Origin of the sequence: Polyangium sp. y55x31, from assembly GCF_029946505.1 — a bacterium.
Lineage (GTDB): Bacteria > Myxococcota_A > Polyangia > Polyangiales > Polyangiaceae > Polyangium.
In genome coordinates, this window is sequence record NZ_JARZHG010000045.1 from 1 (window position 1) to 89842 (window position 89842).

Consider the following 89842-nt stretch of genomic DNA (forward strand, 5'->3'; position numbering starts at 1 on the left):
GCGCGGCGCCTGCGCTCGCGGCGCGCCGGGTTCTAGGCAGAAACGCGATCTCGGCCCCTCTCCTGCACAGGAGAGGGGCTTCTTCCTCCACGACGTCGCGCCGGGGCGCTGCCCCGGACCCCGCGGGGGCTGTTCGCCCCTCGACCCGAACCAGGGCAAGCCCTGGACCTCAGGGGGAAGAACTGCGCGTCGCGCAGTTCTTCCCACGGGCCGGTGGCAAGACCGTGAAGGTCGTCGCACGCAGCGGCACGTTGTCGGTTGAAACGTCAGCGCAGCCGTCTTGGTTGGCGGGGTCGTCGCTGGTCTCGACCTGGCCCGTTCGATGAACTGCGCATCGCGCAGTTCATCGACCCCGAGTCCAGCGCTTGCGCTGGTCCGGGGTGCAGGGGGCGGACAGCCCCCTGCTGGGGTGCGGGGCGACGCCCCGCTCTCCCCTTCAGCCCATCGCCGGCGTTGGCCGTCGTGACGGCCTTCGCAGGGCGAGCCCGGCGACGCGGCCGGCGAGCTCGGCGTCCGTCACGCTTTTCGATGCGTACCCGTGGGCGCCCACGCTCACTGCGAGATCTGCGAGCTCCACGTCGGACCTGTCTCCGACCAGCATGATCCGGGTTTGTCCGAGCCCGTAGGCGTCTCGGATCATCTTCACGAGCAGACCGCCGTCGAGCCGCGGCATGTCCACGTCGACGAGCACGATCTCGCAGCCTGTCTCGCGGACCGCGTGCAGGCTGCCGAAGGGACCCTCGTGGAAGCGCGCCCGCATGCCTGCTTTTTCCAGGCAACGCACGGCGCGCTGTCCGAAGCTCGGGTCGTCGTCGATGATCAAAACGCGGGCCATGCCCGATCCGGATGCAAAGAACGGACCACGATCCGGAATCGCTGGAAATGCGCGAAAGGAAAGGGATTCTTCGGGCTCGCACGTCCAGGACGTCTTGCAGGGCTAAACGGCGGGTGCGCGCCTGCTTTGCACTTTTGCGATCTCTCCGTGCAAAGCCCTCTCAGAACGTCCCGCGCACGCCTGCCGTGCCGATCCCGAGCACGGGCGTCCACGTGATATCGGCGGCTTTTCTCTCGTCCTTCTTGGGCTTCTGCGTCGGACCCGCGATGAGCAGCGGCACGCCCACGCCGAGGCCCACCACGCCGACCACGAGGCCCGCCGTCGTCGCGTAGCGAAGCGCGTCGAAGAAGTCTGCGTCTGCGTGGAACTCCGGCTGACACGTCCGGTTCGGGCACTTCGTCGCGAGCTCCTGCTCCTTCGAAAGCGCGAGCCCGCCCGTCACCCCGAACGCCACCATGCCGCCCGCGCCCACGCCGATCCCCACCCAGGCGATCGTCCTCCAGAACGGATCCGGCTCCGGCGGCTTCGGCTTCGGCAGCGGCGGCAGCACGAGCACGACCTTCTCGGTCTGCTTCACGACGAGGTCGACCTTCTTCTTCACCTTCGTCTCGCCGCGACGAACCTCGACCTCGTGTTGTCCCGGATCGATCGGGCGTTTCTGGCCGAGCAACGCGAGCGGGATCTGCGTGCCGTCGACGTACACCGTGATGCCGTCGCCCACCGGCCCCGTCACCTCGATCGTGAGGCTCGGGATGAGCGGCAGGAGCTCCTCGCGCTCCTTGAGCGCGTCGGCCTGCGCCTTGCGGAACACCGGCGTGACCTGCGTGCGCGAGAGATCCATGCGCGTCACCGCGAGGTAACGTTCCGTGGCCTCGACGAGGCGGCCGAGCTTGACGAGGCTACGCGCCGCGCGCAGGCCGAGCGTCGGCGCGGGGACGAGCTGATCGGCGAGGTTGAACTTCTCGAGCGCCTCGGCGTACTGGCCCTTGTCGAAGAGCACGATGCCCTCCTCGCCGAGCTTGCGCGCGGCGCTGCGCGTCGCGAAGTCCTGCCCTGCGCTCACGGCCGGCGAAAGCCACGCGAGCGCGGCGAAGGCGAGCGGCAGGCATGTCCTGGAGATCGCTCGCGTGGGCTTCGAGGGAGGGCGGTTCATCGGTTCGTCGGGGCTCGTGTTCGTCTCAGAAGCCGAGGACGTCTTCCTTCGTGTTCTTCTTGGTCCCGGTGCGAATCTTCGGCGCCGAGCCCGCGTCGGGCGCGCTCGGCGCGGGCGGCGCGCCTGCGTCTTCCGCGGGCGTCACCGTGACGGGCACGTTCGGCGCGGGGCTCGGCGCGGCGCTCGGCGGGCTCGCGGGAGGCAGCGCGCTCGCGGCGGGGCGGAGCGCCGAGGGCGTCGGGGCTGTCGTGCCTTCGTCACGCCCCTTCACGATCCACACGGCGCCGACCGCGCCCAAGACGAACACCGGGAGCACGGCGAGCGCGATCGTCAGCGCGCGCCGCGAGCTCGGCTTCGATGCGCCGCTCGACCAGGCCGTGTTTCGCCCCGTCGGCTCGGGCCTGCCCGACTGCACCATCGAGCCGAGTGGCACCGTGGCTGCGCCTCCTCCCTGGCTGCGCAGGAGCACGAGCGAGAGCCCTTCGGCGAGCTCGCGCGCGGACTGGAACCGCTCCTTCGGCTCGCGTTGCGCCGCGCGCGCGAACCACGCGTCGAAGCCGGGCGGCACGTTCTGCGCGACCTGCGAGGGAACGGGCAAGGGCGCCGAGCAGATGCGCATGAAGAGCTCGCCGAGCGTGCTGCCCGAGAACGCTCGCACGCCCGTCACGCACTCGAACGCGATCATCGCGAGCTGCCAGAGATCCGAGCGGGAATCGATCTCCTTGCCGAGCACCTGCTCCGGGCTCATGTACGCGGGCGTTCCGAGCACCGTGCCCGCGTGCGTCTTCAGGTGTGGATCGTGGCCGGCGTCGGCCGTCTTCGCGATGCCGAAGTCGAGGATCTTCACGACCTCGCGTCCCTCCTCGACGGAGAGAAAGACGTTCTCCGGCTTGAGGTCGCGATGCACGATCCCCTGCTTGTGCGCCTTCTCCAGGCCGCGCGCGATCTCGCGGAAGATCCGCACCGCGTCCGACGCGGGCAGCACACGCGTGCGCGAGAGCCGCTTCGCCAGGCTCTCGCCTTCGAGCAGCTCCATCACGATGTACGCGACGTGCCCTTGCGCGCCGTGATCCATCGTCTGCGCGACGTTCTCGTTCTTGAGCCTCGCCGCGGCGCGCGCCTCGTGGAGGAAGCGCGCCATCGTCTCCTGCGGGTTCTGCGACGACGCGAGATCGACGAGCTTCACCGCCACGGTCGTGCCGAGCGACGTGTGCTCGGCGCGCCAGACCTGCCCCATGCCGCCGGCCCCGATCGGCGTGGTGAGGCGGTATTTTCCCCCGATGATCGTGCCCGGCGCCCAGGGGCTCGGCCTCACGCTCTGCAGCTCGGGTTCAGGGGATCTCACGGCGGAGACCGAAGTCTAAACCACGACCCGTCGAAACGGGAAACACCCCGTGCGTGGTTCCGTCCGATCTACCGCGGGCCGCCGCTCATCCGCATCGGCACCTGGGCCGCCGGTCCCTGCGGCGGAAGCGCCTCGCGCACCTCGATCGAGCGCGTTTCGTCGTACTCCGGCTCGCCCCCGATCGAGAGGGAAGGCCAGTCGGGAAAGTAGGTCCCCGGCGCGATCACCACGGCGTACGTGGGCGGCGTGGACGCGAGCGGCGCCTCGGCAGCGCGCTGCGTCGCGCCGCGCCCGCAGCCCACGCCGAACGCGGCGAAACCACACGCGAACGCGAGCAGGGTGAACCGACACAGGGCCGAAGATCCCATGCCCCGGCCCCACGCAAGGCGCGGGCCGGGCCGGTGTGCAGGACGTGCGCGACGGGATCCGGGCCAGTCGGGGCGGATGTTTCGATCAGGACCCGCCGGCCTTCGCGGGGCCCGTGGACGGCGGGAGGAGCGGGAGCAGCCCGTGCGGCTGTGCCGGGGTCGCGACCTGCACCAGAGGCGGCGCGGTCGCGGCGCGCTCGCCGCGGTACCGCTTGATGCCGCCCGCGAGGATCTCGCCGATGAGCGTCCGAAAATCCATGCTCGCGACCTTCGCGATGACGCAGAGATCGCTGAAATCCGGGGTGAGCCCCGGCAGCGGGTTGCACTCGATCACGTACACCGTGCCGTCCTTCGCCATGCGCAGATCGATGCGCGCGACGTCGCGGCAGTGGAGCGCGAGAAACGTGTCGCGCGCGATCTTCTCGATCCGTTTGAGCTCCGCCGATCCGAGGCTCGCGGGGCATTCGAAGCGCACGCGCGTCGTGCCCATCTGCTTCTCCTCGAAGCCGTAGACCGGGTGCTCGGGCGGATCGAGGAAGACCACCTCCATCGGCGGCAGAACCCGCGGGCGGCGATCGCCGAGCAGGCCCACGGTGAACTCGCGTCCGTCGACGTACTCCTCGACGAGCGCCGGTTGCCCGTACCGTTCGAGCAGGACCTTCGCCGCGGCGCGCGCGCTCGCCTCGTCCGGCACCACGGACGCGCTGCTGATCCCCTTCGACGTGCCCTCCGCGTTCGGCTTGACGATCACCGGATACCGGAAGGCCTTGAGCTTCTCGCGGCCCGTCGTGAGCACCTGCCACTCGGGCGTGTCGATGCGCGAGGCGCGCAGGATCTGCTTCGTGAGGCCCTTGTCGAGGCAGAGCGAGAGCGTCGTCGGATCGCTGCCGGTGTAGGGGATGCCGAGCAGCTCCAGCATCGCGGGCACCTGCGACTCGCGGCCGCGGCCGCGCACGCCCTCGGCGATGTTGAAGACCACGTCGGGCTGCGAGGCGAGCAGCCGGTGCGGCAGATCCGGCTTCGCTTCGAGCGGGATCACCGTGTGGCCGAAGCTCTCGATCGCGTCCGTGATCGCCTGGATCGTCTGCGGCGAGTCGAACTCCGCCTCGGCGTCGCCCCCGTCGCGCTTCATGTTGAACGTGAAGCCCACGCGGAGCGTGGCCTTCTTCGCGCGGCGGTGCGGCGCGTTGTCGACGAGGTGCGAAAAACCCCGGCGCTTGCAGGCGCTCCGCACGATCGACCGGATCACGCCGTCGAAATCGATGCCGCCCTTCTTCGCCGCGACGAAGAGCGCCGCGCTCGGATCGAGCGAGGGGAGCGCGTCGACCTCGAGGAAGTGGACGTCGTAGCCCGTCTGCGGCGACCCTGGGGCCACGCGGAATTCGCAGCGGCCGAGGTCCTTGAGATCGAGCGCCCGCACGATCCTGCGCGTCATCGCCTGGATGCGATCGAGCACCGTCACCGGCAGCTCCGCCGGGCGGATCGTCACGTGCTCGGGCCGCACGTTCTTCAGGTGGAAGTCGTAGACGTTGTAAAGGTTCTGGTACCGAGGATCGATCACGTACTCGACCGGATCGAGGATCCCGTCGCTCCCGAGCCCCTCGACGAACGAGCACGACACATCCACGCCGCGCAGGAAGCGCTCGACGAGCAGGCCCGTGGGGAACCGCGAGAGCTGCCGATCGACGATCTCGGCGAGCTCGTGGCCGTCCTCGCAGACGCTGAAATCGCCGGAGATGCCCTTCGAGGAGCCCTCGAAGTTCGGCTTCACGATCACGGGGAACGTCACGTCGTCGAGCACGCCGCCCTCGATCGCCACGCGCGTCACGAGCCGCGCGCGCGGCGTCGGCACCCCGAAGCCTGCGAGCGTGCGCTTCGTGAGCGCCTTGTCGAGCGTGAGGCAGAGCGTGTACGCGTCCGAGCCCGTGTACGGGAAGCCGAGCTCGTCGAAGAGCGCGGGGTAGAACGCCTCGCGCATCTTGCCCTTGTGCCCCTCGGCCATGTTGAACACGAGGTCGGGCGAGATCGACTCGAGCCGCGCGATGACGCGGGATGCGGGGCCGGAGACCTCGACGCGCTCGACCTCGTGGCCTGCGCGCACGAGGGCCCCTTCGACCGCGTCGATGGTTGCTGGACTATCGAACTCCGCCTCTTCGGGGGAGCCCGTGATCTTGAGATTGTAGGTGAGCGCGAGGCGCATCGTTTGGAAAGGAGGGTGCCGAAGGAGAGGGAGGATGTCGCCGGTTTTTCGCGGGGAAAATGTGGCCCGGCGAGCGTGTCATGCGGGCAGCCGGACGCTGCGTCAAGCGTCTGGGCCTCCCATCGCGCGGGGGCACGTGCTACGGCCCCGTGCGTGACGGATCTGGTGGCATTTCCTCCGCCGACGTTCCCCGAGCCGGCGGACGAGCTCAACGAGCCCCAGGCGCGGGCCGTGGCCCACGCCGAGGGCCCGCTCGTCGTGTTCGCGGGTGCTGGCAGCGGCAAGACGCGCGTCATCACGTACCGCATCGCGAACCTGCTCGCCGGGCATCGCGTGCCCCCGTACCGCGTGCTCGCCGTGACGTTCACGAACAAGGCGGCCGGCGAGATGCGCCGCCGCATCGCGAGCCTCGCGGGCGACGAGATCGCCAAGGAGCTCTGGATCGGCACCTTCCACGCGACGTGCGCGCGCCTGCTCCGCCGCTTCCACGAGGCGGCCGGGCTCGAGCGCAACTTCGTCATCTACGACGACTCCGATCAGCGCGCGGTCGTCGCGCGTGTCTTGAAGGAGCTCTCGCTCGACGAGAAGCGCTACCCGCCGCGGCAGGTCCTCTCGCGCATCCACAAGGAGAAGCAGGAGGGCCGCGGCCCGGCCGACTTCGAGCCGCAGGGCTTCTTCGACGACGCGATCCTCAAGGTCTACGAGGGCTACGAGCGGTACCTCCGCAAGGCGAACGCCGTCGACTTCGACGACCTCATCCTCTCGGTCCTGCGCATCGCCGAGGATCCGAAGAGCATGCCCGGCGAGGATCTCCGCGCGCGCTTCCGGCACGTCCTCGTCGACGAGTTCCAGGACGTGAACCAGGTCCAGTACCGCCTCGTGCGTGCGCTCGCCGCGAGCCGCAACCTCTGCGTCGTTGGCGACGACGATCAGAGCATCTACCGCTGGCGCGGCGCCGACGTGCGCATCGTCCGCAACTTCCGGCGCGACTTCCCCGACGCCGCCGTGGTCAAGCTCGAGCAAAACTACAGGTCCACGGGCAACATCGTCCGGGCCGCGCTCGGCGTCATCAAGCCGGCGAAGGATCGCGAGCCGAAGGAGCTCTGGACCGCGCGTGACGGCGGCGAGCCCGTCGTCGTCGTCGCCGCGCAGAACGAGCACGACGAGGCCGCGTGGGTGGCCGACCGTGTCCGCGAGGCCCAGGCGCGTGGCGTCCCGCTCGGCGAGGTCGCGATCTTTTACCGCGTCCACGCCCAGTCGCGCGTGCTCGAAGAGGTCCTCCGCGCCGAGCGCATCCCCTACCAGATCGTCGGCGGCATGCGCTTCTTCGAGCGCGCCGAGGTGAAGGACTGCCTCTCGTACCTGCGCATCCTCGACAACCCGAAGAGCGACGTCGACCTCGAGCGCATCATCAACGTCCCCGCGCGCAAGATCGGCGGGGCCACGCTCGATCGGCTCACGCAGGTCGCGAACGCGCTCAACGTCCCGCTCTACGAGGCGATCCTTCCCCTCACGGATCGCGGCGGCCTCGGCACGGCCGCGAAGAAGAGCTTGCTCGCCTTCCGTGATCTCATCGAAGGCCTGCGCGAAAAAGCCGCCTCCGCGCCGCCGAGCGACCTCGCGCGCGAGGTCCTCGAACGCACGGGCTACGCGCGCATGCTCGACGAGGACGACAGCGCCGAGAGCGACGCGCGCAAGCAGAACCTCCAGGAGCTCATCGGCTCCATCCTCGATTACGAGGCCGAGGCCGCGGCGGCGGGCCAGGTCGGCACGCTCTCCGGCTACCTCGAGCGTGTCACGCTCTCGAGCGACATCGACGCGCTCGAAGACGCGCCGCGCGTCTCCATGATGACCGTGCACGCGGCCAAGGGCCTCGAGTTCGACACGGTCTTCATCACGGGCATGGAGGACGAGATCTTCCCCTTCAAGGGCCCGGATCCGAAGCGCAACGAGGACATCGAGGAAGAGCGCCGCCTCGCGTACGTCGCGGTCACGCGCGCGAGGGAGCGCCTCTTCGTCACGCACGCGGCGCGGCGCATGATCTTCGGCAACACGCGCTTCGGCGTGCCGAGCCGCTTCATCGCCGATTTCCCCGTGGCGAGCGTGAAACCCCTCATGACGGCCGCGGCGTCGAGCGAGCGCTCCTTCCGCGACGGCTACCGCGACGAACCCGCGCGCCCGCGCGGACCGTGGGTGCATCCCATGGATCGCAGCGAAGCCCCCGCGCGCTCGTTCTCCGCGCCCGCCCCGACCCTGCCCGCGCGCGCGCCGGGCGAGCGGTACATCGAGCGCGAGCCGGTTGATGCCTCCGGCGAGGGCGGCCTCGCGCGTGGGGCGCGCGTCATGCACGAGAAGTTCGGCGTCGGCGTCATCGTCGAGGTCGATCCCGGCGACGATCCGATCGCCACCGTGAAGTTCTCGGGCTGGGGCGTGAAGCGAATCAAAGCACGATTCCTGCGCACCGAGTAATCCAATACACCCTCTCGATGCCCACGCATGACCCTCGCAATGGGGGGACGACGTGGTGTACGCTGAAAAATCGTAGCGCCGCGATTTTCGAGCGAAGGAGGGCTTGAAGGATGAACACCGAAGCCGGACTGCTCCAGGAGCTCGTCGACGGAATGCCGGATCCGATGTTTTTCAAGGACCGGCAGCACCGCTGGATTGCATTCAATCGCGCCTTCTGCGACCTCCTCGGCCGATCTGCCGAGGAGATCCGCGGCCGCAGCGATCCCGATTTTTTCCCGCCCGATCAGGTCGCCGTCTTCTGGCAGCACGACGACCAGGTCTTCGCGTCGGGCGTTCCCGACCTCAACGAGGAGAAGATCACGCTCGCGAACGGCGGGCAAAGGGTCCTCTGGACGCGCAAGGTGCCGATTCGCGACGCGTCGCGGGCCGTGGTGGGCCTTTATGGCCTCATCATGGATATCACCGACCAGATGGAGCACGCGCGCAAAACCGAGCTCCTCGAAGCCGAGGCGGCGCGGCAGCAGGCCATCATCGAGGCGCAGGAGCGGGTCATCGACGGCCTCGTCGTGCCGGTGCTCGAAATATGGGAAGGCATCCTGTTATTGCCGCTCGTCGGCGCGCTCTCGCAAAGCCGGGCCGCCCACGCCACCGAGAGCGTCCTCGCCGCCGTCAGCGAGCGCGGCACGGAGACGGTCCTCATCGACGTGACGGGCGTGGGCTTGCCCGACGTGGCCGGGGCCGCGATGCTCGCCCGCGCCGTGCGCGCCCTCGCCTTGCTCGGCTGCCGCACGATCCTCGTCGGCATCAGCGCGGAGTCGGCCCGCACGTTCATCGAGGGAGGTCTGGATCTCGGAGGAATGACGACCTGCGCCACCCTGAAGCAGGGTTTGTCCCGGGCGCTCGCATTGCGACGGGGATCCTCGCGGCGCTGAGAGAGGCTTATCGCGCCTTGATCTGATTCGCGACGGCCTCGGCCTTGGCCTTCGCCGCCGCCTCGTCGCCGAGGTACCGGCGCGAGATCGGCTTCAGATTCGCGTCGAGCTCGTAAAGCAGCGGCACGCCCGTCGGGATGTTCAGCTCGACGATCTCCGAATCCGAAATGCCATCGAGGTGCTTCACCAGCGCCCGCAAGCTATTCCCGTGCGCCGCGACGATCACGCGTTTCCCGCTCCGGATCGCCGGCGCGATGTCGGACTCCCAGAACGGCAGGAACCGCGCCACCGTATCCTTGAGCGATTCGCTCGCCGGAATCTCCTCCTTGCGGAGCGAGGCATACCGCGGATCCTTCCCGGGCCAGCGCGCATCGTCCTCGCGCATCGCAGGCGGCGGCGTATCGTAGCTCCGGCGCCAGATCTTCACCTGCGCCTCGCCGTGCTGCGCCACCGTCTCGGCCTTGTCGAGCCCCTGCAGCGCCCCGTACATCCGCTCGTTCACCCGCCAGCTCTCGGTGACGGGGATCCACATCCGATCGAGCTCCTCCAGCACGATCCACAACGTCTTGATGGCGCGCTTCAGCACCGACGTGTACGCCACATCGAACGTCAGCCCCTCGGCCGCGATCATCTGCGCGGCCGCGCGCGCCTCCTCGATCCCTTTTTCGCTGAGCGGTACATCGACCCAGCCGGTGAAGCGGTTTTCCTTGTTCCACTGGCTCTCGCCATGGCGGAGGAGGACGAGCTTGTGCATCACGTTCTTCCCTTCAGAGAGCTGCATCCGGCCTCACAACGAGGCCGCCCGGGGGCATGACGCGGCCCCTCTCCGGCGTCAAGCGTCTCGTCCCGCCGAGGCGCCTCGCCGCGACGCGTCGATCCCACTCGCCTTCGAGGCGCTCTTCGGGTATCGGAGGCGATCCGATGAGCTCCACCGTCCACGCCACGTTCCTCGTCGCAGCCCCCGATCAGCCAGGCCTCGTCGCGCGTCTCGCCGGCTTCTTTTACAACGCCGGCCTGAACATCATCGACGCCGGCAACCACACCGACGTCCACGTCGAGGGCGGCCCGCGGTTCTTCATGCGCATGGTCGTCGACGTCTCGGGCCTCTCCGCCCCCGCAGCAAGCGCAGCCCTCGGCGGCTCCTCGACCCGCGCAGCCCTCGAGCGCGCCTTCGGAGACCTCGCCCAGACGCTCTCGGCGACCTGGTCCGTCCGTTACGGTGACCAAATCCAGCGCGTCGCCATCCTCGTCACGAAGGACCCGGCCTGCCTCTACGACCTCGTCCTGCGGCAGCGCTCAGGCGAATTGCCCTGCGAAATCCCGCTCGTCCTCTCGAACCACCCCACGCTCGAGCCCGTCGCCGAGAGCTTCCGCATCCCATTCTTCTGCCTGCCCGTCACCCCCGACACGAAGCGCGAGCAGGAAACACGCATCCTGGAGCTCTGCCGCCGTCACCACGTGGATCTCGTCGTGCTCGCCCGTTACATGCAGGTGCTCACCGAGCAATTCCTGAACGAGGCGCCGCCCGTCATCAACATCCACCACGGCTTTTTGCCCGCATTCCAGGGCGCCAAACCGTACCACCAGGCCCACGCGCGCGGCGTGAAGATGATCGGCGCAACCGCCCATTACGCGACGAAAGACCTCGATCAGGGCCCGATCATCGAGCAAGACGTCGCCCGCGTCACGCACGCCATGGGCCCCGACGAAATGGCCCGCACCGGCCGCGACGTCGAGCGCGTCGTGCTGTCGCGAGCCGTTCGCGCGCACCTCGAGCGGCGCGTCATTGTCGAGGGGCGGCGGACGATCGTGCTTTGATGGCGTAGCGCTGGGGTTTCACCCCAGGCCCGACCAGGGGTTGTCCACCCCTGGACCCGGACCAGCGCAAGCGCTGGACTCGGGGTCGATGAACTGCGCATTGCGCAGTTCATCGAACGGGCCGATGCAAGGACGGCGATGTCCGCTCAAGGTGCGCCGATCGCGAGCAGCTTCACCTCCGAAATGTTCACCTTGTTGAAGCGCCCGCCCTGGCCGCCCATGCCGTTGTACGACGCGAAATGGGCGAAGTCGCTCATGTTGCCGGACCCGGCGTCCTCCTTGATCACGATCGTGTAGGTATCTCCACCCACGAGATCGACGGCCACGAAATTCGAATCTCGCCAGTCGTCCCACTTCGCCAGGTGTGGCATCGTGAGCTGCCCGCGGCCCGCGAGCTGCCCCCCTCCCCAGACCTCGATGACCTTCACGCCGCAGGTGATGCCCGTCGTGTAGTCGCCGGCGCCATTGCCCGCCGTCACCTGGAGCAGGTGCCGCCCCGATTGCTTCGGGACCACGTTCGCGACCGTGATCGTGTGCCCGGGATCGCCCCAGTTCTCGTAATGCCAGCGGCCGTAATTGAAGACGAGCGCGCCTCCATTCGCCTGGAAGCTCTGCGCGCCGAACGACTGGATCCGCGTGTTGTTCGCCCCCCAGTAACACCACGGCCGCGCCCGCTGCGAGGCATTGCCGCTCCCCTTGAAGACGGCCTCCACCGTGTAGCAATACGTCTTCGTCGCGTGCTCCGTGCTGCCCGTGTCCACGTACGACGTCGTGCCGCCGGGCAGGTCCTCGGCGATCCGCTTCCCGTCACGGTAGACGTTCAGCGTCACGTCGTTCGGGCTCTCCGCCACGTTGAAGCTGATTTGCACTCGATCATTGGTGATCCCGACGGCCGTGATCGAGGGCGTGCGCGGGCCGAAGACATTCTTGTAATCGGCGAGCTGCGCGTCTCCGAGCGACGTGATCCCCTTCGTCGACGCCGCGCCCGGCCCGAGCTCGATCTCGAAGACGCTGTCCTGCCCGAGCACCTGCGCGTCGACGAAGGTGTCCTTGTCCAGGTCCTGCCCGTCGAGCCGCACCGCTGTCACGTCGAGCAGGCCATTGGTCCCGGGCGCCGCCGGGAGCTTCAACCGCACCGAGATACGTTTGCCCCGGTACGGGATGCCCGACAGCGTGATCTCCTCCATTCCGGCGAACAGCGTATTGCGCAGCCCCCGCGTGATCTTCGGCGAGAACCGGATCCCCCCGTACGTCGCCTCGAACCCGAAGATCACGTCGTGCACGACCCCGATGAACCCCGCCACGCTCCAGAGCTGCCGTTGCGAATTCACGACCGGCCCGCTCGTCGGCCCCTCCTCCTTCCAGTTCGCCCCCGTCACGGCCTCGAAGTTCTCCATGTTGGAGAGGTTCAGCGCCGCGCCCCGCACGAGCGAGCGCACCGCGTGGTCGATCGCGTCCGCGTTGCCCGCCTTCACCGCGGCCTTCGCCCAGAACGCCGTCACGAAGGGCCAGATCGCGCGGTTGTGATAGATGCGCGTATCCTGCTGCTGCGGCCAGATCACGGGCGCGCCCTTCGGCAGGTGCGGATACCGCGCCACGATCTCCTCCGCCTCGGCCTTCGTCGCCACGTCGAACAGCACCGCGAACGCCGAGCCGAGCAGATCGTATTGCAACGTCGGCGCCGGATCGAGGTGCGTCGTGACGAAGGTCGAGAACATCTGCCGCTCCGGCAAGAAGAGCCGCGACCGGATCGCGGTCCAGAGCTCCGTCGCCCATTCCGTGTATTTCTGGCCCGCCGCCGTGTCGCCCTTCTCGTCGGCGAGCTGCGCGGCGAGCCGGAGCATCACGAGGTGCCCGATGTTCGTCCCGAGCGCCTTGCTCATTCCGATCTGCACCGTATCCGTCGCCACCCACGCGGGATACGTCTGCTCGCGCCAGTCGAGGAACGACTGCTCGCCGCGATAGAGACCATCGGCCCTGTCCCACACCACGAGCCGATCCCGCTCCGCCGTGTTCAAGATCGCCTCGTACGCGAGATCCCGGAATGCCGTCCGCTCCTGCCCATCGAGGTGCTTCAGGAGCTCGCGGGCGCCCATCGCCCACACCACGCGATCCGACGAGATCGGATAACTCCCGCCCGTCCCCGTATCCTGCACGATTTCGCGCTTCGTCCCATCGCGCCGGAGGCTCGTCTTGAACTCCATCGAGTTCCGCGCCCGCGTCGGATCGAGCAGCGAGAGCCCGAGCGCCACTGAATACGACGTATCCCGCGTCCACACGTATTTCCAGAGCCTTCCTGTCTCGAAGCAGCCGCCTTGCGGGCAGGGGAGGGGATTGCCGCCGTTGAACGCGTAATCGCTGATCGCCGCGACAGAATTCTCGCGTGACTCCTCGACCGCCAGCGCATAAAGCGCGTCGAACATGTCGTGCCCCGTCCGGAGCACGGGTTGTCCGGGCACCTCCGTGATGGTCCGCGGGTTCGCCGGATTGTTGTCGCGCAGTGGCCCCGTGGTCGAGAGCACGTACGTCCGCGCGCAGCTCGCCGCGTTCTGCACGACGACCGTGGCCTGGTTCGGCGCGTCGTACCACGTGCCCGTCCCGGACGCCGGCGTCCCCGTGGGCGGCAAACATGCGGCGCTGCTGCCGCCGCCGCTGCCGCCGCTGCCGCCGCTCCCGCCGGCGCCGCTACCGCCGCTGCCGCTGCTGCTCGCGTTGCCGCCGCCGCTGCCGCCGCCGCCTCCGCCTCCGCTCCCGCTCCCGCTGCTGCTTCCGCTTCCCGAGCCTGTTCCGAGGGTCGTCCCCGAGGTCGTACCGCCCAATTCGTCACCTCCGCATCCGAGGGCCGCGAGCGCGGCGAGGGAGACGAAGCAAGAGCCGAGGGTGTTGCGAAGCCTGTTCATGATGAGAAAACACGTCGCGTTTTCGATCCGCTTGTCAAGCCCGAAGCGGTTTGCGGTATCGTGCTCCGCGCATGACCGCCCACGTCGCCGCCGTCCCTCGGGCCAGGCTCTCGCTTTTCAGCAAGCTCGTCTACGCCGCGGGGAACGCCGGGAACGTCCTCGGCTACCAGCTCGTCACGAGCTACGTCCTGAGGCTCTACGCGCCGCCCGACGACAAAGGCACCGCGCTCATCCCGGCGTTCCTGGCCGGCGCGATCCCGACCTATCTCCTCCTGAACCTCATCGCGCGTGGCTTCGATACCTTCTGGGACCCGATCGTCGCGAACTGGTCCGATCGCAGCAAGCACCGCCTCGGCCGCCGCCGCGCCTTCATGCTCGCGGGCGTCTTTCCCCTCGCGCTCACGGGAGGCCTCGTCTTTTTCCCGCCCACGGCCGCCTCGTCGCTGCTCAACGTCGTCTGGCTCGGCGCCATGCTCACGGCCTATTACGCGGTGTTCTCGGTGTACGTCGCGCCGTACCTCGCGCTCCTGCCCGAGATCGCGCCCGACAAGCAGGAAAACACCTCGCTCTCGACCCTGCTCGCGGCCGCGGCCCTGCTCGGCGCGCTCTTCGTGATGGTCGTCGCTCCGGCCTTGTTCCTCGGCAAAGGCGGTGATGATCGCGTCGAGCTCCAGACCATGGCCTTTGCCCTCGCCGTGCTCTCGTTCGTCCTGATGCTCCTGCCCGTGCTTTTCCTCGACGAGCGCCGCCTCTCGGTCCGCGCGGAGGCGTCGGATACCGAGCCGAGCCACCTCGGCCTCGTCGATTCGCTCCGCGCGACCTTCGCGGACCGCGCCTTCTTGCCGTACGTCTTCGGTTACACGTTTTATTTCTTCGCCTTCAACATGATCTCGACCGGCGTGCCTTTTTACGTCGAGGTGCTCATGGGCCGACCGCTCGCCGAGGTGGGCAAGCTCCTCGGCCCCATGTTCGGCGTGGCCGCGCTCTCGTTCCCGCTGCTCGGCGGCCTCACGCGGCGTATCTCCAAAAAAGGCGCGATGATCGCCTCGGCCCTCGTCTTCGGCGTTTTGATGGCCCTCATTCCGGTGGTCCACGACGTCCGGATCGGCATGGTCATCTTCGCGCTCGCGGGTGTCCCGGTCGCGATCTTCATGGCCATCCCGAACGCCATTCTCGCGGACGTGTGCGAGGCCTCCACGCGGCGCACGGGAGAGCGCCGCGAGGCCATGTTCTTCGGGGCGCAGGGATTTTTGCAGAAGATCTCGCTCGGCGTCTCGACCGGCGTCTTTCAGTGGGTGAAGGACGCGCTCGGCAGCTCCGCGGAGAACCCGCTCGGGGTTCAGGTCACGGGGCCGCTCGCCACGGCGATTCTGCTGCTCGCGGCGATCGCATTCGCGAGGTATCCGGAGGCGCGGATCACGAAGGAGATGGAAGGGGCGAGGTGATCACGGCCGCGGCACCACCGCGAATTGCGGCTCCGTGCTGTAGTCCGGCTTCACGCTCCGTGCCATGAACACGTCCCAGGCCTCCTTGGCACCCGGGATCCCCGATTCCGCCGCCACCGCGAGCGCCGGCTGCATATTCGACGGATACCCTTCGGTGCTGGGCGAGTAACCGACCATCTCGCCCTCCTGGAGCATGAGCGCGGCCGCCATCTCCGCGCCGCCGCAGGGCGCCGACTCCAGGGCCGTTTGCCCCTCGTGCACCAGCGTCGCTTTATACGCGTCGGCGAACGTCGTGTAGAACGTGCCCTGGGCCATGTCCTTCACGGGCAGGTGGTAGACGCTCGCGAAGATCCAGCAGAAGCCGGGACCGACCATACGCCCGACCGGGAACTTCGCCTTGTACTCGAGCAGCGGCCGCGCGTCCTCGAAGCCGAGCGAAACCAGGTGGCCGACGCTCCACGTGAAGAAATCATCCATCCACGGCGCCGTCGTCCCGTCTTCGTAGAGCGAATATCCATTCGTGAGGATGCCGAGCACGTTCGCATCCGCATTGTCGACGTAGTTCTTCTTGTACCAGTCGATGTTGTAGCCGATCCGCTCGGTGAAATACTTCTTCATCGGATCGGCGTCCGGCGTGATGTAGGCCGCCTGCCCCAGCGTCCGCAACGACCAGGCCTGGCCACGCGTCTGATCGAATTGCACGAGCCCCTTCTTGTTTTCGCGATAGCCCGGGTTCGACTGGAGCATGTTGAAGTTCGCCCAGAACTGGAGCTCCTCGAGGTAGTAGCGATCCCCGGTGAGCAGATAAGGCAAGTAGACGAGCGCGGGTTGGTGCGCCGAATCGGCCTCGTAGGGGCTCGAGCAATCGCCCCCGCAGGCGGGGAACGCGTCGGAGACGCCGGTCTCGGGATTGACGGCGTCACCGGGGTTGCCGAGCAACGTCATGTACGCGTGGTCTTCGAGCGACACGGGACGATCGGTCTCCTTGTCGCGATAATGGATGGGCCAGCTCCCGGCGCCGTCCGCGGTGCCGAGCGTGGCCCGCTTCGCGCGCGGATCCATGGACAGGAGCCACATGGCGCTCCAGCCCGGCATCGGTCCGATATCGGGCCTTCCCCCGGTGGAGGGCATGTAGGGGTTTGTCAAGCCGATCCCCATGGGCTCGTACGCCTTTTCGCTGTACGCCGCATCGAGGTTCGCGAGCGCCGTTTCGGCCGGCACCAGCGTGGGATCGAAGTGCGGGACGGCGCCGGTGGAGAGCAGATAAGGGATGTCGTGCTCGACGTCGACCTGCGGATCCTCCCCCCACCAGAACGCTTTGCGCCAGCGCGCCCGTCGAAGATGAACGAGCCCGCTCTTCGTGTAGACGGACTCCTTGTCGGTCGCGATCGCGAGATCGTAAGTGAAGTTCTGCGGGTCCGGCTCGTATGCCCAGTCGTTCTCGACGGTCACGCTCACGAGCACGCTGGGATTGCCGGCGTACGCGCGCACGTCGAACCGCGCCGTGAGGTGCGGGTGCGCGCCGTCGGGGCCAGCCACCGGCGCCACCACGGACCATTCGGAGACCAGGGGGCCATCGAGCCAGCGAGGTCCTTCCTTGGCTTCGAGAAGGGAGCGCGCGGACGCCTCGTAATGTTTGCCCGCGAGGTCCACCGATACTTTGGCGTCAAACGTCGTCGCGAGGAGATCCGCCGCCGAGACGGACGCGTCATCCTCGCCCGCCTCCACGGGGTACAGCTCGAGCGTCGTGCTGCCGCTGCCGGGCAGCGTGGGAATACGCGCCGTCAGCACGGCGTGGCGGAGCGAGCCATCGGCGTGTGTCGCTTTGGCGTCGACCTGGAGGGGGACGTCCACTCCATCGATGCGCGCCGCCACGGTGGCGCCGGGGGGAACGTCGCCGACCGCAAATGGCTGCGCGAACGTGACCCATACGTCCTGCCGATCGGACGCGCCGCCGCTCCGATCGACGACGACGACCTTGGTGAATGTCTCACCGAGCGGATTGTGACCGCCGGTGCCGCCGGTGCCGCCGGTGCCGCCGGTGCCGCCCGTGCCGGCAGGATCGGTCCCGCCGCAGGCCGCCAGGAAGGCGAGCGCGGCGAAGGTCGTGGTCAACGAAAAAGCAAGATTTCTCATCGAGCAATCTCCGAGCACACGGGCCCATGGCCGCAGCCTGCCGTGTGCTTGCAAAAGAAGGCGTTGCCGTCCGGACCGTCGACAGCACAACCACGTCCGATTGCTAAATGCAATGGTGACCATCGTTCATGTTCGCAATTTCGTGTGGTACCACATTATTCGTGTATGGATGTGGTTTGCGCCGTTGCCCCGATCCCTATCGGTGAGGTCGTCGAAATTGGCGCATGGCGAGGCATGGCCGCGCTTCCCAGATACGGACGCGACATGGTAGCGTCCGGCCATCGAAGTAAACGAGCCGATATCGAGGGAGGTATCGGCTCCGCATCCCGACGAGGGGTCATTGCCGTCGGGAGAAAGAGTTTTGGATATGCTGAAATCATCCTTGCTTTCCCCGCGGCTTTGGCTCCCGCTCGTCGGGCTCACGGTCTTGTTCGCGGCTTGCGGCGACCCGTCCGAAACGCCGAACGACCCGAGCGCCGCGTCTTCCTCCTCCGGAACGGGTGGATCGGGCGGCAGTGGTGGTGCCGGGGGTGATGGCGGCGAGGGCGGGGTGAAACCGCCGACGCCGCCCGGCCCCGACGCGGAATGGGGCACAGGGAGCGAGACCGGCACGCTCGAAGGCAACGTATGGACCCCGGGCCGCGACGAGAGCGGCCTCGTCAATGCCGACTCGTGGGCGCTCGTGCCCAGCGGGCAATGGATCGAGGTGAACGGTACGAGGCTCGATGCCCTCGACGCCGAGGTGAAGGAAAAGGTCCCGGGCTGGAACGATTATGGCTCGGGGGACTGGAACGCCGTCACGGTCGCGTGGAACGCCCCCGCGCACGACCCGGAGGGCAGCCGCGCCTGGTGGGTCTCCTCCGGCGGGCACGCCGATTCGAGCAACAATGGCATCTACCGGTTCGACGCATTCCGGATGGCCTATGCCATCGAGCACCTCCCCTCGGACACCACGCAGTGGAGCGAAGCCTACAAGTCGGTGAGCACATACACGAGCTGCCCGGAGTCGAGCGCGGAGTACGACGCCGCCGTCGCCGCGGGCACGTTGAAGGAGGAGAACGACTGGTTCTACGACGAGCTCTACTGGGATCGGCAGCCGACGGCGCGCCACACGTACTCGGGCGTGGTGTACGTCCCGAAGACCAACGAGCTCGTGATGGCGGTGCGGCGCCTCTGGCGTTACTCGCGCGACGAGGGCAAATGGGTTTACAAGCGGCTGCCTGCCATGGATTGGCAGAACAAGCTGGGCGAGGAGAGCCTCGCCATTTACGACGAGTACAAGGACCAGCTCCTCGTCGCGTCGTGTGGCTCCAACGGGCCGTGGAGCAACACCTTCGACATGAACACGTCGAACTGGACCGGCGAGGGCACCTCCTGGAATGGCTGGGACTGGAACGGCGCCGCCGATGCGCGCTTCGGTGATTTCGTCGGCATCTTCAAGGTTCCGGAAGATCCCGCGACCGGTCAGTACGCGGCCAAGGGCCTGTACCAGCTCTTCAACGTGAAGGAACGCAAGGTCGTGCAGAGCGGCACCGTGCAGTATGCCGACGGCCTCTCGGCGGTCGACTTCCCGGTGGGCGACAGCGCCGGCATGGTGTACATCCCGCCGCTCAATCGCTACTGGGTGGCGGCCAGGACCAAGGAAGCCAAGCTCGGCTGGTTCGAGCTCAATCCCACGACGGAACCGTGGACGCTCGGCCGGCTGGTGCAGGACGGGCCGACCCCCACGCTCACCGACGGCAACACCCTCGTGCGCCGCCGCATTCTCTGGATGCCGAAGCTCCACGCGCTCGTTTTCCTCGGGGCCGCGGAAAAGAACATCCAGGTCTATCGATTCTGATCGCCAATCGCAAAGCGGCACGGTACTCGGAGCCGTGACCGTCCGCCGGGTACGGCAGGCCTTCCCGGAACAGACCCCGGCGCCTCATGCGTTCCTGCGCGCCCGCGGCGGACACGACGCCGCGCTCGCCCATCCGAGACCATGCCCCACGACCCCCGATTCGTCCTCCTCGCCGCCCTGATGTCGGGCGTGCTCTCCGCGTGCCGCACTCCTCCTTCGCCCACGCCGCCGCCCCGCGACGCGGGCGAGCCCGCGGCGGTGGCGCAAAGCCCCGCGGTCGTGTTGCCATCAGCCGCGGATGCCGCCGACGCGAAGCGCTTCCTCTCCGAGCTGGAGGGCCGCCTCGATCAGGAGCACGTGCGCGCGAAGCTCGAATGCGAAGGCATCTTCGTGCCCGAGGGGCTGAAGCTCAAAGGCACGTACATCCCCGAGGGCATCCCCAGCTACGAGCCTTGCACGTACCCTTCGGCTGACGGGCGCGAGCGCCTGCGGCAGGCCGTGAGGAAACACGAGCACCGGATCGTGTCCCGCTTCGAGCGCGCGCACCGCGACGCGAAGGCGGAGGCGCCGAAGCACCACGTGGAGGTGCCCGAGCCGATCGACCTGTGGCAATTCAGTTGTCAGACGCCGCGCGGCGTCGCGGTCCACTGGAACTGGATGATCGACGGCCCCTATCGGCCGCATTTCGACGAGGGCGCCTGGGAGACCGTCCCCTTCGTGAGGAACAGCCTCGAGCGGCTGTACCTCGTCGACGGCGACAAGGTGAAGGTGCTCGATCCGGGCGGCAAACATGGGCACGACTGGTCGATTTTCCCTCTCGGCACGGCGGATCTCGACGGCGACGGCGCGGCCGAGATCGTCTGGGTGCAAGGCCGCTCCGACGAGCCGCGGTCGCACGGCGGGTCGAACACGCTCGAAATCGCCTGGAGCGGGACGCTCGTGCCGCTGCCCGAGGCCATCCGAGGGGAGCGCTGGGACGGCAATTTCGCGCTCCTCCGTGAGGGCGACGTGAAGATCATCCGCCTGGGGGACGGCTCGTCGGCGGAGGAGCCGGCCTTCACCGTCCGGGGAGGTCGGTTCATTCCGTGGAAGCTCGAGCGTGACAAGAGCAAACGGACCGGGCCATGCGCAGCCATCGAGCGCAAGCACGCTGCGCGGGAGACCATTCTGGATTTCGCCATGTTCGGCGCCGGCGTCGAATCATGCGAAGGTGATGCCGTCCCCTGCGGGCCGCTGCCGGAGCGAGTGCGGCGCCTTTACGAGGCGCTGCTCCAGGCGGATCTCTCCGAGCAGGAGGCCCGCCGGTGGACGGCGAAGCTTTTCCGGTTGGATGAGCGAGCCTTGCCGGGGGTGCCTGCTCCGGGGGAGGCGGGCAAGAGGGATTGAGGCAGGATAGGGGCCCCCCACCGACATCTCCCGAGCCGCCAGAGCCTCTTCTCGCCTCCGCTTCCCCTTCCGATCTCGCCTCCGCACCCTCGCCAGGGTGCATTCCTTCCGTGCACATTCGTCCCCTGCCCATCCCCAGGGTGGCTCGACGATGTCCACGTACATTCCCTACCCACCCCCAGGGTACCTCTCCGAGAGGGACACACCACGCATACCCCTCGGGAGGGAGCCGGGACGACGTGGCTCGATGGCCGCGAGCCTCCCTCGGGGTATCTCTCCGAAATGGACATGGGACGCCACGGTGGCCGGAGGATGGCTCCTGGCGATAGATCCATCGAGCACAGCCACCCTGGGGGTGGAGCGGCGCGTCGATGATTGTGGGGGCGGGGCCTTGCAGGGCCTCGTTGGTCTTGTCGATTCGTCGAGGGATCCCGGATCGGGGGCCGAGGGCGATAGGGAGAGAGGGCGCGGAGCCTATTCGGGCCATGGTGCCGGAGGCCAGAGAAACAGGGAGGCGGTTGTGAGGGGTATGTTGGGAAGTTGTCTGCTTTTGAAGTTTCGGATTCCTTGCCTTCATGGCTCGCCGCCTCGTCGCCTGGTGCCTGCCGCTCGCCCTTCTCGTCCTATGCCTGCCGATGGTCGCCCGTGCGGAGATCCCCGTCTGTGTGCGGCTCCCGGGGCAACCGAAGATGGACAGGTGGGCCCTCTCGGGGAGCGCGACCGTCATCACGAAAGACTGGGCGGTCTTCACGGCCAAGACGAGTGGCCTCACGGTCTTCGTCTACGACCCGTATGCGCCGCCCGAAAATGTGCGGTTCTTGCCGCCGCCCCATGACAAGCTGAAGTGTCCCGCGCCGCCGCCGCGTCCGAAGCCGGCTCCGCCGAAGGACGCGTCCAAGGCCCCGGCCGAGGAGAACAAGGCCGTGGCCTCCGCGTCCGCCGAAACCTCGGAGTCGAAGCCGCCGCCCCAGCCGGGGAAGGACGAGGAAGGCGACGTCGTGCCGCCGGGCGTGAAGAAGATGCCGGAGCGTCCATCGGAGAAGCCTCGGCCCGCGCCGCCTCCGCCCGAGGGGGTGCTGTCGAGCGAGCCGCAACTGCCGTCGGAGGGCGTGTTGCCGAAGCGGGACGAGGTGCACCCACCGAAGTGCCTGGACGAGCATTGCACGCTGGTGGATCGGGGCGGCGCATTGCCCGAGCGCGTATCTCGACCCGGAGCGCCGCTCTCCAGTGTGGCGTCCTGCGAGCAGACGAAGGAGGGTTGCAAGGGCAACGGGAAGGGCAAGGGGGACGGCGAGGGCGACGGGGAGGAGAAGACCACCGCGGAGGAGCTCGCGGAAGAGCTCGCCTTCCTCGCGGCCATGGTCGACGGGAACCTGAACGAGGACACGAAGCGGGCGGACGGCAAGCGCTTCGGGGTCATCGACGGAAAGAACCCGGACGGCTTCGACAATCCCGTGGCCCAGACCGTCGCGAGCCTCATCGTGCTCTCGGCGGCCGGAAGAGCCGAGGCGAGGGCATTTTTCAAGAAGTTACATCAAGCGGCGAAGAACAAGACGCGGCTTGTGCTCACGGAGACGGATCTCAGCGAGAAGACGGCGGAGCTCTTGAGCAATAGCAAGGTCGGGCCGGCGATCGCGGATGCGCTGCACAGTGTCGGAGCGATCGGGCCGTACAAGATCATGGGTAAGTTCACGAAGGGTCGGGGAGGCCAGTGGGAGGCGCACCACATCTTCGAGACGGCGAGGATGACCAGGCTCGGGTTCGACCCGAAGGACGGACCCTGTGTGCTCTTGACGCGGGAGGAGCACATCGCGATGGGGAAGAAACTGAGGGAGGCGGCCACGGAGCTGCTGACGGACCCCAAGAACAAGGCACAAATCAGGCAGATGTACCAGCGGGTCTACAAGGACCGCCCGCACTGGCTCAAGGCGATCGAATCGTATTTCGTCGAATGAGCATGCCGCGTACGACGTGGAAGGCGAAACCACAGTATGAAAACCAAGGTTCGATTCTTCGACAACGTGACGGATGTTCCAGATCCCAGGAAGAGCATCCTGGAACCAGCGGGCTGCGGGCCCGACGTGGCCGAGGTGGATGAGATCGTCATTCAAGGGACTCGCTCGGTTTATCTGCGTGCCGCGATGTACGTCGACGACCCGCGGCTCCCCATCCTGCAAGGGCGCTTCCAGGCGCTCGGCCTCGAGCCGCTCGAATCTCGCTGGGACGAGTTCACGGAGGCGGAGCTCGACGCCGCGCCGCTGCTCGTCATGTTGTACGACAACAATGACCAAGTCTTCGGAGGGCCCCGATTGGGCACGACGTACGACATGTCCGAAGCTTGTCCGCGCTGCGGCGCGGGGGCCCGGCAGACGTCGGCGATGATCATCGACGGCGAAGATCTGCCCAAGCTCGAAGGTCGGCGCGCGGCCGCGACCTACTACGACGATATGCTCGTCGACGAGAAGATGGCCGAACAGCTCGCGAGCGCTGGCCTTTCGGGGCTGTCCTTCCGCGGGGTGTGCGCCCGGATGGAGGACGGGCGGCGTGTCGAGCTTCCCTGGCAGCAGGTCTGCGCGACGCGCACCTTGCCTCGGATGTCGCCGCGTTCGACCGGGATCGAACCCTACAAGCCGTGCGCTTGCGGGCGGAGCAGCTTCACGAACCCTTCAGAGGTCCCTCTGCGCCTCACCTACCGCGCCAAGGACGTCGCCGATATCCGTGACGTGAACGTGACCTGGGAATGGTGCGGCGAGGTGAAGTTCAACGGCGACGTGAGCAAAGCCGTGTTCCCCTGTCCCCTGTTTCTCGTCACCCCCAAGGTCCGCCGTATCTACCTGGGCGCCGGCGTGACCGGGTTCAAGTGGCTTCCGATCCGCGTCGTCGAAGACTGAGGGGAATTGCAGCGCTGGACTGGGGTTCGTCCGCGGAAGGGTTCGTCCGCGGAGGGGGTTCGTCTTGACCGACCGATGCGCCTGCGTGTAGGCTCGTTCTCATGAAGCACCTACTCCTCGCAAGCACGGTTCTCCTCGCGGTATCGGCCTCCTCGTTGGCTCTGGCCGATGATCCGTCCAGGGCTATGGCAGAGCCTCTGGTCGCTCCTTCTCCCGCGCGACCCGTCAAGGTTCCCGAAAACCTCGTCATCCCATATACCAATTACAACACCGATCGAGCCCTCGTGTCGCTTTTTCACAGCGCGACCCGGAAGCGCCTCCAGGAGGCGCAGGCGCTCGAAAAGGCGGGCAAGACGCAGGAGGCGCTCGAAAAGTATCAGGATGCCCATGCGCACCACGGTCTGCCGGATACGCAGCTAGAGCTTGGCTTCGCCCAGGCGAGGGCCGGACTCTTCTTGCCCTGTGCTCGCAGCATCCAGGCGGTCGTGGCATTCTGGGCTTTACGTGACTACGCCCTGCATTCCCTCGAAGAGGTGCGAGCGGTCCAGGCCTACTGCGCCAGGCACGTCGGGACGATTGCCCTACGGATCAACATCCCCGGCGTTCGTATCAACGTGGACGGCGAGCTGGTGATGGACTGGCCCTACAACGACGAGATCTACGTCGAGCCAGGGAAACATTTCATCAAGGCGATCGCCGACGGATATTATCACAACCAGACGGATTTCGAGATCGAGGCGGGAGAGCGGAAGACTCTCAATATTGCCATGCAGCACCGGATCCAGAGTCAATACGTGGCGTTCCCGGCGGCGCCCCTGAACATCTCGATCAACGCGAGTCTATCGACGACCACGAAGGTCGACCCGCCGACCTGGCCCAAGAGCCTCATGATCGCGAGTGGAGTCGGGATGGCGGTTGGATTGGGTGCGCTCGTGACGGGTCTCGTCTTCGTGAACAATGCGGACTCGAAGTCGGAAGCCTCGACATGGACCGGGGTCGCCGCTGTGGGTGGTATCGTCAGCGCCATGTCCTTGGGTGGATTTCTGATCGGATTTGCCAGTCGTCCCGAGCCGCCCCCGCCGAACGTCATCATCACGCCCCAATTCGCCAAGGATGGGGGCGGCGTGCACTTCACGGGGGTCTGGAAGTAGGGGCCGGCGAGCTCTGCTCGGGCCCCGGCCCGGCGCGGACCTATCAGGGGCTGTTCGAGCCGGCGCCGCCTTCGGCCTTCTCCTTGGCGGGCTTCGTGCTCTCCCATTCGCGCACGGGCTTGAGGAGGGCCTCGGCGCGCACAGCCGTCTCGGGCTTGCCGCGCTTGACCGTGCCGGCCACCTGGATGACGTAGTCGCGAATCGAGTCGAGCAGGGCGCTCCTGCTCTCACGCACCTCCGGCGCCTCCTCGGGGGCCTCCGTGGTACCGATGACCGACCCATAAAGCGCGTGCACTTGCCTCAAGGTCTCCAGGACGGGCGCGGCGCCGATGGCAGCAATATGCGTCGCGAGCCCCTCCCGCTCGACGGTCGCGAGCTTGGTCGCGATGGCGGCCCATTCCTCTTTCACCTTGAGGTTCACGAACGAACGCCCCTCGGGGAAAAGTCGCTCGAGCGCGACGAGCGCGCCCTGGCCCTCGGGGACGAACTCGGCCATGGACGCCCACGCGGCAAGGATGTCGTGTAATGCCCCGCCGACCTTGTCCACCCGGCGATCGGCCTCCTTCACCGTCACGACGCCGCTTGGCGTCCTGGCAATGGCCTGCTGGAGGACGGCGCGATCGGCCGCGATTTGAGCGACGGCCTCGACGACGCTCTGCGGAAGATCAGGATACTTCGCCGCGGCCGCCTCGACGGCGCTGGCGAGGGCAATCGCGCCATGAGAATCGACGACAGGGAGCTGGACGAGATCGACAGGTGTGAATGTACGGGATATGACGCGGGAGGCTAGAAAAGGGGGGAGGGCGGTGTCCAGAGTTTTGTGAAGCCTCCCGGCTCAATCCACCTCCGCCTCCGTCTTCTCCTCGGTTTCCTTCTCCTCGCAGCACCGCTTGTATTTCTTCCCGCTCCCGCAGGGGCACGGGCCTTTGCGGGCGGGACCCTCGGGGGGCGCTTGCCTCCTGGCGGGCGCCACGTGATCCCGCATGGCGCGCAGCACGCCGAGCGCGAGCTCCGGCCGGAATGGCTCGTGCACCGCCGCGACGGCGGCCCGCGGCAGATAGAGCGCCTCCGGCGCGGCGCGCGCCGCCCACGGAATGAGCGTGTAGAGCCAGGTCAATGCATTCGCGAGCCCCGCCGATCCACGCAGATAACACTGGAACGTGTTCGCCGCGACCGCGCAGGCGAGATCCTCGGGGACGTCCTCCGCCCGCTCGTATCGGAGGGGGCCCGCGGGCCTCGATTTCATGATCCCGACCCAGAGGTGCGCGCCGAAATCCCGCACGCAGGCCTGCCGATCCTCCGGCGCGTCGCGCTCCATCTCTGCGATGGTGCGGGCGATCTTTCGTATCGCGCGCGTGACCTTGCCGTGCTCCGTGTCTCTCCACTTCTCCGGGATGTCCGCGCCGAGCGCCTTCTCCGCCTCGGCGCGGAGCCGCGCGTGGCGCATGCCAATCGCGAGGATCCCGAGCGCGCTGTCGATGTTCTGCAGCTCGCTCTCCGCGTCCTGGTAAAACCGTTTGTACAGGCCGAGCAGGGGTTTGCCGATGCGGGCCGTGGCCCAGGCGCCGCGGAGCGCGAAGGGCAAGAACCCTTGCCGCGTGGCGGGCCAGGAGAACGTGGTGGTCTCGCCGAGCAGCTCGAGGAAGCCCGGGGGAAAGGTCTCGCGGCCGTCGAGGGTCGCGAGGACGGCGAAATGGCCCATGGCCCAGAGCGTCCGCCAGTACGCATAAAGCGCGTCGTCGTAGACGGGCCTCGGCTTGTCGGTCTTGCGCAAGAGCGGCAGGAGCGTGGTCTTGCGCGCGTCGTCGAGCTCGGATGCGGCGTGGAGGTAGAGGCGCAAGAACTCGAAGGCGTACAGCGGCTGGAGCGCCGAGATCGCGACGAACTCTTCACGCGAGAGCTCGTCGGCGGCCTCGTAGATTCGCCGCAGCAAGCTCCGGACGCCTTTCCCCCCGGCGAGCGCCTTCGCGGACTCCAGGCGTTCGCGCAGCTCCTCGGCCTTGGCAGAGAACCCGTCGATCTGCCCGCGCGTGACGACGGGCAGGTTCGAGACCTTCATGCCTTCGCCGAGGCACGTGACGAAGCGCCCGCCGCGCGTGACGATCAGGAAGGGACCCTCTTCGGGGTGATCGAGCGAGAGCGCGACGCGCTCGGCGTTCTCGGGCACGCGGGCCCGGTCGAAGATGTACCGGAGGAGGCTCTCGTCGCGGTAGAGCGAGAGCGCGAGCTCGACGTGCGGGAGCGAGACGCGATCGAGCCGGGACAAGAAGTGGTGCGCGTGCCCCATCGTGGCGATGGAAGAGCAAGCACGCCCCCGACGCAACGAGGCTCTCGGGGGCCGCGAAAAAAAAACGCGCGAGGCATGTCGGGTCGGGGCCTCGTCTTGCGGACGAAGGGCGGAACGGCTCTCCGGCGCGCTCAGGGTGAGCGCTCCCGAGGGCTTTCACGCACCCCGGAGACGACCATGCAGCCCGAGATCCTGAAGACCTTCGCCCGCCTCGCCCCCTTCGCCGCCCTCCTCGCCGCGCCGGCGCCCGCCGCCGCCGCGCCCTCCTGCAGCGGCCCTGTCTGCCAGGACGCCGCGGGCTGGAGCGACGGCGGCTTCGGCGCCTCGTACACGTTCTGGACCGGCCTGCAGACGAAAAAGAACTTCCCGACGGATGCGAGCTACGGCGCCGATTACCTCAAGATGGGCGCCGACCTCCACGCCACGGCCAAGGCCTTCGGCGTGAGCAAGCCAATCGTCGACGCGTACGCGCTCATGTACAACAACAACGGCGTGAGCTCGGGCGGCGTCCATGTAGCCGCCGTCGGCGTCGTCCTGTATTCGGCCTCGATCACGAACGCCATCCCCTTCGGCGTGAGCCGGACCTTCTTCAAGGCCGACGAGGACATCAGCCTGCTCGGCGTCCACATCGACCTCGACGGCAAGGTGGGCGGCGAGCTCGGCGTCGACGTGACCCCCAGCATCACGAGCTCGTACATGAGCCTGATTGCCGAGCCCTACGCGAGGGCTTATGCGGACGCGGACGCGGACGTGGGCGCGGCCTGCGCCAGCGTCGCCGTGAAAGGCTCGCTCACGGCGCTCGATCTCCACGTGCCGGCCGTCATCACGGCCACGTACCCGCAAGACAATTCGATGTCCGTGCTCATGTCCCTCGATTACAGCCTGCATTCCCTGGACGGCAAGCTCAAGGTCGAGCTCGAATACTGCATGGACTCCGACAGCAAGACGCTCGTGAATTTCGACGGCTTCACCGCCGGAGGCCAGCTCTTCGCGAAATGGGGCAACATTTCCTGGTGATCCTCCCGCCCTGACGAACCCGACACGCACGCTGGAGGAGTCCCATGAAGCGACGCTTTTCCCCACTCGCCGCCCTTCCGCTGCTCGCGACCGCCCTGCTCGGAGGAGGTGCCCTCCTCCAGCGCGCGTGCGCTCCCAGCGCCGTTTCGCCCGCCGCCGCCGCGACGGCCGCCGAGGCGTCGATCGCGCCCTCGGCGCGCGCCGAGGCCTCGGAGCGGCGCGTCTATGCCGTGACGCTCGCCCAGCACGTCACGGTCGGCGGAGAGACGTTCGTCGAGACGCACCTCGAAGGCCGCATTTCGTTCTTGCCGATCCCCGGCACGAACCTCTGCGAGGCGCGCCTCGTCGATCCGTCGCTCGAGGTGTCGGGCGGCGAGGCGCCGAGGGGGGCCGATCTGCGCCGCCCGATCCTGCTCGCCTACGACGCGGAGGGCCGGCTCGAAGGCGTGCGCTTCGATACGCGGACCGACGAGGCGAGCCGCCTGCTCTTGACGAGCCTCGTCTCGGCGACGCAATACACGCGCGACAAAGGCCTGACCTGGTCCGCGGACGAGGTCGACGGCTCGGGCACCTACCGCGCCGATTACGAGCGAAAAGGCGAGCGCACGGTCGAGCGGCACAAGCGAGGCTACGTGCGCATGCACGAGGGCCTGACGCCCCTCGTGGCCGAGGGGGAGCTGCGTATCGTCGTGGATGGAGAGAATGGTATCGAGTCCGCGACGGCCCACGAGGCGACCCGCACGTCTCGGAAGACCGCGCTCGGGGACGTCGCGGGCGAGCTCCGGGTCTCGCTGCGCCTCGTCGATCGCGCAAAGGCTACGCGCGCCGAGCTCTCCGCCGCGCGCGCCCTCGCAGGCGCCTACGAGGAACCGAACATGGTCCCGCCGAAGCGGGATCGCAGCGCGAGCCGGCGTGAAATGGACGAGCGGCGCGCGGCAGGCCACGACCTCGACGAGCTCCGCGCCGCGTTCGCGGAGACGGACGGGCAGCCGAGGGACGAGGTCGGGCAGCGGCGCGCGACGCTCATCCACACGGCCGGCGCCCTGTTCCGCGTGCGGCCCGAGGAGGCGTTCGAAGCGGGCAAACGGCTCGCAGCGAGCGGCGTGACGGACGCCGAGGCGAACTTCCTCGCCGGCGGCCTCGCCGCGGCGGGCACCGAGGAGGCGGCGGACGCACTCGCGGACGCGCTCACGAGCCCGGAGGCGTCGATCGAGGCGCGCCGGCACTCCGCCGTGAGCCTCGCGATGATGCCCGTCGCCGACGAACACACCGTCGCCGCGCTCTCGAAGGGTGCCGCCGGCGACGATGAAACCCTGCGCAACCTGAGCACGATGGCGCTCGGCGCCGCGGGGCGCTCGCTCGCGGCGAGCGGCGACGTCGGCGAAGGGCTCGATCCGGTGGCCGACTTGCTCGCGCGGTATGCGAGCGCGACGGACGACGTCGAGCGCGACATGTTCCTCGCGGCGCTCGGAAACAGCGGCGATCCGCGGACCTTCGAGGTGATCCGCGGGGCGCTCGCGTCTCCCCGGCTCGCGCCGACGGCGGCCTACGCATTGCGGTTCATCGCAATGCCGGCGGTCGACACGCTGCTGCATACCCTCGCGACCACATCGCCGGATCCCGAGGTACGTCAGGCCACGTATCGCGCGGCATTCTTCCGGGACACGACCGTGTGGTTGCCCTGGCTCGAGTCCGCGCTCGCCAAGGAAAAAGACAACCAGGTCCTCGAAGCGATCCGGGCTGTGATCGTGCACATGGCCTCGCCGTGAAGGTTTTCGCGAGGGCGAATGCCGAGGGGCGCGCCACTGCTACGCTCTTTACACTCGCGCGCGAATCCCGTGATGATGGCCCCTTGCCATGCACCACGAGGTCACGCGGATCATTGCCGAGATTGCTGCGGGGCGGGACCAGGCGACCCAGGAGCTCTTGCCCCTCGTCTATCAAGAGCTGCGCCGCATCGCGGCGGCGCAGATGGCGCGCCTCCGGCCGGGCGATACGCTGCAGCCGACGGCGCTCGTGCACGAGGCGTATCTGAAGCTCGTGGGATCGCCGGGGCCCGGCTGGAACGGGCGGGGGCATTTTTTCGCCGCGGCGGCGCAGGCGATGCGCGAGATCATCGTGGATCACGTGCGCAGAAAGGTCGCGGCGAAGCGCGGCGGCGGACAGCGGGCCGAGCCCCTCGACGTGGAAATCGCCGTCGACGCGGAGCTCCTCGGGATCGAGGACGTGCTCTCGATCAATGCAGCGCTCGCGCGCCTGGAGGCCGAGCATCCCCGAAAAGCGCAGGTCGTCGTCATGCGGTTTTTCGGGGGATTGCAGGACCAGGAGATCGCGGAGGCGCTCGGCGTCACGACGCGCACCGTGGAGCGGGAGTGGCGCTTCGCCCGGGCCTATTTGCACGACGTGCTCTCCCGCGGAGCGTATACGTGACGACGGAGAGGCCGGATCCGCGGCGTGTCGAGGCGATCTTCGACGCCGTCGTCGATCTCGGACCCGAGGAGGCGCAGTTCCGGCTCGACGCCGCATGCGAGGGCGATAGGGCCCTGCGCGCGGCCGTGGATCGGCTCCTCGAGCACGATCGAAGGGCCGACCGTGATTTCCTCGCGCCGCGCCCCGCGCTGCTCTCCGCGGCGCTGCGCGAGCTGCCCATGCAGGCCGACGGGGCCGAGCGGCCCTCCGCGGCCTTCCCCGATGCGCCCCCGGTCGCGGCGCGCATCGGTCGGTTCGCCGTGGTGCGAAAGCTCGGCGAGGGGACGATGGGCGTCGTTTACATGGGGTACGACGAAATGCTCGATCGTCGCGTGGCCATCAAGCTCTTGCGCCCGAGCGTGGCCGGCGTGGGGTGGCTCCTCCGTGAAGGCCAGGCCCTCGGCCGCCTCGCGCACCCGAACGTGGTCGCGATTCACGAGGCCGGCGAGCACGAGGGCCGCGTGTACCTGGCCATGGAGTTCGTCGAGGGCCCCACGCTGCGCGCGCACCTCGCCGAGCGCCCTCGCCCCTTTCCCGAGGTGCTGAGCCTCTTCCTCTGCGCCGCGCGGGGCCTCGCCGCCGTGCACGACGCGGGCCTCGTGCACCGCGATTTCAAGCCCGAGAACGTGCTCGTCGGCAAGGACGGGCGTCCGCGGATCGTCGATTTCGGAATGGCGGCGCTCGCCCGACGTGACGCCGGGACGAACGGCGAGGCGGGACGCGACGCCGCGCCCCCCAGCCGTCGGCCCGGGGCGCTCGACGTGTCGATTTTGCCGCGCGGCGCGATTGCCGGGACGCCGGCGTTCATGGCGCCGGAGCAGCTCCGCGGGGAGCGCGCGACGGCGGCGAGTGATCAATGGAGCTTCTGCGCGGCGCTTTATCACGCGGCGTATGGCGTCCCGCCGTACTCCCTCGACGGAGATTTCGTCGCGCTCTCGCGCCGCGTCCTCGCGGCTGCGCCGGAGATCCCGGCGCAGCGCGGGAGAGCGCCGGCATGGCTCGGGCCCATTCTCCTCTCGGGTTTGGCGAAGGATCCCGCGGCGCGATTCCCCTCGATGCACGCCCTGCTCGCGGCGATCGAGGCGCATTTGCCGCGGGATCCGGAGAGCGACCGCCGCGTGATCCGGCGCGAGCTCGTGACCTTGCGCGTGGCGCTCCTCGGCGTCGTGGTCGTGACCTCGGGCCTTGCGTTTCGCCGGCTCTTCCGCGCCGAGGTGACCCTCGAGCTCGTCATTCTGGTCAATTGCGCAGCTCTCCTGCTGGTCCTCACCGTCATCGTGGTGCGGTGGCGAAGGCTCTCCCAGAACCGGATGGGGCGGCGGGCCGCGGGGATCGTCGCCGGGGTGGAGGCCGTGATGCTCGTGCACCGGCTCATCGGGATACGCCTCGGGACGCCGCTCGATCACGTCCTCGTGAACGATCTCGTCCTCCTCGCGACGGTTCTCGGGACGCTCGCATGGACCGACCGGCGGCGGATCGCGCTGCCCGCGGCGATCGCAATGGCAGGGGCGCTCCTCGGGCTCTTCCTCCCGAGCGCCGCGACCTTGATCCATCTCGCAGCAGGCACCCTCGTTCTCCTGCTTTTGATTGCGGACGTGATGCGCGAGCGGTAACCGATGGCGCGCCCCCGCGCACGTTCCCGCGCGGCGGAAGACGAGCCTTCCGGATTGCATCTTCCGGCGGTAACGGTTATGTGGAGCCGTGTTTCAGCGCCGCGCCATCGGCCTTGTCTTTTTCCTCCTCGGCTGCTCCGCATCGCCGCCTCCTCCGCCGCCGAAGACCACCCCTCCGCCCCCGGTCGTCGTCACGCCTGCGCCTACGGAGACGGCGACCCCTGCGGCGGCGAAGACGCCGCGCGCCGACCAGATCGAGCCCTTGCTCGAGGCATTGCGGCGCGCCGAGCATCCCGAGTGGTCTCGCCTGGTCGACGAGATCGGCGAGCGATTCGGCGGACCGGGCCTCGTCCGCGCGCTCGACGCCGTCGCGGCGACGCCGCCGGAGACGACGTATTTCCAGACGAAGTACATCATGGATGTGCTTCGCACGGCCTCCGACCCGCGCGGCGCCGATCCGCTCGTCGCCTGGGTCGAGGCGACGAAACCCTCGATGCACTGGCAAGGCGTGGTCGGCGCGCAGCTCGCGGAGATCGGCGACCTCCGGGCCGCGCGTTTGCTCGGCGAGCGCATGAAGCACAAGCCGACCAATCTTCATGACCAGGAACGCTGGTGGGAGGCGGATCAGAACGGTCACCTCTCCGGCAACGATTTGCAGCGCATCAGTGCGGCGCGCCTCCTGGGTGACCTCGCGGCCATGCACCCGGACAAGGTCGACGAGATCCGCGCGGCCGTCGAGGACGCCGTCATCGCGTGGGTCCGTGAGACGCGGGAGCCGCATTTTTATGGAATGCAGGCCCTCGCGGCGATTCGATCCGTCAGGGGACTCGGCCTCCTTCGCGGCTGGGCATTCCCGAAGACGCCGCTCCCGGCGAGAGGGGCGTTGCCGCCCTTTCCCGAGGGACTTCAGCTCGCGCAATCCGCTCTTCGATACATCGGGATGTTCCACGACGAGCCGTCGTTCCCGAAGCTCGTGGCCCAGCTCGAACGCAAAAAGGATCCCGCGCTCGACATCACCGAGGACGCGCTGAACAGGGACAACATCGTGATGCTCGGCATGGCGCTGCGAGCAATCGGTTACGGCGCGTCCGAGGGGCTCTCCCATTTCGCGGATCCGCGCGCGGTGCCGCCCCTCGTGAAGTTCATCGAGGACACGACCTGGCACGAAGAGGCGCGCCACGTGGCTTGTGAGGCGCTCGCGTGGTGCGCGGACGACGCGACGAGAGCGAGCCTGATTCCGAAGATCAAGGCACAGATCACGAAGGGCGGGCCCAAGGCCGAGTTCATCGCCTCTTGTTATGCGGTCGCCTTCTCCGAGCGCTCCGCGGCGGCGAGCGCCATGGATATGGTCGACTTCTTCGAAAGCACGACGCTCGGCAGCGTGCGTCGCTCCATGGCCTATGGGCTCGGCTCGATCGCGCTCGACCGTGCGGCGCAGACGAAGCTCCAGGCGAAGCTCGACGACAAGGCGCTCCGCGTCGATGCGGCCCTCGCGCTCCTGCGCGGTGGCTCCGGCCCCATGACGGGGCTGCTCTCGACCATCGACGGCTTCGACGCGCAGGAAAAAGAGCGGATCAAGGACGGCCTTGCGTATGGCACGAGCGAGATCGCGGACGACGAGCCGACGTTTGCGAGGCTCGTCCGCTTGGCGATACGCGCCGACGAGGCCGCGGACGTGGTGGTGCGCGGCGAACGGCAGACGTGGGTGCGTGACGCCGTCGCCACGGGGCTCGAAAGCGCCCGGTACGGCAGGAAACCACACGCCGTGACGCGGCCCGTGCTGCGATACCGTCTCTTCCGCGCGGCGCAAACCGACGCGACGAACCGTCGCGGGATCATCGCGCTGCTCGCGCTCCTGAAAGAGCGCGGCGTGCTCCTCGCGCTCGCCGATATGAAAGGTGATGTGGCCGCGCCGGCGGCGAAGGCGCTCGCGGGGCTCGGAAAAACCATACGCTGAAGCGCGGGTTCTTCGGCTCTGGAGAGGGTCGTTGGGGCGTGAGCGCCGGCCTCCTCAGCGGATCATGTATCCGCCGTCGATGGCCAGGTGCGTACCCGTCACGTACGACGACCAATCCGACAGCAGGAACACCACCGGCCTCGCCACCTCCTCCGACCGCGCATACCGCTGCATCGGCACGCCCTGCGTGAAGGCGGCGAAGACCTGGTCGCCCTGATTCACGTGGTTCCAGATCTCCGTCTCCACCGGCCCGGGCAGCACGGCGTTCACGCGGATCCCGGCGGCGGCGTAATCGACCGCCGCGGCTTTCGTCATTCCGACGAGCCCGTGCTTGGCCGTCGAATACGCGCCGAAGGCCGGCGCTCCGACCAGGCCCAGGATGGACGCGCAGTTGACGATCGCCCCGCCGCCGCTCTTTTGCATGGCGCGGATCTCGTGCTGCATGCAGAGCAGCACGGAATCCAGGTTGACATTCATGAGCTTGCGGTATTCCTCCACCGGCACGTCCGCGAGCGCCCCGATCGGCCCGGGGATCCCCGCGTTGTTGAACGCGCCGTCGAGGCGCTCGAACGCCTGCAGCGTGCGCGCCACCAGCGCCTCGATGTCCGCGGGCACCGAGACGTCCGTGCGCACGAAGAGCGCCTTCCCGCCCTCGCCGCGGATGCGCGCCGCGAGCGCTTCGCCCTTCTCCTCGCGCCGGCCCGCGAGGACCACCTTCGCCCCCTGGCGCGCGGCCTCCAGCGCCGTCGCCTCGCCAATGCCCGATGTTGCCCCGGTAATAATGATCACTTTATCTCTGAGAAGCATGCTCATTCCACCTTTTCTTGCCCCCGGGGGGGCCGCATACTCCGCAGGAGGGGCCAGGTCAATGCAATTATTGTCCGAAGCCGGTACGCTGGGGCTTTGCCCCAGGCCCCAGCAGGGGCTATCCGCCCCTGCACCCGGACCAGCGCAAGCGCTGGACCCGGGGTCGATGAACTGCGCGATGCGCAGTTCATCGAACGGTCAGGGCAAGACCAGCGACGACCCTGCCAGGCAAGACCGCTTCGACGGGCAACGCCGTGCCTGGTCTTGCCACCGGCCTGTGGGAAGAACTGCGCATCGCGCAGTTCTTCCCCAAATGGTCCAGCGCTTGCGCTGGTTCGGGTCGAGGGGCGAACAGCCCCCGCGGGGTCCGGGGCGGCGCCCCGGCGCGGCGGCTTCCCTCAAAGACAGGTCAGCCACCCTCGCCATCCGACGCACGCCGCACGCCGCTCCGTCGCGCGAGACGCCTCCGCCGCGAGCGGGTGCATGAAGCGCGCATAACAATCGCGCCGCAGCCCGAGCATTCGCTCGTCCCACGGCGGATGCGGTTCGAGCACCGAGAATGCCGCCACACACGCGTTTTCCTCGGGGAGCACTTCCGCGAGATCGACGCGCACGTTCCGCCGCGTCGATTCGAGTACCAGCACCGAGAAGGGCGTATCGAGCGCGGTGAAGAGGCGCCTCGCGTCGGCGGGCGCGCTCTGGCCGAGCTCGCGCGCGAGATCGAGGGCCCGGCTCATGATCACCGTCGACGGCCAAGGGTCACGCCGGTAAGCGGTGAATGCGTTTTCGAGCAGCTTCACCGCCTCGGCGCGCCGGCCCTTCGCGTATTCGTAGCGGGCGCGGATCACGTCGGCCTCGATCGGGAAATCACGGGCGTGCCGTTCGAGCAGCGGCAGGACCGCGTCGTCGCCCTTCCACGCGAGCCCCTCGGCGACGAGCGTGGTCTCCACCGGGCCGACCGGACCTTGTTCCTGGAATCCCCATTTCGAGAGCGCGCCTTCGAGGTTGCCGGCCGCGTAATTGACGAGCGCTTGCACCCGCACCTCGGCGTCGGGCGTGAGGTGCTCGGGCATGGCCGGGTCCGAGCCGTCGCCCGCGACCTGCGCGGCGCGGTCCTCGGCGACACGCACGAAATCGAGCGTGCCCGATTTCAGCGTCGGGCGGTCCTCCTTGCGCTTCCGGACGGGCTCGAAGAACGTGGACACCGAGCCGAAATTGCCGACGGCCCGCGCGAAGCCGAATTCGACGCGGTTTCTGTCGTCCGTGTTGAAGACGGCGCCGGGCACGTCGGCGAGGGCCCGCGCGAACGGAGGGCCGGCGACGTAATGCGCGAAGAGCCCCTCGATCCCCTCGGTGCGCCAGGCATTCAAGATCGCCCGACGATAAGGCTCGGCGGCGACCTTCGTCCGCAAAAGCTCCGGATCGTGCGCGAGCGGCGCCTCGGAGGCGACGAGGACGAGATCACTCCAGCCGAGATACCACGTCTCGACGGCCGGAAAGACCGAGGCGAGGGTCGCGTAAATCGTGCGCAGCGTATCGACGTCGATCTCGTAGATCTGCACCCATTGCAGGAAGAGCCCGCCCTCCTTCAGCCGGCCGCGCACGGCGCGGTAATACTCCTGCGTGAAGAGGCTCGCGACGCCCGCGCGATATGGGTTCGAGGGCTCGGAGAAGACGACGTCGTACTGGGCCGGCACGGTCGGGAGGATCTCGCGCGCGTCGCCGAGGAGCATACGAACCTTGGGGTTCGAAAGAACGTCCTCGTTCACCGGCGCGCAGCGGCGGCCGATTTCCAGCATGGAGGGCTCGAGCTCGGCGACGTCCACGCGCTCGATCGCGGGCACCTTGCCGAGCCATCCGGCGGAGCTGCCGGTGCCGAAGCCGATCACCATCGCGTGTTTCGGATCGGGGTGCAGCAAGGCGCCGAGCAGGCCGCCCATCACCTGCGTGGAGGCGTCGCCGCGGGCATTGCCGTCGATCTTGCCATTGACGACCATCGCGATGCCGTCGGTGCCGTCGATGGCGACGCTGCTCTCGCGCCCCTCGGCTTGCCAGAGGATCGCGCGCTTGACGTCCTCGATCCAGGAGCGCGTGAAGGCGGGTGTGTCGAGCAAGACCCGATCGACGCGGCCCGCGCCGATGGGCGTGTGCCGGAGGACGGCCGAGGGGCCCGGCGAGAGAATGGCGGCGAAGGCGAGGACGGCCGAGACCGGCGCCGCGATCATGCGCCGCAAGGCAGGGACACGAATCGCGAAAAACGCCGCGCCCGCGGCCATGGCGAGCAGCCCGAAGACGACGGCGCGCATCGAGCCGAGGGCGCCGAGCGAGGGGACGAGGAAAAAACCGCCGGCGAGCGAGCCGACCATGGCGCCGAGGGTATTGTGCGCGCCCACGGTGCCGAGGTGCGAGCCCACGCGCGCGCGGCCCTGGCCGAGCAGCGCGACGAGCAGCGGGTATTGCACGCCGGCGACGAGAGCCGCCGGAAACGCCATGATGGCCGTCAGCGCGATCCAGCCCGGCACGTAATGAAAGAGCCCCGCGCCGGCCTCGGGCCGGACCGCGAGCGCGAGCACCGCGAGCCGGTCGCCGAGCGCGAAAGGAACGGCCACGAAGAGCGCTTCGAGCGCCGCCGTGAGCGCGAGCCCCCGCGCCGACGGGGCGCGACGGCGAAACAGGAGCGGATACAAGAGGCCCCCGAGCCCGATCCCGAGGAGCACGACGGCGAGGATGACGCCGAACGTATACACCGTGCCGCCGAGCAGCGGGCCGAGGAGGCGATACCAGACGAGCTCCAGCCAAAAGAAGAGAAACCCCGAGAGCGCGGCGAATGCGAGCACGAACCGCGGCGGCAAGTTTGCGGGCGTGGCCGCGGCGCTCTCTTTTTCGTTCGTCGTGACGGCCGGCTCCTCGGTCATGGGGGCGAGCCGTTTGTCCACGAGGAGCGCGAGGCCCGCGACGATCGCATTGAGCAGCGCGGCGACCCAGAGCGCGCCGCGCGTGCCGAGCGTCTCCAGCAGGAGCAACGTGCAAAGCGTGGCGCCCGCGACCGCGCCGAGCGTGTTCGCCGCATAAAGCCAGCCGACGGCGCGCCTCTGTGTATCGGTCTGGCTCTCGGCCGATCGCGCGGCGGAGGGCAACGTGCCGCCCATGAGCACCGTGGGCGCGCCGATCACGAGGGCGGCGAGCGCGAGGCGCAGCGCCGTGCCGAGCGTCATTCCGAGCAAAAAGGTGCCGCCCGCGGCGCGATACACGATCCGCGCGAGGTCGATCGCGAAGGGGCTCGCGGCCGCGAGCGCCGCAATGGCGAGCTCGAGCCGCCCATAAAGGCGGAGCGGCCGCGGCGAGGCGTCGCTGCGCTCGCCGAAGAGCAAGCTGCCCGCGCCCGCGCCGCCGATGAAAATCGCGAGCACGGCCGCGCTCGCCGCCGTCGAGGACCCGAACACGAGGCGAAGCTCGCGTTGCCACGCGGTCTGGTACACCAGCGCCGAGAGGCCCGAGCCGAAGAGCAAGAGCGCGACCTTGAGCGGATGGGCCGAGGAGCTCGGCGTGGAGGGGCGTGGCTGGGTCATCGGGGGGCGCGCATCCTAGATCGGGATCACGAGGGGGTGGAAGCGGACCGGCGGCGCCAAACGCCATTTCTATTGCCAGGGCGGGAACGTCAGCTCCCAGAGGCGCCGGATTTTCCCGCCGGAGATCTGCGCGATCAGCATCACCTGGACCGTGGTCTCGGTGTCGTCGAGGTCGACGAGCGTGATGTCGACACGCGCGGCGACGCGATCGCCCTGGCCGAAGATGTCGTGGTAGCGGACCCGCAGCGCCTTGCGCTCCCGGAAGGCCTTTTGGTGGAACTCGTCGTAGGTCCGACGATCCCAGTGCACGTCGTTGCTGAACATCTCGAAGTCGGGCGTGTGGTAGACGTCGAGCTTCGAGGCGTCGAGCTTCGAGGCGAACTCGGAGAACATCTCGCGCACCAGGGCTACATTGCGCTCTTCGGGGGAGGCGTCGCGGGGCATTGTCCCCTTCGGGTACCACCGAGAGATCTGCACGTCGAAGCCCCTCCTTTCACCAGGTCGTCCGTCGTCCGGGTGGCTCGGATCGGTCGGCGCTGCGTCGGGGGCGCCGCGCGAGGATTTTTGCCTTGACAACGCCGCCGACCGTCCCCGAACCCTCCCGCCCCTCCATATTCCTCCTTCCTTCCATACATTTACACCACACCCTTGCCCGTCGAGCCCATCCCGCCCGATGCTCCCTGCGTGGCAGATTCCTATATCGATCAATATGAAACCCTCGCCTACGGCCGATTTGCCGTGGTGCAGATCCTCGCGCTCGTCGTCGGCCTCGACGTCGAGGCGGACGGCTTCGTCAAGCTCACCGCGGACCGGCTCGCGGCGGAAACGGACGCAATGGAGGTCGCGCTGAAGAAGGCCGGCGCGCTCGATGTGGTGACGTACAAGCCGGCCGAGGGGAAGCCGGACGTGGTGGGAAACGCCAAGAGCGTGCTGCGACGGCTCGTGGCATATGCCGAGTCGAGAGAGAATGGCGAGGCCATTGTGGCGGACATCCTCCGGCACGAGAACATGAGCACCGTGCTCCGGCGCAGGCCCGTCAAGCTCGCCGCGGCGCTCGATCAGGCGTTCAAGGCGATCGAGAAACACGAGGCGAGCCTGCCGGAATTCGCGAAATGGGCGCACGCCGTCGCGGCCGCGAGGGACGCGCTCGGCGCGCTCAATGAAGGCGTGCGCAAGGCGCGTGTGGATCGCAGGGAGGCGACGCCGGAGACCGAGGCGGCCCGCGTCAAATGGCTGCGGCGTTATGCGGCGACGAAATCGATCGTCGAGGGCATCCTGAAGCCGCTCGGAAAGGTCGCGATGATGCCTCAGATCTTCGACGATCTCGCGGAAGTGCATCGCGCCGAGGGCGTATCGGACGAGCCCGCGAAGGCCGACGCTCCGCCCGGCTCGCCGGGATAGCGGCCGTTCCGTGGCCATCCCGAGCCTCGGGGGCCGCGTCCGGGCCCGCAGAAGCGAGGGCGCTCCCCTCGGCGCCGAGGGAGCGCCGTGCAACTTGGATCAGCGGCGCCACGGCCGGCGAGGGCGACCTCGGCAACCATGAACATGTGAGCTCGCCCCCGGAGGAAGGAACGGGCGCCGCGGCGAGGCCGCGCTCGACGGGTGCGGGGAGCGCGCGCGGGAGAGCGGGGCGCGCCTCGCGGGCGAGGCGGCGTCGGGCAGGTCGGAGGACGGTGCCTGGTGGATCGAGGGGGCCGGAGGCGGGGTGCAGCGTCCTGCTTGCCTGATCCGCGAAGGCCGTCCACCTTCGTCTCCGCAGGAGAGACGCCTCCATGAACCGTGAAGACTCGCCCTTCGATCTCGTTCGTTACCCCCTGAAGGTTCGCCGTTTGGTCGTCGCCGGCGTCCGCGATCTCTCGCCGCGTATGCGTCGGATCACGCTCGGCGGCCCCGAGCTCGAGGGCTTCGTATCCCTGGCACCCGAGGACCACGTGAAGCTCTTGTTTCCCGCCGAGGGGGAGGCCGAGCCTGCGCTGCCCGTCGTCGACGAGCGCGGCGAAATTCGGCCGCCGCCGGGCGCGCGTCCCATCGCGCGCGATTACACCATCCGGGCGCGGCACGCGGATACCATCGACATCGACTTCTTGTTGCACGGGCATGGCGTCGCCTCCTCCTGGGCGGCGCGCGCGGCGCCGGGCCACGTGCTGGGCCTCGCCGGGCCGCGCGGCTCGCGCCTGCTCCGGATGCTCCCGACGTGGCAGCTCTTCGTCGGCGACGAGACGGCGCTGCCGGAGATGACACGTCGTATCGAGGAGACGCCGTCGGCCGTGCGCAATTTCGTGGTGGCGCTGGTGGAGGACGCGAAAGACCAGGTCGCGTGGCCCGAGCTCGCCCCGCCCCGCGTGGAGATCCGCTGGGTGCACCGTGCGGATGCAAGCGGAGCGGGAGACGTGGCAAAGCGGCTCGTGGACCTCGTGCGCGCGGCCAAGCTTCCCGATCCGCGTGATGGATTCGCCTGGCTCGCCGGGGAGGCCTCCGAGACCGCCGCGGTGATGCGCCTGCTCGTGCGCGAGCAAGGCTGGGAGCGCATACGCGTGCACGCCTCGGGGCACTGGAAGCGCGGCGTGGTCGCGCACGATCACCACGAGCCGCTGAGCTGACGCCCGTCCCGAGAGGAGGCGACGGGGCGAGCGGAGGCGGCGTTCAGGACTTCTTCTTCACGACACAGCTATAAAGCGTCACGAAGCCGGCCCCGTCCACCTTGCCCTCGATATCCGCGAGGTCGCCGATCTCCATCCCCTCGGGCTTGGGGATGTTCACGCATTGCAGCTTCATCTTCCCGTTGCCCGAGAAGGAGGCCGTCTTGCTGCTCGGGCTGTAGGACTCGAGCTTGCAACCGGTGAACTTCTTCGGGGTGTGGGTCAGGCGGCCCTGCTCGTCCTGCTCCTTCTCGAAGGCAGCGATGTCGCAGACGCTGCCCGAAGGGGCCGAAGCCGACGCGCCGGTCGCGGAGCCCGCGGGCGCAGCCGAATCCGACGACGATTTGCTACAGCCACCCAGGAAACCAGTCAATGCGAGCGCCAGGGCTGCGGGGAAAAAAGCCATCATCCGGCGGTTCGATTTCATGCTCGTCCCATCTCCTTACGGTTTGGCGCGCAAAGGATGAGCGGAACCCCTTCGGTCGGTCAACCGAGACGTCAGAATGCGAACAGGGGCCCCCAGCGCCGCCGCGAGGAGGCCGTCTTCGGCCCGTCGAAACCGAGAGAGCAGAACGCGAACAGGCGCGCCATCGAAGCAGGCAGGATCGGCCCGGGCGAGTGTGCTCGGCGAAACGCCGTCACTCCACTGTGGCCGGCGCCTCGCACGCTCGCAGGACGCGCCGCGACCTTTCCGTCTTTTCACGGGCCGCCGGGCGGCTGCGCTCTTGCCAGATCGACGCCGCCACGAGCACCGCAATCGACGACCACGCGAGGACCTGAATCTCGCCGAGGGCGTGGCTCGCGACGAGCCCGACGCAGCCGACGAGCGAGAGCAAGAGCGGGCCCAGGCGGCGTGAGCGGGCATAACGACGGCCGCTCACGACCAGCGTGATCACGACCGCGGCGACGAGCAAAAGGAGGTGCTGCGTCTCGGTGACCACGAATCCGACGCCGACCGCCGAGAGCGCCTGCGCCCACGCGCCGAGGCAGGTCGGGCACACGGCGCAGGCGAGCACCGGGAGCACCGCGCCGAAGAGCGACGAGCGGCCAGGCTTTTTCCCCCGCGGTTTTCGGCGGTGGCCTCCGCAGCAACCCTCGTGATGTTCCTCGGCGTGCCCGGAGAGGCTCGTTCGTGCGTCCACGATCCAAACATGACCGCGGGACCTCTCGGCGCAATGGCGCCCGTCACCCGAGATCAAACACGGGAGACGGAAAATCGAGGGGAAAGCGGAGCTCACGACGATTGCGGTTGCTTTTCCGTCGCCGCCGCGGAACGTTCGGTCCTGCCATGACCGCCGCCTCCTCCGAAGAATACGTGTTCCCCGTCGTCGCCTCGCCGGGCGACATCGACGAGCTCGGGCACGTCTCCAACGTGGTCTACGTGCGCTGGGTGCAGGACGCGGCGAAGGCTCACTCCGAGGCCGTCGGCTGGGACAGGGCGGCGTACCAGCGCGCCGGCGCGGTCTTCGTCGTCCGGCGTCACGAGATCGATTACCTCGCGCCCGTGTTCCTGGACGATCGAATCGAGGTCCGGACGCACGTCGCGAAATTCGGCGCCGCCACCTGCGAGCGCAAGACGCGCCTCGTGCGTGTATCCGACGGCGTCGAGGTCGCCCGCGCCGTCACCTCATGGGCGTTCGTCGCGATCACCACCCAGAGGCCCACCCGGATTCCCCAGGAGATCCGCGACGCCTTCCCCGCCGCCGTCGTGCGCGCCGGCGTCTGAGCCATTCTTTTTGCCGTCGCCCACGTCGAGCAGCACGGCGACCAGCATGTCGCTCATCACGTTCACGCCCGAACGAACGCGGGCAATGAGCCAGTCGACCGTCATCACGAGCGGAATGGCCGTGGCGATCAAGGCGTCCGGCAGCCCCGCGGCGCCGAGCACGAGCGGCAGCACGACGAGCCCCGCCTCCGGGATCCCCGCGATCCCCGCCGCCGCCATCACCGACGCGAGCCCGATCGTGATCTCGCCGCTAAGCCCGAGCGGCGCCCCCACCGCCTGCGTCAAAAAGACGGCCGTCATGGCCTCGTAGAGGAGAATGCCGTCGTTGTTGAGGTTCGTCCCGATACACGCCGCGAGGCGCGCCGACGCGGGCGAGACGCCCATGCGATCGAGCGCCTTCAGCGTGACGGGCACGGTGGCGAGGCTCGAGTTCGTCGAGAGGCCCGTCAAAATGGCGTCCGCGCCGATCCCGAGGTACACGCGCGGCGGCTTCTTCCCGATAAACCAGGCGACGAGCGGGTAATACACGAGCGAATGCAGCGCCATCGCCGCGAGCACCGTGACCAGGAAGATCCAGATCGATCGAAAGACCTCGAGCCCGGCCTTGCCCACGACGTCCGCGACGACCCCGAGCACCGCGATCGGCACGACGCCGACGACGATGTCGAGCGCCTCGACGAGGATCGCATACACGCCGCCGATCCCCCGCTCGACCACCGAAATGCCTCGCGCTGTCTCCTCGTCCCCCCGCGCCCGCGCGCGCCGCAGCGCGACGCCCGCGAGCAGGCCGAGCAGGACGACCGTGATCACGCTGTTCTCGGAGAATGGGTCGACGAGGCTCCGCGGGACGTACCCCGAGACATTGTCGAGGAGGCCGAGGCTGCCCTTCTTCGCCGTCGCAATGAGCTCCTGCGCCGCCGCGTCCGAGGCCACGGCGCCCGGCCGGTGGAGCGCCGCGAGCGCGCCCGAGAGGTGCCGGCCCGGCGAAAAGCCATTCATGATCGAGAGGCCAATGCAGAGCGCCACCGTCGCATTGATCGCGCATATGACGACGAGCCGCGCCCCCTTGCGGAGAGTGATGTTCGTTTTGACGAACGCGTCGAGGATCGCGAAAAACACGAGCGGGACGGCGAGCGCTTTGAGGAGCTTGACCACGAGCATCCCCAGCCGGCCGAGCTCGGCGTTGCCGACGGTGCCGAAGAGGTACTTTCGCTCCCGGAAGACGAGCCCGAGCACGATGCCGAGGACGACACCGGAGAGCACGCGCACGTAGAGTGGGATTCGTCGGTTGGGTTGCTCTCCTGCGCGGCTTTTTTGCTCCCCCATGGCACCCGCTGTCTTCACGCGGGTCGCGAGCGCCGTCAATTGTCATGGTGAGCCCCGTGCGTGAGGGCTAGCATGGCAGCATGCTCGCCCGTGTTTTCGCGGCGAGTCGCGGAGAGGATCGGGGCGATGAACGGGGAGCCATCGCGAGGATCGGGAGAGACGGAGCGAGGGGAACCCGCGACCAGCGCACCCCGGGCGAACGGCGCGGCGAACACGCTCTCGACGAGCCAGGCGCCGTCGGCGCTCACGACACACGTGCCGTCGTCGGGGCGGTGGAGCGCGGCGCGGCTGCCGCTCGTCGACCGGTCGAGTTATGCGGTGGACGGCGAGGTCGCGCAGGGCGGGATCGGGCGGGTGCTGTCGGCGCGTGATCAGCGGCTCGATCGGCGGGTGGCGCTGAAGGAGCTGCTCGACACCGGCTCCGCCGCCGAGGATCGGTTCGTTCGCGAGGCGCTGCTGACGGCGCGGCTCCAGCATCCGTCGATCGTCCCGGTCTACGAGGCCGGGCGCTGGCCGACGGGCGAACCATTTTATTCGATGAAGCTCGTCACCGGGCGCCCGCTGTCCGAGATCATCGACGGCGCCCGCACGATCAACGAGCGTTTGCCGCTGCTCACGCACGTGCTCGCGGTGGCCGACGCGGTCGCGTACGCGCACGAAAAACGCATCATCCATCGCGATTTGAAGCCGGCGAACGTGCTCGTCGGGGCGCACGGCGAGACGCTCGTCATCGACTGGGGGCTCGGAAAGGATCTGTCGGAGCCCGTGGTGGATGTCGCGCAAACCGCGGCGATCGAGGGCGGCGACGATGTGGCCTCCGAAGGCGAAGGCACGCTCGTCGACGGGATCACGCTCGTGGGCTCGGTGATGGGGACCCCGGCGTACATGCCGCCCGAGCAAGCGGCGGCCGAGCCCGTGGACGAGCGCGCGGACGTGTATGCGCTCGGGGCGATCCTGTATCACCTGCTCGCGGGGCGCGCGCCGTACGCCGGCGTGAATGGCATCAAGATCCTGCAGCGGGTGCTCGAAGGCCCGCCGACGCCGCTGCCCAAGATGCAGCGCGGGATCCCGCTGGATCTTCTGGCGATCGTGGACAAGGCGATGGCCCGGGATCCGGCCGCGCGGTACCCGACGGCGAAGGCGCTGGCGGAGGATCTGCGGCGTTTTCTCGCCGGGCAGCTCGTGGGCGTGCACGACTACACGACCTGGGAGAAGGCGTGGCGGTTCGCGCGCAAGCACCGCGCGACCCTGGCCGTAGCGGCGGCGGCGCTTTGTGTGCTCGTCACGGCCGGGGGGCTCTTTTTCACAAAGGTGCTGAAGGAGCGAGATCGGGCGACGCGCGAGCACGCGATCGCGGAGGAGGCGCGCAAAAAAGCGGTGGAAGCCGAGCACCGGGCCGTCGCGCACGCCGACGAGCTGACGCTGGTCCAGGCGCGCGCGGCCGTTCTGCGAGATCCGAACGAGGCGCTCGCATGGCTGAAGACGCTCTCGCCGGCGTTCGATCAATGGAGCTCGGCGCGCGTCGTGGCCGCGGACGCCTGGGTGCACGGGCCGGCGCAGGTGCTGCGCGATCAACGAGGCGCGGTCAATCGCGTCGATATCTCGAAGGACGGGAAGCGGCTCGCCGTGGCCAGCGACGATCACACGGCGCGCATTTACGATCTCACGACGGGCACGTCGATCGAGCTGCGGGGGCACGAGGACGAGGTCTGGTTCGTGGCGTTTTTCCCGGACGAACAGCGGGTGCTGACGACGGGGAAAGACCGCACGATCCGTATCTGGGACACGAGCACGGGCGCCGCGATCTCCACGCTGCGCGGGCACACGCGCCCCATCGTGTTCGCCCTGCCGTCGCGCGACGGCAAGGAGATCGTGAGCCACGCCGACGACGCCACCGTGCGAGCCTGGAACGTGGCGACGGGCGCGCACCGCGTGCTCGCGTCGAACCCGGATTTCACGCTCAAAGGGGCCTTTTCGCTGGACGAGCGCCATTTCGTGACGGCAGGGAAGAGCGGCGTCTTGACGCTGTTCGATCGGACGACCGGAGAGTCCTTCACGCTGCCCGAGATGCGCGTGCACGACGCCACCGCCCAGCTTTTGCCGCGGTTTCCCATGGGGTTTTCCCCGGATTCGCGGACGCTCGCGGCCGGCGGCCCGGACGGGGCCGTGTGGCTCTGGGACATTCAGAAGAAGGACAAACCACGAAAGCTCGAAGGACAAGCCTCGGCGATCCTGCGGCTCACCTTCGCGCCCGACAGCAAGCGGCTCGCGACCGCCGCGCTCGATGGAACGGTCCGGGTCTGGGATCTCCAGGCGGGTACGGCCACGACGCTCCCGACGTACGACGGGTCGGTGTTCGCGATGGCGTTCTCCCCCGACGGGCGCATGCTCGCGTACGGCGGCAACGATCACGCCGTGCGGCTCGTGCATTTCGGGACCGGGGAGCGGCGCCGGTTCGTCGGCATGCGCGACAACGTGTCGGACGTGTTGTTCTCGGACGACGGGACCCGCCTCGTCGTCGCGAGCGTGGACGGCACGGCGCGCGTCTTCCCGCTCGACGCCACGCCAGGCCGCGTGATCGGCCAGCACGAGGGGAGCGCCTTCGAGGTCGACATCTCGCCCGACGGCGATCACGTGCTCTCCGCCGGGGCCGACGGCGTCGCGCAGCTCTGGCCCACGCGGGGCAACGGCGGCGGGCCGGCCGTGACGCTCGCGGGGCACGTGGGTCGGGTGATCCACGCGGAGATTTCCCCGAGCGGCGACGTGATCGCGACCGCGGGCGAGGACGGCACGGTGCGGCTCTGGGACACGTTCGGCCACGAGATCCGGGCCTCGCACGTGGAGGGGGCGCGGGCGCCGGTGATCAGGTTCTCGCCGGACGGCGCGTCGATCGCGGTCGGGCACACGACGGGCGACGTGGCGCTCTGGGACGTCGATTCCGGCGAGATGCGCGCGCTCGGGCGGCACGAGGAGTCGGTCCTCGCGCTCGCGTTCTCCGCGGATGGATCGAGGCTCGCCACGGGCAGCGCCGACAAGACGGCACGTGTCTGGACGCTCGCCACGGGAAAGAGCCGCGTGCTCGGCGGCCAGGAAGAGGCCGTCGAGTCGGTCGCGTTTTCGCCCGACGGCAAGGTCGTCGCGACGGGCTGCCTCGATCACAAGCTGCGGATCTGGGACGAGGGCGCCACGACGCCGCGCACCTACGACGCGAGCGGATATCGCGTCGTGGGTTTGTCGTTCACGCCGGACGGCGAGACGCTGCTCAGCCTGGGCGAAGACGCCACGGTGCGGGTGTGGGACGTCGCGACGGGCGCGATGCTCCGCGTTTTGCGCGGCCACAACGGTCCCATCCGCACGCTCGCGCTCGCGGCGAACGGCGCGGCGCTCGTGACGGGCAGCGACGACAAGACCGTGCGGCTCTGGGACCTCGCGATCGGCGAGGGGCGCGTGCTCGGCACGCACGACGGCGTCGTGCAGGACGTGGACATCGCCCCCGACGGGAGCTGGGCCGTGTCCGTGGGCCGGGACGGCACCGTGCAGGTTTGGCCGGACGACCTGCCCCGCGAGCCCGAGGCGTTACGCGCCTGGATCGCCCGATCGGTCCCCGACACGGTCGAGCATTTCACCGGCCATATGCTCGTGCCCTGATTCCGCTCACTCGGGCGTGCGTCCGAGCGCCGCGGGCCGCCACGAGGGGCGTTCGGTCGCGCGTTTGCCGTGCGGGGACCGGGGCCTCAGGTTCTGGAGCGCGTCCTTCAGCGTCGCGCGGGTCTCGACGCGGCCGAGGCCGATCCCGAGCGAGACGATCGTACGCGCGACCTCGGGCTGGATCCCCACGATGAGCGCGCGCGCGCCGAGCAGCTCGACCGCGCGCACGAGCCGGAGCAGGTGCTCGGCCGTCACCGCGTCGACGCTCGCGACGCCCGTGAGGTCCAGGATGGCGCAGCGCACGGCGCGCTGGGTGATCGTGCCGAGCAGGACCTCCATGGCGCGCGCCGCGCGGGACTCGTCGAGGGCGCCGAGCACGGGCATGGCCACGACCCCGTCCCACACGTCGAGCAGCGGCGTCGAGAGCGTGCGGATGTCCTCGCGCTGGCGGTGGATGATCTCGAGCTGCTCGCGCAGCGTCTCCTCGGCGTGCTTGCGCGCCGTGACGTCGAAGAAGAAGCCCGAGAGGAGCCTTTGCCCGCCCTCGCGCTCGGCAACGCTGACGACCATGTGCAGCCACACGGCACCGCCGTCCTTGGTGCGCAGGCGGTACTCGACCCCGCAGGCGTTGTCGTCGGCCGAGGCGCGGGTGAAGGCCGCGAGGGCGAGGTCGCGATCCTCGGGGTGCGCGTGATCCCGGAGGAAGTTCGGCTTGTACCAGGCGCTCGCGGGCCAGCCGAGGCGCTCTTCGGCCTGCGGGCCGACGTAGGTGAAGCGTTCGGTCTCGGCGTCGGCCTCCCAGGGGATGACGCCGGCGATCTCGACGAGGCGGCGCATGCGCTCCTCGCTGCGGCGGAGCGTCTGCTCGGTGCGCCGCCGCTCGGTGTTCTCGCGGGCGAGGTCGGCGTAGAGCTTGGCGTGATCGATGGAGATCGCAGCCTGGGCGGCGAGGAACTCGAGCAGCGAGAGGCGCCGCGGGGTGAACGCGCCCGGGACGAGGTTGTTCTCCATGTAGAAGAGGCCGATGAGCTCGGTTTGCCGCGTGATCGGTATGCAGAGGACCGAGCGCGGGCGGGCGCGGGCGATGTAGGGATCGGCCGAGAACATCGGCTCGGCCGTGGCGTCGTCGAGCAGGATCGGCTCGCGCGTGCGGCGGACGTAGCCGATGACGGACTCGGGCAGGAGCGTCGCGAGCTCCCGGGCGCGGCCGCCGGGGACCTCGATGTCGAGGCCCTGCGTGGTGACGATGGCCCGGCCCGCGTGGGTGAGATCGCCGCCCTCCGTCGCGAGGAGCACGTGGCAACGCTGGGCTCCGCCGTGCTCGATCACGATGCGCATGAGCGTGACGATGAGCCGCTGCAGGACGATCTCCTCGGAGACGGCGTGCGCGGCCTGGACCGCGGCGAGGACATCGATGTCGAGGCTCGATCCACCGCGGAGCGGGGGCTTCGACGTGCCCGTGGCCGGGTCCTCGAAGAGCTTGGCGTAGCGGCGATCGATCTTCTCGACCTTGCCGCCCGCGCCCCAGCGCGCGTACGCGGCGCGCGCGAGGCGCAGGTAGGCCGCGGCGATCGTGGGGAAGCCACGATCGAGGTAAAACCGCACGGCGGCGTCGGCGGCGAGGGCCTCGCCGTGGGTGAAGCCGTTGTCGCGGGCGGCGGCGATGGCCTGGTCGTAGAGGCGCATCGCGTCGACGTCGCGGCCGGCGAGGCGGCTGCGCTCGGCGAGGACGAGGGCGTGTTTGTGCTGGAAGTTCTCGGGGCAACGGTCGGCCCAGCGCTCGATGTCGGCCGCGAGCTCGTCGAGCGTGGAGAGGCGGGCGGCGAGCGTCGTGGGCGCGCGGCGGCCAGCCTCGGCGAGGGCCGCGAAATACCGCTCCTCGGGGAGGAGGACCTGCGAGGCGAACGCGGGGGCGTGGGCCCGGAGCGATGCGCTCGCGAGGAGCGCGTCGTCGTTTTCGCCGGCGATGACGAGGGCGCCGAGGTCGAGGACACGCCGCACGAGCGTGCCGAAGCGCATCGGCGCCGGGGGGCGGCGCGTGCCGCGGTTCGGCTCGGGCGTGAGCTCGTCGCGACGGGCGGGCAGCGGCGCGGCGCGGCCCTTTTGTTGTCCCACGAATCGCTCGATCGCGTCGAGGAGCTCGCCGATGCCCTCGGGATCGCTCGGATCTCGCCGCGCTTCCTCGTGCTTTCGCACCTCGCGGGCGACGTCGTCGAGCGGGTCGCCTTTGAGGAGCATGAAGAGCGCGACGAGGGCGCCGCTGCGCCGCGCGCACGGCGTGTTGCCCGAGGAGAGGGCGGCCGCGTACGCCCGCCTCGAATAGGCGATGCTCGCGCGCAGGTGGTGCGTCCAGACGGAGATGTTCGTGGCGAAGCACGCGCCGACGATGCCCTGGAGCAGCGCCGAGCCCATCTGCTCGGCGAGGTCCATGGCCACCTTGCCGAAGCGGTAGCCGCCCCGGTGATCACCGAGCCGACCGACGAGCGCCGCGCCGAACGCGACGTGCCCCACCACGGACGCAGGCGCATTGCCGTGGAGGAGCGAGAGCTGGACGAGGTGGCAGGTGACGATGTCGGCGACGTCCGGCCCGAGGGCCAGCGCCGACGCGTGGACCGCGAAGAGCGCCGACGTGGCCGCGAGCGCCTCGGGGTTCGTCATGGGTTCGAGGTCGCCGATCTCCTCGATCGCGCGGTCCCCGAGCGCGTCCCAGGTCGCCTCGAACGCCGCCGCGACGTCGCCCGCGCTCGGTCGCTCGGGCAGGCGCACGCCGAGGGGCGCGAGGCAGGACGCGGCGCAGGCGTAGGCCTGCTCGTGCTCGCCGAGGCCCGCGTGCAGATCGATGAGGATTCGCGCGGCGGTTTGTCTGTCCAGCTCGTTTCGAGCGCGCCGCAGGAGCTCGGCGACGCGGGCCTCGGTCGTGCGCCGATCGCCGCGTTTGGAGGCACACTCGGCCTGCGCGAGGAGGATCTTCCAGGTGAGGTCGGGCGGGATCTCCGCGGGATCGTCGTGTCCTTCGAGCAGCGCGCCCGCCGCGCCGAGGTAGTCGGCCGCGACGCTCGAAGCGCCCGCGGCCCGCGCGCGCCGGGCGGCGGCGAACGTGAGGATGCAGAGCCGCGCCCTCTCCTCGGCCATGAGCGGCACGCGGGAGGCCACGGTTTGTCCGAGCAGGATGTGCCCGGCCGCCTCGTAGAGCCGCTCGTTCGGCTCGTCCTCGCCCATCTCGCGGCTGAGAAAGGCGCCGATGCGAAGGTGCATCGCCGCGAGGAGCGCGGGGTCGTCTTTCGTGGCCTCGCGCCGGAGGTCGCGCGCGGCGAGCGCGTCGGCGAAGACGTAGGCCGCGCCCTCGCGGCGGAGGAGACCGGCCTCTTCGGCGGGCGCGAGGCACGCGGCGGCCTCGTCCGGGGTCGTGCCCAGCGCGGCTGCGACGACGTCGAGAGCGGCGGCTCGACCGAGGCAAGCGGCGGCCGCGAGCGAAAGGCGCGAAGGCTCCGGGAGGCCGGAGGCGGCGGCGCGCCTCGCCTCCACCTCCGCGTCGTCCGGCGGGCCGAGGTGAACGCCGTCCACGCGGGGCACGCTGCTCCTCTGGAGCCAGGGCTCGAGCGTCTCCTTCCAGGCGCCGTGCGCCTCGTCCGAAAACGTGGCCGCGATCAGTAAGTAACGACACTCCGTGCTCTCCAGGAGGCGCATGAGGAGACGCAACGTCGCGGCGTCGGCCGCGTCGACATGCGAGAGCACGAGCACGAGCGGCCGTTCGGGCACGGCGAGCGCCGCGAACAGGCGGAGCAGGGTCGTGGTCATGCGTTCGTCGGCGAACGCGGGGGGCAGGGGTTCGACGGGACGATCGTCCGGCACGAGGGAGGCGAGCGCCGGGCAGAGGTCGAGCAAAAGGCGGCCGTTGCCGAGCATGGCCTCCTCGACGCGCTGGCGGAGCAGCGGGCCGAGGGAGCCGGGCTCCTGGCCGAGCGTCGGGGCGACATGGCGGAGCGCGGAGACGAGCGGGCCGTAAGGTTCGCCCGCGTGGATCAGGTTGCCCTCGCCCGAGAGCACGAGCGTGCATTGCCCTATCGCGCTTTCGCAGAACGAGCGCAGGAGCTCCGCGCGGGCGGCGCCGGTACCGCCGCCTACAAGAACCAGCTCGGGCGCGCCGCCGGCCGCGACGCGGAGCATCGCGCCTTCGAGACGAAGGTACGCTACGTCATTCGGGTGTGCCGCGCCGGGCGGCGTCGCATTGCGGTGGGACGCTGTCGATTCCACGAAAGGTTTCCTGGGACGCACCACGCGACGTTCGACCAATCGCGGGAAAGGTCGGGCTGCAGGTAAGCGACGGGGGACTCGTACGGTATCGAGCCCGTCACGTTCGCGTCAACGCCGCGTCAACGACGCCGGCGTGCGTAATCGTTTTCGCTCCCCAGAAACCCGATCAAATTCGCGTGGGGACGGCTTTTGCAGAGGTGGGACAGAATTGGAAGGGAAAGCGCGTCAGTGAATGGCGCTCGCCGTGGCCTCGGCGGCCTTGGCGCGGTCCTCGGCGGTCTTGCGCTGGGCGGCGTCGGTGAGGAGGGAGCCGGCCTCGCGGAATCGCGTGGCGACGTCGCGGAAATAGGCGGCGTCCGCGCCGATGGGAGCCGTGATCTGCTTGATGAGCGCGGCGTCGAAGGCCGCGGCGCCCGCGAAGGGACCTTTTGCCTTCGTGATCGCGTCGAGGCCTGCGATCTGCCCCATGCCGAGCATCGACACCGGCGCCGATCGGACCATCGTGGCCGCGTCTTCGGGCCCGTTGCGCAGCGCCGCGACGAGTGCCGCGAAAAACGCGTCCTCGTCCGTTCGTGCTCCCTCGGGGAGACCGGCGTACAGCGACGCCGCTTGATCGAAATCGACCGCACGCAGGTAGACGCGGCCGAGCTCGACGCGTGCACGCGCATACATGCGGCGCGCGTCATCGGCGAGCTTCTCGTTCTTCAACGCGGCGCGGTACGAGAGCGGCACGCCGCGCTCGATCAGGGAACGCAGCACGCCGGTCTTCGTCGCGGCGTCCTTCGGCAGGAGCAGCCCGGCGTAGAACGTGGGCAGCTTCGTCGCGAGCCGCTCGGTGACGTCCGCGGGCGTGGCCTTCGGTAGCGGCGGCACGACGAGCCCGTCGAGCGCGTCGATACGCCTTCCGCCGTAGAGACGCGCGAGCAGCCCGCGGGCGCGGTCGATCCGCGCGTCGCGCAAGACGCCCACGGCCGCGAGGTCCCGCAGGCCCACGAGCACCGCGTCGCGGCCGCGATCCTTGCGCGGATCGAGCGTCTGATCGAGCTCGGCGTAGTAGATGTTCCGGGCCTCCGCGTCTTTCGCGAGCTCGGGCGAAAGCGGCACCGCGCGGACGGCCTCGACGAGACGGAGATCGGCCATGCCGGCCTCGATGGCCGCGACGCCGCGCGCGTAATAGCGCAGGCCCGCGCCCTCGTTCGAGAGCGCCTGGATGGCCGTCGCCTGCTCGGCGACCCAGTCCTTCACCGGCCCGTTGATGAACGCGACGAGCTTCTTTTTGTCGTAGGGCGCCGTGATCTTGGGGGGCGCGTCGCCCGCGCGCGAGAGCCGCGCCGCCGTCGCGAGGCCACGCATCGTGGTGTAGACGGCGCCGTCGATGCCCTTCGGGGGCGCGGCGATCACGGGCTCCAGGATCACGTCGGCGCACGCGGTGGGCGCGAGCTCGGCGCGGAGTGCGCGTGTGAGGCCCGGCGGCAGGCCCCCGCACGACTCCAGGCCCGCGAGGGCTGCGTCTCGTTTGTCCGCGTTCTTTTCGGCGAGGGCCTTGTCGAGGGCTTCGAGCGCCTGCGCCCGCTCGGCGCACACGGGCGCGGCCGCGGGCTTTCGCGACGCGAACGCGTCGCAGGCCTTGGGCGCCGGGGCCAGGCCTTTCGGGGCCGCGGGCAGGGGCGTGATCACGAGATCGAACTTCGGCTCGGTGAGCTCCTCCTCGCGATAGGCCGCCTTGTCGCCGCCGGCGGGCTTGGCCTCGTCGGGCTTCGCCTTGGGCTCGGCCTTGGGCTCGTCCTTGGCGGTCGTGTCCGGCGGGGGCGTTTTCGAGGTGTCGGGGGTGGGGGTTTCGTTGCCCGTGTTCGCGGGCGTCTGGGGGCCGGGGGTGGGGGACGCGCTGCATCCGGCCATGGCGACGAGAAGAATCAGAGGAAAGAGCCTTCGCATGGGTATCTCGCTCTCGTTGTGCCTGGCTTAGGCTGGTCTTCGGAGCGCGACAACAGCTTGCTGTGCGGAGTTCCCGGAAGGCCGGGAGGGCGCGGATCCCGAGGGCCGCGGGCCCGAGAATTTGCTACAAGGGCCGCGATGCTGCGCCGAACACCGAGGAGGGTCGCCTTCGGGCTCGTGTCCCTCGCCTTGCTCGCCGTGCCGACGGGCCTGTCTCTGGCCCAGGTGGCCGCCCCCACGCCCTCGTCCAACCCCGCCGGGGCCCCGGGCATGCGCGTGGCTCTGCCTTTCGAGAAGTATGTCCTCTCGAACGGCCTCGAAGTGATCCTGCACGAGGATCACCGTACGCCCGTGGTCGCGGTGAACGTCTGGTACCACGTGGGATCCAAGGACGAGGGCGCCGGGAAGAACGGCTTCGCGCACCTCTTCGAGCACGTGATGTTCCAGGGCTCGCGCAACGTCGGCGAGGACCAGTTCTTCCGCTACCTCGAACGCGCCGGCGCGAGCGACAGGAACGGCACGACGAACACGGACCGGACGAACTATTACGAGACCGTACCGTCCGGCGAGCTCGGCCTCGCGCTCTGGCTCGAGAGCGACCGCATGGGCTTCCTCCTCGACCACGCCAACGAGGAGACGTTCAAGAGCCAGCGCGAGGTCGTGAAGAACGAGCGCCGGCAGAACTACGAGAACGCGCCCTACGGCCTCGTGCGGCAGTTCGTGCGCGCCGCGCTCTACCCGCCGACGCACCCCTATCACCGGCTCACGATCGGCACGCCCCAGGACCTCGACGCCGCGACCTTCGACGACGTCCGCGCCTTCTTCAAGCGGTACTACGTGCCGAACAACGCGACCCTCGTCATCGCAGGCGATTTCCAGCCGGCGAAGGCGAAGGAGCTCGTCGCGAAGTATTTCGGGGGCCTGCCGCGTGGGGCCGACGCGAAGCCCATTCGCGGGCCCGTGCCCTCGCCGCTCACGAAGCAGACCCGCCTCGACGTCGAGGCCGGCGTCACGCTCCCGCGGATCGTGATCTCCTGGACCACGCCGCCCCATTTCGCGCCCGGCGACGCCGAGCTCGACGTGGTCTCCGACGTGCTCGCGAGCGGCAAATCGAGTCGGCTCTACAAGCGGCTCGTCTACGACATGCAGATCGCCCAGAGCGTGTCGGCGTCGCAGGAGTCCGCGGAGCTCGGGAGCGTCTTCGAGATCACGGTCACGCTCCAGAAAGACAAGAACCTCGACGAGGCCTTCAAGGTCGTCGACGAGGAGCTCGACAAGCTGCGCGCCGCGCCGCCCGACGCCGCGGAGGTCGATCGGGCCAAGACGCGCGCGCTCTCGGGGCTCGTCTTCGGCGCCGAGCGCGTCACGGGCCGGGCCGATCTCTTGAACAACTACAATCGCCGCACCGGGGATCCCGGGTTTTTCGAGAAAGACCTCGCCCGGTACGAGAAGGTCTCGCCGGCCGACGTCACGAAGGCGCTCGCGACGTACCTGCCGAAGGACAAACGCGTCGTGACGTTCGTGCGTCCCGTCGCGGACGCGCCGCGCGCCGGTCGCCTCGTGGGAGGGATGCCGTGAAGAAGCTCGCTCGCCGCTCGCAGATCGGGGCCTTGCTCGGCCTCTCGCTCCTCTCGCTCGCCGCCTGCCAGACGCCCGCGCCCGTCGTGCCTCCGCCGCCGGATCCCCCGCCGGATCCCGTGGCCACCCAGGAAGCGCCGAAGGAGGCGGCCGCGGCTCCGTCCGAGGATCCGTCGTTCCGGAAGACGCCGCCGCAATCGGGGGGCGACCTGCCGTTCATCGCGCCGAAGATCGACGAGGCGCGCCTCTCGAATGGCCTGCGCGTGCTCTACGTGATGCGGCGCGAGATGCCGGTCGTCGCGGTGAACGTCGTGGTGAACCGCGGCGCGGAGCAGGAGCCCGCCCCGGGGCTCACGAGCACCATGGCGTCCATGATGCTCTCCGGCACGAAGCAACGCTCGGCCATCAAGCTCTCGGAGGAGCTCGGCGCCCTCGGCGTGCGGTACGGGGCCTGGGCCGATCACGACGGCGTGGGCCTGACGGCGCAAGCGCTTCGCGACAAGGCGCCCGAGCTCTTCACGGTCCTCGCGGACATCGTGCTGAACCCGGCCTTCGATCCGGCGGAGCTCGAGCGCGAGCGAACGCGGCGGCTCACGTCGATCCTGCAGCAGGCCGATCAGCCGAGCGTGCTCCTCCAGAACGCCATCACCGAGCGGCTCTACCCCGCCGGGCATCCGTATCGCGAGCCGCTCATCGGCACGGAGACGTCCGTCAAGGCGTTCAAGCCTGCGGATCTCGCGCGCCAGCACGCGGCGCTCTTCCAGCCGGAGCACACGACGATCACGATCGCGGGCGACATCGACAAGGCCGCGGCGCTCGCGCTCGTGGAGAAGAGCTTCGGCGCGTGGAAGGGGAGAGCGAGCGCGGCGAAAGCGCCGAAGGAGCCCCCGGCTGTCGGCAAGGGCGAGAAGCGGGTCTTCCTCGTGGATCGGCCGGGCGCGACGCAATCGTACGTCGCGGTGACCCTGGTGGGTGTGCCCCGGAAAAACCCGGATTTCGACGCCCTGATGGTCATGAACACGCTGCTCGGCGGGCAGTTCACGAGCCGGCTCAACCTGAACCTGCGCGAGAAGCACGCCTACACGTACGGCGCGCGGAGCGGCTTCGACATGCGCCACGGCTCCGGGCCCTTCACCGCGGGCGGGGCGATCATGACGCCCGCGACGGCCAAGGCCGTGACGGAGATCTTCGCGGAGATCGAGCGGCTGCGGAAGGAGCCGGTGTCCGCGGAAGATCTCGCGGACGCGAAGGCGAACCTCGTCCGGCAGCTCCCGGCGCGCTTCGAGACGGCCGGGGACACGGCGGGGACGCTCGCGTCGCTCTCGGTGCAAGGGCTGCCGCTCGACGAGCTGGCCACGCGCCCCTCGCGGATCTCGAAGATCTCGGCCGAGGACGTGAAGCGCGTGGCCGAGAAGTACCTGCGGCCCGATCAGATGCGCGTGATCGTGGTCGGGGACGCGGCCGTCGTGGAGAAGGAGCTCGCGGCGCTGGATCTCGGCGGCGTCGAGGTGCGAAAGGCGCCGGCGAAGAAGGACGGCAAGCCGGAGCCGAAGAAGGAAGCGGCGAAGGGCGCGCCGGTCGGGCCGACCGGGCGGCCGAAGGTCAACCTCGGGCGGTAGTCGAGCCCTTCCATTGCCAGTCGAAGCATTACAATCACCGGAGCCGGGCGCGCGCGTGAGCCCTCGAAAGGGGCTCTTCGCGCCCTCGCTCCGGCCCACGGGGCTGCCGGTCGAGCCCATCAAGCGGGCCGCCATGATCGGCGGTTTTTCGGCGGGCGTCGCGGCGTACGCCTCGTGGGGCGCGTTCGTGACGAGCGGCGGGGAAGAGGCGCCCTTCGTCTCGGCCCCGATCGTGTTCGTCGTGGCCACGCTTTTCTCGGCGGCGATCGCGCTCGTCTTGCCGTTTCTGCGGGCCTTGCGGGTCGAGCTCGTCCTCGACGAGGGCGGCGTGCGTTGCGCCGTCGACGATTTCGTCACGTATTACCCCTGGCCGCTCCTCGGTCCCGGGCTCATCGGGAGCGACTGGGTCGGCATTCCCACGTTGATCCTCACGAACGAGAGTGGGCGCGCGTTCGCGCGGATCCCGCTGCTCGGCAAGCGCGCGCATGCAAACGCGGCCGCGCTGCTGCAATCGTACGAGCGGCGCCGCTCGGAGCCGATCGCGCGGGCGCCGTCCGTGGCGCGGGCGCTCGCGCGGCAGGGGCGGCCGCTTTCGGCGTGGCTCGAAGGGCTCGCGGCGCTCGGGGCCGCGGGGGACAAACGGGCGGGCTACCGGGAGCAGGCGCCGATCGACCTCGGCGAGCTGCCGTCGATCGTGGGTGACCTCGGACAAACCCCGGAGATCCGCGCGGCCGCGGCGTATGTCTTGCTCGCGCAACGCGCGCCGGATCTCGACGCCGTGAAAAACGCGGTCACGGAGGCGGCGCCCCCGCTCGTCCAGCTCCTCGTGCACCTGTCTCCGGCGGGCAAGGGCATCGTCTCGCGGGATTCGATCGACGCCGTGCGGCCGTTCCTCGAGCCCGACGAGGCGGCGGCGATCGACGGCGCGGGCTGATCGATCGCACGAACGACGCGCTTTTCGCCCCTCGCGGGTTCTGGCATCATCCGGCTCCCCGTGAATTTCTTCGTTCGATCTCTTGTGATCTCAGGCCTCGTCGCCTCCCTTTCGGCGTGCTCGGGCGCCCCCGCGCAGAGCCGCCCCGCGGCCACTCCGGCGCAGGCAGAGGCGCCCGCGCCCGCGATTCCGCTGGGCCCCTGCGCGCTCCGGCCCTCGTGTGACACGCCATTTCCCGCGCAATCGAAGCGGGAGTTCCAGCATCACCGCTCGGCGGTGCTTTCGGCGCTGGGCGCGCGGCACCGGGGTCGGGATCTCTTCTTGCTCCCAGGTGCCCCGCAATGGGTGCTCGGGAAGTTCGCGTATGGGCCCTCGGACAAGGATCTCGAGGACGAGGAAATCGACGTGTATCTGCTCCGCGGCTGCGGGGCGTCATGGGAAAAGGTCGGGACGTACCGCACGACCGAGGACGACGGCTCGCACCCGGCGGTGCTCGGCGTCGCCGATCGGGGCGGGCAGATCTTCGTGAATCTCGCACAGGTATTGCCGGGTGGCCCGCTCGGCGTGGGGCGGCACCGGATCAAAATGGTGGTCGCGGGCGACGGGACGAGCGCGGAGTTGTTCCTCGAAGTGTTGCCGCCGAACGCGCGGATCGTGGTGACGGACATCGACGGCACGTTGACGGAGAAGGAAGAGGCGCTCGTGGGCGACGTGCTCACGGGGAACCATTCTCCGACGCACCCGGGCGCGGTGGACGTGATGCGGACGCTGTCGGGGCGCGGGTTTTTCCTGTTTTACCTGACGGCGCGGCCGCACTGGCTCGAACGGCGGACCCGCGAATGGCTCGCGCTGCGCGGATTCCCGCCGGGAATCGTGCACACCTCGGTGACGTCCACGGGGCGCATGGGCGGAGCTGCCGCAGAATTCAAATCGGGTGAGCTCAGCCTGCTGAAGACGGCGACGGGGCTCTTGCCGGAGCTCGCGTTCGGTAACATGCCGAGCGACGTGGACGCGTATACGAGTTCCGGGATCCCGAAGACGTTTTATTACAAGCTCGGAGAGGACGCGCGGGGCGGCGTGAAGCACGACGATTATCGAACGCTCTTGCCCTCGCTCGGCGAGCTGCCGGCGGTGTGTCCGTGAAGAGCCCGCGCAAGGCGTACGAGGACGCGAAGGTGCACCTCCACGTGCTCGGCGAGGAGCACGAGATCGAATGCAAGGTGCGGGTCGGGCGCACGCACGTGCACGAGCTCTTGCCGCTCGCGCGGTCACTCTCGGCGTCGATCCTGGCCATCGGGGCGGCGCACGCGCGGGCGCAGGGCAAGGACATTTCGTGCCAGAAGGGCTGCACGCATTGCTGTCGCCAGCTCGTGCCGGTCTCGCCGATCGAGGCGCGGCGGCTCGGGGAGGTCGTGGCCGCGATGCCGGAGCCGCGCCGCACGGAGGTGCGCGAGCGGTTTCTGCGGGCGATCGAGCGGCTCGAACAGGCGGGGCTCGTGGATCCGAAGGCGCCGAAGGGCCGGGCGGCGCTGGTGTCCAAGGAATCGACGTCGTCCGCGGCGTGGGACGACGTGAGCCGGCGATATTACGAGCTCCGGATCGATTGCCCGTTCCTCGAAGGCGGGCTGTGCAGCATTTACGAGGAGCGCCCGATCGCGTGCCGGGAATACAACGCGGTGACGGACCCGGCGCTGTGCGAGGCGCTCGATCCGGGCATCGAGATCGTGCCGCGGCCGTCGCCGATGGGCGACGTCCTCACGAAGGTGACGGGAGAGCTTCTGGGCAAACCTCAGGCGGGGATCCCGCTGCCGCTCGCGCTCGAATGGGCGCGCGCGCATGGAAAGACGCTCGAACGCGAGCGGGACGGCGAGGCGATGTTCTGGGCGCTGCTCCGCGTGATGGAAGAGGACGGCGCCTGACGGGCGCTCATTTCTCGACGACGCGATACACGAGCGTCTGCGTGGCCCCGCGCCGCTCGATCCGCACCTCGACCTTTTTTGCGGTCCGGAGCTTCGTATAGGCCTCGAACGCGGCGTCGGGGTTCGAGATCGCGTGTCCCCCGATCTCGGTTACGAGGTCGCCATTCTTCATTCCGAGCGTCGCGAGCACGCTTCTCGGCCGAACGGCAAAGAGCTTCAGGCCCACGGGCATTCCGTCTTTCAAGCTCGGAACGATGCGGGCCGAGCGGAGCAGCGCCACCTGGTCGACGAGCAGGAGATCGGCCGAGGCTTGCGTGATCTCGTACTCGGTCTCCGATATTTTTCGCACGCCGGCCGCGAATTTCTCCACCGTCTCGATCGCCGGGGTCTCGCGTCCCTCGGAAAGCGCGCCGAGTCGGCTCGTGTTCCCCGCGCAGGTATCGGGCAAGGGTTTGTCCGGGATACGGCGCACGACGATGCCGCCGGCTTCACTCTCGACGAGCGAGAGCCCGGCCGGCTCGAGGGCCTCGCGGAGGAGGCGGATCGTATTCGGGATGGGCACGGGTCCGCCGGTGAAGAGCGTGATCCGCGCGCAATGGGCGACGGCCTGGGCGTCGGCGTCGATGACGATGGGTTTACCGGCGGCGGACGCGAGCTTTTCGGCGACGGCGTCGACCGGCTCGTTGCGAAGCTCCAGGGAGACGGTGCCGGCAGGGATTTCCACGGCGGCCGCGGCGTCACCTGCGATCGGCTCGGACGGGGTCGGGTCGGATTTGTGGCAGGCGGCGAGGAGGAGCGCCGCGGTCAGGGCGAGGGGGAGGGAGGCGCGCAGGCGAGACGGGGTGAGCACGGGAAGGTAATGTGCATGGGGTTTCGGCGGGGGGCAATGGGCGTCGTGGGGGTCGCGGCGGAACGGTTCATTGCGGACGGCGCTTCTCTTCGAGGGTCGCCTTCAGCACGAGGAGCATCGCGCGATCCTTCGGCCGCGTGAGCTTCTCCTTGATCCGAATGAGGCGCTCGAGAGAAAGGACGCGGATCGGCGAGCCCGCGACTTCCAGCCACAATGCATCCGGCAGGAGATCCTCGTACGAGGTGTCCTCCTCGATCGTGCCGAGGACATCGAGCACGCCGTGGCGCGTCGAGAGGAGCTTGTGCCCGGCGGAGAAGAGGTGCGACTCGTTGGGCACGAGCCTTCGGGGATCCGTGCGGAAGACAGCGTCGAGGTCGTGCAGCGCGGCGAGCAAGCGCGCGACGTTGTCCTCGGCGCGCGAATACACGATGTCGATGTCGAACGTGTGTACGGGCGCCCCCTGCAGCACCGCGGCCATGCCTCCGACGACGACGAAATCCACCCTGTGGTGGAGGAGCGTCCGGAGAATGTCAGCCAGCGCCATCGGGCAGCGGGCGGACGCTCTCGACGAGGTCGATCGAGCCCTGCGCCACCGCGAGGCGCTCGGTCGGCGACAGGCTGAGCATCCAGCGGATGAGCGAGCGATCGATCCCGTCGGCGTCGTAGGGATCCTGATCTGCTCCTACGAGGTCTTGCGGCATCTCGAACACGGTCTGGAGGTTATCACGGGCGCGAGGGGCGGGGGAGAGCCTCACCGCAACCCCGCCCCCTTCCGCGTCACCCGTGGCAGCGCCGTCTTCGTCGAAGGCTCGAGCGCGAGGTCGTCCGCCTCCCCCGCCGCGAGCCGCAGCGCCCCCGCGTATGCGATCATCGCCGCATTGTCCGTGCAGCTCGCGAACGACGGCACGAAGAGCGCGATCTTCTGCCGCGCGCACGCCTCCGCCATCTTCGCGCGGAGCCCCCGGTTCGCCGCGACGCCCCCCGCGAGCACGATCCGCGGCACGCCCTCCACCTTCGCCGCGCGTACCGCCTTGTCCACGAGCGTGCCCACGACCGACGCCTGGAACGCCGCGCAGAGGTCCGCCAGCGCTTGCCCCTCGGGCGGCTTGCCCAGCAACGCGACATGGCGCATGACCGCCGCCTTCACCCCCGAGAAGCTGAACTCCAGGCTCTCGCGATGCGCCATCGATCGCGGCACCGCATCCTTCGCCCGCGAAGCATCTCCCGTCGCCGCCAGCCGATCCACCACGGGGCCGCCCGGATACCCGAGGCCGAGAAGCTTCGCCGTCTTGTCGAACGCCTCGCCCGCGGCGTCGTCGCGCGTCGCCCCGAGCTCGCGGATCGCCGAGAGCTGCGGCGCATCCACGCGGTAGAGCGCCGTGTGCCCGCCCGAGGCCAGGAGCGCGATGAACGGGTACGACGGCACGGGCGCCTCTGCCTCGGCCTCGCCGCGCCGCAGGAACACCGCGAGCAGGTGCCCGACGAGGTGGTCCACGCCGACGATCGGTTTTCCCGTCGTGAACGACAGACCTTTCGCCGCCGAAAGACCCACGAGAAGCGCGCCGAGCAGCCCCGGACGCGAGGTGACCGCGATCCCGTCGACGTCGCCGGGCTTCATTTCGGCCCGCGCGAGCGCCTCGCGGATCACAGGCACGATGGCGCGCGCATGGTCGCGCGAGGCGATCTCCGGCACCACGCCGCCGTAGGGCGCGTGCGCCTCGACCTGGCTGCGTACGACGTCGGAGAGCACCACGCCGGTCTCCGTCACCACGGCCGCGGCCGTCTCGTCGCACGACGTCTCGATCCCTAGAACCCGCATTGACCCTCCCGGCGCACCAGCGAAAACATGCCGAAGATCGGCCGCCGTCCCTCGTCCGCGCCCGGATCCTCGGAGCCCGCGCGCACGAGCCGTACCTCGACGCCGCCGTCGGAGCGGAGCGACAGGAACGCGAGCATCGACTCGGCCATGGGCTCGCTCGGCGAGACCGCGAAGAGCGTGTTCCGCTCCCGACCGTCGCCCATCTCGAACTGCGAGAGCGGATCGTGCGCGAGCGGCGGGATCGGGCGGAGCTCGGCGCCGTCAAAGAGCCGCCGCTCGGGCCGCGTCTGCGTCGCAGCCTCGAACGTCCAGAGCCTGCCCGGCGATTCGTCGCCGTCGAGCCGGTTCGCGTCGAGCGTCAGGCGCATCTGCACGCGGGGGCTGAGCCCCTCGCGAAAAGGGCTGCCGAGCGTGATGGCGCCGCAGTACGCCTCGTGCGGGCCCGTGGAGAAGCGCGCGACGTCGTTGCATCCGGAGGCGGCCCCAGCAGCGAGGATCAGCGCGAAAAGAGGGCCTCGTCGCGCCCGCTTCCTGCTTTCCCTCGGCCTACCCGTGAGCATCGGCGCGGATTGTGCCTTCGCCCCCCCTCTCCCGCCACCCCTCTCCGCGCGCCCTTGGTAGACTGCCCACCCTTCGATGGAAACCCAAGCCCAAGGCCCCAGGATCGATCCGCAGGAGTTTTTCGACAAGGCACCGGCCTTGTTCTGCGTCCTCGACTCCGACAACCGGATTTACCAGCCGAACGGGGCCTGGGAACGCGTGACGGGGTTCTCGCTCGAGGCCCTCGAAGGCATGCGGCTCGAAGACCGTTTGCACCCCGAGGACCGGGACCCGGCCCGGCGCACCTCGCGCATCTCGGTCGAGGCCCAGGGCGCGATCGTACAGGAGACGCGTTTCCGTTGCGCAGATGACACGTTCAAGTGGCTCGAATGGACCATGCGCGTGGTCTTCGAGCGGGGGCTCGTGTTCTGCTGCGCGCGATCCATCGAGCAGCCGCGGCGCGCCACCGTCACCGCCGCGCGGCGCCTCGAAGCCTACCTGCGAAGGGCCCCCGTCGCGATGATCGAGACCGAGGTCGGCCGCGGGGTCGTCGAGTGGAGCTCCGGCGCCGAGCGGATCTTCGGCTACACGCGGAGCGAGGCGCTCGGTCGAAAGCTCGTCGACCTCATCGTGGCCGAGCCGCAACGCGAGACGGTGCTCGACGCCGCATACGCGATCCGCGAAGGCCGCATCCCCTCGGGGCGCGCCTCCGCGTCGGAGAACATCACGAAGGATGGCCGCAGGGTCGTGTGTGAATGGCACAACGCGCCGCTCGCCGACGAGGAGGGGCGCGTGCGCGGGGTCCTCTCCATCGCCCTCGACCGGACCGAGATCGAGCGCGAGCGCGCGCGGGCCGAGGAGAGCCTCGCGCGGTTCGAGCTGCTCATGCGCGGCTCGAAGAACGGCCTCTGGGATTACGTGCCCACGGATCCGAAGAACCCCGCCGATCCCGATCAGCCGATCTTCGTGTCCGACGGGCTCACGCGGCTGCTCGGCATCACGGCGGAGGCCGCGCCGAAGGTGATCCGCGAGTGGGATGCGTTCGTGCACCCGGACGACCGAGAGCTCGCGGCGAAGCTCTTCGCCGAGCACATCGCGTCGCGCAAGGACGAGACGTACTTCGAGGGCCGGCTCCTCCGCGGGGACGGCTCGTACCTGTGGGTGGCGAGCACGTTCCAATCGCTCTGGAGCGAGAGCGGCGAGCTTTTGCGGCTGGCCAGCGCGATCGTGGACATCACCGAGCGCAAGGACACCGAGGCCGAGCTCCGCGACAAACTCGCGCTCATCGAGCGCCAAGCCGCGTCGATCCGGGAGCTCTCGACGCCCATCCTGGAGGTGCAGGAGGGCGTTTTGTGTTTGCCCGTGGTGGGCGTGGTCGACAGCGGGCGCGCCGCCGAGATGATGGATGCCGCGCTCGGGAGCGTGGTGGATCTGCAGGCGCGGTTCTTGATCATCGACCTCACGGGCGTGCCGGTGCTCGACACGAGCACGGCCGATCGCCTGCTTGCGATCGCCCGCGCCGCGAGCCTCGTCGGCGCGAAGACCGTGATCACCGGCCTCCGGCCCGCCGTCGCGCAGACCGTGGTGACCCTCGGGGTCGCGATGGGCGAGGTGAAGACGCTCAGGAACCTGAAGGACGGCCTCCGGTACTGTCTGCGCGAGGCCAGCCGGTGATCACCCCTCCGCGGGCGCCTGTTCCACCGAGCGCTCGACCCCGCGGCGCTGGAGCGCGAGCAGGAGCCCGAGCAGGCTGAAGCCGGCGCAGAGGAGGCCATACATCACGACCTCTCCGCGACCGATGAGCCAGCCGGCCGCCGCGGGCCCCGCGATCTGCGCGAGGCTGCCGAGCGACTGGCTCACGCCGAGGACCGTGCCTTGTTCGTCCTTGCTGACGCTCTTCGTGATGAGCGTCGTCACGCTCGGACGCACCACGGCCGCGCCAAACGAGCCGAGCACCACGAGCACCAGCAAAAACCCGAGGTTCGTCGCCAGGCCGAGCAGGCAATAGCCGAGGACCATGGTCCCGAGGCCAATCGCAGTGAGCCGCTCCTCGCCGAGCTTCTTGACGAGCCGCTTGAGGAGCCCGCCCTGCACGATCGCGCCGATGAGCCCCGAGAGGCCGAAGATGAGGCCCGCCTGGTGCAGCTCGTAGTTGAACTGGCGCTTGAGGTAGACGCCGAGCGCGCCCGTGAGCGCAGCAAACGAGATGCTGAAGAAGAAGAACTCGGCGAGGTGCTTGCGAGGCCCAGGGCGCGCGAGATACTCGGCCATCCCCGAGAGGCGCCGGCCCGTCTGGGCCGTGGGCTTGCGCGCCGGGAGGAAAAACGCCGTGAGCAGGATGGCGAGCAAGCTGAGCCCGGCGGCCGCGAGCGTGGGCGGCTTGTACTTGAAGAGCGGATCGGGGTCGTCGCGGAAGAGGTACGTGAGCAGCGCCGTGATGCCAGGGCCGAGCAAGAAGCCCGTGCCGAAGGCGATCCCGAAGAAGCCGAAGGCCTGCGTGCGCTCTTCGTTCGGCTTCGTGACGTCGGAGATGTACGCCTGAGCAATGCTGAGGTTGCCCGCCGTGAGGCCCGCGATGATACGTCCGACGAAGAGCATCTCGAGGCTATGGGCCGCCGCGAGCGTGAGCCAGCCGATGAGCGTGCCCGCCTGGCTGAGCAGGAGGACAGGCTTTCGGCCGATACGATCGGAGAGCCGGCCGAGCATCGGGCCGGAGACGAACATCGCCGCCGCATAAACCGAGGTCAAAAGCGTCGCCTGGAAATCCGACGCGCCGTAGTCCTTCGCGTAATACGGCAAAAGCGGGAGGATGAGCGTCAGGCCGAGGACGTCGACGAAGACGGTGAGGAATATCGGCAAAAGCGGAGATCGCATCAACGGCTCGCCTCGTTCGTACGGCGCGCCACGAGGCGGTTCGGGTGGCGCTGGGCGCGCATCCTGACACAGGCGCCACGAACATGCCCTTCCGTTGCGTGAACTTCTCGGGGGAAATGCCCCGATCCGCCAGGTCATCCAGGGCCGTGGAGCCGGGGCGCTGCCCCGGACCCCGCGGGGGCTGTCCGCCCCTCGACCCGGACCAGGCACGGCCTGGACCGAGGGCGGAAGAACTGCGCGATGCGCAGTTCTTCCGACGGGCCAGTGGCAAGACCTTGGAGGTGCGTTTCGAGCTGAACCGTCAGCGCGGCTGTTTTGTTGGCAGGGACGTCGCCGGTCTGGCCCGTTCGATGAACTGCGCATCGCGCAGTTCATCGACCCCGAGTCCAGCGCTTGCGCTGGTTCGGGTCCAGGGGCGAACAGCCCCTGGTCGGGTCCGGGGTGAAACCCCGGCGCTACCTCAGAAGCTCAGATACGTCTGATCTTTGAGGCCGCGCTCGTAATCGGCGAGCAGGCGCATGCCTTCGGTGGGCTTCAAGAGATCCTGCTTGATTGCGCCGTCGACCTGGGCCTTCACCTTTGCGATGAGGCTCTGCGTGTCGTACTGCGTCATCGCGAGGACCTCGCGGATCTGGTTCCCTGCGATCGTCTCCTCGATGTAGTAGCCGCACTCCTCGTCGTCATCGAGGAAGACGTGCACCTCGTTCACCCGGCCGAACAGGTTGTGGATGTCGCCCATGATGTCCTGGTAGGCGCCGGTGAGGAAGATGCCGAGGTAGTACGGCTCGTCGCCGCGTAGTGCGTGGAGTGGCAGCGTCTCCTTCACGTCGGAGAGGTCGATGAACTTCGAGACCTTGCCCTCCGAGTCGCACGTGATGTCGACGAGCGTGCTCTCTGCTCCAGGCCGCTCGTGCAGCCGGTGGATCGGCACGACGGGGAAGAGCGCGCCGAGTGCCCAGTGATCGAGCAGCGACTGGAACACCGAGAAGTTGCAGATGTACTGGTCGGCGAGCTTGTTGCGCAGCTCGACGACGTCCTCGGGGATCTCCGCGGGGTCGAGCGCCATGATGAGCTTCTGCATGCGCTCGGCCGTCTCCCAGAACAGGGCCTCGACTCGCGCCTTCACGTCGAGGTTGAGCAGGCCGAGCTCGAACATCTTCTGCGACTCCTCCTTCACCTGGAGGATGTCGTGCCACGACTCGGCGAGGTTCTGGACGGAGAGGTTGTCGCGCGTGTCGAGCAGGTTCCGGATGAGCTTGTGCTCCTCCGTCTGGATGTCGATCGGCGCCTCTGGGGTCTTCTCGATCGAGCCGAACGCTTGCACCACGAGCACCGAGTGGTGCGCGACGATCGCGCGCCCCGATTCGCTCACGATGTTCGGGTGCGGCACCTTCTCGTCGTCGCAGATGTCCGCGATGTTGAAGACGATGTCGCGCGCGTACTCCTCGACGGAGTAGTTCATCGACGAGTGGAACGTCGAGCGTGAGCCGTCGTAGTCGATCGCGAGGCCGCCGCCGACGTCCATGTACTCGATGCGATGGCCCATCTTGCGGAGCTTGGCGTAGTGCCGCGCCGCCTCGCGCACTGCGCGCTTGATGACGAGGATGTCGGGGACCTGCGAGCCGATGTGGAAGTGCAGGAGCTTGAACGCCGAGCTCATGCCTGCCTCTGCGAGGATCCCGCAGGCTGCGAGGATCTCCGCCGTCGACAGGCCGAACTTCGCGTGCTCGCCGCCGCTCTCGGCCCACTTGCCGGCGCCTTGCGTCATGAGCCGGACGCGGAGGCCGAGCATCGGCTCCACGTTCATTTCCTTTGCAACACGAACGATCGTCCGCACCTCGGAGAGCTTCTCCGCGACGAGGATGACCTTCTTGCCGAGCTTGCGGCCGATCATCGCGGTGCGGATGAAGTTCTCGTCTTTGTAGCCGTTGCAGACGATGAGCGACTCGTTGTCGGTGTGGACGCTGAGCCCTGCGAAGAGCTCGGGCTTCGAGCCGACCTCGAGGCCGTAGTGGTAGGTCCGGCCTGCCTCGAGGATCTCCTCCACGACCTCCTTGAGCTGGTTCACCTTGATCGGGAACACGCCGCGGTAGGTGCCGCGGAACTTGAGGTCGGAGATCGCGCGGTTGAACGCCTCGTTCAGCGTTCGCACGCGGTGGTGCAAGAGATCTTGGAAGCGGATCAGGAGCGGGGTGCGCAGGCCCTGATCACGCGCCTCTTCGACGACGTCGATGAGGGCGATCTTGCGACCTCGATCCTGGAGGGGCGCCGCCGTGATGTTCCCTGTGGGGGTCACGTCGAAGTAGCCGCGGCCCCAGCGGTCGATCATGTAAAGGGCCTTCGCGTCGTCGGTGCTCCACGCGTCGGTGTCGGTGTCGTGATGGCTGCTGGTCAACGTCTTCGTCTCCCTTGGGACCCGAGGGCCATGGCCCTTGCGCGACGTGTACGGGGCAGAGCTCCCTCGCAGCGCGCGAGGGAGCCAGGGGCGGCTTTGAACGTGAAATGCTGTGCGACGGACGTCGGTCTTCCGGTACGTCCGTGCTGCGGCTCAATACGCCAGGAAGGCCGAACCTTCAAGGGTAGGGTGTGGTGCCGAGAGGACGGGACAGACGGACGGGAGGAGGAGGCAGGAGAGGAGCCGGCTCAGGCCTTGGTGGCGGCGGCGGCCTTGGCGCGCTTCGAGGCGGCCTTGTACTGGTCGTACAGGCGCGGGACCGGGTAGGCCTCGAGGCGCGTGCGGTAGCCCGCGTCCTTCGACCGGTTCTCGGCCGTCAGGATGGCGTCGATGAGCTTGGCCCGGGTGCCGAACTTCTCCTTGACCTCGGAGAAGGTGGCGTGGAGGCGCAGGAGCTTGGCGTTCGAGACGTGATCGAGGCCCTTGTCGCCGCCGCGGTCCGCGTTCGTACGGCCGACCCAGAGGTCCTCCGTCATGAAGCCCTTGACCGCCTCGACGAGCTTGGCCTTGTCGCCGAACTTCTCCTTGACGATCGTGAGCGGTGCCTTGCGTGCCATGTCTTTCCTCCGGTGTTGCGCGAGATCACTCGCACGGTGATGGGGTAAGGGGCGCCATGTAGCAGACAGGTCGGGGGGAGCGCAAGAGAGGGCCGGGAGGGCGACCCGGGCACACGGTTTTGCCTGGGCTCGCCGGGCCTCGAAAGGCCGAGCCCGAGGGGCGAGTCTGGCAGGAAAAACCTTCGGGTGCGCGCGCGACGCTTGCGGGCGGTGCGTGGCCTCGCCACGTAGCCCCCCGAGGGCGTGGCGCCCTCCAGGGGACGAAAGGAAGAGCGGACATGGACGAGAAGATCATCCAGTGTCTGAACGAGCTCATCGCGCTCGATCTCGCGTGCGCAGCGGCCTACGAGGTCGCGCGCGGGGTCTGCAAGGACGAGGAGATCCAGGGGAAGTTCGCCGAGTTCCGCGAGGACCATCTGCGGCATGTGGCCGAGCTCGGCGAGCACGTGCGGCGCGCGGGCGTCGAGCCGCCGAGCGCGCTCGATACGAAGGGCGTGATCATCCAGGGCTTCACCACGCTCGCCTCGCAGGAGGATCGGACGGCGGTGCTCGCGATGCGCGGCAACGAGGAGCTTTCGAACAACGCGTACGCGTCGGCGCTGCAAGCGGGGGTGCCGGAGGAGCTGCGCTCGCTCATCGCGGCGAACTTCGAGGACGAACGGCGGCACATGAGCTGGATCCGCGGCGCCGTCTTGCTCCGCGGATGGGACGTCGAGCAGCCGGAGCTCCGCGAGCTCTCGGCTGAAGCTCGAGGGACCCGTCGGGCTGCCTGAGCGCCCCGCGCGAAGGCGCGTCGCGTGCCTTCGGTGATACGCTCCCACCCATGCCTGCGGTGTTCACGGCGAGGCCCGCCACGGCCGTCGATTACGACGTGTACGTGCGCCTGTTTCCCGAGCTCGGGACCGACGATCCCACGCTTCCGCGCGAGGTATGGGCCGCGGAGCTCATGCCCCACACGATGATCCTCGAGCAGGGGAGCGATATCGCGGGCTACGCGTACGTGGTGATCCTGAAGGAGACGGGATACGTGCGCCACGTGGTCGTCGCGCCCGAGGCGCGCGGAAAAGGGGCGGGGCGCGCGCTGATGCGGGCGAGCGCCGAGCGTTTCCGCGCGGCAGGCTGCGCGCGCTGGTGCCTCAACGTGAAGGTCGAGAACACCGTGGCGATCGCGCTGTATTCGTCGGTCGGCATGGCGAAGGTCTACGAGTCGACGCCGATGCGGCTCGGCTGGGACGTGCTCGCGCGCCTGCCCGGCGGGGAAGATGGGATCACGGCGCGGAGGATCGAGCCGCGCGAGGACGCGGCGCTGGAGGCGGCGTTTGGCATGCCCATCGGTTCGATCACGAACTGTCGCGCGCGAGCCGGGTGGGTGCTGCTCCGGCTCGTCGACGCGGCGCGGCCGGAGGAGGCGCGGGTGGGGTTTGCCTGCTTCAACCCGTCGTTTCCGGGGTCGTTCCCGTTCCGCGTGGCGAGGCCGACGCTCGTTCGGCCGCTGCTCGACGCCATCCGGCCTCACGCGCGGCCGGAGGACACGTTCACGCAGGTCGTCGTGGAGAACGATCCCGCGACGAAACGCGCGCTCGTCGAGGCGGGCGCGTCGGTGCGGATGGAGATCATGAACATGGAAGGGCCGATCCCCGAGCGGGTTTGACGGGACGGACCTTTTTGGGGGTCAGTTCGCGGCTTTCCCGGCGAGCAGGTCCGCGGCCATCTGGCGGATGCGGGGCTCGGGGTCGCTCGTGGAGAGCTTGCGCAGGATGGGCTCGGCGGCGGCGCGATCGAGCGAGGCCATCGAGAGGGCCGCGGCCTCGCGCACGAGGGCATACGAGTCCTCCTGCGCGATCGTGGTGAGCGTGTCGAAGGCGACCCGCCCGCCCGTGCCCGCGCCGAGGCGGCCGAGCGCTTCGGCGGCGCGCACGCGGAGCGGCCAGCTCGGCGCCTCGCGGCCGAGGCGCGCGACGGCGGCGATGGTGGCCGGGTGCTTGACCCTGCCGAGCGCGGCGAGCGCGGCGCGCCGCACGCTCTCCTCGGGATCGGAGAGCGCGTCGATCACGGCGTCCTGCGCCTCTTTTTCGGGCCTGCGCGCGAGGAGCTCGACCGCGCGCGTGCGGACCTCGAGCGCCGGATGGCGAACGAGCGCGACGAACGCAGGGACGACGGCCGCGGCGATGCGCTCGATCGCGGCGGAGCTCGCGCGGGCCGACTCGGGATCGAGTTTGTCGTCGGGGCCGAGCAGGGGCGCGAGCGAGAGCTCCACGTCGCTCGCGAGGAGCGCGTCGGCCACGACGCGGGCGCGATCGGGCGAGGTCGAGGCTGCGGCTACGGCCGCGCGTTCGAGCGAGGGCGCGAGCGCGACGAGGGCGCGGGCGCGGGAACCCGCGAGCCGCGCCGCGTCCGGGCCGAGGCCCGAGAGGATGTCCTTCATGGAGAGCGGGCCATCGGGCACCGGCAGCGCTTCGCCCGTGCGGGAGAAGTTTTTCGTGGCGAGCGCGGTCGCGGCGGCGACGGCGGTGCGGCGCATCGACTCATCGGTCGCGAACAGGCTCGACGCGAGGGCGTTCTCGGCCGAGGCGCTCTGCGCGGCGTCGCCCTTCGGCGCGAGGCGCGCGAGGGCGACGAGGGACGCCTGCCGGAGGACCGGCTCGTTCGCGTCGGCGAGCGCGACGAGCATGTGGAGGTTTTCACTCTGGGAGGCGCCGAGCTCGGCGAGCGCGTGCACGGCGGCGGCGCGCGCGGTGGCGCCGGCCTCGGGCGCGCGGGCGAGGGCCACGAGCGCCGGGGTGTACTTCTTGTCGTGCGTGAGCCCGAGGCCGAGGGCCGCGACGCCGCGCACCTCCGGCGAGGTCGAGCCGAGAAGTTTGACCAGCAAAGGTTCCGCCTTCTTGTCGCCCATGCGCGCCACGCCCCAGGCCGCGGCGACGGCGATGGAGTCGCTCGGCAGGAGCGCCGCGCCCGTGTCCTTCGGCGCGAGCATCTGCTCGTAGCGCGGCAGGATCGACGGATCCCTGAGGGCGCCGCAGGCGATCATGGCCCGCACGCGCAGGCTCTTGTCGGCCTGGCCCGTGGCGTAGTTGTAGAGGGCCGGCCCCGCGCTCTTGTTCTCGACGTACGCGAGGACCTCGATCGCGATCTTCTGCTGCGACTCCTTGTCGTCGGCGAGCGCGTCGAGCAGCGGCTTGATCGCGCGTGCGCCGATCTTCGCGAGCTCGGCGCGGGCCGCCTTCGCCGCGGGTGACGTGCCGCCCTCGTGGCGCACCTTCTGCACGAGCGGCAGCGTCATCGCGCCGTAGAGCTCGACGAGCAGGCGCCTGTAGATCGCCTTCTGCGGGTTGCCGACGGCGACGGGCAAGAGCTCGCGTTCGAGGGATTCGAGCGAGTTCTTGCCGAGGTTGATCTGCATGCTCATGCGCGCCGCGCGCGAGACCAGCTCCTCGTCGGGGGAGGAGCGCACGACGCGGCGGAAGAGGCGATCGGCCTCGTCGACCTGGCCGCTCGAGAGGAGCAGCTCGGCGAGGTCGAAGTAGACCGGGAAGAGCCGATCGTTCCTCTGGATGGCCTGCCGGTACTCCGCGATCGCGTGCGTGAAATCCTGCCGCCGGCGGTACATGTCGCCGAGCTTCTGATGGCCGTTCGCGTCCTCGGGCGAGAGCTCGACGGCGCGCGCGGCGTACTTGATGGAGTCGTCGTCGCGATAGAGCTCGGCCGCGTACTGAGCCATGCGCTGGTAGAACTCGCGGGCGCGCTTGGGGTTCACCTCGACGAGTTTTTCGAGGACACCGATCGCGCCGAGCAGGTTCTGTTCGAGCACCAAGATTCGTTCGAGCGCGAGCAGGCTCTCCTCGTCGCCGGGCGCGAGCTCGGTGACCTTGCGCAGCGTGGCCTCGGCGTCCGCGAGGCGATGCAGGCGGCGCTGCACCTCGGCGAGGAGCCTGCCGGCTTCGAGGTCGGGCGGGGTGCCGTTGAAGCGCGCGGTGAGTGCCGGGACGCGGCTCGGGAGTTCGTGCGCGAGCGACCACAAGCTCACGATGTGCGTGCGCGCCTCGCGCGCGAGCAGCTTGTCGTTTTGCGCCCCGGCGAGCAGCTCCTCCCAGATCACGCGCGCCTCGGCGTAACGCTGCGCGGCGTTGCCGAGTGACGCGGCCGTGCGCTCGATCGCGACGGCGAGGTTTTTCTTGTACCGGACGTTGGTCGGCTCGAGCTGAACGGCCTCGCGCAGGGCGTTCAGCGCTTCGAGCGGCATGTCGTGGTCGAGGTAGACCTCGCCGAGGATCGAGTTGGCCCGCGCGCGGTTCGGCACGACCTGCTTGATGCGCGCCCACGTCTCCAGGGCCTTTTTCTTGTCGCCGGCCTGGTAGTAGCGATCGCCGAGGTCGACGATGTACGTGTGATCGGCGCCGCCCGAGGCCGCGAGCTTCTGCAGGACCTTGAGGGCCTTGTCCTTCTCCTCGACGCGCTCGTAGAAGTCGGCGACGGCGGCCAGGATCTCGGGCTCGCTGCCGGCGCGCGCTTCGAGCTCCGTGAGGAGCTTCAGCGCCTTCGGGCGATCGCCGCGCTGGATGAGCGTCTCGCAGAGCTCGAAGACGAAGTCGGGATTGCCCGGCGCGGCCTTGATGAGCGCCTCGTATTCCTTGATGGCCGCGTCGAGCTCGCCCGCGGTTTGGAGCAGGTGCACGAGCTTCAGCCGCACGTCGATCGCGCGGCTGTCGATGCCGAGCACCTTGCGGTACGTGGCGATCGCCTTGTCGACGTCGCCCGTCTCTTCGTAGAGGCCGCCCAGCGTGGCGAGGCGCTGCGCGTCCTGCGCCTTCTCGGCTTCGAGGATCGGGATGAGCTCGGCGAGCTTGCCTTCGGCGCGGAAGGCGTCGGTCATGATGACCAGGATTTCGGCGCGCACGCCGGCCGCGCCGCCCGCGACCGCGAGCGCGCGCTTGAGCACGCTGAGCGCCTCCTCGGTCTTCTTTTGCCGCGCGAGGACCTGGCCGAGATCCCGGAGCGCAGGCGCGAGGGCGCGGTTGTCGCCGGCGGCGGCCTTCACGAGCTCGCGGAACTCGACCTCGGCGCGATCGTAGAGCGCCCGCGCGAGCAGCTCCCGGCCGAGCTCGGCCTTCACGAAGAGCGAGCCCTGCGCGGCCTTCACGAGCGCGTCGTGGTGCTTCTTCGCGGCCTCGAAGTCCTTCAGATCGAGGCAAAGCCCGAGGAGCGTGCGCGTCGTCTGCTCCATGTCCGGGCCGGGCTTGAGCAGGGCGAGGGCTTTTTCGTAGCTCGTGCGGGCGGCGGATTTGTCGCCGCGCTCGGCCTGGAGCTGCGCGAGGGCGAGGATGGCTTGCGGATCGTTCGGCTTCTCCGCGATCGCGGCCTCGTACGTCTTGACCGCGTCGTCGGGGCGACCGTCGAGCTTGTAGATGCCGGCGAGCGCGACCTTCGAGGCCCAGGCGTCGGCGCCCGGCGTGGCGGCGCGTTTTTCGAACTCCTCGACGAGCTTCTTGATGTTGCCGTCGCGCTCCCGATAGAGCTGCGAGAGCCGCTGGAGCGGGAAGGGCGCGCTCGGCTGCGAGATGACGATCGCCGTGTACCGCGCGATGAGCGCGTCGCTCCCCGGTCCCTTGCCCGCCTGCTCGCCGTCGCCCTGGGGCTGCTTCGGCTGTTTCGGCTGCTTCGGCTGGGCCGGGCCGGGCTGCGGGTTCTTGGGTGGCTTCTTGCGGTTGCGCCCGGACGGGTCGAAGTCCGCGGCCTCGGCGCTGGGCGGCGCGACGACGGCCAGGGCGAAGGGCAAGCCGAGGAGCAAGCAGCCGGCGAGGACGTGGGAGCGCACGAGCGGGAGGGTATCACGCGGAGGCGCGTCGAGCCTGCCCGCGGAGGGGAGCGGGAGCGGTGGGCTGTCAGTTTTTGCGGTGTTTGTTCGCGCTCGCCCGAGGCTTGATGATCTCACCGAGCAGGTCGGGTCGCGAGGCGTCGCGTTCCAGGTGCGGATATTTCTCCCCCTCGGTGTAGTTCACGAAATACGTCCTGTAAAACCCTGCATTTTCCACCAGCAGCTCGATGGGCTTCCGTGTCTTCTTGGCGGTCCGCAGGGCGCTTCGGAGCTCGTCGGCGGACCACTGCCGTTCATTCACCGCGATCAGCTTCATGCCGGGCGCAAGGCCGGCCAGCTCCGCGGGCATACCGTGGATGGCGTCCAGGATCGTCCCGTCCTGGTTGCGCGTGCGGACCCTCAACCCGATCGAATACCTGAAGTCTGCGACCCGTAGATACTCCCTGTCGTTGGCCTCCGCGAACTCGTTGGGTTTGTCGGTATAGGTCAGCTTCCACCCGCTCGATTCGATGCCCCCGAGGGGAGCGCGCGGCGCCGTGGAGCTCAATCGAGCGGCGAAGAAACCCTTCCAGTCGTAGGGAGCCACTGCATGGAGGGCGGCGACCAGGTCGTCGAAGGTGTAGGGCTTCAGCTCAGGGACGCCCTCGCTTCCGCCGAAAAAGAGGCGGATGAAGTCGTCGAGCGACCGCCGGTTCCGGGTCTGGCGGCGGATGATCCCGTCGGCTTCGAGCCAGATCAGCACGCCCTCCTCGTAGAAATCGGTGCTCCGCCGCCAGGATCTCCATTCCTGCGGCCCTTTGTAGAGGACCTGTGCCGAGATCGCCGTGTCTTCCAGGGGTCGCCACCTGCGTCCTGGGCGGGCGCGATCCAGCGTGGCGGCGGTGCTCGCAAGATCCTCCCGAAACTCCTCGGGCGTGTAGAGGCCGCTGCGGGCCGTGAGCACATTCCCCAGGTGTTCCGTGAGCCCTTCGTACACCCACAGCAGCTCTCCCTTCATCGGCTGCTGGAAATCGGGCGTCACCAGGCCGGCGGGGCGACGGTATTTGCCATTCCAGGAATGCACGAACTCGTGCGAGAGCACGTAGCCCGTCAACTGCCGCAAGCCGTCGGTGCGGAGGGAACGCTCCGGAAGCCGGTTGTCACTGGACTCATGGTGCTCGAGCCCGAGGAAACCACCCACGTGATCACTGAGCGTCACCAGGAAACGGTATCTGCGATAGGGATGGGCGCCGAAGAGGGCATGGGCCTCGGCGACCAGTCGTCCACAGTTTTCGACCATCTGCGCCGGCATTTCCAGCGCCGGCTCGGAATCGCCGGCCATGTCGATCTGGTGAGACGGCAGGCCCGAAACGCTGAGCGGGATTGTCCGAAAATGAGCCCCGCTGAGGACCGGGGAGTCCACCAGTGTCGTCAGAGAGACAGGAGCAAACGCGATGGTCTCCCCGCTCTGCTTTGCCACCGGTAGCGCGGTGCCGAACTTCCACCCGGCGGGTAGGCGCAACGTGGCGGCATAAGTCAGCTCGCCGGGCGCGCGGCCCTTGGGAGAGAGCAATACCTGGTTCCAGTTCAAGACAGCCACTTGCGCGCTGGCCGTCGAGCCCGCGTCCGCTTGGCTGGGTGAGAGGTAGTCGAGCTCGACCTCGAGGGCATTCGCTCCGGCAGGCGCCTCCAGATGGAAGGCATACATGTCCACGTCGTCGCGTCTCCAGGCGAGCGTCTTGCCCGCGGCGGTGAACTTCAGCCCAACGAGGTTCACGATCGGGCCGGTCGGGCTGTGCTCGCCGGGGATCCACTTGGGATAGACCAGCGTCAGAGGCCCCGGCGTCGCGGGGATCACGAGCCGGGCATGAAAGATTCGGCGAGGCGCTTCGCTCAGGTCCACGCTCAGGCGAATCGTCTGCGCCGCCGCGCTCCTGGCGCCGATCGAAACCAACGCCACCGCGACCCAACTCACCCAGGTTCTGGTCATGGAACCATTTCGCATGGATGCCCCCCCGAAAGGCTTCCTCCACGGTGCCCCACGAGAATGGTAGGGGGCTCGTCCGTGGTCGTCAAATGGGGCTCGAGGCGGAAGGGGCAGCGAAGGCGAGCAACGAGGGGGAAAGCGGAGCCGCGTCGAGAAACGCGCCGGCGCAGGACAACCGCAAAAAAGGATTGGCAGGTTCGCGGCCCCTTCGCCGGGCCACCCGGAGCAGATCCAGAAAGGTGTACTCGCAGGAGTCCTTGCCGGTCGCTCTCCGAGGCGCGTCAGCGCGCGGATCTCATTCGTATCCGGAGAGGCGCCAGTGCCCTTGCTCGAAGCGGAAGCGCATCGTCCGGCGCTCGCCCGAGCCGAGATCCATGCCGACGCGCACGAAGCCGCGATCCTCGTAATCACGCACGTCCTTCTCGACGACGCGCGAGCAGGGATCACCGTTGATGCCTTTTTGCCGCTTCAGGTCGACGTAGAGGTACGCGAACGTGAGCCCGCGCAGGTGCTCCATCACGTCGCCTTTTTTCACGGCGGACACGAGCTCGCCGAAGGCCTCCTCGTTGACCTTGGGCTTGCCCGGGACAATCTCGCCCGTCTCCTCGTTGCGCTGCGGAGGCTCGTTCTCGATGTACCGGAGCTCCCAGGTGGGCACGCCGCGCTCGGCGACGAGGCGATCCGAGACGAGCGAGACCGTGGAGATCGGGGGCTCGCCGCCGATGCTGAGCTCGTCCGTGAGCTCCTTGCACGAGGTCTGGATCTGCTTGATCGTCGCCTGGACGTCCGTCTTCGGCGGGACCTTGAAGGCACGCTCGAGCACGCCCTTCACCGTGGCGGCGGGGACGGCGCTGTAGAGGTTGTCGTTCGAGCGCATCGTCAGGGTGTTGATGCCGATGACCTCGAGCGAGTCCTTGCGGAAGAGCGGGCCGCCGCTGTTGCCCGGGTCGATCGCGGCCGTGTGCTGCAAAAACGAGGACTTGTGGCCGCGCACCGTGACCGAGAAATCGGCGTTCGAGATGGTGCCGCTCGTGAGCCGGTACGATTGCTGCTCGCCGACGCGCGGATACCCCGAGGCCTGGACGGCCTCGTCATTCTTCACGCCGCCGTCGGCGAGCGTGGCCACCGCAATGGCGCTCGTCGCCAGGCTATCGGGCACCTTCACCACGGCGACGTCGTATTTGTCGTCCGTATAGAGGACCTCGCAATCGTTGAGCGAGGTGTGCTCGTCGAGCACGATCGTGACCTTCGGCGCGCTGTCGACGACGTGCCGGTTCGTGATCAAGACGAGGCCCTTGCCGTCCGGCGTTTTGAGGAAAAAACCGCTGCCGGTCGAGGTCCAGCCCACGCCGACGGTGCCCATGGCGTCCGGGAGGCGCGAGCGTTTCACCGTGTCGACGAACGCCGTCTTCACGTCCTCGGGCAGCTCGGCCTTGACGCGTACGGTGGCCTTGCGCTGCATCTCGGGCACGTTGACCTTGGCCGCGGGCGCCTGGGGTTCCTTCGTCTCCGGAAGAGGCGCCCCGCCTCCGCAGCCCATCAAGAACAGAACCAATCCAAACGCGAGCCTGGGAGCCATCGGCACATTCCTCGTGAGGGTGGATGGAAATCGCGAAGCTCGATCAGACACGACTCCGAGGACGTTGGCAAGCCGTGCCACGAATCAGCGGCGGAACGTGGACAGGGCCGCGAGGAGCGCAAAGCCGAGCGTCACGAGCGTGATCACGAGCGCGACGCGGAGCGCCGGATGGCTGTCGCGTGCAGTCGCGACGATACGGCGTTGGTCCTCGGACGGAATGGGCGCGCCGGCTTCGTCGCTCGCTTCGGCCGAGACGGCCGCGGCGAGGTTTGCGTCGAGGTCACGTTGTGATCGACGCGTGCGTACGAGGATCAAGAGGACCTCCGCGAGGGCCGCGACGGCGAGGAGGAAGACGGCCGCGCGCCGCGCCGAGGAGGCTCTCGCGTGTTCACGTGCTTCGGCCGCGGCGGAGCCATCGAGCAAGGGCTCGAGGCGGGGCGCGGAGGCGGATAGGGATCGAGGCCCGAGGGGCCAGGCGATCGTGGCGTCGCCGCGCTCGTCGGGATCGCCGGAGAGGATGATCTGCGCGGGTCCTTCCGGATGCGTGAGGTCGAGGTGGCCGCGGAAAAAACCGGCGTCGTCGCGGGTGACGGGGACGACCGCGCCGAGGATGCGGCCCGCGTCGGTGACGATGGAGGCGTAGACGCGATCCCGCGGGGCGGGCGAGACGAACGTGAGGCCGGCGTGGAGATCGGGGTCGAGCCAGATCGCGCCCGGCCGCACGGGCAAGAGGCCCTCCCAGCGGCCTTCGTTTCCGCGGTAATCGCGGGCGACGAGGATGAGCTCGACGAGGTGCGCGAGGGGCGTGACGGTGAACGTCGCCGGACCCCGTTCGCGCAAGGCCACGTGTCCCGGCTCGATCGTGGCGCCGGACGCCCACGCCTCGATCGTGATTGCGGGAGCGCGACCGGGCAGGAGCGTGAGGTCCTCGGGCTGGCGCACGCGGACCTCGACGGCCTCGGGGAAAGGTGAGGCGAGCTGGCCTCGCGGCACGACCACCGAGATACGCAAATCCCCCGTCGCCACGCCTTGCACCGGCGGCCTGCCGGGCCGCGGGGGTTCTGCGGGCCGCAAGGGCACGGTCCCCTCGGCGAGGACCGTTTTTCCCTGGAGAACCCGGACATCGAGCGGGCCCGTGAGCGGCGCGTTTTTCTCGACCGAGACTTCGCCCACGCCGTCCGGGCCGAGCGAGACCTCCCGGGCCGCGAGGCGTGCCCCGGCGTCCGTCACCTCGACGGTCACGCCTTCGAGCGCGGCGACGTCGTCCACGCCGAACAGCCGCCGCGCGCCCTCCAGGCGGAGCGCGATCGTCCGGCCGCCGGCCACGGGGACGCCGCGCACCCGTACGAAGGGCGCGGGATTCGGTGAACCCGGGCCGAAGAGCACGAGGGCCGTGACGGTCACCGAGGCCGCGGGGACGACGTAGGTGGCCAGGCGACCGAGCATGCGAAGGGAGTTTACCGCGGCTCGTTTGCGTTCGGGCAGCGCATCCGATAGAGCAAGCGCGAGGGACGATGGGAGAGGCAAAGACGAAGAAGGGCGCAAAGAAGGCGCCTTCGCAGGACGAGGTCGTGCTGAAGCTCCGCTCGGATCCGCGCACGGAGAAGCGGTTCGAGCCGAAGAGCTCGCCGTCGGCGATCCTGTCGGTGCTGGCCTTCTCGGTGGCGGCCGTGCTCGTCGGCGCCGGGACGTACGGGCAATGGATGCGCGACGAGGCGCTCGGGCCGCACAAGGCGGCGCCGTACCTGCTCGCCGCCGGCGCCGCCGTGCTGCTCGTGACGGCGCTGTTCGGGCCGCGGCCGGCGTTGCCGATCCGCGTGGGCGACGCGGGCGTCGGGGTCGAGAAGGGCACGAACGAGATCGAGCGGATCGCGTGGCATGCGGTGCGCCGGATCGTGCTCGGCGATCGGTCGCTGACGGTGGAGGGGGAGGGGACGTCGATCGTGATCTCCCTGGCGGCGCTGCCGGAGGCGGCGGGCAAGGTGCTGCGCGAGGCGCGCGAGCGGATCCCGGCGAAGATGGAGGACGTCAAGGCGGGGGCGCTGGAGAACGCGACGGAGGGGGCGGCCGAGACGCTGCCGCTCGAGCCGGCGCAGGTCGCGGGGCTCAAGTGCAAGGCGAGCGGCAAGCTCATCGCGTTCGAGCGCGACGCACGGCTCTGCGGTCGGTGCGGCGAGGTCTACCACAAGGACTCCGTGCCGAAGCGCTGCGCGACGTGTGACGCGCGGCTCAAGTAGTCCGTCCACGGACATCAGGCCTCGGTTAACCTCGGGGCCATGTCGACTTCGCACCTCGAATCTCCGCGCAAGATCCTCGATCTCGGCTCGGGCACCACGGCGTCTGCGTGGCTCGGGAGTACGGGCCTCGTCGCGTTTTTGACGTCGAGGCCGGCTCGTATCGCGGTCGCGCCCGTGACGGCGACGAGCGGAGAGGCGATCGATCTCCCTCGCATCACCGCGCAAGAAGTGGCGCTGCTCTCGAAGGACGTGGCGCTCGTTCGCGACAAGGAAGGAACGGTCTGGTCCGTGCCGCTCGCCGACCCATACCGGGTGCGCGAGGTCGTGCGGGACATGCGGACGCTCTTGCCGCGTCCTTCGGGGGAAGGCGCGCTCGCGATCAGCGACGAGGGCAAGGTGCTTTCGCTATCGCTCGGTCGTGGCGAGGTCGGCGCGCGGCCCGTGGAGGTGCCGGGGCGCATGCGCGCGGGGGATGCGGGGGACGGCGTGACGTATCTCTTGGCCGAGGGCGAGCAAGGCGGGCAGCTCCGCGTGTATCCGGGCACGGCGCCGGAGCGCGGGCCGAGCGCGCGTGTGACGCTGCCGGTGGAGGCGGCGGAGCTCGATCAGGTGCGCGGCGGCCGCGTGTATTGCTTGGTGTTCAAGCGCGGCGGGACGGGGCTCTGCGTGGTGACGCGGGACGGGGCGCGCGCGGAGGCTTCGTTCGTCACGCTGGAGGCGCCGATCGCGGATGCGGTGGTGACGGATGCGAGCGTGGTCGTGGCGTTCGCGAATGGGAAGATCGCGCTGTACGGCGCGGCGTCGCTGGCGGCGCCGGGCGAGGGGCCGAGGGCGCCGGTGAGCACGACGGCGGCGGGTGGAAAGGGGCGGCCGCGTGTGCTTTTGGCGACGACGACGAAGGGGGCGACGTCGATCTGGATCGGGACGGCCGAGGGTGAGGTGATGCGGGCGGCGGTCGTCGAGGTGGCTGCGGCGCCGGAGCCGCCGGCCGCGGAGCCTTTGGCGCTGTTGGTGCAAGGGCCGTCGAAGGAGGAGGTCGAGGCGCTTCGGAAGGAGGTCGAAGCGCTGCGGGGGGCGCTCGATGCGCGGGCTTCCGAACTTGCCAGCGTGAAAGGGGAGCTTGACGCGCGGGTTGGTGACCTGGCCAGTGTGAGAGGGGAGCTCGACGCGCGGGCTTCCGAACTTGCCAGCGTGAAGGCTGAGCTAGGCGAGCGGGCTTCCGAACTTGCCAGCGTGCGAGGGGAGCTGGACGCGCGGGTGGGTGAACTGGCCAGCGTGAAGGCTGAGCTAGGCGAGCGGGTTGGTGAACTGGCCAGCGTGAAAGGGGAGCTGGACGCGCGGATTTCTGAACTTGCCAGCGTGAAGCGTGAGCTAGGCGAGCGGGTTTCTGAACTCGCCAGCGTGCAGCGTGAGCTCGATGCATCCAGGCGGGATCTCGCGCGTTCCCTGGAGGATCTCCGCGAGGAGCGTGCGAAGTTCGAGCGCAGCCTGGGCAAGCGGATCGACGGCCTCCTGCCGGAGCGCGTGCGTAGCGGCGTCGACTTCGTCGTGTCGCTCGTCGAGAACCGCCGCCGCTAGTTCCCTCTTGCATCGACCGCATCGCGGTTGATGCACCCGTGGGGCTTGCCCTGCAAAGGGGGGGTGGACAGCTACAAACAAAATTTCCCCGCGACGACTGCGCGAAGCGCAGTCGTCGCCCACGCGTCCAGGGCTTGCCCTGGTCCGGGTCCAGGGGTGGACAACCCCTGGTCGGGCCCGGGGTGAAACCCCGGCGCTACGCTCCGCTCAGAGCCCGAAGCGCCCTGCGTTGTCCCGCAAAAACGCGAGGTAGACGTCGGCGCACTGGTGCGACGGGACCTCGCCGCTGTCGACGGCTGCTTCCAGTGCCTTCTTCAGCTCGCCGATCTTGCGTGACGGCGGCAGACTGAAGGCGCGCATGATCTCGTCGCCGATGCCGCTCGGGAGTGGCGGGACGACGGCGTCGAGCTTCTGGATTTGCTCCACGCGGTCGGCGAGATCGCTGATCTGGCGCAGGCCTTTCTTCTTTTTTTCGGGGCGCTTCGTGGTGATGTCTGCGCGTGACAGGTCGAGCAGGTCCTGGAGCTGATCGCCCATCTCCTTTGCGAACCTTCGCACGGCGCTGTCCGTCCACGAGGGCTCGTACTGGCTTGCTCGCAGGTGGTGCAGGATCAGGAAACGCACGGAGCTCTTCAGCGCGGGCTCGGGGTTGAAGAGCGGGATGCGGCGATCCAGCCGGTCGAACATGCGCGCGCCTACCTCGGCGTGGCCGAAGAAGTGCACCTCTCCCGAGGGCGAGATCGTCCGGGTTTTGACCTTGCCGATGTCGTGGAGGAGCGCTGCCCATCGGACTTCGAGCCGCGGTACGGCTTGCCGAACCACTTGCTTCGTGTGTTTCCAGACGTCCTTGTGACGCCACTCGCCGTCGCCGAAGCCGACCATCGCTTTGACCTCGGGGAGCATCGCGGCGAGTGCGCCGCATTCGAGGAGCGCGTCGAGACCGTCTTCGGCGTCGCGCGACATGATGATGCGGTCGATGGTGCGGCGGACGTCGGGGAGGTAGAGCGACGAGGCGGCGCGGAAGTCTTCGCTGTCTGCGACGGGGTGCGTGGGCGCGGCGCCTGGCTCGGGGGGCGGCGGGGGTGTGCCTCGTTCGGCGCGTTCGACGGCCCAGGCGAGCGCCGTCATGGCGCGTTGCGGATCGGGGGTCTTCGCCTTCGTCTCTTCCTGCACGCGCAATCTCGGGGAAAATGGGGGAGGGAAGGGGGTAGCGCGGCGCGCCTTGCCTGTCGAGCGCGCGCGTCACCGGCCCGGGCGGAGCACCGTGGTCACGCGGAACGACCCGCCGAGTTGCGGTTTCGCGTCGGGCCTGCTCGGGCGCGCGATACCCACGAGCATGCCTGGATGCAGGCCGAGCGGAAGCTCCGCGACGTCTCGCACGAGCGTGCGCAGGAGCGCGATCACCATCGGGTGGTGGCCGACGAGCAGCGCGTCTGCGTCGGCTTCGGCGAGCTCGTGCAGGAGCGAGAGCGGCGGCGACTCGTCTGGTTCGAGCTCGGGGAAGGTCTCGATCGGGATCGACGCGGCGCCGAGCACGCCGGCCATGAGCTCTGCGGTGTGGTGCGCGCGCAGGTAGGTGCTCGTCACGATGCGGCCGAGCGTGGGCCCGTGCTGGGATCGCAGCGTCTTGCCGATTTCCTCGACGCCGAGGATGCCTTCGGAGGTGAGGGGGCGATCGCGGTCGCGCCCTGACGGCGAGCTGTCGGCCGCGAGGCCGTGGCGCATCACGTAGAGGTTCATGGTGACGAGAGGGAGCCTGCCACGAGGAAGGCCCCCTCGGGGATGGCTCAGTTGGTCTTTGCGGGCGCGCGGCGGCCTTCGGCGGGGGCGGCGTCCCCCTTCTTGCCGGCCGGGGCGGACGCGGCGTCGGCGGGCTTGCCGGGGCGCTGGATGCCGTGCTTGGCGAGCACGAGCGTCTCGATGCGCTCGAGCACGTCGGGGTGCTGCTCCAGGTAGGTGCGGGCGTTCTCGCGGCCCTGGCCGATGCGCTCGCCCTGGAAGGAGAACCAGGCGCCGCTCTTTTCGACGATGTTCGCCTCTGTCGCGAGGTCGATCACGTCGCCGGCGTGGCTGATGCCCTGGCCGTAGAGGATGTCGAACTCCACCTCGCGGAAGGGCGGCGCCATCTTGTTCTTCACGATCTTCACGCGCGTCCGGTTGCCGACCACGGCGGGCTCCTTGCCGCTCGCGGCCGCCTCCTTGATCTTGCCGATCGCGCGGATGTCCATGCGGACCGAGGAGTAGAACTTGAGGGCGTTGCCGCCGCTCGTCGTCTCGGGGTTGCCGAACATCACGCCGATCTTCAGGCGGATCTGGTTGATGAAGATGAGCAGGCAGTTCGAGCGGGCCACGGTGCCGGTGAGCTTGCGGAGCGCCTGGCTCATGAGGCGGGCCTGGAGGCCGACGTGGCTGTCGCCCATGTCGCCTTCGATTTCGGCCTTGGGCACGAGGGCGGCGACGGAGTCGACCACGATGATGTCGACGGCGTTCGAGCGGACGAGCATGTCCGCGATCTCGAGGGCCTGCTCGCCGTAGTCGGGCTGCGAGATGAGCAGCTCGTCCGTCTTCACGCCGAGCTTCTTCGCGTAGTTCACGTCGAGCGCGTGCTCGGCGTCGATGAAGGCGGCGACGCCGCCGGAGCGCTGGATCTGGGAGATCGCGTGCAGGGTGAGCGTGGTCTTGCCGGAGGACTCCGGGCCGTAGATCTCGATGATGCGGCCGCGGGGGTAGCCGCCGATGCCGAGGGCGATGTCGAGCGAGAGCGAGCCGCTGGAGACGGCGGCGACGTCGTCGTGCAGGCTCTGCCCCTCCTTGAGGCGCATGATCGCGCCCTTGCCGTATTCCTTCTCGACGCTCGCGATGGCGAGCTCCAGCGCGGCGAGCTTCTGCTTCGGGTTCTTCTCGTCACTCATGGCGACCTCGGGGGGCAGGGGGCAGTGAGGGTAATGGGTTGCGGCTGGGGGTTTGGGGGCGTAGCTAGGCTTGTCCTAGCGTAGCCCCCAAGCGTCAGAAAGCGCGCCACGAACCGTTCGTCTCGGCTGCGTATACTGTCCGGCTGTTCAGGAGGCAAGGCTGAACGGCGGGAGAGCGGACAGGTTATGTCCGATCCCAAATTTCCTTCAGAACAGGCCGATGGAGAAGTGGAAGGCGCCGATGTCCTCCCACTGGCGGCGGTTCAGGTTGAAGCCGTAGTCGAGCGCGACGGGGCCGATGGGGGTCGTGACGCGTAGGCCCGCGCCGAGGGCGTAGCGGAGGGTGAAGTCGATGGCCGTCGGCTCCTTCCAGAGGTTGCCCGTGTCGAGGAAGAAGCCGGCCTGGAAGAGGTCGGTGACCGGGACGCGCAGCTCGAGGCGCGGGTTGATCGAGAGGTCGCCGCCGCGGATCGGGACGTTCGCGAGGACGGCCGAGCGCGTGGTCTGGCCTTTCGCGATGAGGCCACGCGCGACGTCCTCGGGGACGAGGGCGTCGGCGAGGAAGGCGCGGATCGTGTCGACGCCGCCGAGGAAGAAGAGGCGGTCGGGGTAGGTGGAGCTGCCTTCCTTGAGCTGCAGGTTGTAGCCGGCCGCGAGGCTCATCGCGATGCTCGGGCCCTTCGAGCTGAGCTCGAAGTAGCCGGCGACGCGGCCGGACATGCGCAGGAAGTGGCTGTTGATCGTGGCCTCGCCCTCGTCGGTGGGCAGCGCGTTGACGTGCTCGACGCCGAGCGCGACGAGCGCGCCCTTGGTGGCGGCGAAGGCGCTGTTGCGGCCGTCCCACGCGAAGTTGACGCGCTCGGCGACGGCGAACGTGCTGCCGAAGGGGACGCGGAGCAGCGGGATGATCGGCGAGTCGATGGCCGTCTCGTTGAAGACGTCGACCTCGTTCACCTCCGCGGACGCGCCGAGGCGCATCGTGATCGTGCGGGTCGGGCGGTAGGCGAGCGTGGGCACGAGCGCTTGACGGCTGATGCCGAAGCCGCGCTGGTTGTCGCGGACGTCGATGCCGTCGACCGAGAGGCTCACGAGCGGGCCGAGGCCGATCTCGGGGAAGGTGATCGACGCGGTGTTCCGTCGTTCGAGCTGCTGGCCGACGCTGAGCTTCTTCTCGTAGTCGGCGCGGACGCCCGGATCGAGGACGATGAAGTCGAAGAGGTAGGAGAGCTGCACGCGCAGGGTGAGCGCGATGGCGAGGCCCGCGATGTTCTTGTGGCCGTACTCGACGGCGAAGCGGAGGCCCTCGCCCGTGGAGAAGCCGACGCGCGGATCGAGGTACTGCGGGACCTGTTCGGTGACCGTGACGAGCACGCGCTTCTGCTTCTGCGGGACCTCGGGATCTTCGAGGCCCACCGAGACGCTGGAGAACGCGCCGAGCGAGCCGATGCGCTCCTCGCTGCGCCGCGCGTCGCGCTCGACGAATGGTTTGCCTTCTTCGAGGGCGACGCGGCGCAGGATGAGCGCCTCGCTCGTGCGGAGCGCGCCGCGCACGACGAAGCCGCCGACGATGACCTGATCACGCTCGGTGATCGCGAACCGAGCCCGCGCCCGCGTGCGGTCGGGCGAGGGCTCGATCGAGGCCTTCACTTCGGCGAACGCGTAGCCACGATCGCGGTAGGCCTCGACGATGCGGAGGCGCGCGGCTTCGAGCTCGATCGTCGAGAGCGGCTTGCCGAGCTCGAGGCGGCTCGTCTCGAAGAGCGCCTGCTCCGAGAGCGTGCGGCTGCCCTCGAAGGCGACATCGTGCAGCAAGGTCTGCGGGCCGAGGTGCATCGGGATGCGCAGCGCGATCTCGCGCGAGCACTCGACGTGCTTCACGGGATCGGGGCGGCACACGAGCGTCTGCGGGGGATCGGGCTCGGGCAACGGGAGGCCGAGGGCGTCCTTCGCGCAGAGGGCCTCGCTCGGCTCGCGTGGCTCGGGGATGCAGCGGCCCGCGGGGGAGCGCGCGCTGCACGTCGCGCGCTCGACCTGCACGGGACCGACGACGGCGTTCAGGTAGCCCTTGCTGTAGGCGGGATCCTTCAGGTGCTTGAGCGCGCGCTCGTAGGTCTCGGGCGCGTACGTCTCGGCCGGGTTCAGATCGAGCGGCCTCGCGACGGCACGTGGCCCGCGGCCACCGAAGAGCGCCGAGACCGCGTTCGGATCCTTCAGCGAAAAACCTTTGTCGCCGGGCAGATCCTCCACGAGGAAGCTGTCGATCTCGCCGCGCACCTGCTCGGCGTTCCACGTCTTCGGCAAGCACGGGAAGATGCGCTGGACGACGCGCACCTGATCACCCTCGTCGATCCTGAGCACGAGGTGGTGGACCGGATCCTTCGGGCCGCCGCGCTCCTCGGCGACGACGCTCGCGTCAAGGAAGCCGCGCTGGACGTAGAAGCGGGTGAGCCTCTCGACGAGCTCCTGCGTCTTCTGCTCGAAACCCTTCTTGGGCGCGATCGCCGCGGAGAGCTCGACCTCGTCGACGGAGCGGTTGCCCTCGAAGACCGGGACGACGCGTGGCCCGGGCGTGACGTAGACGAAGAGCTCGCTGCTCGACGCCGAGAGCCGCACCGCGTGTTTGACGTCGGCGCGGTAGAAGCCGTTCTCCCGCAACGCCTCGGCGAGCTCCCGATCGGCCTCCTCGAGCAGCGGCTCGTCGATACGCGCGCCGACCCCGAACCGGTAGCGCTCTTCGAGGCCGTTCACCTCGCGCTCCATGCCGGGCGTGATCACGAAGTTGCGGCGCGTCACGGTGCGCGGCGCGCCCGCGTCGATGTCGATGCGCAAGACGACGCGGTTGGGATCGTCGGTGTCCGAGACGTCGGACATGACGTTCGCCTGCGGATAGCCGTGATCCGCGTAGTACCGGCGGATCCGCTGCCCCATCTCCGTCAGCATGGGCGCCGTGATCTCGCCGCCTTCGCGCACGTGCGCCGCGTCGAGCGTCGCCGCGCGATCCAGCGTCGCACCCGAGAGGCGGATCGAGGCCACGATGCGCCGAGGTAGCACGTGCACCCGCAGGACCACGCCATCTCCCTCGGCGATCACCTCCACCGTCACACGCGCGAACTGCCCCGTCTCCGTGAGCTCGCGCATCACGGTTCGCGCAGCCGAGGGCTGAAACGGTTCGCCCACGCGGACCTTCGTGACGCGCGGCGACGAGCTCCAGCGCGAACCGACGGTCACGACGTCGACACGCTTGATCGGTTTGCCCACGAGCGCGCTCGTGTCCGGCGGCGGCGAGAGCTGCGGCGCGGCAAGCGCGGCCTGCGGCTCCTCGCCGGCAAGCGCAGCGCTCTCGCCGGGGCTCGTGCCCTGGTTTTTCGCGGTCTGGGCCCCTGCCGTTCCCGCGCCGAGCAGGCAGACGAGCGAGCATGCCGCGGCAAGGCAGCGGGCTCGTTGGGACCGGGAAAAACGCGGGATGGGCACGGGCCGAGGTAGATGGGGGCACGGAGGGGCTCGCGGCCCTTTGGAGACGCCCGTCCCGATGCTACCGTCCGCCCGAGTTGCTCGCCAAAAGGTACGGCATGGCTGATCCGACGATCCTGATAGGGGCGGTCGCATACGACCCGAAAGTCGTGACCATCTGGGAAGGCATGCGTGAGCACTTCCAGGAGCACGGCGTGTCCCTCGATTTCGCGCTTTTCTCCAGCTACGAGCGGCAGATCGAGGCCCTGCTCCACGGGCACGTCGACATCGCCTGGAACTCGGGTATCTCCCACGTGCGTGTGAAGCGGCGCACCGAAGGCAAGTCCATCGGCATCGCGATGCGCGACCGCGACCGCGACGTTTGCTCGAAGATCCTCATCCGGCGGGAAGTCGTCGTTCGTAAGCTCACCGATCTACACGGCAAGGTGCTGGCCGTGGGGACGCGGGACTCGGCGCAGTCACGGATCCTGCCGCTCTACTACCTGAAGCAGGCGGGCGTGGATCTGAACCAGGTGAAGATCCTCGCGTTCGACTCCGACGTCGGCAAACACGGCGACACAGGCGCGAGCGAGCTCGCCGTGCTCGCAGCCGTACACGAAGGTCGAGCCCACGCAGGCGCCGTCGGGAGCCTCGTCTTCCAGGCCGAGCAGGCAATGGGGCACGTCGATCCACGCATCGTCGACGTTCTCTGGACGACGCCAACCTTCGACCTGCGCATGTTCGACGCGATGCCCACACTCGCCGCCGACAAGGTCGAAGCATTCAAGCGCATCCTGTCAGAGATGGCCTACGCGAACCCAAAGCACCGCAAGCTGCTCGACATGGAAGGGCTGCGCCGCTGGATCCCCGGTCGCGAGCAGAGCTACGCACCCGTGCGCGCCGCACTCGACGATCTGCCCGGCTTCGGCTGAGCGGGAGCGGGGCGTTGCCCCGCACCCCAGCAGGGGGCTGTCCGCCCCCTGCACCCCGGACCAGGCACGGCCTGGACCGAAGGCCGAGAAACCGCGCGATGCGCGGTTTCTCGGA

At 69.0% G+C, this 89842-nt stretch carries 63 protein-coding genes; 29 read left to right on the top strand and 34 right to left on the bottom strand.

The features are described from left to right. Positions 1-436: 436 nt before the first annotated feature. From QHF84_RS43290 to QHF84_RS43310, 5 genes are all read right to left on the bottom strand, one after another. On the bottom strand, positions 437-835 hold the full coding sequence (locus tag QHF84_RS43290) for a response regulator (RefSeq protein ID WP_281319453.1): 399 nt from the start codon (positions 833-835) through the stop codon (positions 437-439). A gap of 160 nt (positions 836-995) precedes the next feature. Beyond that, entirely contained in the window at positions 996-1988 is a 993-nt protein-coding gene (locus QHF84_RS43295) for a hypothetical protein (RefSeq protein WP_281319454.1), read from the bottom strand. A gap of 25 nt (positions 1989-2013) precedes the next feature. Then, on the bottom strand, positions 2014-3333 hold the full coding sequence (locus QHF84_RS43300) for a serine/threonine-protein kinase (protein ID WP_281319455.1): 1320 nt from the start codon (positions 3331-3333) through the stop codon (positions 2014-2016). A gap of 68 nt (positions 3334-3401) precedes the next feature. Next, positions 3402-3701 carry a hypothetical protein gene (locus tag QHF84_RS43305; RefSeq protein WP_281319456.1) on the bottom strand — a complete coding sequence of 100 codons (300 nt, stop codon included), beginning with the start codon at positions 3699-3701 and terminating at the stop codon, positions 3402-3404. 85 nt (positions 3702-3786) lie between these two features. Beyond that, on the bottom strand, positions 3787-5901 hold the full coding sequence (locus tag QHF84_RS43310; RefSeq protein WP_281319457.1) for an ATP-grasp domain-containing protein: 2115 nt from the start codon (positions 5899-5901) through the stop codon (positions 3787-3789). Between the two features lie 153 nt (positions 5902-6054). Between QHF84_RS43310 and QHF84_RS43315 the strand changes: the two genes are divergently transcribed. Together QHF84_RS43315 and QHF84_RS43320 are read left to right on the top strand one after the other, a co-directional pair. After that, positions 6055-8370, top strand: a complete 2316-nt coding sequence (locus tag QHF84_RS43315; RefSeq protein WP_281319458.1) for a UvrD-helicase domain-containing protein — start codon at positions 6055-6057, stop codon at positions 8368-8370. A 110-nt stretch (positions 8371-8480) separates the two neighbouring features. Further along, positions 8481-9302, top strand: coding sequence for a PAS domain-containing protein (locus tag QHF84_RS43320; RefSeq protein WP_281319459.1), 822 nt, complete (start codon positions 8481-8483; stop codon positions 9300-9302). Between the two features lie 7 nt (positions 9303-9309). Here QHF84_RS43320 and gpmA read toward each other — a convergent pair whose 3' ends face one another. After that, positions 9310-10056: a 2,3-diphosphoglycerate-dependent phosphoglycerate mutase gene (gpmA, locus tag QHF84_RS43325; protein WP_281319460.1), complete on the bottom strand. Its 747-nt coding sequence runs from the start codon at positions 10054-10056 to the stop codon at positions 9310-9312. Positions 10057-10223: 167 nt separating this feature from the next. Between gpmA and purU the strand changes: the two genes are divergently transcribed. Continuing rightward, a complete protein-coding gene (gene purU / locus QHF84_RS43330) occupies positions 10224-11120 on the top strand; it encodes a formyltetrahydrofolate deformylase (RefSeq protein ID WP_281319461.1) in 897 nt (298 codons plus the stop codon). Between the two features lie 146 nt (positions 11121-11266). On the opposite strand, the gene QHF84_RS43335 is transcribed toward purU, so the two are convergent. Next, positions 11267-14020 (bottom strand): hypothetical protein, encoded by a 2754-nt coding sequence (locus tag QHF84_RS43335; RefSeq protein WP_281319462.1) that lies wholly within the window; start codon positions 14018-14020, stop codon positions 11267-11269. A gap of 71 nt (positions 14021-14091) precedes the next feature. Here QHF84_RS43335 and QHF84_RS43340 point away from each other — a divergent pair, with 71 nt between their 5' ends. Beyond that, positions 14092-15465, top strand: coding sequence for an MFS transporter (locus QHF84_RS43340; protein WP_281319463.1), 1374 nt, complete (start codon positions 14092-14094; stop codon positions 15463-15465). On the opposite strand, the gene QHF84_RS43345 is transcribed toward QHF84_RS43340, so the two are convergent. Next, positions 15466-17601, bottom strand: coding sequence for a hypothetical protein (locus QHF84_RS43345; protein ID WP_281319464.1), 2136 nt, complete (start codon positions 17599-17601; stop codon positions 15466-15468). Between the two features lie 367 nt (positions 17602-17968). Between QHF84_RS43345 and QHF84_RS43350 the strand changes: the two genes are divergently transcribed. The 5 genes from QHF84_RS43350 to QHF84_RS43370 all read left to right on the top strand — a co-directional run bounded on the left by QHF84_RS43350 (position 17969) and on the right by QHF84_RS43370 (position 24869). Then, positions 17969-19441 carry a hypothetical protein gene (locus QHF84_RS43350; RefSeq protein ID WP_281319465.1) on the top strand — a complete coding sequence of 491 codons (1473 nt, stop codon included), beginning with the start codon at positions 17969-17971 and terminating at the stop codon, positions 19439-19441. A 141-nt stretch (positions 19442-19582) separates the two neighbouring features. Further along, complete coding sequence (locus tag QHF84_RS43355; RefSeq protein ID WP_281319466.1) at positions 19583-20827, top strand: hypothetical protein; 1245 nt, start codon at positions 19583-19585, stop codon at positions 20825-20827. Positions 20828-21402: 575 nt separating this feature from the next. Continuing rightward, positions 21403-22782, top strand: a complete 1380-nt coding sequence (locus tag QHF84_RS43360) for a hypothetical protein (protein ID WP_281319467.1) — start codon at positions 21403-21405, stop codon at positions 22780-22782. A 36-nt stretch (positions 22783-22818) separates the two neighbouring features. Then, positions 22819-23718, top strand: a complete 900-nt coding sequence (locus QHF84_RS43365; protein WP_281319468.1) for a hypothetical protein — start codon at positions 22819-22821, stop codon at positions 23716-23718. 101 nt (positions 23719-23819) lie between these two features. Further along, complete coding sequence (locus QHF84_RS43370) at positions 23820-24869, top strand: hypothetical protein (protein ID WP_281319469.1); 1050 nt, start codon at positions 23820-23822, stop codon at positions 24867-24869. Positions 24870-24912: 43 nt separating this feature from the next. Here the strand turns inward: QHF84_RS43370 and QHF84_RS43375 are convergent, their stop codons facing one another. Both QHF84_RS43375 and QHF84_RS43380 read right to left on the bottom strand, forming a co-directional pair. Beyond that, positions 24913-25443, bottom strand: coding sequence for a hypothetical protein (locus QHF84_RS43375; protein WP_281319470.1), 531 nt, complete (start codon positions 25441-25443; stop codon positions 24913-24915). A 261-nt stretch (positions 25444-25704) separates the two neighbouring features. After that, complete coding sequence (locus tag QHF84_RS43380) at positions 25705-27156, bottom strand: SEC-C metal-binding domain-containing protein (protein WP_281319471.1); 1452 nt, start codon at positions 27154-27156, stop codon at positions 25705-25707. Positions 27157-27333: 177 nt separating this feature from the next. Here QHF84_RS43380 and QHF84_RS43385 point away from each other — a divergent pair, with 177 nt between their 5' ends. From QHF84_RS43385 to QHF84_RS43405, 5 genes are all read left to right on the top strand, one after another. Beyond that, a complete protein-coding gene (locus QHF84_RS43385; RefSeq protein ID WP_281319472.1) occupies positions 27334-28173 on the top strand; it encodes a hypothetical protein in 840 nt (279 codons plus the stop codon). Between the two features lie 44 nt (positions 28174-28217). Then, complete coding sequence (locus QHF84_RS43390) at positions 28218-29942, top strand: hypothetical protein (protein WP_281319473.1); 1725 nt, start codon at positions 28218-28220, stop codon at positions 29940-29942. Positions 29943-30030: 88 nt separating this feature from the next. Further along, positions 30031-30603 carry a sigma-70 family RNA polymerase sigma factor gene (locus QHF84_RS43395; RefSeq protein ID WP_281319474.1) on the top strand — a complete coding sequence of 191 codons (573 nt, stop codon included), beginning with the start codon at positions 30031-30033 and terminating at the stop codon, positions 30601-30603. Beyond that, positions 30600-32255, top strand: a complete 1656-nt coding sequence (locus tag QHF84_RS43400; RefSeq protein WP_281319475.1) for a serine/threonine-protein kinase — start codon at positions 30600-30602, stop codon at positions 32253-32255. The genes QHF84_RS43395 and QHF84_RS43400 overlap by 4 nt, the downstream gene beginning before the upstream one ends. Positions 32256-32343: 88 nt before the next feature. Continuing rightward, a complete protein-coding gene (locus QHF84_RS43405) occupies positions 32344-34212 on the top strand; it encodes a hypothetical protein (RefSeq protein WP_281319476.1) in 1869 nt (622 codons plus the stop codon). Between the two features lie 54 nt (positions 34213-34266). On the opposite strand, the gene QHF84_RS43410 is transcribed toward QHF84_RS43405, so the two are convergent. The 3 genes from QHF84_RS43410 to QHF84_RS43420 all read right to left on the bottom strand — a co-directional run bounded on the left by QHF84_RS43410 (position 34267) and on the right by QHF84_RS43420 (position 39032). Continuing rightward, positions 34267-35019: a glucose 1-dehydrogenase gene (locus tag QHF84_RS43410; RefSeq protein WP_281319477.1), complete on the bottom strand. Its 753-nt coding sequence runs from the start codon at positions 35017-35019 to the stop codon at positions 34267-34269. Between the two features lie 398 nt (positions 35020-35417). Continuing rightward, the gene (locus QHF84_RS43415; protein WP_281319478.1) at positions 35418-38588 is read right to left on the bottom strand and encodes a fused MFS/spermidine synthase; all 3171 of its coding nucleotides are present in this window, start codon (positions 38586-38588) and stop codon (positions 35418-35420) included. 69 nt (positions 38589-38657) lie between these two features. After that, the gene (locus tag QHF84_RS43420) at positions 38658-39032 is read right to left on the bottom strand and encodes a nuclear transport factor 2 family protein (RefSeq protein ID WP_281319479.1); all 375 of its coding nucleotides are present in this window, start codon (positions 39030-39032) and stop codon (positions 38658-38660) included. Positions 39033-39272: 240 nt separating this feature from the next. On the opposite strand from QHF84_RS43420, the gene QHF84_RS43425 reads away from it, so the two are divergent. Beyond that, a complete protein-coding gene (locus tag QHF84_RS43425) occupies positions 39273-39989 on the top strand; it encodes a hypothetical protein (RefSeq protein WP_281319480.1) in 717 nt (238 codons plus the stop codon). 371 nt (positions 39990-40360) lie between these two features. Further along, complete coding sequence (locus QHF84_RS43430; protein WP_281319481.1) at positions 40361-41188, top strand: siderophore-interacting protein; 828 nt, start codon at positions 40361-40363, stop codon at positions 41186-41188. A gap of 43 nt (positions 41189-41231) precedes the next feature. Here the strand turns inward: QHF84_RS43430 and QHF84_RS43435 are convergent, their stop codons facing one another. Together QHF84_RS43435 and QHF84_RS43440 are read right to left on the bottom strand one after the other, a co-directional pair. Next, entirely contained in the window at positions 41232-41654 is a 423-nt protein-coding gene (locus tag QHF84_RS43435; protein WP_281319482.1) for a hypothetical protein, read from the bottom strand. A 211-nt stretch (positions 41655-41865) separates the two neighbouring features. Beyond that, positions 41866-42369, bottom strand: a complete 504-nt coding sequence (locus tag QHF84_RS43440; protein ID WP_281319483.1) for a hypothetical protein — start codon at positions 42367-42369, stop codon at positions 41866-41868. A gap of 146 nt (positions 42370-42515) precedes the next feature. Between QHF84_RS43440 and QHF84_RS43445 the strand changes: the two genes are divergently transcribed. Beyond that, complete coding sequence (locus tag QHF84_RS43445) at positions 42516-42953, top strand: acyl-CoA thioesterase (protein WP_281319484.1); 438 nt, start codon at positions 42516-42518, stop codon at positions 42951-42953. Here QHF84_RS43445 and QHF84_RS43450 read toward each other — a convergent pair. After that, positions 42855-44222, bottom strand: coding sequence for a dicarboxylate/amino acid:cation symporter (locus QHF84_RS43450; protein ID WP_281319485.1), 1368 nt, complete (start codon positions 44220-44222; stop codon positions 42855-42857). The two genes, QHF84_RS43445 and QHF84_RS43450, sit on opposite strands and share 99 nt — an antisense overlap. 183 nt (positions 44223-44405) lie before the next feature. Between QHF84_RS43450 and QHF84_RS43455 the strand changes: the two genes are divergently transcribed. Then, complete coding sequence (locus tag QHF84_RS43455) at positions 44406-47927, top strand: serine/threonine-protein kinase (protein ID WP_281319486.1); 3522 nt, start codon at positions 44406-44408, stop codon at positions 47925-47927. 6 nt (positions 47928-47933) lie between these two features. Here the strand turns inward: QHF84_RS43455 and QHF84_RS43460 are convergent, their stop codons facing one another. Further along, on the bottom strand, positions 47934-52181 hold the full coding sequence (locus QHF84_RS43460) for a GAF domain-containing protein (RefSeq protein ID WP_281319487.1): 4248 nt from the start codon (positions 52179-52181) through the stop codon (positions 47934-47936). Positions 52182-52406: 225 nt separating this feature from the next. Continuing rightward, positions 52407-54116 carry a hypothetical protein gene (locus QHF84_RS43465; RefSeq protein WP_281319488.1) on the bottom strand — a complete coding sequence of 570 codons (1710 nt, stop codon included), beginning with the start codon at positions 54114-54116 and terminating at the stop codon, positions 52407-52409. A 138-nt stretch (positions 54117-54254) separates the two neighbouring features. On the opposite strand from QHF84_RS43465, the gene QHF84_RS43470 reads away from it, so the two are divergent. The 5 genes from QHF84_RS43470 to QHF84_RS43490 all read left to right on the top strand — a co-directional run bounded on the left by QHF84_RS43470 (position 54255) and on the right by QHF84_RS43490 (position 60166). Beyond that, positions 54255-55694 carry a pitrilysin family protein gene (locus tag QHF84_RS43470; protein WP_281319489.1) on the top strand — a complete coding sequence of 480 codons (1440 nt, stop codon included), beginning with the start codon at positions 54255-54257 and terminating at the stop codon, positions 55692-55694. Next, positions 55691-57313 carry a pitrilysin family protein gene (locus tag QHF84_RS43475; RefSeq protein ID WP_281319490.1) on the top strand — a complete coding sequence of 541 codons (1623 nt, stop codon included), beginning with the start codon at positions 55691-55693 and terminating at the stop codon, positions 57311-57313. Before QHF84_RS43470 ends, QHF84_RS43475 begins: the two co-directional genes overlap by 4 nt. Positions 57314-57368: 55 nt before the next feature. After that, positions 57369-58247, top strand: a complete 879-nt coding sequence (locus QHF84_RS43480; protein WP_281319491.1) for a hypothetical protein — start codon at positions 57369-57371, stop codon at positions 58245-58247. An 84-nt stretch (positions 58248-58331) separates the two neighbouring features. Then, entirely contained in the window at positions 58332-59390 is a 1059-nt protein-coding gene (locus QHF84_RS43485; protein ID WP_281319492.1) for a phosphatidylinositol transfer protein, read from the top strand. Next, positions 59387-60166 carry a YkgJ family cysteine cluster protein gene (locus QHF84_RS43490; RefSeq protein ID WP_281319493.1) on the top strand — a complete coding sequence of 260 codons (780 nt, stop codon included), beginning with the start codon at positions 59387-59389 and terminating at the stop codon, positions 60164-60166. Before QHF84_RS43485 ends, QHF84_RS43490 begins: the two co-directional genes overlap by 4 nt. 7 nt (positions 60167-60173) lie before the next feature. Here the strand turns inward: QHF84_RS43490 and QHF84_RS43495 are convergent, their stop codons facing one another. The 5 genes from QHF84_RS43495 to QHF84_RS43515 form a co-directional block, all read right to left on the bottom strand. Next, a complete protein-coding gene (locus tag QHF84_RS43495) occupies positions 60174-61016 on the bottom strand; it encodes a hypothetical protein (RefSeq protein ID WP_281319494.1) in 843 nt (280 codons plus the stop codon). A 67-nt stretch (positions 61017-61083) separates the two neighbouring features. Then, the gene (locus QHF84_RS43500; protein WP_281319495.1) at positions 61084-61560 is read right to left on the bottom strand and encodes a DUF6036 family nucleotidyltransferase; all 477 of its coding nucleotides are present in this window, start codon (positions 61558-61560) and stop codon (positions 61084-61086) included. Continuing rightward, positions 61547-61726 (bottom strand): hypothetical protein, encoded by a 180-nt coding sequence (locus tag QHF84_RS43505; RefSeq protein WP_281319496.1) that lies wholly within the window; start codon positions 61724-61726, stop codon positions 61547-61549. Before QHF84_RS43505 ends, QHF84_RS43500 begins: the two co-directional genes overlap by 14 nt. A 41-nt stretch (positions 61727-61767) precedes the next feature. Then, positions 61768-62835: a tRNA (adenosine(37)-N6)-threonylcarbamoyltransferase complex transferase subunit TsaD gene (tsaD, locus tag QHF84_RS43510; protein WP_281319497.1), complete on the bottom strand. Its 1068-nt coding sequence runs from the start codon at positions 62833-62835 to the stop codon at positions 61768-61770. Then, entirely contained in the window at positions 62823-63395 is a 573-nt protein-coding gene (locus tag QHF84_RS43515) for a hypothetical protein (protein ID WP_281319498.1), read from the bottom strand. Before QHF84_RS43515 ends, tsaD begins: the two co-directional genes overlap by 13 nt. A gap of 76 nt (positions 63396-63471) precedes the next feature. Here QHF84_RS43515 and QHF84_RS43520 point away from each other — a divergent pair, with 76 nt between their 5' ends. Beyond that, a complete protein-coding gene (locus tag QHF84_RS43520; protein WP_281319499.1) occupies positions 63472-65049 on the top strand; it encodes a PAS domain S-box protein in 1578 nt (525 codons plus the stop codon). On the opposite strand, the gene QHF84_RS43525 is transcribed toward QHF84_RS43520, so the two are convergent. The 3 genes from QHF84_RS43525 to QHF84_RS43535 all read right to left on the bottom strand — a co-directional run bounded on the left by QHF84_RS43525 (position 65050) and on the right by QHF84_RS43535 (position 69261). Next, positions 65050-66249 carry an MFS transporter gene (locus QHF84_RS43525; protein ID WP_281319500.1) on the bottom strand — a complete coding sequence of 400 codons (1200 nt, stop codon included), beginning with the start codon at positions 66247-66249 and terminating at the stop codon, positions 65050-65052. A gap of 460 nt (positions 66250-66709) precedes the next feature. Next, positions 66710-68644 carry a biosynthetic arginine decarboxylase gene (gene speA / locus QHF84_RS43530; RefSeq protein ID WP_281319501.1) on the bottom strand — a complete coding sequence of 645 codons (1935 nt, stop codon included), beginning with the start codon at positions 68642-68644 and terminating at the stop codon, positions 66710-66712. A 248-nt stretch (positions 68645-68892) separates the two neighbouring features. After that, positions 68893-69261 carry a hypothetical protein gene (locus tag QHF84_RS43535; RefSeq protein WP_281319502.1) on the bottom strand — a complete coding sequence of 123 codons (369 nt, stop codon included), beginning with the start codon at positions 69259-69261 and terminating at the stop codon, positions 68893-68895. Positions 69262-69539: 278 nt separating this feature from the next. Here QHF84_RS43535 and QHF84_RS43540 point away from each other — a divergent pair, with 278 nt between their 5' ends. Further along, complete coding sequence (locus tag QHF84_RS43540) at positions 69540-70034, top strand: ferritin-like domain-containing protein (RefSeq protein ID WP_281319503.1); 495 nt, start codon at positions 69540-69542, stop codon at positions 70032-70034. A gap of 50 nt (positions 70035-70084) precedes the next feature. Further along, positions 70085-70912 carry a GNAT family N-acetyltransferase gene (locus tag QHF84_RS43545; protein WP_281319504.1) on the top strand — a complete coding sequence of 276 codons (828 nt, stop codon included), beginning with the start codon at positions 70085-70087 and terminating at the stop codon, positions 70910-70912. 21 nt (positions 70913-70933) lie between these two features. Here QHF84_RS43545 and QHF84_RS43550 read toward each other — a convergent pair whose 3' ends face one another. The 4 genes from QHF84_RS43550 to QHF84_RS43565 form a co-directional block, all read right to left on the bottom strand. Beyond that, entirely contained in the window at positions 70934-75073 is a 4140-nt protein-coding gene (locus QHF84_RS43550) for a HEAT repeat domain-containing protein (protein ID WP_281319505.1), read from the bottom strand. 67 nt (positions 75074-75140) lie between these two features. Continuing rightward, a complete protein-coding gene (locus QHF84_RS43555) occupies positions 75141-77042 on the bottom strand; it encodes a hypothetical protein (protein ID WP_281319506.1) in 1902 nt (633 codons plus the stop codon). Between the two features lie 292 nt (positions 77043-77334). Then, complete coding sequence (locus QHF84_RS43560) at positions 77335-78618, bottom strand: serine protease (RefSeq protein WP_281319507.1); 1284 nt, start codon at positions 78616-78618, stop codon at positions 77335-77337. A gap of 84 nt (positions 78619-78702) precedes the next feature. After that, the gene (locus QHF84_RS43565; RefSeq protein ID WP_281319508.1) at positions 78703-80064 is read right to left on the bottom strand and encodes a hypothetical protein; all 1362 of its coding nucleotides are present in this window, start codon (positions 80062-80064) and stop codon (positions 78703-78705) included. A gap of 68 nt (positions 80065-80132) precedes the next feature. Between QHF84_RS43565 and QHF84_RS43570 the strand changes: the two genes are divergently transcribed. Continuing rightward, positions 80133-80855, top strand: coding sequence for a hypothetical protein (locus tag QHF84_RS43570; RefSeq protein WP_281319509.1), 723 nt, complete (start codon positions 80133-80135; stop codon positions 80853-80855). A gap of 39 nt (positions 80856-80894) precedes the next feature. Then, positions 80895-82433 carry a hypothetical protein gene (locus QHF84_RS43575; RefSeq protein ID WP_281319510.1) on the top strand — a complete coding sequence of 513 codons (1539 nt, stop codon included), beginning with the start codon at positions 80895-80897 and terminating at the stop codon, positions 82431-82433. 207 nt (positions 82434-82640) lie between these two features. Here the strand turns inward: QHF84_RS43575 and QHF84_RS43580 are convergent, their stop codons facing one another. The 4 genes from QHF84_RS43580 to QHF84_RS43595 form a co-directional block, all read right to left on the bottom strand. Further along, positions 82641-83606, bottom strand: a complete 966-nt coding sequence (locus tag QHF84_RS43580) for an HD domain-containing protein (protein ID WP_281319511.1) — start codon at positions 83604-83606, stop codon at positions 82641-82643. Positions 83607-83675: 69 nt separating this feature from the next. After that, complete coding sequence (locus QHF84_RS43585; RefSeq protein WP_281319512.1) at positions 83676-84173, bottom strand: histidine phosphatase family protein; 498 nt, start codon at positions 84171-84173, stop codon at positions 83676-83678. Between the two features lie 47 nt (positions 84174-84220). Continuing rightward, the gene (recA, locus tag QHF84_RS43590) at positions 84221-85345 is read right to left on the bottom strand and encodes a recombinase RecA (RefSeq protein ID WP_281319513.1); all 1125 of its coding nucleotides are present in this window, start codon (positions 85343-85345) and stop codon (positions 84221-84223) included. A gap of 207 nt (positions 85346-85552) precedes the next feature. Further along, the gene (locus QHF84_RS43595) at positions 85553-88816 is read right to left on the bottom strand and encodes an outer membrane protein assembly factor (protein ID WP_281319514.1); all 3264 of its coding nucleotides are present in this window, start codon (positions 88814-88816) and stop codon (positions 85553-85555) included. 98 nt (positions 88817-88914) lie between these two features. On the opposite strand from QHF84_RS43595, the gene QHF84_RS43600 reads away from it, so the two are divergent. Beyond that, entirely contained in the window at positions 88915-89727 is an 813-nt protein-coding gene (locus QHF84_RS43600; RefSeq protein ID WP_281319515.1) for a PhnD/SsuA/transferrin family substrate-binding protein, read from the top strand. The last annotated feature ends 115 nt before the right edge of the window (positions 89728-89842 follow it).

Bases quoted from the DNA above. Each gene is read 5' to 3' on its own strand.
- QHF84_RS43385 (WP_281319472.1), top strand. From the start codon at position 27,334: ATGCAGCCCGAGATCCTGAAGACCTTCGCCCGCCTCGCCCCCTTCGCC.
- QHF84_RS43565 (WP_281319508.1), bottom strand. From the start codon at position 80,064: ATGCTCGGTCGCCTGGCCACCTACGTCGTCCCCGCGGCCTCGGTGACC.
- QHF84_RS43525 (WP_281319500.1), bottom strand. From the start codon at position 66,249: ATGCGATCTCCGCTTTTGCCGATATTCCTCACCGTCTTCGTCGACGTC.
- QHF84_RS43340 (WP_281319463.1), top strand. From the start codon at position 14,092: ATGACCGCCCACGTCGCCGCCGTCCCTCGGGCCAGGCTCTCGCTTTTC.
- QHF84_RS43600 (WP_281319515.1), top strand. From the start codon at position 88,915: ATGGCTGATCCGACGATCCTGATAGGGGCGGTCGCATACGACCCGAAA.
- tsaD (WP_281319497.1), bottom strand. From the start codon at position 62,835: ATGCGGGTTCTAGGGATCGAGACGTCGTGCGACGAGACGGCCGCGGCC.
- QHF84_RS43445 (WP_281319484.1), top strand. From the start codon at position 42,516: ATGACCGCCGCCTCCTCCGAAGAATACGTGTTCCCCGTCGTCGCCTCG.
- QHF84_RS43320 (WP_281319459.1), top strand. From the start codon at position 8,481: ATGAACACCGAAGCCGGACTGCTCCAGGAGCTCGTCGACGGAATGCCG.
- QHF84_RS43290 (WP_281319453.1), bottom strand. From the start codon at position 835: ATGGCCCGCGTTTTGATCATCGACGACGACCCGAGCTTCGGACAGCGC.
- QHF84_RS43535 (WP_281319502.1), bottom strand. From the start codon at position 69,261: ATGGCACGCAAGGCACCGCTCACGATCGTCAAGGAGAAGTTCGGCGAC.
- QHF84_RS43570 (WP_281319509.1), top strand. From the start codon at position 80,133: ATGGGAGAGGCAAAGACGAAGAAGGGCGCAAAGAAGGCGCCTTCGCAG.
- QHF84_RS43305 (WP_281319456.1), bottom strand. From the start codon at position 3,701: ATGGGATCTTCGGCCCTGTGTCGGTTCACCCTGCTCGCGTTCGCGTGT.
- QHF84_RS43555 (WP_281319506.1), bottom strand. From the start codon at position 77,042: ATGACCAGAACCTGGGTGAGTTGGGTCGCGGTGGCGTTGGTTTCGATC.
- QHF84_RS43380 (WP_281319471.1), bottom strand. From the start codon at position 27,156: ATGGGGCACGCGCACCACTTCTTGTCCCGGCTCGATCGCGTCTCGCTC.
- QHF84_RS43410 (WP_281319477.1), bottom strand. From the start codon at position 35,019: ATGCTTCTCAGAGATAAAGTGATCATTATTACCGGGGCAACATCGGGC.
- QHF84_RS43390 (WP_281319473.1), top strand. From the start codon at position 28,218: ATGAAGCGACGCTTTTCCCCACTCGCCGCCCTTCCGCTGCTCGCGACC.
- QHF84_RS43415 (WP_281319478.1), bottom strand. From the start codon at position 38,588: ATGACCCAGCCACGCCCCTCCACGCCGAGCTCCTCGGCCCATCCGCTC.
- QHF84_RS43395 (WP_281319474.1), top strand. From the start codon at position 30,031: ATGCACCACGAGGTCACGCGGATCATTGCCGAGATTGCTGCGGGGCGG.
- QHF84_RS43345 (WP_281319464.1), bottom strand. From the start codon at position 17,601: ATGAGAAATCTTGCTTTTTCGTTGACCACGACCTTCGCCGCGCTCGCC.
- recA (WP_281319513.1), bottom strand. From the start codon at position 85,345: ATGAGTGACGAGAAGAACCCGAAGCAGAAGCTCGCCGCGCTGGAGCTC.
- QHF84_RS43515 (WP_281319498.1), bottom strand. From the start codon at position 63,395: ATGCTCACGGGTAGGCCGAGGGAAAGCAGGAAGCGGGCGCGACGAGGC.
- QHF84_RS43575 (WP_281319510.1), top strand. From the start codon at position 80,895: ATGTCGACTTCGCACCTCGAATCTCCGCGCAAGATCCTCGATCTCGGC.
- QHF84_RS43430 (WP_281319481.1), top strand. From the start codon at position 40,361: ATGAACCGTGAAGACTCGCCCTTCGATCTCGTTCGTTACCCCCTGAAG.
- QHF84_RS43335 (WP_281319462.1), bottom strand. From the start codon at position 14,020: ATGAACAGGCTTCGCAACACCCTCGGCTCTTGCTTCGTCTCCCTCGCC.
- QHF84_RS43420 (WP_281319479.1), bottom strand. From the start codon at position 39,032: ATGCCCCGCGACGCCTCCCCCGAAGAGCGCAATGTAGCCCTGGTGCGC.
- QHF84_RS43455 (WP_281319486.1), top strand. From the start codon at position 44,406: ATGAACGGGGAGCCATCGCGAGGATCGGGAGAGACGGAGCGAGGGGAA.
- QHF84_RS43465 (WP_281319488.1), bottom strand. From the start codon at position 54,116: ATGCGAAGGCTCTTTCCTCTGATTCTTCTCGTCGCCATGGCCGGATGC.
- QHF84_RS43350 (WP_281319465.1), top strand. From the start codon at position 17,969: ATGCTGAAATCATCCTTGCTTTCCCCGCGGCTTTGGCTCCCGCTCGTC.
- QHF84_RS43585 (WP_281319512.1), bottom strand. From the start codon at position 84,173: ATGAACCTCTACGTGATGCGCCACGGCCTCGCGGCCGACAGCTCGCCG.
- QHF84_RS43470 (WP_281319489.1), top strand. From the start codon at position 54,255: ATGCTGCGCCGAACACCGAGGAGGGTCGCCTTCGGGCTCGTGTCCCTC.
- QHF84_RS43540 (WP_281319503.1), top strand. From the start codon at position 69,540: ATGGACGAGAAGATCATCCAGTGTCTGAACGAGCTCATCGCGCTCGAT.
- QHF84_RS43370 (WP_281319469.1), top strand. From the start codon at position 23,820: ATGAAGCACCTACTCCTCGCAAGCACGGTTCTCCTCGCGGTATCGGCC.
- gpmA (WP_281319460.1), bottom strand. From the start codon at position 10,056: ATGCACAAGCTCGTCCTCCTCCGCCATGGCGAGAGCCAGTGGAACAAG.
- QHF84_RS43295 (WP_281319454.1), bottom strand. From the start codon at position 1,988: ATGAACCGCCCTCCCTCGAAGCCCACGCGAGCGATCTCCAGGACATGC.
- QHF84_RS43500 (WP_281319495.1), bottom strand. From the start codon at position 61,560: ATGGCGCTGGCTGACATTCTCCGGACGCTCCTCCACCACAGGGTGGAT.
- QHF84_RS43365 (WP_281319468.1), top strand. From the start codon at position 22,819: ATGAAAACCAAGGTTCGATTCTTCGACAACGTGACGGATGTTCCAGAT.
- QHF84_RS43360 (WP_281319467.1), top strand. From the start codon at position 21,403: ATGGCTCGCCGCCTCGTCGCCTGGTGCCTGCCGCTCGCCCTTCTCGTC.
- QHF84_RS43545 (WP_281319504.1), top strand. From the start codon at position 70,085: ATGCCTGCGGTGTTCACGGCGAGGCCCGCCACGGCCGTCGATTACGAC.
- QHF84_RS43560 (WP_281319507.1), bottom strand. From the start codon at position 78,618: ATGGCTCCCAGGCTCGCGTTTGGATTGGTTCTGTTCTTGATGGGCTGC.
- QHF84_RS43310 (WP_281319457.1), bottom strand. From the start codon at position 5,901: ATGCGCCTCGCGCTCACCTACAATCTCAAGATCACGGGCTCCCCCGAA.
- purU (WP_281319461.1), top strand. From the start codon at position 10,224: ATGAGCTCCACCGTCCACGCCACGTTCCTCGTCGCAGCCCCCGATCAG.
- QHF84_RS43435 (WP_281319482.1), bottom strand. From the start codon at position 41,654: ATGAAATCGAACCGCCGGATGATGGCTTTTTTCCCCGCAGCCCTGGCG.
- QHF84_RS43520 (WP_281319499.1), top strand. From the start codon at position 63,472: ATGGAAACCCAAGCCCAAGGCCCCAGGATCGATCCGCAGGAGTTTTTC.
- QHF84_RS43355 (WP_281319466.1), top strand. From the start codon at position 19,583: ATGCCCCACGACCCCCGATTCGTCCTCCTCGCCGCCCTGATGTCGGGC.